Here is a 115,343-nt window from a genome sequence, read left to right as displayed (position 1 = left end):
CGATGCCGCTCATGAACTGCGCAGCCCGCTGACGGCCATCAAGACGCACCTGCAAGTAGCGCGCATGACTGAGGGCGCCGCGCGCGACCAGTCCCTGGCCCGGGCGGAAGAGGGCGCCGACCGGCTGCACCGCACGCTTGAACAACTGTTGTTGCTGGCCCGGGTCGAGGGCAGCCTGTCGTTCGATGACGGCGTGCAATGCAATGCCGAGCAGGTCGCACGGCTGGCCATCCAGGATGCGGCCGGTGGCGCGCCCCAGCGGATCAGGCTGCATCTATCGCCGCCACTGTCCGACGCGCCAGTGCAGATGCCAGCGGTACTGGCCATCGCCGCGTTGCGCAATCTGCTGGAAAACGCCCTGCGCCATACGCCGGACGATACCGAGGTCGAGCTGAACCTGGAGATGATCGGCCAACGTGTGCGTTTCCAAGTGCGCGACCAAGGCCCCGGCATCGCCGCCGAAGATATCCAGCACCTGACCCAGCGCTTCTGGCGCAACGGCCAGAGCAATGGCTGCGGGTTGGGACTGGCGATTGTCCAGGCTATCGTCCAGCGTTGCGGCTGTGGCTTGCACTTCGACAGCCGCCCGGATGGGCTGCGAGTTGAGTTCACCGTGCCGGTACAAGTGTCGCCTGTCCAGTGACGGGTTCCTGTGGGTAAATCCTTGCCTCGCTGATGCGTCTCCAACAGTAGCCTGCACGTGCGCGCCGAATGCGCACCTGCCCGGTGCGCCGTTTGGTCACTCATTGCGGGGTCGAAAAATGTCAGTCGCTCACAGTCCTATCCAAGCATTGCCTGTCCGGGTCAGTCCGACACCGGTCGAGACGCTCTATCAATTCAACGAATCGCCGCTGCTGGCCCGCCAGAACCGGCAGGAATCCAATGCCCGCAGTTACCCACGACGGATCCCCCTGGCCCTTAAGCGCGCCAAGGGCCTGTACGTCGAAGATGTCGAGGGCCGCACCTTCATCGACTGCCTGGCCGGCGCGGGCACGCTGGCCCTTGGGCACAATCACCCGGTAGTGATCGAGGCGATCCAGCAGGTACTTGCCGATGAGCTGCCGTTGCATACCCTGGACCTGACCACGCCGGTCAAGGATCGCTTTGTCCAGGACCTGTTCGGCCTGTTGCCAGCGGCCCTTGCCGCCGAAGCGAAAATTCAATTTTGCGGACCCACGGGGACAGACGCTGTGGAAGCGGCGCTCAAGTTGGTGCGCACCGCCACGGGGCGAAGCACCGTGCTGTCGTTCCAGGGCGGTTATCACGGCATGAGCCAAGGCGCGTTGAGCCTGATGGGCAGTCTGGGCCCTAAAAAGCCGTTAGAGGCCTTGCTCAGCAGTGGCGTGCAGTTCATGCCGTATCCCTACGATTATCGGTGTCCGTTCGGGCTCGGGGGGGCTGAAGGCGTCAAGGCCAATCTGCATTACCTGGAAAACCTGCTGACCGACCCCGAGGCCGGCGTGCAGTTGCCCGCGGCGGTAATCGTCGAAGTGGTGCAGGGCGAAGGTGGTGTGATACCCGCCGATCTTGACTGGCTGCGCGGGTTGCGGCGGATCACCGAGCGGGCCGGCGTAGCGCTGATCGTCGATGAGATCCAGAGCGGCTTTGGCCGAACCGGCAAGATGTTTGCGTTCGAGCACGCCGGGATCATTCCGGACGTGGTCGTGCTGTCCAAGGCCATCGGCGGCAGCCTGCCGCTGGCGGTGGTGGTGTATCGCGACTGGCTCGACACTTGGCTGCCGGGCGCCCATGCCGGGACTTTTCGGGGTAACCAGATGGCCATGGCGGCGGGTAGCGCCGTCATGCGCTACCTGGCCGAACACAACGTGCCGGCTCATGCCGCCGCCATGGGCGAACGCCTGAGCGAACATTTGCATATCCTGCAGAGGGACTTCCCGCAATTGGGCGACATTCGTGGTCGCGGGCTGATGCTCGGCGTCGAGCTGGTAGACCCGGCCGGCAAGCCGGACGCCTTGGGCCACCCACCGGTGGATGCACGGCTGGCGCCACGGCTGCAGCGTGAATGCCTCAAGCGTGGGCTGATCCTGGAGTTGGGTGGTCGACAGGGCGGCGTGGTGCGTTTCCTGCCGCCGCTGATCATTACCGCAGCGGAGATCGACCGGGTTGCGGAGATTTTCCGGCGTGCCCTGGAAGTCGCCGTGGCCGACGCCTAATTTTCATCCGGTCCGGTACGTTCCTTTTCATACCTTGGCTGCGCCTGCGCGCGGCGACCCTTGAGCAACGATGGAGAACCACCCATGACTTCAGTATTCGACCGCGAGGACATCCTCTTCCAGGTCGTGGTCAACCACGAAGAGCAGTATTCGATCTGGCCGGACTACAAGGCCGTTCCGGAAGGCTGGCGCACCGTTGGCAAAAGCGGTTTCAAAAAGGAATGCCTGGCTTATATCGAAGAGGTCTGGACCGATATGCGACCGTTGAGCCTGCGCAAGAAGATGGAAGAACAGGCGGCTGCGGCTCACTGAACGCGATCCGCTTTTATGGGAGCGGGGCAAGCCCGCTCCCATATCAGGTTCCGTTGGCTGGACCTACAATTGGGGCGCCGCCGACTGCTTTATCTTGAAGCTTGCCGCTTGAAACTCATCGCTGCTCTATTTGAACCGTCGCTCCACCCCTTTCTCCACCAGGATCTTCGCCGAAATCTCCTCCACGGAAAAATGCGTGGAGTTGATGTGGGGAATATTCTCCCGCCGGAACAGGTTTTCCACCTCGCGCACCTCGAACTCGCATTGCGCGTAGCTCGAATAGCGGCTGTTGGGCTTGCGTTCGTTGCGGATCGCGGTAAGGCGGTCCGGGTCGATGGTCAGGCCAAACAGCTTGTGCTGGTGGGCGCGCAGGGCGCTCGGCAGTTGCAGGCGCTCCATGTCGTCTTCGGTCAGCGGATAGTTGGCCGCGCGGATGCCAAATTGCATCGCCATGTACAGGCACGTCGGCGTCTTACCACATCGCGACACCCCCACTAGGATCAGGTCGGCCTTGTCGTAATAATGCGTGCGGGCGCCATCGTCGTTGTCCAACGCGAAGTTGACCGCTTCGATCCGCTCCATGTAGTTGGAGTTGTGGCCAATGGAATGGGACTTGCCGACCGAGTAGGAGGAATGCTCGCTCAGTTCCTGCTCGAGTGGCGCAAGAAACGTGGAAAAAATGTCGATCATGAAACCATTGGACGTTGCGAGAATCTCACGGATGTCCTGATTGACGATGGTATCGAAGATGATCGGGCGAAAACCGTCGGTTTCGGCGGCTTTATTGATTTGCTGTACCATGGCCCGCGCCTTGTCGACGCTGTCTATGTAGGGACGTGTCAGCTTGGTGAAGGTAATGTTTTCGAACTGCGCCAACAAGCTCTGGCCCAGCGTTTCGGCCGTGATGCCGGTGCCGTCGGAAATAAAGAAAGCAGATCGTTTCATTTGCGCCTTGGGCCTTAAGCTAGTGAGCTAGTAACGATTCTTGGATATGATAGGCGCGATTTGCCGGCCGCCCGTGGTCCGCATTCTCACTTATTTTCCAGGTCCAGGCCATATCGCCGGTGACTCGCTCCCCTGGAGCTACCGGTTCTCGAGCTTTTCCAACACAGTTAGTGGAGAGATCACCTTGGTAGAGTACGTAGTTTCCCTCGATAAGCTCGGCGTCCATGATGTAGAGCATGTGGGGGGCAAGAACGCATCCCTGGGCGAGATGATCAGTAACCTCGCCGGCGCCGGTGTATCGGTGCCAGGTGGCTTCGCCACGACCGCCCAGGCTTATCGTGATTTCCTGGAACTGAGCGGCCTGAACCAGCAGATCCACGATGCGCTCGACGCCCTCGACGTCGATGACGTCAATGCCCTGGCCAAGACCGGCGCCCAGATCCGCCAATGGATCATGGAAGCCGAATTCCCCGAGAAGCTGAACGCCGAAATCCGCACGGCCTTTGCCAAGCTCTCCGAAGGCAACCCCGATATTGCCGTCGCCGTACGTTCATCGGCCACTGCCGAAGACCTGCCGGACGCGTCCTTTGCCGGTCAGCAGGAAACCTTCCTGAACATCCGTGGCGTTGAAAACGTCATCCGGGCCGCCAAGGAAGTCTTCGCCTCCCTTTTCAACGACCGTGCCATTTCCTACCGCGTGCACCAGGGCTTTGACCACAAGCTGGTCGCCCTGTCCGCCGGTGTGCAGCGCATGGTCCGCTCCGAAACCGGCACCGCCGGCGTAATGTTCACCCTCGACACCGAGTCGGGTTTCCGTGACGTGGTGTTCATCACCGGTGCCTACGGCCTGGGTGAGACCGTCGTACAAGGCGCGGTGAACCCGGACGAATTCTATGTCCACAAGGGCACGCTGGAAGCCGGTCGCCCGGCGATCCTGCGTCGCAACCTGGGCAGCAAGGCCATCAAGATGATCTACGGCGACGAAGCCAAGGCCGGTCGCTCAGTGAAAACCGTCGACGTCGACAAGGCCGAGCGCGCGCGTTTCTGCCTGACCGATGCCGAAGTCAGCGAGCTGGCCAAGCAGGCCATGACCATCGAGAAGCACTACAAGTGCCCGATGGACATCGAATGGGCCAAGGACGGCGACGACGGCAAGCTGTACATCGTGCAGGCCCGTCCGGAAACCGTGAAGAGCCGCACTAGCGCCAACGTCATGGAGCGCTACCTGCTCAAGGAAACCGGCACCGTGCTGGTGGAAGGTCGTGCCATCGGCCAGCGCATCGGCGCCGGCAAGGTGCGGATCATCAAGGACGTCTCGGAGATGGACAAGGTCCAGGCCGGCGACGTACTGGTTTCCGACATGACCGACCCGGATTGGGAACCTGTCATGAAGCGCGCCAGCGCTATCGTCACCAACCGTGGTGGGCGTACCTGCCACGCGGCGATCATTGCCCGTGAACTGGGGATCCCGGCGGTTGTTGGTTGCGGCAACGCCACTCAATTGCTCAAGGACGGCCAGGGCGTCACCGTTTCCTGCGCCGAAGGCGATACCGGCTACATCTTCGAAGGCGAGCTGGGCTTCGACATCAAGAAGAACTCCGTGGACGCCATGCCGGAGCTGCCATTCAAGATCATGATGAACGTCGGCAACCCGGACCGCGCCTTCGACTTCGCGCAATTGCCGAATGCCGGCGTGGGCCTGGCCCGTCTCGAATTCATCATCAACCGCATGATCGGCGTGCACCCCAAGGCACTGCTGAACTACGACGGCTTGCCTCAGGAAATCAAGGACAGCGTCGACAAGCGTATCGCCGGCTACAACGACCCGGTCGGTTTCTACGTCGAGAAGCTGGTGGAAGGCATCAGTACCCTGGCGGCGGCGTTCTACCCGAAAAAGGTCATCGTGCGCCTGTCGGACTTCAAGTCCAACGAGTACGCCAACCTGATCGGCGGCAAGCTCTACGAGCCGGAAGAAGAAAACCCGATGCTGGGCTTCCGTGGCGCTTCGCGCTATATCAGCGAATCGTTCCGTGACTGCTTCGAGCTCGAGTGCCGCGCCCTCAAGCGCGTGCGCAACGAGATGGGCCTGACCAACGTCGAGATCATGGTGCCGTTCGTGCGCACCCTCGGCGAAGCGAGCCAAGTGGTCGACCTGCTGGCGGAAAACGGCCTGGCCCGTGGCGAAAACGGCCTTCGCGTAATCATGATGTGCGAACTGCCGTCCAACGCGATCCTGGCTGAAGAATTCCTCGAATTCTTCGACGGTTTCTCCATCGGCTCCAACGACCTGACCCAGTTGACCCTGGGCCTGGACCGCGACTCCGGGATCATTGCCCACCTGTTCGACGAGCGGAATCCGGCGGTGAAGAAGCTGCTGGCCAATGCCATCGCCGCCTGCAACAAGGCCGGCAAGTACATCGGCATCTGCGGCCAGGGCCCTTCGGACCACCCTGACCTGGCCAAGTGGCTGATGGAGCAGGGCATCGAAAGCGTTTCGCTGAACCCGGACTCCGTACTGGAAACCTGGTTCTTCCTGGCTGAGGGTCAGGCTGCGGTCTGATTGAGTGAAGGGGCCCCCGTTGGCCCCTTTTGATTGAAGCAGGGCGGGCTCCGCACGGAATCCGCCTTTTTTGTGCAAGAAGATCATGCAAAGCAGCAGCAACTTATTTCCTGTCGCCCTGATCAGCGCCGAGCGGCGTGGTGATTTGAGCGAAGATGTCTATCGCTTGAAACCCGGCAACAGCCCGGACTACAGCGTCGAACTGGCCGTCACCCGGCTGGGCATGGCGGATGCCGGCGAAGTCCGTGGCGTCCCGGTGATCCTGCTGCACGGCAGCTTTTCCAACCGGCGCTTCTGGTATTCGCCCAAGGGCCTTGGGCTCGGGGCATATCTGGTGCGGCGTGGGTTCGATGTCTGGATTCCCGAGATGCGCGGTCATGGGCTGTCGCAACGCAACCAGGGCTACCGCAACAACCGCGTGGCCGACTATGCCCGTTACGACTTGCCGGCCATCGGCGCCTTTGTGCGTGAGCAAAGCGGCCAGGTGCCCCATTGGATCGGTCATTCCCTGGGTGGCATTACCTTGGCGGCAGCCTTGGGCGGGCATTACCTGGGCGAGCCCGGCGTGGCGTCGGCGGCCTTTTTCGGTACCCAGGTCAGCCGCACCTACTGGCCGCTGAAAATTCCGCCGGTGGAGTGGAGCGGGCGATTCATCCTCAAGCGGTTTGCGCAATTGTCTGGCTCAAGGCTCAAGCGCGGCCCGGAGGATGAACCCATCGGCCTGGCCTTGGAGAGCATGCGCTGGTATGGCCTGTTTGGGCGCTTCGGCGATGCCGAAAAGAATTGGTGGGCGGGCCTTGCGGACGTGCAAGTGCCGGTGTTGGCGGTGAGTGCCGCCGGTGATCAGCAGGATCCAACCTGGGCCTGTCGCAAATTGTTCGAGCAGATCGGTTCCGAGTACAAGCAGTTCGTCTGTCTCGGCCGAAAGCAGGGCTTCAGCGCCGATTTCGGCCATGTTGAGATGCTCGTCAGCAAGGCCGCGCATGCCGAGGTCTGGCCGCTGGTGGCGCGCTGGTTGGAAAATCAATGTGCGCCGCTGTTGGCGGCACCGTCCGGATTGGCCGAAGCAGTTTGAGGGGAAGGCTCTGACAAGGGCATTCCGCTCTGGTCGGCTAGCGGCTAAGATATGACGCGCTACGTTGTTTCGGTCACAAACGGTTATTCATTCAGCCAGACGTCCAACCCTTGCAGGAGCTGCCCGATGAACCATTACCTCACGCCCGACCTGTGCGATACCTACCCGGACCTGGTGCAGGTGTTGGAACCGATGTTCAGCAATTTCGGTGGCCGCGACTCCTTTGGTGGTGAAATCGTGACCATCAAGTGCTTCGAGGACAACTCGCTGGTCAAGGAGCAGGTTGAACTCGAGGGCAAGGGCAAAGTGCTGGTTGTCGACGGCGGCGGGTCGCTGCGCCGGGCCCTGCTGGGTGACATGCTGGCCGAGAAGGCGGCGAAGAATGGCTGGGAAGGGCTGGTGATCTACGGCTGCATCCGCGACGTCGACGTCATTGCCCAGACCGACCTCGGCGTCCAGGCGCTGGCCAGTCATCCGATGAAAACCGACAAGCGCGGCATCGGCGATCTCAATGTTGCCGTGACCTTCGCCGGCGTGACCTTTCGTCCGGGCGAGTATGTCTATGCGGACAACAACGGCGTGATTGTTTCGCCGAGCCCGCTGAAAATGCCTGAATGAAGCGCTACAGCCATAAGGGATGAGGATGTTCGAGGAAGAAAACGCGCAATGGGGGCTGGTTCATGCCCTGGTGCTGGATGGTAAAGGCGGCGCGCGTTCGATAGCCCGGACCGAACTTGACGATTTGCAGTTGCAGGCCCATGAAAGCCTGTGGCTGCACTGGGATCGCAGTCATCCGCAAACCCATACGTGGTTGCGCAAATCCAGCGGCTTGAGTGAATTCAACTGCGACCTGTTGCTGGAAGAGAACACCCGGCCACGCTTGTTGCCCCTGCCCAACGCCGAATTGCTGCTGTTTCTTCGCGGGATCAACCTCAATCCAGGGGCCGAACCGGAAGACATGGTGTCGGTGCGCATCTTCGCCTCGGCCCAGCGTGTGATCTCCCTGCGGTTGCGTCCCTTGCGCGCCACCGATGAGCTGCTGGCGGAGCTGGTTGAAGGCAAGGGACCGAAGACCGCGTCGGAACTCATCCTTTATATGGCGCAATACCTGACCAATAAAGTGCAGGACCTGGTGACGTGCCTGTCTGAAATCGTCGACAGCGAGGAAGAAAAACTCGATACCGACGAACGGTATACACCCGAACACGACGCCATTTTGCACATCCGTCGCAGGGCCGCCGGACTGAAGCGATTCCTGGCGCCACAGCGGGACATCTTCGGCCAGATGTCGCGGATCAAGTTGCCCTGGTTCGTCGAGGACGATGGCGACTACTGGAATGAATTGAATAACAGCCTGACGCGCTACCTCGAAGAGCTGGAATTGACCCGAGAGCGCGTGGGGCTTGTGCTGGAGGCCGAGGACCGGCGTCTTTCGGTGCGCATGAACCGCACCATGTACCGCTTCGGCATCATTACCGGAATCTTCCTGCCGATGAGTTTTCTCACCGGCCTGCTGGGTATCAATGTCGGTGGCATTCCCTTGTCCGAAAGCCCTTATGGATTCCTGGTCGCCTGCCTGCTGATGGCGTGCGTGGCCTTGGGGCAATGGTGGTTGTTCCGCCGTTTGCGTTGGGTGTGATGGGCTTTCATGTGACCCGGCGAAATCTGATCGCGTCTTCCACAGACATCACGAGAGGTGCGTATGCACGATCCGTTCGAACAGTCTCTGCGCGACATGCTCAAGGCCTCGCCGTCCAGCCGGGACGACGATGCATGCCTGGGGCGTGTACTGAAAACCGCCAACCGCCAGGTCGGCGCCGGCGATCTGTTCAGCCTGCTGGGCCGTTGGTTGCCCGCGCTGATGATCGCGTTGAACAACGGGTCGGCCCATGTCTCGCCGGTTTCCCGTCGCAAACCTGTTACTCGCACCGCTGATAAGGCTGATTGAATATGGAACTTGATCTCTGGACCCAGAGCCTCGTCACGGCAATGACTGCGTTGTGGACCAAGATAGCTAATTTTATCCCCAACCTTTTTGGCGCCCTGGTGGTGCTGTTGCTGGGGTTTGTCGTGGCCAAGCTGCTGGACACGCTGCTTTCCAAGCTGCTCGCCAAATTGGGCCTCGACCGCCTGATGGGCGGCACCGGCCTGACCAAGCTGCTGTCCCGCGGCGGCATCCAGGTGCCGATCTCGACTCTGGTGGGCAAGATCGTCTATTGGTTCGTGCTGCTTATATTCCTCGTGTCAGCGGCTGAATCCCTGGGCCTGGAGCGCGTTTCAGCTACGCTCGACATGCTTGCGCTGTATTTGCCGAAGGTGTTCGGCGCGGCCTTGGTGTTGCTGGTGGGCGTCCTGTTGGCGCAACTGGCCAACGGGCTGGTACGCGGCGCAGCAGAGGGCGTTGGACTGGACTACGCTTCGGGTCTTGGGCGAATCGCCCAAGGGCTTGTCATTATCATCAGTATTTCGGTCGCGATCAGCCAGTTGGAGGTCAAGACTGACCTGCTCAACCATGTGATCGTGATTGTCTTGATTACCGTTGGTCTGGCGGTTGCGCTGGCAATGGGCTTGGGAAGCCGGGAAATCGCCGGTCAGATTCTTGCGGGAATCTATGTGCGTGAGCTGTATGAGGTTGGACAACAAGTGCGTGTTGGCGAGGTCGAAGGGCAGATCGAAGAGATCGGCACGGTGAAAACCACATTGCTGACTGAAGAGGGCGAGCTGGTGTCGCTTTCCAATCGGATCCTGCTGGAACAGCATGTGAGTAGCCGCTAACCCGGCAAACCCTGCTAATGTATGCCGCCGCGAAATGCCTGCCACCGCAGGGTGCGGCGCACATTGACCTAGACTGTCGGCCCGACTTGTTTTGAACAAACCCCAATCGCTATCCACGCGCTACGACCCCCGTGATCTCTCTGATGAGGAGTTGGTCGCGCGCGCGCATACGGAGCTGTTTCACGTTACGCGGGCCTACGAAGAGTTGATGCGCCGCTACCAGCGCACATTATTTAACGTTTGTGCACGGTATCTTGGGAACGATCGCGACGCTGACGATGTCTGTCAGGAGGTGATGTTGAAGGTGCTGTACGGCCTGAAGAACTTCGAGGGGAAATCGAAGTTCAAGACTTGGCTGTACAGCATCACTTACAACGAATGCATCACGCAGTATCGCAAGGAGCGGCGAAAGCGTCGCTTGATGGACGCATTGAGCCTTGACCCTCTCGAGGAAGCGTCCGAAGAAAAGGCGCCCAAACCCGAGGAAAAGGGTGGGCTCGATCGCTGGCTGGTTTATGTGAACCCGATCGATCGGGAGATTCTGGTGCTACGATTTGTCGCAGAACTGGAATTCCAGGAGATCGCAGACATAATGCATATGGGTTTGAGTGCGACAAAAATGCGCTACAAGCGCGCGCTCGATAAGCTACGTGAGAAATTTGCGGGCATTGCTGAAACTTAGTTCGGCGCAAATATCTCTTACGTGTAGGCAAGTTCTGATAGACTTGCCGCCGAGTTGTCCCCCGGTTTGCGGGACTGCTTCACAATCACCAGATGGGGATTTAACGGATGAAACTGAAAAACACCTTGGGCTTTGCCATTGGTTCTTTGATTGCTGCCACTTCGTTCGGCGCTCTGGCACAAGGCCAAGGCGCAGTTGAAATCGAAGGCTTCGCCAAGAAAGAAATGTTCGACAGCGCTCGTGATTTCAAGAACAACGGCAACCTGTTCGGCGGTTCGGTCGGTTACTTCCTGACCGACGACGTTGAACTGCGTCTGGCCTACGACGAAGTGCACAACGCACGTACCGAAGACGGCACTAACGTCAAGGGCGCCAACACCGCTCTGGACGCTCTGTACCACTTCAACAACCCAGGCGACATGCTGCGTCCTTATGTTTCTGCCGGTTTCTCGGATCAGAGCATCGACCAGAATGGCAGCAACGGTCGTAACCGTTCTACCTTCGCTAACGTTGGTGGCGGCGCCAAGCTGTATTTCACTGACAACTTCTACGCCCGTGCCGGCGTTGAAGCTCAGTACAACATCGACCAGGGCGACACCGAGTGGGCGCCAAGCGTCGGTATCGGTGTGAACTTCGGTGGCGGCTCCAAGCCTGCTGCTGCTCCAGTTCCAGCGCCAGCTGAAGTCTGCTCCGACAGCGACAACGATGGCGTGTGCGACAACGTCGACAAGTGCCCTGACACCCCAGCCAACGTAACCGTTGACGCTGATGGCTGCCCAGCTGTTGCTGAAGTCGTACGTGTTGAGCTGGACGTCAAGTTCGACTTCGACAAGTCGGTCGTTAAAGAAAACAGCTACGGCGACATCAAGAACCTGGCTGATTTCATGAAGCAGTACCCATCCACCAGCACCACTGTTGAAGGTCACACTGACTCCGTCGGTCCTGACGCTTACAACCAGAAGCTGTCTGAGCGTCGTGCAAACGCCGTTAAGCAAGTTCTGACCAACCAGTACGGTGTTGAATCGTCCCGCGTTCAGTCTGTTGGCTACGGCGAATCCCGCCCAGTTGCCGATAACGCTACTGACGCTGGTCGTGCAGTTAACCGTCGCGTAGAAGCGCAGGTTGAAGCCCAAGCTAAGTAATTAGCCCACAGCTTTGGAAAAACCCGGCCTAGGCCGGGTTTTTCTTTGCGTGCGATTTATGAATACAGGGCTGAAGCCTGCGCGAAGGCCGGCTGCGAGGCGGCCAGTTCGGCAGCGCGCGCCACCGCACCAATCACCAGGATGGCCGGGCTCTTGAGCTGGAAGGCGCTGGCATCGGATTCCATCGAAGCCAGGTCGCTGCGGCAGTCGCGCTGGTGGGGCAAGGAGGCATTTTCGATCATGGCCACGGGCGTGTCCGCCGCCAAGCCACCGGCCAGCAACTGCTCGCGGATCTCGCTCAGTTTCGCCACGCCCATGTACACCACCAAGGTGGTCCCACCTTGGGCCAAGGCTTGCCAGTTCAGGCTGCTGCCATCCTGGGTATGGGCGGTGACCAGCGTCACGCCGCGCGCAACACCGCGTAAGGTCAGCGGGATAGCGCATTGGGTTGCCCCGGCAAGACCGGCGGTGATGCCGTTGACCAATTCCACTTCGACGCCATGCTCGCGCAACCACTGCGCCTCTTCACCGCCGCGACCGAAGATGCACGGATCGCCGCCCTTGAGACGCACCACGCATTTGCCCTGGCGGGCATAACGCAGCATCAACCGATGGATGAAGGCTTGCGGCGTGGAACGGCAGCCGCCGCGCTTGCCCACGGCAATGATGCGTGCCCCTGGGCAATGTTCCAGCACCGCGTCGTTGACCAAATCGTCGATCAGCACCACGTCGGCTTCGCCCAAGGCGCGCACGGCTTTGAGGGTCAGCAATTCAGGGTCGCCAGGACCTGCGCCCACCAGCCAGACTTTTGCGTTCATAGTGTCTTCCTCACGAGATAGCGGCCACCGGTTGCGCGGTGGCAACCAGCAGACGCTTGATTTCAGGTACGCAGGAACCGCATTGCGTGCCGCAACCCAGTTCCTTTTTCAGCCCCTGCAAGTCCAAGCCACGCTCGATGCCGGCGCAGATGGCGCGTTGGCTGACGTTCATGCAATTGCACAGCGTCTTGCCACCGCCCACGGCAGCGCCGATGTTCCCTGGCGGCGCGCTCAGCGGTGCCAATAACCAACGGCGCAGTTGCTCATCGGCACGGCCTTCCAGCCACAGGTTCTGCAGCCAGTGCCGGGCCAGGGTTTCGCCGGCCAGGCGAATGGCAGTGATACGACCATTTTCGATCCGCACCCGTTTGCCAATGGAGCGACGCGGATCGTCATAGGCCAGCACCGGCCCATCGATCAGCCCCAGCTGTTCGTCGATCGCCTGTAGCAGTTGCGGATCGGGTGCGGCGGTGCTGGCAGCGCGTATCAGCAGCGCGGGACGCTCACGTCCGGTCAGGCTCAGGCTGACGTAGGCAAACGCCTCACACAGCGGACGCAGCGTCTCCAAATGTCGTTGAACATCGCCCTCGACCAAGGCGAAAAGCTGCCAAGGCAGGTTCACCGGTTCCAGGCGCACACCGCTGTGCTTGAGTTCCGGCTGTTTCGACAACGGGTCGAAAGCCGGTTGAGTCAGGGTATTCACGCCGCCCTTGAGAAACCGGTCGCCCCAATGCATGGGCAGGAAGGCTTGGCCAGGGCGAACACTCTCGTCACTGTCCACCGCCACGATCACGCTGCCGCGACGGCTTTTCAGGCTGACCAGATCGCCGGCTTGCAGGCGATGGCGATTCAGTTCGTCCGGATGCAGGCTGAGCACGGCTTCGTTCACATGACCAAACAATTGCGCAGCGGTGCCGGTGCGGCTCATGCCGTGCCATTGGTCCCGCAGACGACCGGTGTTCAGGGTCAGCGGGTAGCGTGCGTCACGTAGCTCCTTGGCGGCGCGATAGGGTTCGGCCACAAACCGGGCACGGCCACTGTCGGTAGGAAAAATCCCGTCCACGTACAAACGCGCCGTTCCAACCGTGGCGCCTTCGGGGAAAGGCCATTGCTGGGGGCCGAGTTTATCGATCAGCGCGTGGCTGATGCCGGACAGGTCCAGGTCGCGGCCGCGGGTCAGTTGTTTGTATTCGTCGAACAGTTGGGCCGGAGCATCGAAAGCGAACAGGCTGGGTGAGCCTGGGCGCAGACGCTTCTCCAGTCGTTGTGCGAAATCTACGGTGATGGCCCAGTCCGGTCGTGCTTCGCCCGGTGCGTTTATTGCCCGGCGAACGTGGGACATGCGTCGTTCGGAATTGGTGACCGAACCTTCTTTCTCGCCCCAACTGGCCGCCGGCAGCAACAGGTCGGCAAACGCGGCGGTCTCGGTGGTTCGGAAGGCTTCCTGCAACACTACAAACGGGCAGGTTTGCAGGGCTTCGCGCACGGCGGTCTGGTCCGGCATCGACTGGGCCGGGTTGGTGCAGGCGATCCATAGGGCCTTGATCTTGCCGCTGCGCACCTGTTCGAAAAGCTCGATGGCGCTCAGCCCCGGAGTGCTGGGCAGTTGTTCCACGTCCCAATATCTGGCGACCTCGGCGCGATGCTCAGGATTGCCGGCTTCGCGATGGCCCGGCAGCAGGTTGGACAGGCTGCCGGTTTCCCTGCCGCCCATTGCGTTAGGCTGGCCAGTCAACGAGAAGGGTCCCGCACCCGGCCGGCCAATTTGGCCGGTGGCCAGGTGCAGATTGATCAGCGCGCTGTTTTTTGCGCTACCAGCGGTGGACTGGTTCAAGCCCATGCACCACAACGACAGGAAACTCGGCGAAGTGCCGACCCATTCGGCGCATTGGTGCAGGTGCTCGACGCTGATGCCGCACAGTTGAGCAACCATGGTCGGCGTGTAGTCGCGTACCATATTCTTCAGGTCCGCCAGGCCTTCGGTGTGGGCCTTGATGAAACTGCGGTCGACCCAGTCTTCCCACAGCAGCAGGTGCAAAATCCCATGGAACAAGGCCACGTCGGTGCCCGGCAGAATCGCCAGGTGCAGGTCCGCCAGATCACAGGTGTCGGTGCGCCGGGGATCGATGACGATGATTTTCATCTGCGGCCGGCGGGATTTTGCCTCTTCGAGACGACGAAACAGGATGGGATGGGCGTAGGCCATGTTACTGCCAACGATCATCACGCAGTCGCTCAGTTCCAGGTCTTCGTAGCTGCAGGGTGGGGCGTCGGCACCGAGGCTGCGCTTGTAGCCCACCACGGCGGAGGACATGCACAGCCGCGAATTGCTGTCGATGTTGTTGGTGCCCACCAATGCCCGGGCAAGTTTGTTGAAGGCGTAGTAATCCTCGGTCAGCAATTGGCCGGAGATGTAGAACGCCACGCTGTCCGGGCCGTGCTCGGCGATCGTGTCGGCGAAGACGCTGGCGGCGTGATCCAGGGCGCTGTTCCAGTCGGTGCGTGCCCGTGCCAGGCTTTTACCGAGGCGTAGCTCGGGATACAAGGCGCGCGCGGCGAGGTCGCCAGTCAGGTGCAGGGTCGAGCCCTTGCTGCACAGTTTGCCGAAGTTGGCCGGATGGGCGGGATCGCCGCTGACGCCGAGGATGCGCTCGCCGTCATGCTCGATCAGGACGCCGCAACCGACCCCGCAATAACAGCAGGTCGAGGCAGTGGTCTGGCGGTTCATCAGCTTGCGTCCCGCAGGGCCAACTGCACGCGGCCGTTCTCGACCCGCGCCGAATGATGATGGGCGCAGCCCACGTCAGGGGCCTGGGCCTGGCCGCTCTCCAGGTCGATCTGCCAGTTGTGCAACGGGCAGGCCACGCGCTTGCCATAGACCAATCCTTGGGACAACGGGCCACCCTTGTGCGGGCAACGGTCATCAAGGGCGAACACTTCGTCGTCGCTGGTGCGGAAAATCGCGATGTCGCCTTTCGGGCCATTGATGATGCGCGAACCGAGGGTATTGATTTCTTCCAGCGCGCAGATATCCAGCCAGTTCATGCCGGCACCTCCAAGGTCTTCACGGGGATGACTTCGAACTCTTTTTTCAACTGAGGTTGTTCCAGGCGTTGCTTCCACGGGTCTTGTTCCAGCGACAAGGAAAACTTCAGGCGTTCATGAAGGGCCTTGCGCCGCTCCGGGTCTTCCAGCACGGCTTTCTTGATGTGTTCCATGCCGACCCGTTGCATGTAATGCACGGTGCGTTCGAGGTAGAAGGCTTCCTCGCGGTACAGCTGCAGGAAAGCACCGTTGTATTCACGGACTTCTTCGGCGGTCTTGAGCTTGACGAAGAACTCGGCGACCTCGGTCTTGATCCCGCCGTTGCCGCCGATGTACATCTCCCAGCCCGAATCGACGCCGATAATTCCCACGTCCTTGATGCCGGCTTCCGAGCAGTTGCGTGGGCAACCGGAGACAGCCAACTTCACCTTGTGCGGCGACCACATGTTGAACAGGTCGTGCTCGAGCTCGATGCCAAGCTGGGTGGAGTTCTGCGTGCCGAAGCGGCAGAACTCGCTGCCGACGCAGGTCTTCACGGTGCGGATGGATTTGCCGTAGGCGTGGCCGGAGGGCATGTCGAGGTCTTTCCACACGCCGGGCAAGTCCTGCTTCTTGATGCCTAGCAGATCGATTCGTTGCCCGCCGGTGACCTTGACCATCGGCACGTTGTATTTGTCGGCAACGTCGGCGATACGCCGCAGTTCCGAGGGATTGGTGACGCCGCCCCACATCCGTGGGACAACGGAGTAGGTGCCGTCTTTCTGGATGTTGGCGTGGGCTCGCTCGTTGATCAGGCGCGACTGCGGATCGTCCTGGGCTTCGCCGGGCCAGGTGGAGATCAGGTAATAGTTCAAGGCCGGACGGCACGTGGCGCAACCGTTGGGAGTGCGCCAGTTCAGGTAGCTCATGGTTCCGGCGATGGTCAGCAGGTGCTGGTCGCGGATCGCCTGGCGAATCTGGCCGTGGTTGAGGTCGCTGCAGCCGCAGATGGCTTTTTCACTTTTCGGCTTGACGTCCGCCGCACCGCCCACGGTATTGATCAGGATCTGCTCCACCAGGCCGGCGCAGGAGCCGCAGGAGCTGGCGGCCTTGGTGTGTTTTTTCACGTCATCGACGCTGAACAGCCCGTGTTCCTGGATCGCCTTGACGATGGTGCCCTTGCACACGCCGTTGCAGCCGCAGACTTCGGCGGTGTCGGCCATGCTCATGGCTTTGTCCTGGCCTTGATGTCCTACATCACCCAGTGCGTTTTCCCCAAACATCAGGTGATCGCGGATCTCACTGATGCCATGGTTCTCACGGATCTGGCGGAAATACCAACCACCGTCCGCGGTATCGCCGTACAGGCAGGCACCGACCAGCACGTCATCCTTGATCACCAGTTTTTTGTAGACGCCGCCGATGGGGTCGGAGAGGGTGATGGTCTCGGTGCCGTCGCCGCCCATGAAGTCGCCGGCGGAGAACAGGTCGATGCCGGTGACTTTCAACTTGGTCGAGGTGACCGAACCCTTGTAAGTGGCGAAGCCCAGTTGCGCGAGGTGGTTGGCGCAGACCTTGGCCTGTTCGAACAACGGGGCCACCAAGCCATAAGCCGTCCCACGGTGGCTGGCGCATTCACCGATGGCGTAGATGCGCGGATCGTAGGTTTGCATCGTGTCGTTGACCAGGATCCCTCGGTTGCACGGGATGCCGGATTTTTCCGCCAGTTCGGTGTTGGGGCGGATACCAGCGGCCATCACTACCAGGTCGGCAGGGATGATGTCGCCGTTCTTGAACTGTACCGAGCCGACCCGGCCATGGCCGGCGTCGTGCAAGGCCTGGGTCTGTTCACACAGGCGGAACTTGAGCCCGCGGTTTTCCAGGGCGGTTTGCAACAGTTGGCCACTGGTCTTGTCCAGTTGGCGCTCCAGCAGCCACTCGCCGATGTGCACCACGGTCACGTCCATGCCGCGCAGTTTCAGGCCATTGGCAGCCTCCAGGCCCAACAGGCCACCGCCGATAACCACGGCGTGCTTGTGGGTCTTGGCGGTGTCGATCATCGCTTGGGTGTCGGCGATGTCGCGGTAGCCAATCACGCCGTCCAAGGTGTTGCCCGGGATTGGCAGGATGAACGGCGTGGAGCCGGTGGCGATCAGCAGGCGGTCGTATTCGGCTTCGCTACCGTCTTGGGCGATGACCCGGCGCTTGATGCGGTCGATCTCCACGACTTTGCGGTTGAGCAGCAACTTGATGTTGTTTTCCAAGTACCAGCTCAGGTCGTTGAGCACGATGTCTTCGAACGTTTGCTCCCCGGCCAGCACCGGCGACAGCAGGATGCGGTTGTAATTAGTGTGAGGCTCGGCACCGAATACCGTGATGTCGTAGAGCTCGTTGCTCAGCTTGAGCAGTTCCTCGAGGGTGCGAACCCCGGCCATGCCGTTGCCGATCATTACCAGTTTGAGTTTTTTCATCAGGGTTCTCCGCAAGCTCAGGTCCAGTTTCATCACGGCGATCGGACTGGCTCGACATTTTTACGAAAACAAAAAAAGGCGTCTCGCTAGTGGCCTAGCGAGGACGCCTTTGTCCTGGTCCCGTTCTCTCGGGAAGCACCGCCTTCATCGTTGGAGGCGTTGCTTTATGTATGGTGAGAGAGGTTATGCAGTGGTTGTGCCAAGTGGCTCGGGGCCGCGAATTTACCGGCTGAGGGCGGGGGTGGGTGAGATGAAGGGGCGTTTATTGCACCGAATCAAAGCGTGTTGCCCGGTAATGGAGCGTGGCAGGGCTGGCGAGAAGGCTTTTGTGGCGAGGGAGCTTGCTCCCGCTCAAGCGCGCAGCGGTTGCCTGTTTTTTGGGACTGCTTCGCAGCCCAGCGGGAGCAAGCTCCCTCGCCACGGGTCATGAGTGAAATACCAAGAACAACAGCACCACATTCACCAACAACGATCCCAGCGCCAACGTCCGCCAGACCTTCAGCGGTTCACGCTCCAGCAAGGGCCGGGGCCTTACGCTCAAGCTGCGGCGCTCGCCTTGTTCCAGCAGCAATAACCATTCTTCGGCCGTTTCAAAGCGCTGGGCCGGATCCGCCGCCACCGCGCGATCCAGGCTTAGCCCAAGCCACTCCGGCAGGTCGGGCCGATAACGATGGGCACTCACCGGCACGCCAAAGCGCGGACGTTGGAAGGCTTCGATTTCGCCGTAGGGATAATGCCCGGTCAGCAGGTAATACAGCGTCACGCCGACGGCGTACAAATCCTGCTGCGCCGTAGGCAATGTGCCGCCGAATGCCTCCGGAGCGATGTAGCTGGGCGTGCCGGGCAAGACGTTGGCCTGGTCTTCGGACAGGCCCGGGCAGTATGCCAGGCCGAAATCCAGCAGGCGCAATTCCCCGTCGTCGCCCAGGTGCAGGTTTTCCGGCTTGATGTCGCGGTGATAGATCTGCCGTCGATGCAGCAGGCCGACCGCCCGCACCAGCCGTTGCGCCAGGTCCAACCATTGGGCCAGCGGTAACGGCCCGCCCTGGTTGAGCAGCTCGGCCAAGGTCTCGCCCGAATATTCGCGCATCACGTAGTACAAATGCTGACGCTGGGGAACGCCATGGACTTCGGGAAACTGCCGCCCGGCGACGCGCTTGAGAAACCACTCCTCCGAGAGCAACGCCTGACCGGCCCGGCTATCGTCCCGTAGCTGCACGGGCAGGGTCTTCAGCAGCCAAGGTTGGCCCTGGCCGTCGTGGACCCGATAGAGCAACGATTGCTGGCTCTGGCCGAGCAGGCCTTCGATCTGCCAACCCTCGAACACCTGCCCCGGTTTCAACGCAGGCGGCAGGGGCCATTGCTGCAACTGGATCAGTGCATCGCCGATGCTGGCTTCGCCCAAGGCATCGACGCGTACCAGCAAGGCGCTGGCATTGTCCTGGCTCCCGGCCAAGTGCGCGGCGTTGACCAGCGTCTGCGCGGCGAGGTCGAGGTCCGGTTGGTCGCGCAGGATGCCGGCGATGGCCGTGTCCCCCAGTACCGCCCAGACGCCATCGCTAAGCAGTACGAAGGTTTCGTCGGTGCGCAATTCACCGTCGAGGAAGTCCAGGATCAGATGCTGATCCAAGCCCAGGGCACGCTTGAGCACATGTTGCATGCCCTGTTGTTCCCAGACATGGTCTTCGCTGACCCGTTGCAAATGATCGGCATGCCAGCGATAGACCCGGCAATCACCGACATGGGCGAGGGTGAAGCGTCGGCCCCGCAGGACCAGGGCGCTGACAGTGGTGAGCAGCGGTTGCCCGCCACCGTTGGCCTGCAGCCAGCGATTTTGCGCCAGCAGCAGCCGGTCGAGCGCTTGGGCCACGCCCCAGGTTTGCGGGGTGGAATAGTAGTCCAGGGCCAGCGCCTGCAAGGTCGAACGGGCGGCCAAACCGCCGTCGGCGCATTGGCTCACACCGTCGGCGATGGCGAATAGGTAACCTTTGCTGGCGGCCAGGGCCGGGGCCGGGGTGACCAGGCGCAGGGCGTCCTGGTTTTCCTCCCGCGGGCCGATAGCGCTGGCTTCGGCAAAACTCAGTTGCAGGCTCATGGTGACCGGTTATACCCGAGCGGCGGTGACAGCTGCCGAACCCCAAGTGGTTCTCCAGCGACGTTTCACGCCATACAGGCCGAACCAGGCCAGCACTCCGAGGCTGGCGAACAACCACAGCGCCAGTTGATAGCTGCCGGTGCTTTGCTTGATCGCGCCCATGCCCGCCGCCAGGGCGAAGCCGCCGATGCCGCCGGCCATACCGATCAGGCCGGTCATCACGCCGATCTCGCGGCGGAAGCGTTGTGGCACCAGTTGGAACACTGCGCCGTTGCCCGCACCCAAGCCGAGCATGGTGCAGACGAACAGTGCCAGCGCCGCATAGGAGCTCGGCAGGTTGAAGCCGACGGCGGCAATGCAGACAGCCGCGACGGTGTACATGCCGAGCAAGGTGCGGATGCCGCCGAAACGGTCCGCCAGCGCGCCGCCCAATGGACGCATCAGGCTGCCACCGAACACGCAGGCCGCGGTGTAGTAGCCGGCGGTGACCGGGCTCAGGCCATATTGGTCGTTGAAGTAGCCGGGCAGGGCGCTGGCCAGGCCGATGAACCCGCCAAAGGTCACGCTGTAGAAGAACATGAACCACCAGCTGTCGCGGTCGCCCAGGGCCTTGAGGTAGTCGGCCATGGATTTGGCTTTCGGCCGCTCCGGAGCGTTCTTGGCCAGCCAGGCAAAGAGCACCAGGGTGATCACCAGTGGGATCACCGCGAAGCCGAAGACGTTGGTCCAGCCGAAGGCCACGGCCATGACCGGTGCGATCAACGCGGCGAGCACGGTGCCTGAATTACCCGCACCGGCGATGCCCATGGCCTTGCCTTGATGCTGCGGCGGATACCACTGGGACGCCAGTGGCAGGGCAACGGCGAATGAAGCGCCAGCGACACCCAGGAACAGGCCCAGCAGCAACGCTTGTTCGTAGCTGTGGATGCCCAGTTTCCAGGCGCAGAACAGCGCACCGATCACAATCACTTGGCCGACCATGCCGGCGGTCTTGGGTGAAATTCGGTCGGCAAGCAGGCCCATGAACAGGCGCAGCACGGCCCCGGCCAGGATCGGCGTTGCGACCATCAGGCCGCGCTGTTGAGTGGTCAGGTGCAGGTCGGCGGAGATCTGTACCGCCAGTGGACCGAGCAGGTACCAGACCATGAAGCTCAGGTCGAAATAGAGGAAGGCCGCGAACAATGTCGGGGTGTGGCCGGATTTCCAGAAGCTTGAATTCATCGCGCACCTCAGCTGTAAAAGTCTCGAGAAATGAGTCAGTGCTTTGAGCAGTGCGCCGCCTGTGGTCGCACCACCGGTCCCGAAGGACCAAAACAAAAAAACGCCGCAACCCTGAGCACCCGGAGGCGAAGAGGATGTGCGACGTCTTTGTCGTAGGTGGGGCAACCGCCGTTGGTTACCTATGGAGTTGCTTAAGCGAGATCTGTGCCAACAGGGCAGGTGCTACATCACCTTCAGCCCAGCAACTCGTTCATTGCAATGATTTGCTCCGCTACCTGGATGAGTTTCTGTTGGCGGCTCATGGCTTGGCGGCGCATCAGGGTGTAGGCCTGTTCCTCGTTGCAGTCCTTCATCTTCATCAGCATGCCCTTGGCCAGTTCGATGCGTTTGCGTTCGGCCAGTTGCTGGTCCCGGGCCAGGAGCTGGGCGCGCAGGGCCTGGTCGCTTTCGAAGCGGGCCATGGCGACGTCGAGGATCGGTTGCAGGCGCGCGGCATGGATGCCTTCGACGATGTAGGCGCTGACGCCCGACTTGATCGCCTGGCGCATCACGTCCGGGTCGTGCTCATCGGTAAACATGACGATCGGTCGCGGTTGGTCGCGGCTGACCAGCACCACTTGCTCCATCACATCGCGGCCGGGTGACTCGGTATCGATCAGGATGACGTCCGGACGCACTGTTTCGACGCGCGCGGGCAGGTCGATGGTCAACCCGGATTCGTCGATCACTTCGAACCCGGCTTCAATCAAGGCAGCCTTGAGGCGGCCGACTTTTTTCGCAGTGTCGTTGATCAGCAGGATACGCAGCATGGTCGTGGCTCCTGTCAGCGGCTGGCGAGAAGGGGAGCCGCATCGCTCAAGGCGTGCAGTTTGAAGCTGCGGGCATACCCGGCCGGGTCGGAACCGTCCCAGGTGGTGCCGTCGATCAGTTGACTGCTGCGCATGTCCTGGCGCGGCGATGAAACCCCCAGCGCCTCGGCGGCTTCCCGATACAACCCGAGCTGCTGGACTTGCCGGGCCACGGCCAGGTAGTCCGGGTCTTCGCGCAACAGGCCCCAGCGACGGAACTGGGTCATGAACCACATGCCGTCGGACAGGTACGGCAGGTTCACCTCGCCGCCGCCATGAAAACGCATCGCATGGGGATCCTGCCAGCTGTTGCCCAGGCCGTCGGCATAGATGCCCAGCAGGCGCGGCTCGATGCAGTCCAGTGGCGCGTCGAGGTATTCGGGGGCGCTCAACAACTGCGCGGTGCTGCGGCGGTTTTCAGTGCTTTGTTCGATGAAACGGCTGGCTTCGAGGATCGCCATCACCAGGGCACGGGCGGTATTGGGGTATTGCTCGACGAACGCACGGGTGCAGCCGAGGACTTTTTCCGGATGATCGGGCCAGATGGTCTGGGTGGTCGCCAACGTGAAGCCGAGGTTCTGCTTCACGGCGCTGGCGCACCAGGGCTCACCGACGCAGAACCCGTCGATGCGTCCGGCTTGCAGGTGCGCGATCATCTGCGGAGGCGGTACGACCACGCTGTCGACATCCGACAGTGGATGAATGCCCTGGGCGGCGAGCCAATAGTAGAGCCACATGGCATGGGTGCCGGTGGGGAAGGTCTGGGCGAAGGTCAGTTTCGGGCGAGTTTGGTGCACGTGCAGTTCCAGTGCCTCAGGACTGGTCACGCCCTGGGCCTGGAGGCCATGGGAGAGGTTAATGCTCTGGCCATTCTGGTTGAGACCCATCAGCACGGCCATCTCCGTTGGGGCGACGCCGCCGATGCCCAGGTGCACGGCGTAGATCAGGCCGTAAAGGCTGTGGGCGGCATCGATTTCGCCGCTGACCAGCTTGTCCCGCAGGTTGGCCCAGGACGCCTGGCGCTTGAGATTCAGCGTCAGGCCGTAGGGTTGGGCGAAGCCCTGGGTGGCGGCCACGACCAGCGGTGCGCAGTCACTCAGGGCCATGAAGCCGAGGTTGACCGCGCTCTTTTCCGGGGCGTCGCTGCCATTGACCCAGGCCAGGGGGGTGGCTGGAATTTCATTCATCGGTATCACCTTCCACATCCAATAAGCGCCGTGTCCTGGCCAAGAAGGCCGAACGACGCCGCCGCTGTCCTTTGAAACAGTGCGCCACTCATTCCGGCGTTGGCATGGGGCGCTGATGACCAAAAGGGTGCAAGGCATATGCCAGTGCTGCCGGATTGTGCGCACGCCTCGCTTGCGTCGCCGTTGCCCGGCTATAATCGCCGCCTCATTTCGTCGCCCGAGTCAAAGCCGCCCATGTACACCCTGGCCCGTGAACTGCTGTTCAAACTCTCCCCGGAAACCTCCCATGACTTGTCCCTGGACTTGATCGGCGCGGGCGGACGCCTGGGCCTCAATGGGCTGCTGTGCAAAGCCCCGGCAAAATTGCCGGTGACGGTCATGGGCCTGGAATTCCCCAATCCGGTCGGATTGGCGGCGGGCCTGGACAAGAATGGCGCGGCCATCGACGGCTTTGCGCAACTGGGTTTCGGCTTCGTTGAAATCGGCACCGTGACCCCGCGGCCGCAGCCGGGCAATCCGAAGCCACGGCTGTTCCGTCTGCCCCAGGCCGAGGCGATCATCAATCGCATGGGGTTCAACAACCTCGGCGTCGATCATCTGCTGGCCCGCGTTGCCGCTGCCAAATACCAGGGCGTGCTGGGCATCAACATCGGCAAGAATTTCGATACCCCGGTGGAACGCGCCGTGGACGATTACCTGATCTGCCTGGAAAAGGTCTACGCCCACGCCAGCTATGTGACCGTCAATGTCAGCTCGCCCAACACACCGGGGCTGCGCAGCCTGCAATTCGGCGATTCCCTCAAGCAACTGTTGGCCGACCTGGCCCGGCGTCGCGCGGAACTGGCGTTGACCCACGGTCGGCATGTGCCACTGGCGATCAAGATCGCGCCGGACATGACTGACGAGGAAACCGTCCAAGTGGCCCAGGCCTTGATCGAGACCGGCATGGACGCGGTGATCGCCACCAACACCACGCTGGCTCGCGAAGGCGTCGAAGGGCTGGAACACGGTGACGAGGCGGGCGGCTTGTCTGGCGCGCCGGTGCGTGACAAGAGCACCCACACCGTGAAAGTACTGGCGGGTGAGCTGGCGGGACGCTTGCCGATTATCGCGGCGGGCGGGATCACCGAAGGCCGGCATGCCGCCGAGAAGATCACCGCCGGGGCGAGCTTGGTGCAGATCTATTCGGGCTTTATCTACAAAGGGCCTGCGTTGATTCGTGAGTCGGTGGATGCGATTGCGGCGTTGGGTTGATCAACCCTTTCTTGAAGGCGAAGCAGACCCCCTGTGGCGAGGGAGCTTGCTCCCGCTGGACTGCGAAGCAGTCCTGAAGCCTGATGGAGGCGATATGTCTGAATCACCGCGTGTCATGGTTTTTGGGGCTGCTGCGCAGCCCAGCGGGAGCAAGCTCCCTCGCCACAGGATGATGTTGTCTTTGGCATGTCCATTAAAAAGGGCTCCTCGAAGGAGCCCCTTGGGCCGTAGCCCGCCGCCCGGATGGGACGTGCGTGGTTAAATCGATATGGGTTTCAAATTGTCGAGTTCTTGAGTATTGAGCCCTGTGTCAGCCGACGGCGTGAAGTTCGTTGAGTCTGTGGATACCCGCAGTGCCGGTCATACCGTCCCAGTTGTCGCCGCGTCCTTCTCGCCAGCCATTGATCCAGGCTTGACGTACTGACGGTAGAGTAAAGGGGCAAAGCTCACGGGATTTACCACCAACGCCATATTGGTAACCGCGTAAAAATGCTCTTTCCAACGGATCACGCTTAAGTCTTCTCATAGGGTGTTGCCCTCACTTGTTGACTGTTGCTTAGCGTCGACCTCAATCGAGGTCGGGGCAGAATCATTCTGCCGTTGGTGGCTCGTTGCCGGCGTGACGAGCCAAGGTGTCGGCGCCGTTGCGACGCCAACCTGTGGTGAGTTCTAACCAAAGCGTCACACGGATGGAATGATCGTTTTGTCATAAGCACGTAACAATAAAGATGCTAGTGCGATAAGTAACATGATGTTCAGTGCCCGCTTTTGCGCAAGACCCCTGTATGATCAGCCCTGCGCCGAAGGGCGGTCCCCGAGGTCGAATGAGAATGTCCCCCTGTTGCACTCAGGTACTATTCGACGAAAGGGACGCGTTTTCACCATTTGTTGCACAGAATTTTTTATCTGCCTTCGCATCTAAGCTTTTTAAACCTGAGCGGCGGGGGCGGAACGGCACACGTTCGTGCCACGCGGGTGCTCTTGAGAAAAGCACCTGATTGAACCCGGCCCGGCAATGCGTTGCCCGGTCCACTTAGCCAAAGGCTCTGGAAATCCCCATGTCCGACCGTTTCGAACTCTTCCTCACCTGCCCCAAGGGCCTCGAAGGCCTGCTGATCGAGGAAGCCGTCGGGCTTGGCCTTGAAGAGGCGCGCGAGCACACCTCGGCCGTGCGCGGCATGGCCGACATGGAAACGGCCTATCGCCTGTGCCTGTGGTCGCGCCTGGCCAACCGCGTGTTGCTGGTCCTCAAGCGCTTCCCGATGAAAGACGCCGAAGACCTGTACCACGGCGTGCTGGACGTCGATTGGCAAGATCATATGCTGGCCGACGGCACCCTGGCGGTAGAGTTCAGCGGACACGGCTCGGGCATCGACAACACTCACTTCGGCGCCTTGAAGGTCAAGGACGCCATCGTCGACAAGCTGCGCACACCATCGGGCGAGCGTCCGTCCATCGACAAGCTCAACCCGGACCTGCGCATCCACCTGCGCCTGGACCGTGGCGAAGCGATCCTCTCCCTCGACCTTTCCGGCCACAGCCTGCACCAGCGTGGTTATCGCTTGCAGCAAGGTGCCGCGCCGCTGAAGGAAAACCTCGCCGCCGCGATCCTGATTCGCGCCGGTTGGCCGCGCATTGCCGCCGAGGGCGGGGCGCTGGCCGACCCGATGTGCGGTGTCGGCACGTTCCTGGTGGAAGCCGGCATGATCGCCGCCGACATGGCGCCGAACTTGCGTCGCCAGCAGTGGGGGTTTAGTGCTTGGCTCGGCCACGTGCCGGCGCTGTGGAAGAAGCTTCATGAAGAGGCCACCGAACGCGCTGCTGCCGGGCTTGCCAAGCCGCCGCTGTGGATTCGCGGCTACGAAGCCGACCCACGGTTGATCCAGCCGGGCCGCAACAACGTCGAGCGCGCAGGCCTGAGCGAGTGGATCAAGATCTATCAGGGCGAAGTCGCCACCTTTGAACCGCGTCCGGACCAGAACCAGAAGGGCCTGGTTATCTGCAACCCGCCGTACGGCGAGCGCCTGGGCGACGAAGCCAGCCTGCTTTATCTCTACCAGAACCTCGGCGAGCGCCTGCGCCAGGCCTGTCTGAACTGGGAAGCGGCAGTGTTCACTGGCGCCCCCGACCTGGGCAAGCGCATGGGCATTCGCAGCCACAAACAGTATTCGTTCTGGAACGGCGCCTTGCCGTGCAAATTGCTGCTGATCAAGGTGTTGCCGGATCAGTTCGTCACCGGCGAGCGTCGCACCCCGGAGCAACGCCAGGCCGAGCGCGAGCAGGCCGTCTACGATCAAGCCCCCGAAGTGCCGCAAGAACGCCAGTACAACAAAAACGGCAACCCGATCAAACCGGCTCCGGCGCCGGCCCCTGTGGTCGAGCAGGCGCGGTTGAGCGAAGGCGGGCAGATGTTCGCCAATCGCCTGCAGAAAAATCTCAAGTTGCTGAGCAAATGGGCCAAGCGTGAAGGTGTGGATTGCTACCGGGTCTATGATGCCGACATGCCGGAATACTCCATGGCGATCGATCTGTACCACGACTGGGTGCACGTCCAGGAATACGTCGCGCCGAAGTCCATCGATCCGGAAAAGGCCTCGGCCCGATTGTTCGATGCCTTGGCGGCCATTCCCCAAGCCTTGAATGTCGACAAGAACCGCGTCGTTATCAAGCGCCGCGAGCGTCAGAGCGGCACCAAGCAGTACGAGCGCCAGAGTGCCCAGGGCAAATTCACCGAGGTCAACGAAGGCGGCGTGAAGCTGTTGGTCAACCTCACCGACTACCTGGATACCGGGCTGTTTCTCGATCATCGGTCGATGCGCCTGCGGATCCAGAAAGAGGCGGCCGGCAAGCGCTTCCTCAACTTGTTCTGCTACACCGCGACCGCCAGTGTCCACGCCGCCAAGGGCGGTGCTCGCAGCACCACCAGCGTCGACTTGTCGAAAACCTACCTGGACTGGGCGCGACGCAACCTGTCGCTCAATGGCTTCTCGGACAAAAATCGCCTGGAACAGGGCGATGTCATGGCTTGGCTGGAAGCCAGTCGCGACGAGTACGACCTGATCTTCATCGACCCGCCGACCTTCTCCAATTCCAAGCGCATGGAAGGTGTGTTTGACGTGCAGCGCGACCACGTCCAGCTGCTGGACCTCGCCATGGCGCGCCTGGCGCCGGGCGGCGTGCTGTATTTCTCCAACAACTTCCGCAAGTTCCAGCTCGAGGACAATCTGGGCGAGCGTTACGCGGTTGAGGAAATTACCGCCAAGACCATCGATCCGGATTTTGCCCGCAACAGCAAGATTCACCGCGCGTGGAAGATCATGGCTCGCTGATGTTCGGCTGATTGGATCCATGCAGGCCTTGAAATTCAAGGTTCTTGGGTCGTTTTTTGGGCTGGCTAAAATAGTGGCAAATAGCTATAACTGAGAATGTGGCCGGGGCTGTACACAAGCCCGGTCCTTTCTGAGTTATGTGTATGGCATTACATCAAGTGCGTCCCAGGATCCTGGGTTTTATCAACGAAGATGTTTCAGCATGGCTCGTGGCTGCGGTGGTCCTGATGGCGGGCTCACTGCTGACCGGCTTGCTGGCCTGGGACACGCTGAGCCAGTTCAATCGCCAGTTGCGCCAGCGCTTTGAACTGTTGGTCGAGGAGCGCTATAGCCGCCTCGAAGAACGTTTCCAGGATCAGGAACAACGCCTCGACAGTCTGAGGCGCTTCTTCGCCAACTCCGCCGGGGTTTCCAGCACTGAGTTCCACGGCTACACCGAAGCGTTGCTGCGGCGCACCCGGGCCTTCGCCTGGGCGCCTCGGGTGGCGCGGGAGGAGCGCCAAGCGTTTGAACAACGAGCGCGGGCCGAAGTGTCGAGCACCTTTACCGTTCGTGAGCGGGACGAGGCCGGGATCCTGCGCGAGTCCGCCGAACGGGACGAATACGTGCCGGTGCTGTACGTCCAGAGCCAGCCATCCTATGGCGCGCCGCTAGGCTTGGATTTGCTGTCGCATCCTCTGCGCCGCGTCACGCTCGAACGGGCCCGCCAGCGTAACGCCTTGGTGGTTTCCGAGCCTATCGACCTGATAGGCGTCGATCCGGCCTTTTCCCGGGGTGTCATGTTGGCAGCGCCCGTCCTTGGCCCATCGGCCAGCGAGCCGTTCGGTTACGTGGTAGCGGCCATCAGCATGCGCCAGTTGGTCGCCGATGGCCTGCCGGAGGCTGGCGATGACAACCTGTCGATGCGGGTGCTTGACGCCGCCCACGGCGATCCTCAAGAAGTTCTGTTCGAAACCTCGAACCGTCCGGGCAAAAGCGATTTGTCGGCAGCACGGCCGTTGCGCCTCGGCGACCATGACTTTCACGTAGAGCTGCGCCCCAGTCGTCTGTTCCTGTCGAGCAATCACTCCAGCGTGGTGAGCCTGACGGTGCTGGGCGGACTGCTCAGCCTGATGCTCAGCGCCTTGCTCTACACGTTGGTCAGCCAGCGGCAGCGGGCCCTGGCGTTGGTGGACCAGCGCACCCGGGAACTGCATGCCCGGGAATCGGAACTACGTGGCACTCACGGCCAATTGAAGGGCGTGCTCGATGCCGCGACCCAAGTCGCGATCATCGCCACCGACCTGCGGGGCATTATCACCACATTCAACGCAGGCGCCGAGCAGATGCTCGGTTACCAGGGCTGCGACGTTTTGCAAAGCATGACCCTGGAAGGCCTCCACGTTCCCCGCGAATTGCAGGAGCGGTCCGCACAGTTGGCGGCCCGCTTCGGCAAACCGATCCCCACGTGCCATGCGATGCTGCTCGAGGGCGGCGAGCAGGGCGGCCAACAGGCGCGGGAATGGACTCTGGTGCGCCGCGACGGCAGCCACTTGACGGTCAACATGCTGGCCACGCCAGTGCTCGACGACCAAGGGCTTTGGGTCGGGCACCTGGCGATCTGCATCGACGTCACCGAACGCAAGCGTGTCCATGAGGCATTGGCCGCGCGGGATATCTTGCTGAAGAAGCTCAGCGCCCACGTTCCCGGCGGCATCTACCAATTCAAAATGGATTTCAACGGCGGATTCAGCGTGATCTACGCCAGCGATGGCATTCGCGACATCTATGAACTGGAACCTGACGTGTTGGTGCGAAACGCCGAAGCGATTTTCTCGCGAATCCATTCGTTGGACAGCGCACGGGTGCGCGCTTCTATCCGCATTTCGGCCGATACCCTGAGCCCTTGGCGTGAAGAGTACCGGGTGCTACTGCCACAGCGCGGCTTGCGCTGGGTGCGCGGCGAGGCAACACCCGAACAGTTGCCCGGCGGCGGGGTGTTGTGGCACGGCTATGTTTCGGATATTTCCGACCTCAAGCGCGTGGAGGAAGAGCTGCGGGCGCTGTCCGTCACCGATGCCTTGACCGGTATTCGCAACCGGCGTTATTTCCAGGAGCGCCTGACCTCGGAGATGGTCCGGGTTGAGCGCGGTTCCGGAGAACTCACGGTCATCATGCTCGACATCGACCACTTCAAGCGCGTCAATGATCAGTATGGCCATGCGGTGGGCGATCGGGTGCTGCAAGCGGTCTGCCAGCGAATCATCCAGCGACTGCGCCGCACCGATGTGTTCTGTCGCTTGGGTGGGGAAGAGTTCGTGGTGCTGTGCCCCGACACCGACGCCGAAGACGCCTACACCCTGGCGCTGGGATTATGGGACGGCCTTCGCGGGGCGCCGATCGACGGCGTGGGGGTGGTCACCGCCAGTTTCGGCATTGCCAGCTGGCGCGCCGGCGAAGGCGCCGATGCGCTGCTGTTGCGGGCCGACTCAGGAGTGTACGCGGCGAAGCAGGCTGGACGGGATCGAGTCGAGGCGCAGCTGGGGTAGCCATTAGCCTGGATAAAGTCGATTACGGTGGGAGTGAGCAAGCCCACTCCCAGCTTGATTTTATGCGATCAGAGCACCGAAGCCGTCTGCGGCAGTTTCGGCTGGCGGTACAGGTCCAGCAGCACCTGGTCCAAAACCGATGAAGCGCCCCAGGGTTTCGGATCGTTGAGGATCGCAACCACTGCCCAGGTATTGCCGTTGATGTCGCGGCTGTAGCCGGCGATGGCGCGGACGGTGTTCAGCGTGCCGGTCTTGACGTGGGCTTCGCCGGCCATGGCGGTGGTCTTCAGGCGTTTGCGCATGGTGCCGTCGGTGCCGGCAATCGGCATCGAACTGATGAACTCCGCCGAATACGGACTGCGCCAGGCGGCTTGCAGCATCGCCGCCATTTCCCGGGCGCTGACCCGTTCGGCACGGGACAGGCCCGAGCCGTTTTCCATCACCAGGTGTGGCGCGGTGATGCCTTTCTTCGCCAGCCACTGGCGCACCACCCGTTGCGCGGCCTTGGCGTCGTCACCGTCGGCCTCGTTGCGATACTGCGCGCCCAGGCTCAGGAACAGTTGCTGGGCCATGGTGTTGTTACTGTATTTGTTGATGTCGCGGATGATCTCCGCCAGGTCCGGCGAAAATGCCCGGGCCAGCAGCTTGGCGCTATTCGGGGTCGCGGCCAGGCGGTCCTTGCCTTGGATGCTGCCGCCCAACTCTTTCCAGATCGCCCGCACGGCGCCAGCGGTGTAGGTGGCATGGTCGAGCAACGAGAGGTAGGTCTGGGAGCTGCAGCCCTCGCCGAGTTGACCGCTGACGGTCACCGTCATGCTGCCGTCCGCCTGGGGCACCGGGTTGTAGCGCACGCCGCCGGTGCATTGTTTGGAATTGGCGGCCTTGACCACGTTTTCGATACGAATACTGGCGATTGGCGGCTCGACCGAGACCAGCACCCGGCCACCGTCGTTGCGGGCGACGAAGCGCAGCGCCTTGAGGTTGACCAGCAGCGAATCGGGCTTGACCAGGAAGGGTTTGTTTTCGTCATTGCCGTCGTCGTTGAACTCGGGCAACTGCGGTTGGATGAAAAAGCTGCGGTCCAGCACCAGGTCGCCGGTAATTTGCTGCACGCCGTTGGCCCGCAGGTCGCGCATCAGCAGCCAGAGCTTTTCCATGTTCAGCTTGGGATCGCCGCCGCCCTTGAGGTACAGGTTGCCGTTGAGGATCCCGCCGCTGAGGGTGCCGTCGGTGTAGAACTCGGTCTTCCATTGATGATTGGGGCCGAGCATCTCCAGGGCGGCGTAAGTCGTCACCAGTTTCATGGTGGACGCCGGATTCACCGAGACATCGGCGTTGTACAACGTCGGGGTGCCCGGGCCGTTGAGCGGCACCAGCACCAGTGACAGGGCGTTGTCTTGCAGCTTGCTGTTCTTGAGGGCCTTTTGCACATTGGGCGAAAGGGCGGTGTTGATGGTGGCAGCGTGGGTATTGACGGGAAGGGCCAAAGGAAAAAGAAGGCTGGCCAGAAGCAGTGGGCGCAAAGATTTGATCATTTGAAATAAAACCCTACAGGCGAGGGGAAAAAGACGAGGACATGGAAATGAACGCCCTCAACGGTCATGAAAGTGTCGGCATTATGCCCCAAGGCGCAACGGCTTGTGCCGTGCCCAAGCCCATCGAAGCGGTATTTTTTTACCGACGGTAGACGGACGTGCCCGATGAGTCGGGCAAACGACGCACCAAACTGGTAAAGTGCCGGCCGTTATTACTTATGAGGATTGTTCCAATGGCGACTAACCGTTCCCAGCGTCTGCGCAAAAAACTGTGCGTGGATGAATTTCAAGAGCTGGGTTTCGAACTGAACCTGGATTTCAAAGAAGATCTGGCCGATGAGGCTATTGACGCTTTCCTCGATGCTTTCTTGAAAGAAGCCATGGAAGCCAACGGCCTTGGCTACGTCGGCGGCGACGACTACGGTCTGGTTTGCCTGCAGAAGCGTGGCTCGGTGACCGAAGAGCAGCGCGCAGCCGTTGAAGCCTGGCTCAAGGGCCGTAGCGAACTGACCGAAGTTACTGTCAGCCCGTTGATGGACGTCTGGTACCCGGAAAAGCCGATTAATCAGAAATAAGCTGCAAGCTGCAAGCTGCAAGCTGCAAGCTGCAAGCTGCAAGCTGCAAGCTGCAAGCTTCAAGCCGCAAGTCTCAGTGCTTGAAGCTTGAAGCTTGAAGCTCATTTCCTCCAATTCAGCACCAACAGCGTCAATACCCCCGCCACAATTCCCCAGAACGCCGAACCGATGGAAAACAGCGTCAGCCCCGACGCCGTAACCATGAAAGTGATCAGCGCCGCCTCCCGCTCTTTCGCTTCGCTCATGGCGATACTCAGGCCATTGATGATCGATCCGAACAGTGCCAGGGCCGCGATCGACAGCACCAATTCCTTGGGCAGCGCCGCGAATAGTGCCGCCAGTGTTGCGCCAAACACCCCGGCGATCCCGTAGAAAACCCCGCACCAGACCGCCGCCGTGTAGCGCTTGTCGCGATCTTCGTGGGCATGTGGCCCGGTGCAGATCGCTGCGCTGATGGCCGCCAGGTTGATCCCGTGGGAACCGAACGGTGCCAGCAGCAGCGAGGCGATGCCGGTGCTGGTGATCAATGGCGATGCTGGCACGTTGTAGCCGTCGGCGCGCAGCACGGCGATGCCGGGCATGTTCTGCGAGGTCATCGCCACCACAAACAGCGGAATGCCGATGCTGATGGTCGCTGCCAGGGAAAACTGCGGCGTGGTCCAGACAGGCGTGGCGACTTCAAGGGCGAAGCTGCTGAAATCCAACAGCCCCAGGAAACCCGACAGCGCAGTGCCGACCAGCAACGCCGCGAGCACCGCATAGCGTGGAGACAGGCGCTTGACGATCAGGTAGGTGAAAAACATGCCCAGCACCAGGCCGGTGCGATGCTGGGCGGCGACGAAGATTTCGCTGCCGATCTTGAACAGGATACCGGCCAGCAACGCCGCCGCCAGCGAGGCCGGAATGCGCTTGACCAGGCGTTCGAAGCTGCCGGTCAGGCCACAGATCGTTACTAGGATCGCGCAGGTGATATAGGCACCGATGGCCTCGCCATAACTCACCCCGCCCAGACTGGTAATCAGCAGTGCCGCGCCGGGCGTCGACCAGGCGATGGTAATCGGCGTGCCATAGCGCAGCGACAGGCCGATGGAACACACCGCCATGCCGATGGAAATTGCCCAGATCCACGAGGAAATCTGCCCGTTGGTCAGCCCTGCCGCCTGGCCGGCCTGGAACATCAGCACCAGGGAACTGGTATAGCCGGTCATCATGGCGATGAACCCGGCAACGATGGCCGAGGGCGACGTATCGGCCAATGGACGAAGTGGCGTGGTCGTGACTTCGGTCATGGTGGGCGGTGGTCCTTGTTGTAGATTGACTGGCCTTGAGGGCCCCGGGTTTCGGGTTTAAGCCTAAACTCAAGACAGTTGCCGATTGCGATACAGCCATGCCCGCAAACAGCCGTACAGTCGTGTTGCCATCAGAGGTTGTGTACAATCGCCGTGTTTTTTACGCAATACTTGCCAGCGACCCGCTGTGCCGTATTACAGTCACGGTTAAATCGCCGCAGTTCTCCCGACTCGAGTGCCCATGAACGAACAGTTGCAGCCCCTCAAGAAACAACCGCGAGCAGGCAAAGCCGGCCGCAGCGGAACCCAGGACGATATTGTCTATGCGCATATTTTCGAGGCCATCCTCGAACAGCGCCTGGCGCCCGGCACAAAATTGAGCGAAGAGGCGCTGGGGGAGATTTTCGGGGTCAGCCGCACCATCATTCGCCGTGCACTGTCACGCCTGGCCCACGAAGGCGTGGTGTTGTTGCGACCCAACCGCGGCGCGGTGGTGGCCAGCCCGAGTGTTGAAGAGGCTCGCCAGGTGTTCTTTGCCCGGCGCATGGTGGAGAAGGCGATCACCGAACTGGCGGTGCAGCACGCCAACGCCGAGCAGCTTGCCGAGCTGCGGCAAATGGTCAGCGATGAGCGCGACAGCTTTTCGCGCGGCGATCGCGGCGCCGGCATCCGCTTGTCGGGCGAATTCCACCTCAAGCTGGCCGAGGCGGCAAGAAATGCGCCGCTGATCAGCTTCCAGCGCAGCCTGGTTTCCCAGACTTCATTGATCATCGCCCAGTACGAGAGCGGCAACCGTTCCCACTGTTCCTATGACGAACATACCCAGTTGATCGACGCCATCGAGGCCCGCGACGCCGCCCTGGCGGTGAACTTGATGATGCATCACATGGACCACATCGACAGCAAGCTCAACCTCGACGAAGAAAGCGCGTCGGATGACTTGCATGCGGTGTTCTCGCATCTGCTGCAAAGCAAGAAGCCCGGACGTTCGACGGCCAAGCTGTAACCCCGACTCGGATCGTTCCCACGCAGAGCGTGGGAACGATCATCAACGATCAAAAAAACTAGCGCTGATGCACCAATTTGCCGGCCGCATAAGTGCGCGCCACCGTCCGGTCATCCCCCAGCGTCATCAAGACAAACAACCGCTCGGCAATGTCCTTGGCCTGCTTCAGGCGATAGCTCGACAACGGCGTGGCGTTGTAGTCCAACACCAGGAAATCCGCATCGGTGCCCGGTTGCAAGGTGCCGATATTGTTTTCCAGGCGCAAGGCCCGGGCGCCGCCGAGCGTGGCCAGGTATAACGACTTGAATGGGCTCAGTCGCGCGCCTTGCAGTTGCATCACTTTGTAGGCTTCGTTCAGGGTTTGCAGCAGTGAAAAACTGGTGCCGCCGCCCACGTCGGTGCCCAAGCCGACATTCACCTTGTGCTTCTCGGCCATCGGCAGGTCGAACAGGCCGCTGCCCAGGAACAGGTTCGAGGTCGGGCAGAACGCGATCGCCGAACCGGTCTGCGCCAGTCGCGCGCATTCGTCATCGCACAGGTGCACGCCGTGGGCGAACACCGAACGCTCGCCGAGCAATTGGTAGTGGTCGTAGACGTCCAGGTAGCCCTTGCGCTCAGGAAACAGCTCCTTGACCCATTGGACCTCCTGCAGGTTTTCACTGATGTGAGTCTGCATGTACAGGTCCGGGTATTCACTGAGCAATTGGCCGGCCAGGGTCAACTGTTCGGGTGTGCTGGTCGGCGCGAAACGCGGGGTCACGGCGTAATGCAGGCGGCCCTTGCCGTGCCAGCGTTCGATCAGTGCCTTGCTCTCGTTGTAGCTGGACTCGGCGGTATCGACGAGATAGTCCGGGGCGTTGCGGTCCATCATGACCTTGCCGGCGATCATCCGCAGGTCGAGCTTCTCGGCGACCTCGAAAAACGCGTTCACCGATTGCGGGTGCACACTACCGAATACCAGGGCGGTGGTGGTGCCGTTGCGCAGCAGTTCCTTGACGAAAATATCCGCCACGGCGTCGGCATGGGCCTGATCGGCGAACTGGCTTTCACACGGGAAGGTGTAGGTGTTGAGCCAATCCAGCAGTTGCTCGCCATAGGCGCCCACCATGCCGGTCTGCGGAAAATGAATGTGGGTGTCGATGAAACCAGGTGTGATCAGTGTGTCTTGGTAATGCGTAATCTCGATATCCGCCGCCAGGGTCGGCAGCAGGTCGTTGGCGTGACCGATGGCGCTGATTTGGCCGTTTTCTACCACCAACAGACCGTCTTCGAAATATTCATAAGACGCCTCTATTCCCACTTCGGCCGGGTCGGCGAGACTGTGGAGCAGGGCGGCACGGTAGGCTTTGCGTGTCAGGGGCATGGAAGTTTCTCGATAATGAATCAACGCTGGCTGCGGCGTGAAACCGGCAGCAACTTGGCAATGGGTTCGGCGCGCGAGGTGTGCTGGCCGAAATCCGCGTTATAGGTGGCGATGATTTCGCCGGCGATGGAGATGGCAATTTCCACAGGCAACTTGCCTTTGACTTCGCCGATGCCCATCGGGCAACGCATGCGTTGCAGGGTGCTGCTGTCGAAGCCGCGGTCGCGCAGGCGATGCTCGAACTTGACCCGCTTGGTCTTCGAACCAATCAGGCCGAAGTAGGCGAAGTCGTTGCGCTTGAGGATCGCGGCGCTCAGTTCAAGGTCGAGCTGATGATTGTGGGTCATGACGATGCAGTAGCTGCCGGCGGGCAACTCGTCGACTTCATCCAGCGGCTCGTCGGTGACGATCTTGCGCACGCCGTGGGGCAGGTGCTCGGGGAACTCCGCTTGCCGTGAGTCGATCCAGCGCACCCGGCAAGGCAGGCTCGCCAGCAACGGTACCAGGGCGCGACCGACGTGGCCGGCGCCGAACACGGCGATCTGCGCCTGTACCTGGCCCATCGGTTCGAACAGCAGCACGGTGACGCCGCCGCAGCATTGGCCCAGGCTGGCACCGAGGCTGAAGCGCTGCAGATGGGTGTTTTGTTGCCCACTGGCAAGCATCTGCCTGGCGAGCTCCATGGCCTTGTATTCCAGATGCCCGCCGCCAATGGTGTCGAATGCCTGGTCGGCGCTGATGACCATCTTCGAACCAGCGTTGCGCGGCGTGGAGCCGAGCTCTTCGATGATCGTCACCAGCACGCAGGGTTCGCCGCGATCTTGCAGGTCCGCGAGGGCGCAGATCCAGTTGTACATGTTCACCTCGACTGATCAGACGATTTCGGCTTCAACTTTCTCAACGCTGGCAACCTTCAATCCGCGCATCTGCTCACACCCCCACAACACCCGCTCCGGTGTCGCCGGGGCGTCGATTTTCGGCTGATGCCTGTAGTCGCCCAGGCTCGCCACGGCGTCCTTGATGGCGCACCACGCGGCGATGCCGAGCATGAACGGCGGCTCGCCCACGGCTTTGGAGTGGAACACCGTGTCTTCAGGGTTCCTGCGGTTTTCCACCAACTTGACCCGCAGGTCCAGCGGCATGTCGGCCACCGCCGGGATCTTGTAGCTGGCCGGGCCATTGGTCATCAGCTTGCCCTTGTCGTTCCACACCAGCTCTTCCATGGTCAGCCAGCCCATGCCCTGGATGAAACCGCCTTCGACCTGGCCAATGTCGATGGCCGGGTTCAGCGAGGCGCCGACATCGTGGAGGATGTCGGTACGCAGCATCTTGTACTCGCCGGTGAGCGTATCGACGATTACCTCGGCACACGCCGCGCCATAGGCGTAATAGTAGAATGGCCGGCCACGGGCCTGGCTGCGGTCGTAGTAGATTTTCGGGGTCTTGTAGAAGCCGGTGCTCGACAGCGAGACCTGGGCGAAATACGCCTGCTGCACCAGCGCCTCGAAGCTCAGGATGTGATCGCGAACCCGCACATGGCCGTTGTGGAATTCGACATCTTCTTCGCTGACCTTGTACTGCCGCGCGGCGAACTCCACCAGGCGTTGCTTGATGGTTTCAGCAGCGTTTTGCGCGGCCTTGCCGTTCAGGTCGGCCCCGCTGGAGGCGGCGGTGGGCGAGGTGTTCGGCACTTTGTCGGTGTTGGTCGCGGTGATCTGCACGCGGTCCATTTCTACCTGGAACACCTGCGCCACGACTTGAGCGACCTTGGTGTTGAGCCCTTGGCCCATTTCCGTGCCGCCATGGTTCAGGTGGATGCTGCCGTCGGTGTAGACGTGAATCAGCGCCCCGGCCTGGTTTAGGAAGCTGGCGGTGAACGAGATACCGAACTTCACGGGCGTCAGCGCCAGGCCTTTTTTCAGGATCGGGCTGCCCGCGTTGTAGCGGCGGATCGCTTCGCGGCGCTCGGCGTACTGGCTGCTTTGCTCAAGCTCGGCGGTCATTTCCTCGAGCATGTTGTGCTCGACGGTCTGGTAGTAATGCGTGACGTTGCGCTCGGTCTTGCCGTAGTAGTTGGCCTTGCGCACGGCCAGCGGATCGAGCTCCAGATGCCGCGCAATCGCATCCATCACTTCTTCGATGGCCACCATGCCCTGCGGTCCGCCGAAACCCCGGTAGGCGGTGTTCGACGCGGTGTTGGTCTTGCAGCGATGACCATTGATGGTCGCATCGCCCAAGTAATAGGCGTTGTCGGCATGGAACATCGCCCGGTCGACAATCGACGCCGACAGGTCCGGCGAGCACCCGCAGTTGCCGGCCAGTTCCAGGGCGATGCCGTGCAGCCGTCCGTTGCTGTCGAAGCCGACGTCGTACTCGATATAGAACGGGTGGCGCTTGCCGGTCATCAGCATGTCTTCCACCCGGGGCAGGCGCATCTTGGTCGGCTGGCCGGTGAGGTGCGCGATGACGGCGCACAGGCACGCCGGGCTGGCGGCCTGGGTTTCCTTGCCGCCGAAGCCACCGCCCATGCGACGCATGTCCACCACGACTTTGTTCATCGATACACCGAGCACCTCGGCCACCAGTTTCTGTACTTCGGTGGGATTCTGGGTCGAGCAGTAGACGATCATCCCGCCGTCTTCAGTGGGCATTACCGAGGAGATCTGGGTTTCCAGGTAAAAGTGCTCCTGGCCGCCGATGTGCAGCGAGCCCTGGATGCGGTGCTCGGCGCTCGCCAGCGCGGTGGCCGAATCGCCGCGCTGGTGGGTATGGCTGTCCAGCACGAAGTGCCGTTTGCGCAGCGCCTCGACCACATCCAGCACGGGTTCGAGGTCTTCGTATTCAATGATCGCGGCCATGGCCGCCTTGCGTGCAGCCTCGAGGTCCTTGGCCGCGACCGCCAGTACCGGTTGCCCGACGAACTGCACATCATCAATCGCCAGCAACGGGTCACCGGGCAGCAGCGGGCCGATGTCCTTCAGGCCTGGAATGTCTGCATGGGTAATGGCGATGCGCACGCCCTCGAAGGCGTAGCAAGGCGTGGTGTCGATGCGGATGATCCGGGCGTGGGCGCGGTCCGACAGCCGGGCATACACGTGCAGCTGGTTGGGAAATTCCAGGCGATCATCGATGTACTGGGCTTCGCCGGACACGTGCTTGGTGGCGCTGTCATGCTTGACGCTGCGACCCACGCCGGTGGTGAGGTCACGGGCGAACAGTTCGGCCAGTTCGGCTTGGGTCTTCTCTACGGCGTGATGGTTAGACATAAGCGGTCACCCGAGTCTCGATGTGCGGCGTTTGCAGTTCGATGAAGTATTTGCGCAACAGGTTTTGCGCGCTGAGCAGGCGGTATTCCTTGCTGGCGCGGAAATCCGACAGCGGCGTGAAGTCCTCGGCCAGGGCAATGCAGGCGCGTTCGACGGTGCTGTTGGTCCAAGGCGCACCGGTCAGGACCGCTTCGCAATGTTTGGCGCGCTTGGGTGTGGCGGCCATGCCGCCAAAGGCGACGCGGGCGTCACGGACCACGCCGTTGTCGATGCGCAGGTTGAATGCCGCGCACACGGCTGAAATATCGTCGTCCAGGCGCTTGGAAACCTTGTAGGCGCGAAATGCCTGTTCGGCGCTGGCCCGCGGCACGATGATCTTCTCGATGAATTCGCTTTCCTGGCGGGCGGTGACCCGGTAATCGATGAAATAGTCCTCCAGGGCCAGGGTGCGGCGGACCTGGCCTTTGCAGAGCACGATCTGCGCCCCGAGCGCGATCAGCAGGGGCGGCGAGTCGCCGATGGGCGAGGCGTTGCCAATGTTGCCACCCAGGGTGCCCTGGTTGCGGATCTGCAACGAGGCGAAGCGTTGCAGCAGTTCGCCGAAGTCCGGGTATTCGGCGTTCAGCGCCTCATAGCAATCGGAGAGCGCGGTCGCGGCGCCGATCTCGAGGCGATCATCGAAATGCTCGATGCGCTTGAGCTCGGCGACGTTGCCGACATAGATCATCACCGGCAGGGGGCGGTGGAACTGGGTGACTTCCAACGCCAGGTCAGTGCCGCCGGCCAGCAGGCGCGCCTGGGGATAGGCGTCGTAGAGGTCGGCGAGGTCGGCCACGGTCAGCGGCACCAGGCAGCGCTTGTCGCCGCTATTGAGTTCGCCGGTTTGGGTCGGAGCGATGGCTTTGAGGCGCGAAATGGTCTCGGCCTCGCTGGCGTCGAACTGGTCTGGCTGTCTAGCGCGGCAGGCCTGGTCGGCGGCGGCCAGGATCGGCCGATAGCCCGTGCAGCGGCACAGATTGCCCGCGAGCGCTTCATGGGCTTTGTGGGCGTCGGGTTGCTCGCTGTTTTTCTGCAGGGCGAACAACGACATGACAAAGCCCGGCGTGCAGAAACCGCACTGCGAGCCGTGGCAATCGACCATCGCCTGTTGGACGCTGTGCAGTTGGCCCTTGTGCTTGAGATCCTCGACACTGATCAGTTGCTTGCCGTGCAGCGAGGAGACAAAGGTCAGGCATGAATTGAGGCTGCGGTAGCGAATGCGTTCGAGACCGCTTTGGTCCGTGTCCAATTCGCCCACTACCACCGTGCAGGCACCGCAGTCGCCGCTGGCGCAGCCTTCCTTGGTGCCGGATTTGCCGACGTGCTCTCGCAGATAGTTGAGCACGGTCAGGTTCGGGTCCAGGGCATGCTCGCTACGGAGTTCCTGGTTGAGTAAAAACTGGATCACGGAAGGCCTCGCAGATTCATTATTGTTGTATCGACGTGGACCGAATTTAGCAGGTCTGACTTTTCGGTCAATGATTTTCTGACTCAAAGGTCAGAAATCAGCTGCGGGTTACAAGCTACGAGCTGCAAGTCAAAAGCTTGAAGCTCAAAGCTTGAAGCTTGCAGCTGATTTTTTGCTTATATCGTGCCAAAAACCCGGTGCAGGCCCTGCGCCATGACGTATTGAGTGCGCTACACTGCGCCGCTTGTGCAAATCGAAGAGTTTGAAGGACAACCATGACGTTCAAGGCCCCGGACAGCCTCGCCGAGCAAATCGCCCACCACCTCGCCGAGCGGATCATTCGCGGCGAAATGAAGCCGGGGGAGCGCATCCAGGAACAGAAGGTCACGCTGGCGCTCAACGTCAGCCGCGGCTCGGTCCGCGAGGCGTTGCTGATTCTGGAGAGGCGTCATCTGATCGCCATCCTGCCGCGCCGTGGCGCCCACGTGACCGAACTCACCGAGCACAAAGTACGCAGCCTATGCGCGTTGATGAGCGAGCTGTACATCCTGCTCGGCAACGCCGTGGCCAATGGCTGGGAGGAACAGGCCGACATGGCGCCGTTCGTCGCGATCCAACAGCGCCTCCGGGAGGCTTTCGAGCGCCAGGACATTCGCACCTTCGTCGATGAAAGCTTCAGCGTGATGCGCGCCGCTTATCCATTCGCCAACAATCCGTATTTGCAGGAAACCGTCGAAAACCTGCAGCCGGCGATGAGCCGGGCTTATTTCCTCGCCCTTGAACAGCGCAAGGCGGAGATGAGCGAATTCCTCGACCTGTTCCAGCGCCTGCTCGCCGCCGTGCTGGCGCGTGATTTGCCGCAGATCCGCATCGTGCTGGCGGCCTACGCCCAGCGCAGTTGCGATCTGGTGGTTTCTGCCTTGACGGCGGCCTGACGTGCGACTCAAGTGCATCAAGCTGGCGGGGTTCAAGTCTTTCGTCGACCCGACCACGGTGAACTTCCCCAGCAACATGGCGGCGGTGGTCGGACCCAATGGTTGCGGCAAGTCGAACATCATCGACGCCGTGCGCTGGGTGATGGGCGAGAGCTCGGCCAAGAATTTGCGCGGCGAGTCGATGACCGACGTCATCTTCAACGGCTCCACCAGCCGTAAACCGGTGAGCCAGGCCAGTATCGAGCTGGTGTTCGATAACTCGGACGGCACCCTGATTGGCGAATACGCTGCCTACGCGGAGATCTCCATCCGCCGCAAAGTGACCCGCGACAGCCAGAACAGTTATTTCCTCAACGGCACCAAATGCCGTCGCCGCGATATCACCGACATCTTCCTCGGCACCGGTCTCGGGCCGCGCAGCTATTCGATCATCGAGCAGGGCATGATCTCCAAGCTGATCGAGGCCAAGCCGGAAGATTTGCGTAATTTCATCGAAGAAGCAGCCGGCATTTCCAAGTACAAGGAACGGCGTCGCGAGACCGAAAACCGTATCCGCCGTACCCATGAAAATCTGGCGCGCCTGACCGACTTGCGCGAAGAACTCGAGCGCCAGCTTGAACGTCTGCACCGTCAAGCCGAAGCCGCGAAGAAGTACCAGGAATACAAGGGCGAAGAGCGCCAGCTCAAGGCCCAGCTGTCGGCCCTGCGCTGGCAAGCGTTGAACGAACAGGTCGGCCAGCGCGAGGCGATCATCGGCAACCAGGAAGTCAGCTTCGAAGCGTTGGTGGCCGAACAGCGCAACGCCGATGCGGCCATCGAGCGCTTGCGCGACGGGCACCATGAACTCTCCGAGCGCTTCAATCTGGTGCAAGGGCGCTTCTATTCGGTGGGCGGCGACATCGCCCGGGTTGAACAGAGCATCCAGCATGGCCAGCAACGCCTGCGTCAGTTGCAGGACGATTTAAAGGAGGCCGAGCGCGCGCGCCTGGAAACCGAATCCCACCTCGGGCATGACCGCACCTTGTTGCTGACCCTGGGCGAGGAACTGGACCGGCTCACACCGGAGCAAGAAATCACCAGCGCCGCCGCCGAAGAAGCCGCCGCTGCCCTGGAGGAAGCCGAGCTGACCATGCACGGCTGGCAAGAGCAGTGGGACAGCTTCAACCTCACCTCCGCCGAACCACGGCGCCAGGCTGAAGTCCAGCAGTCACGCATCCAGCAGCTGGAAACCAGCATGGAGCGCCTGGCCGAACGGCAGCGCCGCCTGACTGAAGAACGGGCATTGCTCGCTGCTGACCCGGAAGACGCAGCGATTCTGGAGCTGGGCGAACAACTGGCCGCCAGCGAAGCCACCCTCGAGGATTTGCAAGCCAGCGAAGACGCCCAGGTCGAACGCCTTGAGCAACTGCGCCAGGCCTTGCAACTGGCGTTGCAGAACCAGCAGCAAGCCCAGGGCGAATTGCAGCGGCTCAACGGGCGCCTCGCCTCGCTTGAAGCCTTGCAGCAAGCCGCGCTCGACCCTGGCACCGGGACGGCCGAATGGCTGCGCGACCAGCACCTGGCCGAACGCCCGCGCTTGGCCGAAGGGCTGAAGGTCGACGCTGGCTGGGAGCTGGCGGTGGAAACCGTGTTGGGAGCCGACCTGCAAGCGGTGCTGGTGGATGATTTCGCTGGCTTCGATCTTTCCGGTTTTGCACAGGGTGATCTGCGCCTGCTCAGTCCGGCCGGCGACGGCGTCCGAGTGCCTGGCAGCCTGCTCGACAAAGTCGAGGCCCAGGTGGACCTGTCGCCCTGGCTGGGGCAGGTCAAGCCGGTGGACAGCCTTGAACAGGCGTTGGTCCTGCGCGGGCAACTGGCTCCCGGCGAAAGCCTGATCAGCCCTGACGGATATTGGGTGGGTCGGCATTTCCTCAGGGTGCGGCGGGCCGGCGAAGCCGAGAGCGGCATGCTCGCCCGCGGCCAGGAAATCCAGCAACTGGGCGCCGAGCGTGAAGAGCGCGAAGCCAGCGTCGAAGCCCTGGAAACCGAATTGCAGAACCTGCGCGCACAACAGCGTCAGCAGGAGAATGGCCGTGAACACTTGCGTCGGTTGTTGCAGGACGAAGCGCGCCAGCAAGGCGAGCTCAAGGCGCAGCTGTCCGCCGGCAAGGCCAAGGTCGAGCAATTGGCCCTGCGTCGCACCCGTCTCGATGAAGAAATCGCCGAGCTGGGCGAGCAACGGGCGTTGGAATATGAGCAGATCGGCGAAGCGCGATTGCAACTGCAAGACGCCCTCGATGCGATGGCGCTGGACACCGAGCAGCGTGAATTGCTGTTGGCCCAGCGCGACAGCCTGCGCGAGCGCCTCGATCGGGTGCGCCAGGAAGCGCGTCAGCACAAGGACCATGCCCATCAATTGGCGGTGCGTCTTGGCTCGCTGAGGGCGCAATACGATTCCACGCGCCAGGCCTTGGAACGCCTGGAAATGCAGTCCGAACGCCTGACGGAAAAACGCGAGCAGCTGAGCCTCAACCTGGAGGAGGGCGAGGCGCCGCTGGAAGAGCTGCGCCTCAAGCTCGAAGAGTTGCTCGACAAGCGCATGAGCGTCGACGAGGAACTCAAGACCGCGCAGATCGCCTTGGAGGATGCCGACCGCGAACTGCGCGATGCCGAGAAGCGCCGCAGCCAGGCCGAGCAGCAATCCCAGCTGATACGCGGCCAGATGGAACAGCAGCGCATGGAATGGCAAGCCCTGACCGTGCGCCGCAAGGCTTTGCAGGATCAGTTGCTGGAGGACGGCTACGACCTCAACGGCGTGCTCGCCACCTTGGTCGCGGGTGCCAACGAGAAAGACGCCGAGGAAGAGCTCGAGCGCATTGCCCAGCGCATCCAGCGCCTGGGCGCGATCAACCTGGCCGCCATCGACGAGTACCAGCAGCAGTCCGAGCGCAAGCGTTACCTGGACGCCCAGAACGATGATCTGGTGGAAGCGCTGGAGACGCTGGAGAACGTCATTCGCAAGATCGACAAGGAAACCCGCAATCGCTTCAAGGATACCTTTGATCAGATCAACGCTGGATTGCAGGCGCTTTTCCCAAAAGTATTCGGCGGCGGCAGCGCCTATTTGGAACTGACGGGCGAAGATCTACTCGATACTGGGGTGACAATCATGGCGCGTCCTCCTGGCAAGAAGAACAGCACCATCCATTTGCTCTCCGGTGGCGAAAAAGCCCTGACGGCCTTGGCCCTGGTATTTGCCATTTTCAAATTGAACCCAGCGCCGTTCTGCATGCTCGACGAAGTCGACGCACCGCTGGACGACGCCAACGTTGGCCGTTACGCGCGGTTGGTGAAGGAAATGTCCGAGACGGTGCAGTTCATCTATATCACCCACAACAAGATCGCCATGGAGATAGCCGATCAGTTGATGGGCGTGACCATGCATGAGCCGGGTTGTTCGCGGCTGGTGGCGGTGGATGTGGAAGAAGCCATGGCGATGGTGGACAGTTAGCTGCGAGCTTCAAGCGGCAAGCTGCAAGTGAGGCGGCTTGTGGCTTCCGGCTTGTAGCTTGTATCTGCAGGTCATGCTAGTTTAATGTCAATTTTTCGTATGCGTGGGCAAAACGCCATTCAGAACATAGAGTTGGCGCCACGTTTTAAAGCGGTTTGCAAATAGCTAAGCCCCTTATTTTTCAGCATTTTTATAGAGGCACGGGATTACATGGAAATCGGTCTGCGCGAGTGGCTGATCGTCATCGGCATCATAGTCATTGCCGGTATTCTTTTTGACGGCTGGCGTCGCATGCGCGGCGGCAAGGGGAAACTCAAGTTTCGCCTGGACCGCAGCCTGTCGAACCTGCCCGATGAGGATGATAGCGCCGAGCTGCTGGGCCCGCCCCGGGTGCTGGACACCCACAAGGAGCCGCAGTTGGACGAGCACGACCTGCCGTCGATGAGCGCGCCTGCGCGTGAGCCGAAGGAGTCGGGTTCCAAGCGTGGCAAGCGCAACAGCGAGCCGTCCCAGGGGGATTTGAACCTCAATCTCGACCTCGATGGCGGCCCGAGCTTCAGCAGCCGCGACGGCGACTTCCCGGACGAGAGCAAGCCATCGAGCAGCGACAAGGAACAGGCCCAGGCCGAAGAAGTGCTGGTGATCAGCGTGATCTGCCGCGATCCGGCCGGCTTCAAGGGCCCGGCACTGCTGCAGAACATTCTGGAAAGTGGCCTGCGTTTCGGCGAGATGGATATTTTCCACCGTCACGAAAGCATGGCCGGCAATGGCGAGGTGCTGTTCTCCATGGCCAACGCCGTCAAGCCTGGCGTCTTCGACCTGGACGACATCGACCATTTCAGCACCCCTGCGGTGAGCTTCTTCCTGGGGCTGCCAGGTCCGCGCCATCCCAAGCAGGCTTTTGACGTAATGGTGGCCGCGGCTCGCAAGCTGTCCCAGGAGCTCAACGGCGAACTGAAGGATGACCAGCGCAGCGTGCTGACCGCCCAGACCATCGAGCATTACCGCCAGCGCATCGTTGAATTCGAGCGCCGGGCGCTGACCCAAAAGCGCTGAAGTCGCCAGAGTCGTTGTGGCTAAGGCTTTTTGTGGCGAGGGAGCTTGCTCCCGCTGGGCCGGGCTGGCGCTCCAGGCGAAGCCCTCCCAAAAAAGTCTTGAAAAAATGAGCAGCCTCGGCTGCTCTTTTGCTTTATGAGAGAACACCATGAACGCCGTCGAAACCCGTATTCAACAGCTGCGTACCGAGCTGGACCAGCATAACTATCGCTACCACGTCCTCGATGAACCCAGCATCCCGGACGCCGAGTACGACCGACTGTTCCACGAGCTCAAGGCCTTGGAGGAGCAGCACCCGGAGCTTGTAACCAGCGACTCTCCCACCCAGCGGGTCGGCAGTGTGGCGCTCTCGGCGTTCAGTCAGGTGCGCCATGAAATACCAATGCTGAGCCTGGGCAACGCCTTCGACGAAACCACCATGCGCGAATTCGACCGGCGGGTAACCGAAGGCCTCGACCTGCCCATGGGCGATCTGCTGGGCGGTGGCGCGGCGGTGGAATATAGCTGCGAGCCGAAGCTCGATGGCCTGGCGGTCAGCCTGTTGTATCAGGACGGCATGCTGGTACGCGGGGCGACGCGTGGTGACGGGACAACGGGCGAGGACATCAGCGTCAACGTCCGCACCGTGCGTAATATTCCACTCAAGTTGCAGGGCACTGGCTGGCCGCCGGTGTTGGAAGTGCGTGGCGAGGTCTACATGTCCAAGGCCGGTTTCGAGCGGCTCAACGCCACGCAACTGGAGGCGGGCGGCAAGACCTTCGCCAATCCGCGCAACGCGGCGGCGGGCAGCCTGCGCCAGTTGGATTCCAAGATCACCGCCAACCGTCCCCTGGAGTTCTGTTGCTATGGCATCGGCCAGGTGTCCTCGGACATCGCCGACACCCACATCGGCAATCTCAAGCAACTGAAAGCCTGGGGCCTGCCCATCAGTCGCGAATTGAAGTTGGCCCACGGCATCGACGAATGCCTGGACTACTACCATGACATCGGCGAGCGGCGTAATGGGCTGCCCTACGAAATCGACGGCGTCGTGTTCAAGGTCAACAGCATCGCCTCGCAGCGCGAACTGGGTTTCCGCGCCCGGGAGCCGCGCTGGGCCATCGCCCATAAATTCCCCGCCAGCGAAGAACTCACCGAGTTGCTGGACGTGGAATTCCAAGTCGGTCGCACCGGCGCCGTCACGCCTGTGGCCCGGCTCAAGCCGGTCAAGGTCGCCGGCGTGACCGTGGCCAACGCCACGCTGCATAACATGGACGAAGTGGCGCGCCTGGGTCTGATGATCGGTGACACGGTGATCATCCGCCGCGCCGGCGACGTGATCCCGCAAGTGGTGCAAGTCGTCACCGAGCGCCGTCCGGACAACGCCCGTGCGGTGGAGGTGCCCAGGCAATGTCCGGTCTGCGGCTCTCACGTCGAGCGCACACAACTGATCAAGCGCAGCAAGGGCCGTGAGACCGTCAGCGAAGGCGCGGTGTATCGCTGCGTCGGTCGCCTGGCCTGTGGCGCGCAGCTCAAGCAGGCGATCATCCACTTTGTCTCGCGCCGGGCCATGGACATCGAGGGCCTGGGCGAAAAGAGTGTCGAGCAGTTGGTGGATGAAGGCTTGGTGGGCTCACCCGCCGACCTGTACGCGCTGACGTTCGAGCAAGTCGTCGACCTGGAAGGTTTCGCCGAGCTGTCGAGCAAGAACCTGCTGGCGGCCATCGTCGACAGCAAGAAGCCGAGTCTGGCGCGATTCATCTATGCGCTCGGCATACCGGACGTCGGCGAGGAAACCGCCAAGGTCCTGGCCCGCTCCCTCGGTTCGCTGGAGCGCGTGCAAGCCGCCTTGCCTCAAGTGCTCACGTACTTGCCGGACGTCGGCCTGGAAGTCGCCCACGAGATTCACAGTTTCTTTGAAGACTCGCACAATCGCCAGGTCATCAAGGACTTGCTGCGCCATGGGCTCGAGATCCAGGACCAGGGCGAGCTGGGCGCCGAGTTTTCCGCCAGCACCACCCTTGGCGGTTTCCTGGACAAGCTGCACATTCCTTCGGTAGGGCCGGGCGGTGCACAAAAACTCGCGGACAAGTTCGGCTCACTCGAAGCTGTCATGGACGCCGACTGGCTGGACATGCGCCAGGCACTGCCGGAAAAGCAGGCCAATGCTGTGCGCGAATTCTTCGCTATTGCCGCCAACCGCGAGCAGGCCATGGCCGCGGAGCAGCAGCTGCGGGACTTCGGCATGCACTGGCGGAGCGAGAAAAAAGTCGTCGAAGGCTTGCCCGAGGCCGGGCACACCTGGGTACTGACCGGTTCGCTGGAACTGATGAGTCGCGACGTTGCCAAGGACAAATTGGAAAGCCTGGGGGCCAAGGTGGCCGGTTCCGTCTCGGCGAAAACCCACTGCGTCGTGGCAGGGCCTGGGGCAGGCTCGAAGCTGACCAAGGCCAATGAGCTGGGGCTCAAGGTGCTCGATGAACAAGCGTTTGTCGATTTCCTGAGCAAGCATGGCATGACTGTTTGAGTGCGTTGGTTCACGGCGAGCGTTGTCTCGAAGCGGTTGATAGGTGTATAAACACACAAACACCTATCAGGAGAGGAAACGCCATGAATACGGTTCGCTGGAACGTCGCCGTCTCATCCGATACTGACCAGGCGCTTCGGATGTTCCTGGCCAGCCAAGGAGGCGGCCGCAAGGGAGACCTGTCACGCTTCATTGAAGAAGCGGTGCAGGCACATATCCTGGAACTGACGGCAGAGCAGGCCAAGGCGGCCACAGCGAGCGTGAGTGAAGCAGAACTTACCTCAATGGTTGATGAGGCGCTCGACTGGGCCCGTAAGCGCTGATGCGGGTCGTGTTGGATACCAACATTTTATTTAGCGCGCTGATCTCGCCACACGGTGCACCCGATGCGATTTACCGTGCCTGGCGGGCGGCACGTTTCGAAGTGGTGACTTCGCGGATGCAGCTCGATGAAATCCGCAGAGCTAGCCGCTATCCCAAGCTTCAAGCCATCCTTCAACCCGCTAAAGTGGGTGCCATGATCAATAACCTGCAGCGGGCGCTCGTGTTGGAGCGTCTGACCATTGTGGATGAAGCCGATGATCCGGATGACTCGTTTTTGCTCGCCATGGCTTTGGCTGGCGGTGCTGATTATCTAGTGACTGGGGATCGCCGCGCTGGTCTATTGCAGCGTGGGCACATAGAGCGTACCCGGATAGTGACGCCCGGCGTGTTCTGTTCCGAAGTGCTTTGATCTTTGAGCTGTTGTTCGACGAGCATGGGTGGCGCAGAGCATGGAACGATCAAGGGTAGTGGATGATCTAGTCTTGCAGGCTCAAGGGAGAGACCGCCATGTACCGCTTCTTCGAACAACTGAGCTCACGCATCGCCGCACCGTTCCTGGGCGATCGGTCACGGAACAGCAAGATCTGGCCGTGTCGTTGCGGCCAGTCCTTGTTCTTTCGCAACAGCCAGTGCCTGGCATGCCTGGCGGCGCTGGGCTATCAGCCGGAGCAGAGCCGCCTGTCGTCTCTGCAACCCGGCGAGCAACCGGGCACCTGGACCTTGGATGTCGATCCGCAGGCCGGGCTGTTCAGGCGTTGCGCCAATCTTGATACACCAGCGGCCTGCAACTGGCTGTTGCCGGCGAACGGGCATGACACCTTGTGCATCGCCTGCAGCTTGAATCGCACCATTCCAGACTTGTCGGTTGCGGAAAATACTGAGCGCTGGCGCAAGGTTGAAACCGCCAAGCGGCGGCTGGTGGCCCAGCTGATTACCCTGGGCTTGCCGGTGATCCCCAAGACTGCCGATGAAAATATCGGCCTGGCCTTCGACTTCATCGGTGCCGACCTCGACGGCAAGCCGCCGACCACTGGGCACGCCAGCGGGTTGATCACCCTCGATATCAAAGAGGCCGACGATGCCCATCGCGAGCACGTGCGCCAACAAATGCGCGAGCCTTATCGCACCTTGCTCGGGCACTTTCGCCACGAGGTGGGGCATTACTACTGGGATCGATTGGTGGCCGACAGTCATTGGCTGGAGCCATTTCGCGCCTTGTTCGGCGATGAGCGCGCCAGCTATTCCGAAGCCCTGGAGCGCCACTATCAGCAAGGCGCGCCGCTGGACTGGCAAACCCGGTACGTCAGCGCCTACGCCACCATGCACCCTTGGGAAGACTGGGCCGAGACATGGGCCCATTACCTGCACATGATGGACGCCGTCGACACGGCGCTGGGCTTCGGCATGAGCGCGCGGGAAATGGATTTGGACTACCAGCCATTTCTGCCCGAGGCTTTGTTCGACCCGGAACACACAGGCGGCACGGCGTTCCTATCGTTCGTCAACGCCTGGATCGAGTTGGCTGGGATGCTCAACGAACTCTCGCGCAGCATGGGCCAGCCGGATTTCTACCCGTTCGTCGTACCGGCGGCGGTCATCACCAAGCTGCATTTCATCCATCTGGTGATCCAAGAGGAGGGTGGTCGGGCGGATGCGGTGCTGTTGTAGCAGCGCGCAGCTACAAGTGCTTGAAGGCCATGAGTTTTTAATCCCGTGCCAACGGTTGTAACTTCCCGCCAGATAGGTACAATGGCGCGGCTCGCCGTCAGGCGGGCGTCGTTATGGTGACCCCATCGGTCCCCCCGCAACGATTACCCGTGAACCTGGTCAGATCCGGAAGGAAGCAGCCACAGCGGGAACATTGTGTGCCGGGGTGTGGCTGGTGGGGGCACCACCTAATCAGATAACTCTCTGATATATAACGGTTTTTCGCTCTTCTACCACGCGGTGGTACAAGGAGTGATACATCCGTGTCGAACATCCCGTCCTACCTAATGCTGTCCCGCCACTCGGTCTATTACTTCCGAATCGTGGTGCCTGACGTCATTCGTCCGTGGTTCCCCCAAAGAGAAATCCGTCGCTCCCTGCAGACTCGCTGCAAGCGGGAGGCGTTGATTCGTGGGCGTGACATTCTGGCTCAGGTGCAGGGGCTGTTTACGCAGGCGTTCCAAGGCGTCAGACCGTCACTGGAGGGCTTACGTGGCGCGTGGGAAGCAGGGGGCAAGCGCCTTGCCTGCTGGGCTTCATGGCTGCGTCAGCAGCAATTGCTTGGCACCTTGCCGCATGTCCCGCCGGAACGACCCACAGTAGGCGCTCAGGCCGTTCCAGCAGCACCTTCCGTGATAGCGACGGTGGATGTTCAGCAGTCGCCTGGCTTCCTTGCGGTGGTCGATGAACAACTAACCCAGCAGCGCCGTGAAGGTGTCACAGTCAAATCGCTTGACGACAAGCGTGCTGTAGCTGTGCTGTTGACTCGCATTATTGGCGACATGCCCATCGACCAGATAACGCGGAAGGACGCGCACCTGTTCCGGGAAACTGCGCTGAGGCTTCCCCCGCGCCTGAATCAGTTGCCCGACCAGCCCTTGGCGCAGTCGATAGCGGAGGCGACCACGACCATCAGCGTGACGACGTTCAACAACTACGTGAAGAACCTTACGACGTTCTTTTCGTACGCCGTCAGGGAGGGCTATTGCAATCGCAATCCGTTCGAAGGTCTTCGTGTTCGCCAGCGTCGAAAGGTGAGCGAGGAGCGCAGTGCGTTCAGCGCGGATGACCTCAAGCTACTATTCAGCAGAGTGACGTATGCACCAGAGCATGGGCGGAAGCCAAATCAATACTGGCTACCCCTGCTGGGGCTTTATACGGGGGCTAGGCTGAACGAACTGTGCCAGCTTTACGCTGACGACGTGGTAATCATCGATGGCATCCCTTGCCTGCATATTCGGGCTACAAGGCCAGACCAGAAGCTCAAGACGGCCTCTTCCGAACGCCTTGTCCCGATACACTCCAAGCTTCTCGCGTTGGGTTTCTTGGCGTATGTGGACAAGATTCGGGGAGCAGGAGGTGAGCGCGTATTCCCTGAGTTGACCTGTCATAGAAAGCACGGCTACAGCGCGGCACCGTCCAAGTGGTTTACACGGGTGCGTGAGCAGCTAGGTTTTCGTGATGACGCAGTCAGGAAAGACTTCCACAGCTTCCGCCATACATTGGCCGACCACCTGAAGCAGAAAGGTGTCTCTGAAGCATTAGTTGGTGGTTTACTGGGACATCAAACGGGAGGCATTACGTTCGGCCGCTATGGTAAGGATTTCAGACCGGATGTGCTGGCCCCCGTAATGGAGTTGGTGACCTTGGAATCCCTAATCTAGAAACACAATGAGCGTGACACTGCGAACAGACCTAAAGGGAATAACTAGATGGCCGTAAGTGTTTTCGTGGACAACAATGCCTGGGATTATCTTTTTGCCAGAAGCGTGGATCTTGCTATCGACGTATCTGCGGATGACTTCAAATTCGCGATTACCCGCGAGGCGGAGTTCGAGATACGAACCTTGCCTGAGGACCTGAAGGCTTACGTTTCCAAGTGGATCGAAGGCGGCATTGTGGGTACTGACACATACTTTGGGTTTGCTGAAATGGGCTCTGCCGGTGAGTCGCGGGTGGGCGGCTTTGGCAGCGGACGGTTCATCGACCTTGCGGAGAGCGAAATACTGACCGCAGAGCGTGGGGTTATCAAAGAGACCACTAGGCCAACAGGTCTTTACAAAAATGAAGCTGATGTCTCACTAGCTGCCAGGTCAGTCCATTCGGCAATACTGACATCCGACGTTAAGAAAGTACTGGGGAGGGTTGCCAAAAAGTACGGCGGCGTTGTTGTCAATCTTGCGCACTGGCCTGCAGACATGTCATTTGACGCTTATATGAAGGCTGAATGCGCTGTTTTGATTCGTTCCTGAGGTTGCTCCAGGGAAGGCGGTACAGGTCGTTCATGGTTACTCGGGACTTCTGGATTTGCTGCAGGTCAACGCCGTTCGGTTTCCTGGCGAGGTCCATAACAGTGATGCTTCGAAGGGGCCGACTGCCTACCCGATAGCGGCCGCTGGTTGCATTGCTTCGTTGTCGTGCTGCAGGAGGTCATTCTGTTGCTTCAACTACTCCACGGCAGCGACAGACGCGGCCAACTTCGGGTCCAGCTAGGTTTGCGCCGTATTGGCCATGTGTTGTTTCAATTGACGCTATACGGATGGCTGTCAAATGGGGGGGCATGCCTTCAAGAGGAAAACTACAGGGGGGCTCGAATGCAGGACCCCCTGTTACACGGTAATGCTTCTGCGTGAGCGTCAATCCTTAGATCGTCTCCCCGCAAAACAGAATTTCCAGCTATTCACCCAACGCCCCCGCGCCCCCTTGATTTAGTCGGTTCGACATCGTAAGCAATGCGCTACAAGGGGGCGGGCTGATAGTGCGTGTTATGCGGCTTTGGCGGCTATCCGTTTAGAGTTGTTGATGAAGCGACGAACGCTGTCGTACGGAAGTTTTAGCAGGGTGGATATTGCGTGCATGTTTGGGTCAGCCGCGTAAAGCGATGAAATTATCCGCTTGTGCCACTTGGTCAAGACAATCAGCTTTCGGCCCTCGGCTTTCCGCAGTGTATTCGCATGTAGCCGGTTCTCCGTGGGGGTGACCCACTCCAAGTTGCTGGCCGCATTGTTCCTAGTGTTTCCGTCGATGTGATTTACCTGGGTCCGTTCATTCGGGCTTTGATTCACGTGGAAAGCTTTGCAAATCTGGATATGTACCAACTGCGATTTTGCCATTGGTCCGCTGCCGATATTGACGTTGCAGTAGCATCCAGAGCCCGTGTTGCCAGGGCTAAGGAATATTGGAGTATTCCTCCTAAAACTGAGGACCCAGCCATCCTGAGTAAAAGCGTATCCAGGGAACATCGGCAATATGCGCGCTCGTACGCCCTCATAGACGAATTCGGCGATAGCCTGAGTGCCGTCATTAACCAGTTTGTAGGTGACTGGGGTGCCGTTGAAGTGAGTTGTTTTGTAAGTCATTGGTATGTTTGTTGTCTATTGGCCGGGAGGCCGTTGGGAGAAACCAACGCCCACGCGAATACACCGCCCCGACGTTAAGTCTGTGGGTGCGCTGGCGTGTAGGTTGGGGTTTTGGTGCCGATGACCGAAAGGTGTCGGCGGAGTGTGGCTAGGGCGTGATAGCAATCGTGCCCAAGTCCGTGTTTTGGTGGGCGGACGACAGCGACACGGGTGGGGCTTTAGGGTGAGGAGAGGACTGGGGTCGGCTAGTGACCGTGCCTCCGATTACTAGGGCGGCCGTGGTAGCTGGCAGTAGCGAAGCTGCTGTCGGCTGCCCAGCGAGGACGACCAACACGAAGGGAGACTCAAGGGGAGGGGCGCGGGGTTAGGCCCTTAATATGGAAACCGGATTCAGACTTTGACAGGGGACTATTAACCTTGGCCCCTTTCAGAGTCTTAATTGCTGGTCAGGCTCTATGAGTCCATTCAGCAGCTTCGCTACTGCCTGGCCGCCGCCTGCCCTTGGTGGTCTTCTATATAATATCTGTCCAGGAACATAGGCCCTGGAAAACAAGGGCTGCAGCCACGTTTAACCGCCAAGTTCGGCGGGTTTGGGAATCCATTCTGAATAAGCGTCATCGCGCCCTTGGATGTCCCCTCGCCAGGCATACCATGGGTGGATTGTGATGCGCATAGGCCAGGTGCGCCCCTGAGTTTTACGCTTTATAACGTTCATGCTTTCGAGGTCTTGGAGCGCACGTTCGACCGTTCGTTGGGGGGTATCCAGCGCCTTGACTATGTCCTGAATACGACCGAACCAGTAGTTTCTTCCGGTTAGGTTTTGCGACAAGTATCCCAGCGTGTGGACCGCGCTTCCCGAAGCACCTGCCCCTAGCAGTTCAAGAGCCTTCGTGGCACTGAAATATTGCTTGTCGAGCCAAGTGTCGAACGGTGTGAGCGCCTCTAGTAATTCCTCGCTGTTCCTTGCTAGGGAAGGGAACTTGGTGTCCTTTCCGACGTAGAGGTCCACTTGTCGTTCTACTCGACGGCGCGGGAGCTTACGGGTCGCATGGATAATTTCTCCTGTACTTTGGTCTGCGAAGTACATGTGCCCCTTGTCAGTAATAGTGACAGTTGCTCGACCGTTTATAGGTCTGATGGCCTTGGGGAGGCGCAGTTCACCACTAGGCGCAGCACTGTCGGATTTTAGGTTTGTTGATTCCATTCAACGCGTCCGCACAATGGGGCCCATGGAGCGCCAGTAAGGAGCCTCCCGGTCGGGCAGAACCAGGTCCAGCATGTCAGCGTCGGTCCAAGTCAGGCCGCTAACCAGGGCCAGTTCCAAGGCTTCTGCGAGCCGCGTATCACGCCCTTTCCGTTTGCTGATGGCGCTAGCCAGGTGGGTCAGCCGGTTGAGGTGGTCTTTGTGCAGGTGCAGGTTGAGCCGCACCAGAGGGGATGGGTGTTTCATAGGGATGGAGGTCCTGTGATAGCAAACGCAAACGCCCCCGCCGTGGCTTTCCAGGCAGGTTCGATGGTTTGCATGATTTGGTTGACGTGCAGCCGGACGGGATATCGGTGTGTTTACACAAGGATTGGCCCTAATAGCCGTGGCGCTGTCTGAAGATAGAGCGGCGGGTGCCTTTCTCCCTGACTGGCTCTAATTACAGGTTTGTCCTCAGCCCCGCAGTCCGGGCCACCTCTAGGGTTTTCCCTGGGCGGGTATCCCGGCGCTTGGTCTTCGCCAGGTGGTCGGCAATCACGATCAAGTGGGCAATGTGGTCGCGGAGTAGGTATACGTTTAAGCGGACGAGGGTGTCTGCTGTTGATGTTTCATGGATTAGTTTCCTGTTGCGATGAACGTGCCAACGCCCCGCGCTGGAGGGACCAGGCAGGGTGGGCAAACGGTGGGTTTCTGCTAGGACTGGTGACAATTCGCCAGTTGCGACGCGAACGACCAATTCCCGAGATGTCAGGAAGTTAAAGGCCGTTTATACAATGACTGGTGGTAAATAGCCGTGGACGTCGCATACGCGGCTGGAAGGGCTGTCAGTTTATCAATGACTGGCTGTAAATAGGGAAGCAAGCCCATTGCAGGCTTACCGGATCAACCAGAGGCCATCTTCTTGGCGCGCTGCACGGTGGCTGTACTAGCCCCTGTGGCCTCTGCTGCGTCCCGGACGCTCATACCGCTGGCCAGGCATTTGAGGATGCGGTCGTGCTTCTCCTTGTCGATGCCACGCCCTTTGTACGCCTTCCTGTCTACTGCCTTCTTGATGCCTTCAGCCTGACGACGTCGACGGTCTTCGTAATCCTTCCGGGCCACTGCGGTCAGCATGTCCAGCAACATGTCGTTAATAGCCGCAAGCATTCTAGACGTGAAGGCGTCAGCGGATGTCGTAGTCTTCGCCATGAACTGGTGAGACGTAGGTAGGTCAAGCGCAACGACTTTGACCTCCTTGTCCTTGATGATTGCACGGAGCTTCTGCCAGTCGGCCTCGGTTAAACGGGATAGCCGGTCAACCTGCTCTACCAGGAGGATGTCACCCGGCTGTGTGTTGTCCAGCAGCTTAAACAGCTCAGGTCGCTGCAGGGAGGCACCACTTTCGTTCTCAACGTAATAGTGGGCAATCTTGTGGCCCTGGCTTGCTGCGAACTCAGTGAGCTGGCCCCTGGCGCGGTTGGCATCCTGTTCGGCAGTAGAGGCACGAAGGTAAGCGCGGATAAACATGGGTCGACGGTCCTTGTGGTCGTATAAGTGTGGTCGATAATAGTGTATTCGTATAGGTAGTCAATAGATTTTATATGAGCACGATCTGTTCAAGGTTTTCCGTGCTCGCTGTTGTATACCCTTACGACCACGATGTCGGGCGACGATGCACAAGACGATTCCTCAATGTCGCATGCCGTTGCAAGTGGTATAGAGACGCACAGTCAACACTGGATTATGACGGGCCTACTTCTCCTTGGTCTTGGAAGGTAGTAAGTACGGGCGGCGTCAAGGCCCCGGATGGATGCAGATAAAGCTTGTTATTCCTCGTCGTCATCCTCGTCGTCCGCACTCAGAGTCGGCTGGTTTTCATCCACGTATTCTTCACAGCCATTGTTGAATGAAGATGACGGGGTGCTACAGGACGATGCGTCGTCAATATCGTTCTCTTCCGCCCAGGCATACCCAGCGTCGTGTCCTTCGCCAGCTAAAGCGATGCAAGGGGCGGCAGTTAGCATCAGTAGTGTGATTGCTACATATCTCAATGTCATGGCGGTGGTCTCAATGGGCTGAGTGTAGTTGTATGTGTAGGTGCATAGAACCTCAAGCGTACAATCTTCGCTAGGTAAATCGTTGGAGCCGAGGTGGGGGAGGGGGGAATAGATTCGTCACCATACATATCTAAAGCGTTCAGAAATCTGGGCCAAAAAAAGTCGGTATGGGATGCTGCAGCCGCAGAGCCCGCACGTGTGGACAAGCTTGCCGGTACTTATGGGCTGTAGGCTTGTCATTCAGCTCTGACAATACTGCTGTCGATGTCGCTTGCATCGGCCGCAGGGCGGCCTAAACTTCAGACGCGGGAGAGCTGGATGCTTCCTACCAGAGAGCATAAGGAGATGTGTGATGGATAAGCAGGCCCTGTTTGAAAGATGCATGGCGTTAAGCGCTAGCCGCGTTCTGAATGAGCAGCAAATCGGTTGGTCAGGTCGCTGGACTTTAATGGGGGATTTCGTGGTTTGTGGCCAGTGCCTAGCCGCCCAGCCTATTGATATGGCAGACCAGCAGTTTACTCATGCGCCGGGTTGTTTAGCTGGCCAGTGCTGCACGTACCCATGGCATGAACTCCAAAGCATAATGGGTCAAATCCCCGGCAAGCAACTTAGCCAATAGCGGCTACTCCCGCTCCATTCAATCAGTAACTGTTTTGCTGTGGCGTTCCCCGGTGACTCTTTTATAAGTCCCAGGGAATGCAGTGCGTGTGCCAGCTCAACGTTGGAGGGGCTGCTCTTGTCGAATCTAACCTTGTGTCTTTTTAGCAAGGCTATGGCATCCCGCCTCGCGACGAGGTCGGGTCGGGTTGACCCCTTCTTCGCTTGAGCGCGTTTGGTTTTAGCGACCTTTTTGAGCTGGGTTGTTTGAGCGGCTTGCCATTCCTTAGCAGACCCTGTCAGCTTCCAGAGAATCTGTACTCCCCATCGTCCTTGTAATGTATTGGGCATGAAGTCACTTCGCGCCTCGGCCCAGGCGAGCATGTCATAGACAAAGCGCACCTCTTTGGCATTTAGCATCTGGGACCAAGGAAACTGCCCATCGCCCACGGCAACCATTTTTTGCAGTTCGGCAATCAAAGGACTACCCGTCGCGGCAACGTAAGTCCTGTCTATCCGAGTATCCTTGGACATGGTGATTCTCCAGAAACCGTTACGTACCTTATATCGTCGCCTACTCAAATAGTCAAAAAAAGGAATATGACCGGTTCCGGTTCAATCATATGGTTATATAGGATTGGTGGGGATCGCAGGGGGAGCGTCTGCCTCGATGAGCGGGTGTTAGGCTTGGTTGCGGGTGGTGGCGAGGGACGGCCGTTCCCTGACATCGCTTGTTACATGTTTCGTCAATTCCCTAGTGGCAATGTGCCGTTTTTCTTTGCAATCGCGTTGAGCGAGGGGTATAAACAAGTTGCTGGACGTACCGTCCAGGTGCTCTTTAAACATGGTGAATATTCTCTGGGCTTGCAGTTGGTGGTTGGGAAACTGACCGGCTTTGGTGTTCTTCAAAGCTACCTCTCCGCAACGACTCAGTCCCCTAGTTCGTCCTACGTGTGTGTTCTGTGCTTGGGCCGCGCGTCATCGAGGTGTTCTGCGTTAGCGTTTGCTCTATGCGCTGGCTAATTGTTCCTCGTTTACGTAAAGCTGTTCGGTTTACGCAATTGGCATATGTTGACGGATGAATTCTACGGTGACGAAGTTGGCGGCGGCGACGGCTTATCGACATTGATAAATCAATATCAATAAGCAGAACTGTGGTTTGTAGTGGTGTCTTGGAAGTTCCATTCGGCCCGGAATGCTTTGGCGGCGGCAATTTCGCCGGCGAAGGAGCTACAACCATGCGTAAGATGAAGCCAGTCCGTTCTCGGACTACTCTGAAAAAGCACAATATCCAAGACACCCGCGTTACAGTTGATAGTGAACGTTCTCATAGCAACGAAGGAAAAGGCAGTCGGTTGAAACGAATCCGCCAAGCGGTGGAGGGGCTACTGATTCGCCAAGCACTTTTGGAGATTTGGGAACGTAAGCTGGAGTACTGGGATCGAGCCTGTGATGCTGTAGGCAAACTCCTTGAGGCTATGTCCTCATGACGCAACAAATCACATCATTCGAATTCTGAAGGGCCGATCTGAGTATCGGCCTTTCTTCGTTTTAGGACCGGAACATGGATGCCCCAACGTACCCTCTCAAACCTATCCATAGCATTCAGGCGCTAGCTTTGGCGCTGGGTGAGAGCGAACGTCTATTAGAGCGTCTTGCAGCTCGCGCTGACCGGATGTACCGCCACGTTCCTCAAGAGAAAAAAGGGAAAAAACGGGATACTTATGACGCTCATGAGTCGCTTAAACGGGTCCAACGAAAGATCGTTGATAGAATCCTCGCAAGAGTAATCTTCCCCAAGTACCTGCACGGGGGCATCAGGGATACCACATCCCCTAGAAGTATTCTTAGTAATGCCGTAGTCCATGCTGGCGCAAAGTACGTCATTCTTCAGGATATTAAGAACTTTTACCCTTCAATATTGATGGATCAGGTCCACGCCTTATATCGCGGACTGTTCGGGTTTGGTGTAACCGTATCCGCTCTGCTGTCATCTATATGCACTCGCGAGGGAAGCACTCCTCAAGGGGCGAGTACAAGTGGCTACATCGCCAATCTGATATTTTGGGATGTTGAGCCGAAAATAGTTAGGGGGCTTCTCGACAACGGTTTCCAATACTCTCGATTCGCTGACGACATAACCATCTCATCTAGTCGGCAGCCTTCGTCGGACGAGCTTTCGTTCATTGTTTCCACCGTCACAGGGATGCTGGCCGCTAAAGGGTGCCATCAGAAGCGGGCTAAGCTTCACATGCGAGTACGAGGGCAGGGAATTAAGGAGGATGACCAAACCTTCAAACCGCTCACGGTAACTGGGTTGAGCGTCTACAACAGTGTTCCCGGCTTGACCAAGCTGGAGCGTAAACGTATACGGTCGGCAGTCAGGCAGTTGGAGGTCGCGAGCGAGTCTGTTCCTGATTGGAAGGTCCTTGAACCAATGTATCATCGGGCAATGGGGCGGGTTGGGCGTTTGCTTGCTTGCCGACATCCAGACGGTGAAGCTTTCAAAGCTCGGCTCAATGCAGTGAAGCGTTCGTACCAAAAACCTTTACTGGAACGATACCAGCAAGCCTCTAACGCTACTTTGCCATATGCCCATAGGGGCAGTCGCGCCTGAGCAAGCGAACAGCCCGTTACCTTGGGAGCTGTGAGAGTTGAGACTTCATTCATTCCGTCGGTGGTACAAAAGGGGGGCAGTCGGGTGGTACAAAACGCCTTGCCAGGCATCCCTATACCCGCCGTACAATGAACCCAAATTCACATCCGCGTGATGGTGAAGAATCGTGTGACACCCTCTGGAAGCCCCAGGTGAGTGTCGTTATGGTGACCCCATCGGTCCCCCCGCAACGATTACCCGTGAACCTGGTCAGATCCGGAAGGAAGCAGCCACAGCGGGAACATTGTGTGCCGGGGTGTGGCTGGTGGGGTTGCCTCCATAACGCCCAGGCCTTCGTTCGCAAGGCTTATGAGATGACTTTAGGTCAGTCTGAAGCGAAGTGGTCCTTTCGCTTTAAGTTTTGCCGAGATAGTGCAATTTGTTACGGGTGAAACACTCCGTGCTTTGACGAAGCGTTCCACCCGTGAAGTTATAGTGCAAATACAATCTCTGATTCTCTTAGTTCGCAAACTCTAACTGTATTCGATAGTACCGATATTTTAACGGTTCTGTCGGTGATGTTATGATTGAATTCGATTTTAGCAACACTCTCCGCAAATCCATCATCTATATTCAAAATTGAGATGCCGTCAGGGTAAAGCTTATCCTTGTTGTCAGTTAGGGCATATCTTCCTCCCGAAGATGCATAGCCTTGGAGGATGCGGCTTTCTACTTTTACTAATTTTTCATTAATCATTTGATGGATGGAGCTCGCTTGGTTTTCTTCTGCTGAGAAATACAAGCTGGTATTTGTTGTAAATGTAAAGTATGTCGTGTCCGGAACTACAACTGACTCTTTCCCTTCGCCGGGAGGGGAGTCTTGTTCTTCGCCAATTGCTATAAGGTGTCGGACGCCATTCTCTTCGTGAAACTTGCTTTTCTTGCTGTGAGATGAATGGCTTTGCCCATCAATGGTAAGGTTTACGGATGCAATGATGCCCCAGTAATCACTCGTTGAGATCGATCCCTGTGTGTTCATTGAGGTATAAGTAACTTGGCCGCCCGTTTTTTTTATTTCGAATATAGCCTCTGTTTCGGGGTCGCTCATTTTGATAGTAATTGAGTCAGGGATGTAGGCGGCTATTAAGCCGTAATGGTTGGGGCGTATATCTGTTGTTGTAGGGAAGAGCATTGGCTCAGGTCGCCAGGTTTCAACTAGTCTCCACTCAGGATTTGTAAGGCTGGTGCGGGTATACAAGCTCTTCGATAATAGAAGCGCCTTCGAAGAAAAGATTGTCATTGGCGTCTTGTTTGATGCGGTCACTGATTCAGTTTTCATCTTGGTTGTCCTGTAAATATGGCTTGAGTTTGTACAGAGTTGCAAGAAATAGCGGTTTTCTTGTCCTGTGATTGTTTTTTTTGCCGTATTTTTTGTCTACTGTCAGAACTGACAGTCCGGACGAGTGGTAGTTTTAGGTTTTGCACGGTTTGCCGAAAGAATCGTTTTTATACAAAAAAGAATTCACTGTCTCGGTAGCCAGAGGTCGTACGCGTCTCAGCCTGATCCGGTATCAATTCCTTTCAATTGGCCGGTGTGCATCGGCTGCCGAACTCTGCTCACGATCCTTCCCCGGCAGTCGGCGGGCATCCGCATCCAATAAACTCACGCTGTCTTCCTCAAGACTCCATGAGGAGCCAATTTTAACGGGAAGGTTTTCTTTTAAGTTACCTGCAACGGAGGCTCACTTTCTCACTTTATCGAAAGCGCCTGGTCGACCGCCGCAATCAGCTTCCCCAGGTCCTTCGGCGTGGCCTTGTGTATGACATTGAACAAGTAGGCCCGTTGCTCGTCTTCATCGGCCATGTCGGCAAAAAACGCTTTAGGCTGGACGTCCAATACGTTGGCAAGCAGGAGCAAGGCTTCGACGCTGGGGGTGTAGGTGCCGGTTTCGAAGCGGCTGATGGTTTTCGGGTCAAAACCGGTCTTTTCGCCAAGTTCAGCCTGAGTAAGCCCCGCTACTTTGCGGTAGCGTCTGATGGCTGAGCCCAGACTTGAAATTTGCATCGCTTAATTCCCATTCAGAATCAAGAACTTAACGATAGATTTTCGCATTAGGCAACCGCTTGTTCCATCACCTTGCTTTGCAAAATGTGATGCGTTTCGTAGAATCGGTCTTTGGCACGTGAATTTGGTGATCTGCTTCTGAAGCCGGGCGAGTAAAAGGACCGGGGCTCGCGCTTCTTGCAGCGACACAAGGCGGGGCCTGGAGCATTCAGGTCGCACCGCCAGCGTCCGTGCTCCAGCTTTATCAAGGTATTTGAGCCTGGTTGATTTTCGCCCGTCCGGGGGCGGTGCAACCGCGCGCGCCAAACGAGCCTGACTCATGGATGACTGCTTCGATGGATAAGAAGTACCGCAGGGCCGTTGACGCCGCCGCGATCTTTTCCGAAACCGATTTGAGCGGTCGCATCACTTACGTCAACGATCAATTCTGCGATCTGTTTGGCTTCCGGCGCGATGAGCTGCTGGGGGCGAACCACAGGTTGCTCAATTCCGGCCAGCACCCCAGCGAGTTCTTCAGCGCGATGTGGCGCACCATCGCGTTGGGGGAGATCTGGAAGGGCGAGATCTGCAATCGATCCAAGGACGGTACGCTGCACTGGGTCGACACCACCCTGGTACCGATGACTGACGAAGCGACAGGGCTCGTCGAGCGATACCTGGCGATTCGCTTCGATGTCAGCGAAAAGCGCCGGCTGCTGCATTCCCTGCAATGGCGGGTCGGGCACGATGTGCTGACTGGACTGCCCAATCGTACCTACTTGTCCGAACTGCTGGACCAGGCCTTGGAATTTTCCCGGGGAGAGAATCTACCCCTGGCGGTTTGCATGCTCGATCTGGATGGCTTCAAGGCAGTCAACGACGGTTATGGCCACGCCAGCGGTGATCGCTTGCTCGTGGAAGTCGCCAGGCGGTTGCGCAGCATTGTGCGCGGCGACGACGTCGTGGCGCGCCTGGCCGGGGATGAGTTCGTGTTGGTGCTGCGACATGTGTGTGGCATGGACGAATTGCATGCCGCGTTGAATCGGGTGTTGATCGCCGTGTCCATGCCCTATGCCATTGATGGCAAGAGCATTAACGTTTTTGCCAGCATCGGTGTGACGCTGTCTCCCTGGGATAACGAAGACGCCGACACGTTGCTGCGCCACGCCGACCAGGCGATGTACGTGGCCAAGCAGAGCGGTCGCAATCGGTTTCACCTGTTCGACGTGTCCCGGGACAAAGAGGTGCGTGCAACTTACCAGACCGTCGAACGGGTCCGACAGGCCTTGGCCAGCAATGAATTGCGATTGTATTTCCAGCCCAAGGTCAATATGCGCAATGGCACCGTGGTCGGTCTGGAAGCTTTGTTGCGCTGGAAGCATCCGCAGCGTGGCCTGGTGCCGCCACGCGAATTCCTGCCGCTGGTAGAAGAGACGGACCTGATTGTCGAGATCGGCGAATGGGTCATGGGACAAGTGCTGACTCAGCTACAACGATGGCAACAGGTGGGGCAGGGCTGGCCGGTGAGCATCAATATATCGGCCCGCCATTTCCAGCGAGCGGATTTCGTCGAGCGGCTGCAACGGAAGTTGGAGCAGCACCCAGCGGTGTTGCCGCGCATGCTCGACCTGCAGATCGTGGAGTCGGTCGCCGTGGAAAACCTCGCGCACGTCAGCGCCTGTCTACAGGCGTGCCAGGCCTTGGGCGTGGGGTTTTCATTGGGCGGTTTCGGTACGGGCTATTGTTCGCTCAATGACCTCAAGCACCTACATACGCAAACCATCAAGATCGACAAGACCTTCGTGCGCGATATGCTAGATGACCGGGACGATCTTGCGCTGACCGAAGCCGTGATCGGTCTGGCTCGGGCGTTTGGCCGGCAGGTGGTCGCGGAGGGCCTCGACAGTCTTGAGCACGGACAGGTGCTGCTGCGCCTGGGATGTGAAGTGGCGCAAGGCTACTTCATCGCCCGGCCCATGCCCGCCAACCGGGTGCCGGGCTGGGTAAGAAGCTTCGTCCCGCCGCCGCAGTGGCAGAGTCGGCCGGGTGCTCAGGGCGATACGGCGCCGCTCTGAGACCCCTCGCTGCGACCGGTGTAGAGCTGGATGATCGCGTCGATTTCCCCGGACATTTTCATTTTCAGCAAGGTGCGCAGAATGCGTTGCGCTGGAATTTCCGGGTCATTGCGCACATAGCAGCTCAGTTGCTGTTCCTGGAGGACCGCAACCTCATGCAGCTGTCGGTCGGCGCCATGCCGTTGGTTGAACCAATCCAGCGCCCATTGATTGCTGACCGCATAACGATAGCGCCCGGCCAACAGTTTCGCCAACACCTGATCCTGGCTGCGCGCATCGTCGCGCCGCAGATGGCCGCTGTCGAACAAAGGTTGCAAGGTAGGGTAGCGGTAGCTGAGCACGGTGCCGATCGATTGCTGCGCCAGCGCCGCCGGGGCGATTTTTTCGCCGGTGCCGGTCGCGCTGACGAGCACGTCGCGCTGAAAGAACAGCGGAACGCTCCAAAGGTAGTCGGGGCCTTTGTCCTTCACCCAATCAGGCGAGACGTAACAGCGCATGTCTATTTCGCCATGTTCCATGGCGCTGTCCAGTCGTGCGCGAGCCAGGACATGAAATTGCGCAGGCATGCCCACCCGGGTTGCCAGGCTGGTCATGATGTCCGGCAGGATGCCTTGGGTCGGGTGGCCTCGCTCGATCTGCACCATGGGCATGGCCCAGCCGTCGGTAATGGCGAAACGCAAGGGGACCTCGTCGGCGAAACATCCCGTAGTCAACAGCAGCAAAGCCCCCATGGCCGAACGCATAAACTCTCCTGACAGTGCCCAACCGTGTCGACAACCGAGCCTTCAGGTCCAAGCTTAGCCACATTAGACGAGCACACCGGATGCAATTTCGCCCCTGCTCCGCTAGCATTAGCCGCTTATGTTCCTTCGTTGCGACGGTTTTCGATGAGTTATCAGGTTCTTGCACGTAAATGGCGTCCGCGCTCGTTCCGCGAAATGGTCGGCCAGACCCATGTGCTCAAGGCTCTGATCAATGCCTTGGACAGCCAGCGGCTGCACCATGCCTACCTGTTCACCGGCACCCGGGGCGTGGGCAAGACCACCATTGCGCGGATCATCGCCAAGTGCCTGAACTGTGAAACCGGCATCACTTCGACCCCCTGCGGCGAATGCTCGGTTTGCCGGGAAATCGACGAAGGTCGTTTCGTCGACCTGATCGAGATCGACGCCGCCAGCCGCACCAAGGTCGAAGACACCCGTGAGTTGCTCGACAACGTCCAGTACGCGCCGAGCCGTGGGCGCTTCAAGGTCTACCTGATCGACGAAGTGCACATGCTCTCCAGCCATTCCTTCAATGCGTTGCTCAAGACCCTCGAAGAACCGCCGCCCTACGTCAAGTTCATCCTGGCGACCACCGATCCGCAGAAACTTCCTGCAACGATTCTCTCGCGGTGCCTGCAGTTCTCCCTGAAGAACATGACGCCGGAACGGGTCGTCGAGCATTTGACCCACGTCCTGGGCGTCGAGAACGTGCCGTTCGAAGACGACGCGCTGTGGCTGCTGGGCCGCGCCGCCGACGGTTCGATGCGCGACGCCATGAGCTTGACCGACCAGGCCATCGCTTTCGGTGAAGGCAAGGTCATGTCCGCCGATGTGCGCGCCATGCTCGGCACTCTCGATCACGGCCAGGTCTACGACGTGCTGCATGCGCTGATCGAAGGCGACGCGAAGGCGCTCCTCGAAGCGGTGCGTCACCTGGCCGAGCAGGGGCCGGACTGGAATGGCGTGCTCTCGGAAATCCTCAATGTGCTGCACCGTGTCGCCATCGCCCAGGCGTTGCCGGACGGCGTTGACAACGGTCATGGCGACCGCGATCGCGTATTGGCCCTGGCCCAGGTGCTGCCGGCCGAAGACGTGCAGTTCTATTACCAGATGGGCTTGATCGGCCGCCGCGACCTGCCTTTGGCACCGGACCCGCGAGGCGGCTTCGAAATGGTGCTGCTGCGAATGCTCGCGTTCCGGCCCGCCGATACGTCGGAAGCGCCGAGACAGGTGCTAAAGCCAGTGGGGATCAGCCAGGCCACAGCTGATTCCGCCAAGCCAGTGGCTGCCACGCCCAATGTCGCGTCGGCAGCGGCTTCTGCTCCGGCCGCAGTGGCGCCTGTCGCCCAACCGGCCCCGAATCCTGTCGATACCATGCCTGAACCGGAGCCCGAACCGGAGCCGGTCGTTGAGGCGTTGCCCCAGCCTGTCGTCGAAGAAGTCATCGATCTGCCCTGGAACGACCCGGTCGAGCCGGAGGTCGTCCTGCAGCCTGCTGTGGAACCGGTGCTGGAAACGGTCGCCGAGCAGCCCGAATTGCCGCCCATGCCCATGCCGACGCCGGACAGCGTGGTGCCCGACGCGCCCGAGTGGGTCGCCGCGCCGGTGCCCGAGCCGACGGTGGCGGACGTCGATGTCGCCACGCCGGGCAGCGACCTGGATGACGAGCCGCCGTTGGACGAGGATTACATCGAGCCGGACATGGATTCGGCCTACAGCTACCTGGACGACCTGGCCAGCGAGCATGCCGCCGAGCCAGCACCGGAGCCCGAGCCGGAACCCGCGGCGATGCCAGCCACAGGGCTGGCCTTGCAATGGCTGGAGCTTTTCCCGAAACTGCCGATCAGCGGCATGACAGGCAGCATCGCTGCCAACTGCACGTTGATTTCCGTGGAAGGCGACCACTGGCTGTTGCACCTGGACCCGGCCCACAGCGCGCTGTTCAATGCGACCCAACAGCGTCGTCTCAACGATGCGCTGAACCAATACCACCAGCGCCCCCTGACGTTGACCATCGAGCTGATCAAGCCCGAGCAGGAAACCCCGGCACAGGCTGCTTCCCGCCGCCGTGCCGACCGTCAGCGCGAGGCGGAGGAGTCGATCCACGGCGATCCGTTCATCCAGCAGATGATGCAACAGTTCGGCGCCGTGGTCCGTCACGATACTATCGAACCTGTCGAGGCCCCGGTCACCCAGGGCTCATAACTGAAAGCGCCGGGCCGAACGCCGGGCGCTGTGTTTATTCACGTACTTTCGAGGTGATTCCCATGATGAAAGGTGGCATGGCCGGCCTGATGAAGCAGGCGCAGCAGATGCAGGAAAAAATGGCCAAGATGCAGGAAGAGCTGGCCAACGCTGAAGTCACCGGCAAGTCCGGCGGCGACATGGTGACCGTGGTCATGACCGGGCGCCACGACATCAAGCGCGTCAGCATCGACCCAAGCGTGGTCGAAGGCTTGAGCGAAGATGACAAGGAAATGCTCGAAGCCCTGTTCGCCGCCGCCGTCAACGACGCCGTGCGCAAGATCGAAGCCAACAGCCAGGACAAGATGTCCGGCATGACCGCTGGCATGCAGTTGCCGCCGGGCATGAAACTGCCGTTCTGATTCGCCATCCCGATCGGGATGGGCTACACACAATGCCAGGCATCGCGCCTGGCATTTTTGTTTGCGCTATGCAGCCGGTCACTGGCGCCGTTCGGCTGAACAAACATCGAACGCCGCCCCTTCGGCAATGGTCTGCTCCCTATACGTGCCCGTAACGAACAAGGAGACGCTTGCATGTCGATTTCCAACCAGCGCATCGTCCTGGCTTCCCGCCCGGAAGGTGCGCCCATCCCTGAAAACTTTCGTCTCGAACACGTCACGCTGCCGGACCTGGCGCAGGGACAGATCCTGCTCAAGACGCTGTTCCTGTCGTTGGATCCCTACATGCGCGGACGCATGAGCGACGCACCTTCCTACGCCGCGCCGGTGCAAATCGACGAGGTGATGACCGGTGGCGCCGTCAGCCGCGTGGAGCGCTCGATGCATCCCAAGTTCCAGGAAGGCGATCTGGTGGTGGGTGCAACGGGTTGGCAAAGCCACTGCATCAGTGACGGCCGCAATGTCATTCCCATCCCCTCGGGATTGCCTAGCCCTTCAATGGCCCTGGGGGTTCTGGGGATGCCGGGCATGACCGCCTACATGGGTCTGATGGACATCGGCCAACCCAAGGCAGGGGAAACCCTGGTGGTTGCCGCGGCGTCGGGAGCGGTCGGTTCAGTGGTCGGCCAGGTGGCGAAGATCAAGGGCCTGCGCGTGGTGGGCGTGGCCGGCGGAAGCGAGAAGTGCAAATACGTGGTCGACGAGCTGGGGTTCGACGCCTGCGTCGATCATCGAAGCGAAAATTTTGCGCAAGAACTGGCCCGGGCCTGCGACCAGGGCATCGACATCTATTACGAAAATGTCGGTGGCAAAGTCTTCGACGCGGTGGTGCCGCTGCTCAATGCCAAGGCCCGCATCCCGCTCTGCGGATTGATCGCCTCCTACAACGATCGTCAGCCGTCGAGTGGCCCGGATCGTCTGCCGCAGTTGCAGCGCACGCTGCTGACCAAGCGCGTGCGTATCCAGGGCTTCATCGTGTTTGATGACTACGGTGATCGCCAGCCGGAATTCATCAGCGCCATGGCGCCCTGGGTGCGCGACGGCAGGGTCAAGTTCCGCGAAGACCTTGTCGACGGTCTCGAGAACGCGCCACAGGCATTTATCGGTCTGCTGGAAGGGCGCAACTTCGGCAAGTTGGTCGTGCGGGTGGCGCGCGATTGAGTATTTGACGCTAATCGGAGGCGCGGGTATAAACCGCGTCTCGTTGTTATGTCGGACGTTTCCTCCATGAGCTTCAGCCCTTTGATCCGTCAACTGATCGATGCCCTGCGAACTTTGCCGGGTGTCGGTCAGAAAACCGCCCAGCGCATGGCGTTGCAATTGCTTGAGCGTGATCGCAGTGGCGGCTCACGCCTGGCCCAGGCCTTGAGCCAGGCGATGGAAGGGGTAGGGCATTGCCGCTTGTGCCGCACCCTGACGGAAGACGACCTTTGTCCGCAATGCGCCGACCCGCGTCGGGACGACAGCCTGCTCTGCGTGGTGGAGGGGCCGATGGACGTGTACGCGGTGGAGCAGACCGGTTTCCGTGGTCGCTACTTCGTGCTCAAGGGCCATTTATCGCCGCTCGACGGGCTAGGGCCGGAGGCCATTGGCATTCCGCAACTGATGGCGCGGGTCGAGGAGGCGGGTACGTTTACCGAAGTCATCCTTGCCACGAACCCGACGGTCGAAGGCGAAGCCACCGCCCACTACATTGCCCAACTGCTGAGCAACAAAGGCCTGGTCGCCTCCCGCATCGCCCACGGCGTGCCCCTGGGCGGCGAGTTGGAGTTAGTGGATGGTGGGACATTGGCGCATTCGTTTGCCGGGCGCAAGCCGATCGCGTTGTAACGTGTGAAGCGAGCAGGCTCGCTTCCACACGTTCTACCGTCGGGCGCCGATTATCGTTCGCTGAGCGAAAACTGCGTCAGGCAAAACGTCGGTATCCCCATGTCTTCCAGGCGCTGGGAGCCGAGCAGTTCTGGCAAATCGATTATCGCCGCCGCTTCATGGACCTTCGCGCCCATGCGGTGGATCAGGTTGGCCGCGGCGATCAGCGTGCCGCCCGTGGCGATCAGGTCATCGAACATCACCACCGAATCACCCTCGCACAGGCTGTCGGCGTGAACTTCCAGGAAGGCCTCGCCGTATTCGGTCTGGTAGCCCTCGGCCAATACGTCGGCCGGCAGCTTGCCTTGCTTGCGGAACAGCACCAGCGGCTTGTTCAGTTGATAGGCCAGGATCGAGCCAATCAGGAAACCTCGCGCATCCATCGCGCCGATATGCGTGAACCCGGCCTCGACATAGCGATGGGCAAAGCTGTCCATCACCAGCCGCAGCGCGGTGGGCGACTGGAACAACGGAGTAATGTCGCGAAAGATCACGCCGGGCTTGGGGAAGTCAATAACGGGGCGGATCAGGGATTTGATGTCGAAGGAGTCGAAGACCATCGTCGAAGTGTCCTGGCTGGCTGCAAACGCCGCAGTATAGCGCGGCGGGGCGAAAGCCTCAGCCGCGCAGGCGTATCAGCCTTCTACCGAGCCGCCAGCCAGGGCGCAAAGCTGGATCGGGTCGAGGATGTGGATTTCCTTGCCTTCGGCGGCGATCAATTCATTCTGCTGGAAACGGGTAACCACCCGAGACACGGTTTCCACCGCCAGGCCCAGGTAGTTGCCGATTTCGTTGCGCGACATGCTCAGGCGAAACTGATTGGCGGAAAACCCACGGGCACGAAAGCGTGCCGAGAGGTTGACGAGGAACGTGGCGATGCGTTCGTCGGCGGTTTTCTTCGAGAGCAACAGCATCATCTGCTGGTCGTCACGGATTTCCCGACTCATCACCCGCATCAATTGACGGCGCAGTTGCGGTAACTGCACGGACAGCTCGTCGAGACGATCAAAAGGAATTTCGCAGACCGAGGTGGTTTCCAGCGCTTGGGCCGAGACCGGGTGGCTCTCGGTGTCCATGCCCGACAGGCCCACCAGTTCGCTGGGCAAGTGGAAACCCGTGAGCTGCTCTTCGCCGCCGTCGCTCAGATTGAAGGTCTTCAAGGCGCCCGAGCGTACGGCATAGACCGAATTGAAGGCATCGCCCTGGCGAAACAGAAACTCGCCTTTCTTCAATGGACGTCCGCGTTTGACGATGTCGTCCAGCGCGTCCATGTCCTCCAGATTCAATGAAAGTGGCAGGCACAGGGGGGCCAGGCTGCAGTCCTTGCAGTGTGCCTGGTTATGAGCGCGCGATTTGACTGGCTCGGACATTTCTTAAATCCTTGTGGGAAAACACACATAAGCCGTAAGGGTAACCCAGCATACTAACTCCGGCCAGCGCGGTATCACCGTCAAATTGTCGCGCTCAGATGACGCGGGAAAAACGCTGTCGGTCCTGATGCTCCAGATACACGTCGAACACCATGCAGACCGAGCGCACCAGCAACCGCCCGGCGGGTAATACCTTGATGTGCGTATTCGTCAATTCGATCAGCCCGTCGTCGGCCATTGCCTGTAGTTGCGGCCATATCGAGGCGAAATACTCGCAAAAATCGATATTGAAGGCCTGCTCGATCTCGGCGAACGCCAACGTGAACTGGCAGGTCAGTTGTTGGATTACCGCCCGTCGCACCCGGTCGTCAGCGTTGCACACCAGCCCGCGATTGGTCGTCAGTTGCCCGTCGGACAGGGTGTTCTGGTAGTGGCTCAAATCGCTGCTGTTCTGGCAGTAGAGGTCGCCGATCTGGCTGATGGCCGACACGCCCAGACCGACCAGGTCGCAATGACCATGGGTGGTATAGCCCTGGAAGTTGCGCTGCAAGGTCGCTTCTTCCTGGGCGATTGCCAGTTCGTCGTCGGGCAGGGCGAAGTGATCCATGCCGATGTAGCGATAACCGGCGGCGGTCAGCTGTTCGAGGGTGCCTTGCAGCATCGCCAGTTTCTGGGGCGGGTTCGGCAGGTCCTGGCTGTTGATGCGCCGCTGGGGCATGAAGCGTTCCGGCAGGTGGGCATAGTTGAACACCGACAGGCGGTCCGGTTGCAGGCTGATAACTTCCTCGACAGTGCGGGCAAAGCTTTCCGGGGTTTGCTTGGGCAAGCCGTAAATCAAATCGATGTTGATCGAACGAAACTGCAGGGTCCGGGCGGCTTCGACCACGGCGCGGGTTTCTTCCAGGCTTTGCAGGCGATTGATGGCGCGCTGCACGGCCGGGTCAAGATCCTGCAGGCCGATGCTGACCCGGTTGAAGCCCAGCTCCCGCAGCAGTCCCATGGTCGACCAGTCGGCTTCCCGAGGGTCTATTTCAATGCCGTAGTCGCCGGAATCGTCGTCCACCAAGTTCAAGTGTTTGCGCAGCTTGGCCATCAACTGACGCAACTCGGCATGGCTGAGAAAGGTCGGCGTACCGCCGCCAAGGTGCAGCTGTTCCACGCGCTGGGCCGGGTCCAGGTGGCAACCGATCAGTTGGATTTCCTGCTCCAGGCGTTGCAGATAGACATGGGCCCGGCCGCGATCCTTGGTGATGACTTTGTTGCAGGCGCAGTAGTAGCAAATATTGGCGCAGAACGGCACGTGTACATACAGCGACAGCGGCTTGAGCGCTTTGCGGCTATCGCGCAGGGCGTGGAGCAAATCGAAACTGCCCACTTGGCCGGCAAACTGCGCCGCGGTCGGGTACGAGGTGTAGCGTGGGCCCGCCAGGTCGTAGCGGCGGATCAGGTCTGAGTCCCAACGAATGGCGTCGAGCATGCGGGCGTTCCCCGGATAGGCTGGCATGCTTGAAAGTTTATCGGGGCGGTGGAAGGAGCGTGTTGATTTACGTCAACAGGGCAAGCCCGCTGCCAACGTATCCCTGTGTAACCGGCTCAATGCCCCATGAGCCAATGCTGATGCGGCCCTGGCAAAGTCCAGATTCCGAAGACAATCACCAACAAGCCGCCAGCCATGCGCACGCTGCGTTTGCGTAACAATGCCGTGACGCGTTCGGCGGCGAGGCCGGTGGCGAGCAGCACCGGCCAGGTGCCCAGGCCAAAGGCGAGCATCAGTAAAGCACTGTCCAGCGCATTGCCTTGGCTGGCGGACCACAGCAGGGTGCTGTAGACCAACCCGCACGGCAACCAACCCCACAGCGCGCCGAGCAGCAGGGCCCGGGGCAGGCTCGACACCGGCAGCAGGCGATTGGCGACGGGTTGGATATGCCGCCACAGGCCACGCCCGACGCTTTCGATCCGTGTCAGGCCACTCCACCAACCTGCCAGATACAGGCCCATGGCGATCAGCAACAGACCGGCCAGCACCCGCATGACCATTGCCGCCGGGCTGTTTGCCACGGCCCAGCCGGCCAGGCCGATCAGCAAGCCGGCCGTGGCGTAGCTGAGGATTCGTCCGAGGTTGTACGCCAGCAACAATCGAAAGCGCCGGCTGCGCTGTTCCTTGGGAATTGCCAGGGTCAGGGCGCCCATCAACCCGCCGCACATGCCCAGGCAATGTCCACCACCCAACAGGCCAAGGATGACGGCCGAAACCAGCAAGGGCGCCAGATCAAGCATGGGGCGGGGCCTTGTCGTCCGGTTTGCGCTCGTCGCCGCTGGCCTCGTCCACGGCGGCCTTGTGGTTCGGGTCCTGGTCGTCGAACAGAATGCTATGGGCGGGACCGTCGAGGTCATCGTATTGGCCGCTGTCCACGGCCCAGAAGAAAATGTAGACGGCGATGGCTACGATCAGCAGCGCGGCAGGGATCATCAGGTAGAGAGCTGGCATGTCGGAACTCCATGCCCGCGCGGCTCAGGCCGGCAGCGGACGGGTATCGGGGGTGGCGTCGAACACCTGCGCCTTGGGTTGACGGGTCAGCCTCAGCGCATTCAACACCACCGTCAACGAGCTGATGGACATGCCGACCGCGGCCCACACCGGCGTAATCCAACCGAGGGCGGCGAACGGCAACATGAGGCCATTGTACAACCCGGCCCAGACCAGGTTCTCGATGATCACCCGGCGGGTGCGCCGGGCCAGGCTGAAGGCGTGAATGAGGGCGCCGAGGCGGTTGGACAACAGGACTGCGTCGGCGCTGGTCTTGGCCAGGTCGGTGGCCGAGCCCATCGCGACGCTGATATCCGCCGCCGCCAGCACCGGGACGTCGTTCACGCCGTCGCCAAGCATCAGCACTTTATGGCCTTGCTGGTGCAGTTGCCGGAGCACGGCCAACTTGTCATCCGGGCGCAGGCCGCCGCGGGCTTCATCGATGCCCAGTTCGGCGGCGACGCTGACAACCATTGGCGAGCTGTCGCCCGACAGCAGCAAGGTTCGCCAGCCCCGGGCCTTGCACGCCGCGAGCAGGGCCGGCGCATCGACGCGCAAGCGATCGTCGAGCACAAACCAGGCCAGCGGCCCCAGCTGATCGCCCAGCAACAGCCATTGTCCAGGTTCATCCGGCATCACCGGCGCTGCTGCGCCACTCAGTTCGCAGACAAAGCCGGGATGGCCGATGCGCAGGGATTGTTCGCCTACCACGCCTCCGAGTCCCAACCCAGGAGTGCTTTGTACATGCTCGGCGGCCAATGGCGCACGGCCGAAAGCCCTGGCGATAGGGTGTTCGGAGCGGTTTTCCAAGGCGGCGGCCAGGGCCAGGCATTGGTCGCTGTCGAGTGCCCCCAGTGTTCGGATCGCGCGCAACGCCAGGCGACCTTCGGTGAGGGTGCCGGTCTTGTCGAAAATCACCGTGTCGATCTGGTTCAGGCCTTCCAACACATGACCGCGCGTCAGCAATAGCCCGAGTTTGTGCAGGGTGCCGGTGGCGGCGGTCAGGGCGGTCGGCGTCGCCAGGGACAGCGCGCAAGGGCAGGTCGCGACCAGCATCGCGAGGACAATCCAGAATGCCCGTGAGGCATCCAGTTGCCACCACACCAACCCGATGACGGCAGCGGCGACCAGAGAGAACAGCAAGAACCACTGGGCGGCGCGGTCGGCGACTTGCGCCAGTCGTGGCTTCTCGGCCTGGGCACGTTCGAGCAGGCGCACGATGGCGGACAATCGGGTGTCGAGCCCCAAGGCCTGCACTTCGACGGTGAGCGCACCCTCGACGTTAAGCGTACCCGCCGTCACCGCGTCGCCCGCCTGACGAGGTTGCGGGAGGTATTCGCCGGTCAGCAGTGATTCGTCGACGCTGGACTGGCCGTCGAGAATCCGACCGTCGGCGGGCAGGATCGCCCCAGGCTGGACCAGCACGCGGTCGCCCATGCGCAGCTCGCTGAGCAGGACGCGCTCACTCTGGCCCTGGTCGTCCAGGCGCAGGCACGAGGCCGGCAGCAGGTTGACCAATTGGGCGGTGGCGGCAGCGGTGCGTTCGCGGGCGCGGCGCTCCAGGTAGCGGCCGGCGAGCAGGAACAAGGCGAACATGCCGACGGCATCGAAATACAGCTCGCCGGTCCCGGTGATGGCGGTCCAGATCCCGGCGATGTAGGCGCCGCCAATGGCCAGGGATACCGAAACGTCCATGGTCAGGTGGCGGGTGCGCAGGTCGCGCATGGCACCTTTGAAAAACGGCGCGCAGCTGTAGAAGACGATGGGGGTGGTGAGGAACAGCGCAACCCAGCGCAGGATGGTGTGCATCTCCGGGCTCAGGTCGATGTTGAATTCCGGCCAGGTGGCCATGGTCGCCATCATGGCCTGGAACCACAGCAACCCGGCCACGCCCAACTGGCGCAGGGCCAGGCGGTTCTGCGCGGCGAGCTGTTCGCAGGCTTGGTCGGCCTGGTACGGATGGGCGGCGTAGCCGATCTGGCGCAGCTCGGCGAGCAGCGTGCTCAGCGGCAGTTGCCCGTCGGCCCAGCGGACGTGCAAGCGATGGTTGGACAGGTTCAATCGCGCCTCGGCCACGGCCGGCAGGCTGCGCAGTTGTTTTTCGATCAACCAGCCGCAGGCGGCGCAGCTGATGCCTTCCATGAGCAGGGTAGTCTCGGCCAGCTCGCCTTCATGGCGAATGAACGACTGCTGCACATCGGGGCGATCATACAGCGCCAGTTCTTCGGTCAGTTGCACCGGCAGGGTCTGGGGATTGGCCGACGCTTCGCTGCGATGTTGGTAGTAACTTTCCAGGCCGCCGGCGACGATCGCCTCGGCCACGGCCTGGCAGCCCGGGCAGCACAGCTCGCGAGTCTCGCCGAGGACAACGGCGGTGAAGCGACTGCCAGCAGGGACGGGCAGGGCGCAGTGGTAGCAGGGCTGTGGGGTGGTCATGGTTGTCGCCACAAAGGCAGCTTATTTCTTCAGGTCTTCAGCGCCTTGCAATGGCTCATCGCCAAGCAGGATGGCCTGGTCGTGGTTGATCTGTTCTTCTTCGAACAGGCGCCAGGTCTGGTCGCTCTCCACGCCTAGCAATTCGACAAAACGCCGGCCTTCGATCCTGTCCGTCAACTGGCCGACGTAGCGCCCCGGCTCGCTGTCGTTGCGGGTCAGGACGACCTTGCGATCCTTCTCCGGCTGGGTTGGCGAGATCAGGCTCAGTTCCAGGGCCTGGGGGCGACTGTTGCCGTTCAGGCGCAGGTTCACTTCGCCGGTCACATCATCCAGTTGCACATTGGCATGCAGTTGCAGTGTCTGGGCCAGCAACTCTCGCTCCAGCGAGCGGTTGATGCCCTTGCCGGCTTCGTAATAATTGTCGTTGACCAGGTTGTCCGGGTTCTTCACGGCGATGGTCACCATGGTCAGGCTCAGTGTCACCGAACAGGTCAGGATCGCAATGATGATCCACGGCCAGAGGTGCTTGTACCAAGGGCTGGTGGCGGTTGCTGCAGGCATGTTCATTTCTCTCAACGAGTCTGTGGGCCGATGAACCGGCTCTTGGCTTCAACATGGACGCTGTCGTCATCGGCATCCTTGAGGATGAATGTCACCTCGTTGGTGCTCGATGGCAGTTGTTCCGGTGCGCTGGACAATTCAACCGGCTGGCTGAAGATCTCGCCGGCGGCCACCTTGATTTCCCGGCGCCCTTGCAGCTTGAGATCGGGCAGGCCGGCGGCTTCCAGAATGTACGTATGGTCGCGTTGGTCCTTGTTCATGATTTTCAGGCTGTAGACGTTCTCGATCCGGCCTTCGGCGTTTTCGCGATACAGCACGCGGTCCTTGCTGACGTCGAAACCCACCAGCGAGCGCATGAAGAACGCCGTCACCAGCAGGCTGATCATGGCCAGTAGCACCAAGGCATAACCGATCAGGCGCGGGCGAAGTTTATTGGTTTTCTGGCCCGAGAGGTTGTGTTCGGTGGTGTAGCTGATCAGGCCGCGGGGATACTCCATCTTGTCCATGATGTTGTCGCAAGCATCGATGCAGGCCGCGCAGCCGATGCACTCGACCTGCAAGCCGTCGCGGATATCGATACCGGTGGGGCAGACCTGGACACACATGGTGCAATCGATGCAGTCCCCCAGGCCCAGCGCCTTGTAGTCGATGCCTTTTTTGCGCGGGCCGCGGCTTTCACCGCGACGCGGGTCATAGGAAACGATGAGGGTGTCCTTGTCGAACATCACGCTTTGGAAGCGGGCGTAGGGACACATGTAGATGCACACTTGTTCGCGCAGCCAGCCGGCATTGCCATAAGTGGCGAGGGTGAAGAAGCCGACCCAGAAGTACGACCAACCATCGGCCTCGCCGGTAAAGAACTGGAACACCAGTTCGCGGATGGGTGTGAAGTAACCGACGAAGGTCATGCCGGTGGCGAAACCGATTAGCAGCCACAGGCTGTGCTTGGCGAACTTGCGTGAGATTTTGTTGGCGCTCATGGGCGCCTTGTCGAGCTTGATGCGCTGGTTTCGGTCGCCTTCGGTGACTTTTTCGCACCACATAAAGATCCAGGTCCATACGCTCTGTGGGCAGGTATAGCCACACCAGACCCGTCCGGCATACACGGTAATGAAAAAAAGGCCGAAGGCGGCGATGATCAGCAGCCCGGACAGCAGGATAAAATCCTGGGGCCAGAAGGTGGCGCCAAAAATAAAGAATTTGCGTTCCGGCAAGTTCCACCAGACAGCCTGGTGGCCACCCCAGCTCAGCCAGACCGTACCGAAATACAGCAGGAACAATAACGCCCCGCCAACCATTCGCAGGTTACGGAACAGGCCCGTGAAGGCGCGGGTGTAGATTTTTTCCCGAGAGGCATACAGGTCGACGCTTTTGTTGGCGTCCTTGGCAGGCGGGGTAACGTCATGTACAGGAATCTGGTTGCTCATCAATTGCATCCCACGGCAGTGGAAAAGTGCCGAGGCCAGTACGTGCCGACCACGGTCAGAAAGGGTATTGCAGTGGCGCAATGATACGCCTGTCGCTCTAGTGCAAGGGTGCGACCTTTGGTCGCGTTGGGAGCGGGGGCCGAATGGTGTAGCGGATGTAACAAGTCATGACCCAGATCAATTGACTATAGACAGTGCATGGCGTTGGCGAAACGAAGGCCGCGTTCTGAGGGCTCCCCTGTTCGTGGCGAGGAGGCCTTTTGTGGCGAGGGAGCTTGCTCCCGCTCGGCGGCGCAGCCGTCGTAAATCAGGCTGGTGCGGGCTGACCTGGAAAAGCGTGGCGATTTTCTGGGGCGGCTTCGCCACCCAGCGGGAGCAAGCTCCCTCGCCACGAACAGTTTTACCCCTGTTTCGAGCCGGTAAACAAAAGGCCCCGCCAATCTGATTGGCGGGGCCTTTGATGTCTCAAGCGGTTGTCTTATTGCGCGTCAGCGGCCGGAGCCTTTTCGTCGTGAGACAGGCTGTAGACGTAAGCGGCCAGCAGGTGAACCTTGTCGTTGCCTTGCAGATCGGCCTGGGCCGGCATCTGGCCCTGGCGACCGTAACGGATGGTCTGCTGCAACTGAGCGAAGCTCGAACCGTAGATGAAGCCGGCCGGATGCGTCAGGTCGGGTGCGCCCATGGCGGGCGTGCCTTTGCCGGCAGGACCGTGGCAGGCCACGCAGTTGGCTGCGAACAGTTTCTGGCCGTTGGCCGGATCGGCCTTGGCACCTTCCGGCAATTTACGACCGTGCAGGCTGGTCACCACATAGGCCGACACGTCGGCAACGCCTTGCTCGCCAACCACGGCAGCCCATCCCGGCATGACGGCATGACGACCGCCCATGATGGTGGTCTTGATGGTTTCCGGCTCGCCGCCCCAGCGCCAGTCGGCGTCGGTCAGGTTAGGGAAGCCGTAGGCGCCCTTGGCGTCGGAACCATGGCAGACCGAGCAGTTGGAGGCGAACAGGCGGCCACCCATCTTCAGGGCTTGAGGGTCCTTGGCGACTTCTTCGATCGGCATGGAAGCGAACTTGGCAAAGATCGGACCGAACTTGGCGTCCGAGCGGGCCATTTCCTTTTCCCATTCGTGCACCCCGGTCCAGCCGGTCTGGCCGTTGGCGAAAGCGGTCTGCTTTTCATTGTCCAGGTAGTTGTAGCCTGGCAGCAGGCCTTTCCAATTGCCCAGGCCCGGATAGAGGACCAGGTAACCGAGGGCGAAAATGATGGTGCCCACGAACAGCATGAACCACCACTTTGGCAGTGGGTTGTCATACTCCTCGATCCCGTCGAAGGAGTGGCCGACCGTCTCCTCGGTGGCTTCGCTGCGCTGGCCCTTGCGGGTCGACAGCAACAGCCAGGTCAGGGCGAAAATCGTTCCCAGGCTGAGGACTGTGACGTACAGACTCCAGAATGTTGTCATTCTTTGTTACTCCTAGAAGCTTGCTCGACGTGCTTGATGGCTTCGGGATCATCCGCGAACGGCAGCAAGGTCGCGTCTTCAAACTCCGACTTGCGCTTGGGGCTGAACACCCACAGGGCCAGGCCGATAAAGGCCACCATCACGACGACGGTGCCCAGGCCACGAATCATCCCGATATCCATCTAAATCACCGTTTGCTTTTGATGATGGTGCCCAGGCCTTGCAGATAGGCCACCAGCGCGTCCATTTCGGTCTTGCCCTTCACGGCATCCCTGGCACCGGCGATGTCTTCATCGGTGTAAGGCACGCCCAAGGTGCGCAAGACTTCCATTTTCTTGGCAGTGTCTTTGCCGTCGAGCTTGTTTTCTACGAGGAACGGGTAGGCCGGCATCTTTGATTCCGGCACTACGTTGCGCGGGTTGTACAAATGCGCACGCTGCCAGTCATCGGAGTAACGGCCGCCAACGCGGGCCAGGTCCGGGCCGGTACGCTTGGAGCCCCACAGGAACGGGTGGTCCCAGACGCTTTCACCGGCAACGGAATAGTGGCCGTAACGTTCGGTTTCGGCGCGGAACGGACGGATCATCTGCGAGTGGCAGCCGACACAGCCGTTGGCGATGTAGACGTCGCGGCCTTCCAGTTCGAGGGCGGTACGCGGCTTCATGCCTTCGACCGGCTTGTTGGTCACGTCCTGGAAAAACAGCGGAACGATCTGGGTCAAGCCGCCGATGCTGACGGCGATGACCATGAAGAAGGCCAGCAGGCCGATATTCTTCTCTACTGCTTCGTGCTTCATCAGTGAGCTCCAACTACGGCGATCTTGGCGGCGGCTTCTGCTTCAACCGGGTCAGAGGCACGAACGGTGCGATACACGTTGTAGGCCATCAGCAGCATGCCGCTGGCGAAGAACGCGCCGCCCAGGGCACGCACGATGAAGCCAGGGTGGCTGGCTTGCAGGGCTTCGACGAACGAGTACGTCAGGGTGCCGTCGTCGTTGATCGCACGCCACATCAGGCCTTGGGTAATGCCGTTGACCCACATCGAGGCGATATAGAGCACGGTGCCAATGGTGGCGAGCCAGAAGTGCGCGTTGATCAGGCCGGTGCTGTGCATCTGCGCACGACCGAACAGTTTCGGGATCATGTGGTAGATGGCGCCGATGGAAATCATCGCCACCCAGCCGAGTGCACCGGCATGTACGTGGCCGATGGTCCAGTCGGTGTAGTGGCTCAGCGAGTTGACGGTCTTGATCGCCATCATCGGGCCTTCGAAGGTCGACATGCCGTAGAACGCCAGGGATACCACCAGGAACCGCAGGATCGGGTCGGTGCGCAGCTTATGCCAGGCGCCCGAGAGGGTCATCATGCCGTTGATCATGCCGCCCCAGCTTGGCGCCAGCAGGATGATCGACATTGCCATGCCCAGCGACTGCGCCCAGTCCGGCAGCGCGGTGTAGTGCAGGTGGTGCGGGCCGGCCCAGATGTACAGGGTGATCAGTGCCCAGAAGTGCACGATGGACAGGCGATAGGAGTAGATCGGACGCTCGGCCTGTTTCGGCACGAAGTAATACATCATCCCGAGGAAACCGGTGGTCAGGAAGAAGCCCACGGCGTTGTGGCCGTACCACCACTGGATCATCGCGTCGGTCGCCCCCGAGTAGGCCGAATACGACTTGAAGAAGCTGACCGGCAAGGACGCGTGGTTGACGATATGCAGCATGGCGGTCACGACGATGAAGGCACCGTAGAACCAGTTGCCAACATAGATGTGCTTGGTCTTGCGCTTGACGATGGTGCCGAAGAACACCAAACCGTAGGTCACCCAGACGATGGCCAGCAGAATAGCCAGGGGCCATTCCAGTTCCGCGTATTCCTTGGTGGTAGTGAAACCCATTGGCAAGGTCACGATCGCGCCGACGATCACCGCTTGCCAACCCCAGAAGGTGAAGGCGGCGAGGCTGTCGGAGATCAGTCGCGTCTGGCAGGTTCGCTGCACGACATAGTAAGAAGTGGCAAACAAGGCACAACCACCGAAGGCGAAGATCACCAGGTTGGTGTGCAGTGGGCGCAGGCGTCCAAAAGTCGTCCATGGCAGATCGAAGTTCAACTCCGGCCAGACCAGTTGCGAGGCGATGAAGACACCAAGCCCCATGCCAAGGATCCCCCAGACCACCGTCATGATGGCGAACTGGCGGACTACCTTATAGTTATAAGCAGTCGGACTGATTGCTGTGCTCATTCTAAGGTTCCACGGTTTGGGTGTTTTATTAGGATAAAAATCGGTCGCAAGTATGGAGAAAGCGGGGGGTCATTGCAACGCGCCATGACCTGGGTCAATGCTTTCCAAAGCTGATTCTGCGGCCTTTCCATGTTCTGTGTAGGGACAAAATTGGCCCTTGGCAAAATGTCGCAACGCAGGAAAGAGGCGAGGGGGTCGGGTCGGTTGTAACGGGGTGTGTTCGAGCACGGCGTTCGGGTGATGCCAGGCAACTGACGCAATAGCCGGTATCCACCTGCCTTTGCGGCTTTTTTCAACGAACGAATGTCGAACGCATCGGGTCGGGTCGACCTGAAACCGGCAGTCGCCAGTGCACGTAAAGGCAAGCTTAGACGCGATTGCGGGGAACCGAAAGGAGACGATGGGAGGGGTGTGACAAAAAGAAGCACCTGCAAGTTGTAAGCTGCAAGCTTCAAGTGGGGTGCTCGTCGCTTGCAGGTTTTGCTTTTGCTTTTGCTTTTGCTTTTGCTTTTACTTGAAGCTTGCAGCTTGACGCTCGCCGCTCAACTGCTCCCCACTCTTCGAAAGGCTGTAGACATAAGCCGCGAGCAGTTGCACCTTGTCATTGCCGAGCAATTCATTCTGCGCCGGCATATGGCCTTGGCGGCCGTGGCGGATGGTCTGCTGCAATTGAGCCAGGCTGGTGCCGTAGATGAAACCGGCCGGTTGCGTCAGGTTCGGCGCGCCCATCGCTTCGGTCCCTTGGCCGTTGGCGCCGTGACAGGCGACGCAGGTGCTGTTGAAGGCCTGCTGGCCGGCTTGCAGGTCGGCACCGCTGTCGGCCGGCAGCGGCAGGCCAGCCAAGTCGTGGCGAACATACGCGGCCACGTTCTTCACCCCGGCGTCTCCCAGCACTTCGCCCCAGGCCGGCATCGCCGCCATGCGACCGCCCAGGATCGTCGCCTTGATGGTTTCGGCATTGCCGCCCCAGCGCCAATGGCTGTCGGCCAGGTTCGGGAAGCCGAAGGCGCCCTTGGCGTCCGACCCATGGCAGACCGAGCAGTTGGAGGCGAACAGGCGACCGCCCATTTTCAGGGCCTGCGGGTCCTTGGCAACTTCTTCCACCGGCATGGCGGCGAATTTGGCGAAGATCGGCCCGAACTTGGCGTCGGCCTTGGCCATTTCCTTTTCCCATTCATGCGCGCCGGTCCAGCCATTCTCGTAGCCGGGCAGGATGCCTTTCCAGTTGCCCAGGCCTGGATACAGAATCAGATAGCCCACGGAAAATACCAACGTGCCGGCGAACAACAGGAACCACCATTGCGGCAACGGGTTGTCGTACTCCTCGATGCCGTCGAAGCTGTGGCCCATGGTCTGGTCGACGCTGCCCTTGGTCTCGCCCTTGCGGGTGCCGATCAGCAGCCAGGTCAGGCCGATCAGGCTGCCGAGGGTCAGTACGCAGATCCACGTACTCCAGAAGGTGGTCATGGCCGGGTGCTCCTTGTTGCAGGGTCTTGGGGAAGGGCGGTTTCGGCGGGCGGCTCGTCGGCGAATGGCAGCAGGCGCGCCTGGGCGAATTCCGGGCCGCGCTTGCTGCTGAACACCCACAGGGTCAGGCCGATGAAGGCGATGAACACCACGACCGTGCCCAGGCCGCGGATCATTCCAGTGCTCATTTCAAGGAACATGGGCTCACCTCTTGCTCTTGATGGCAGTGCCGAGCACTTGCAGGTAGGCGACCAGCGCGTCCATTTCAGTCTTGCCCTTGAGCGAGGCCACGCTGGTGGCGATGTCATCATCGGTGTAGGGCACGCCGAGGGTGCGCATGGCGCGCAGCTTGCCTTCGGTGTGGCTGCTGTCGACCGCTTGGGTGACCAGCCATGGATAGGCCGGCATTTTCGACTCGGGTACGACGTTGCGCGGGTTGTACAAGTGGGCGCGGTGCCAGTCATCGGAGTAGCGCGCGCCGACTCGGGCCAGGTCCGGTCCGGTGCGCTTGGAGCCCCACAGGAACGGGTGGTCCCAGACGCTTTCGCCGGCGACGGAGTAGTGGCCGTAGCGCTCGGTCTCGGCGCGGAATGGACGGATCATCTGCGAGTGGCAGCCGACGCAGCCTTCGCGGATGTAGATGTCGCGGCCTTCCAGTTGCAGGGCGGTGTAGGGCTTCATGCCGTCCACCGGTTTATTGGTCACGTCCTGGAAGAACAGCGGCACGATCTGGGTCAGGCCGCCGATACTCACGGCCAGGACCATCAGCAGCATCAGCAGGCCGACGTTTTTTTCGATTGTCTCGTGTTTCATGGCGGACTCCTCAAGCCATCTGCGCGGCAGCGGCAGCTTCGGCAGGCTGGTAGGCCCGCACGGTGCGCCAGGTGTTGTAGGCCATCAGCAGCATGCCGCTGAGGAAGATTGCCCCGCCTACCAGCCGCACGATGAAGCCGGGGTGGCTGGCCACCAGGGTTTCTACGAAGGAATAGGTGAGCGTGCCGTCCTCGTTCACCGCGCGCCACATCAGGCCCTGGGCAATGCCGTTGACCCACATCGAAGCGATGTAGAGCACGGTGCCGATAGTGGCGAGCCAGAAGTGCGCGTTGATCAGGCCGATGCTGTGCATCTGCGCCCGGCCAAAGACTTTCGGAATCATGTGGTACAGCGCACCGATGGAAATCATCGCCACCCAGCCGAGTGCACCGGCGTGTACGTGGCCGATGGTCCAGTCGGTGTAGTGGGAGAGGGCGTTGACGGTCTTGATCGCCATCATCGGGCCTTCGAAGGTCGACATGCCATAGAACGCCAGGGACACCACCAAAAAGCGCAGGATCGGGTCGCTGCGCAACTTATGCCAGGCGCCCGAGAGGGTCATCATGCCGTTGATCATGCCGCCCCAGCTGGGCGCCAGCAGGATCAGCGACATCACCATGCCCAGCGACTGCGCCCAATCCGGCAGCGCGGTGTAGTGCAGATGGTGTGGGCCGGCCCAGATGTACAGGGTGATCAGTGCCCAGAAGTGCACGATGGACAAGCGATAGGAATACACCGGGCGCTCGGCCTGTTTCGGCACGAAGTAGTACATCATCCCCAGGAAGCCCGCGGTGAGGAAAAAGCCCACGGCGTTGTGGCCATACCACCATTGCACCATCGCATCGGTGGCCCCGGCATAGACCGAGTAGGACTTGGTCCAGCTCACCGGCAATTCCAGGTTATTGACGATGTGCAGGAGCGCCACGGTCAAGATGAACCCGCCGAAGAACCAGTTACCGACGTAGATGTGCTTGGTGTTGCGCTTGGCCACGGTGCCGAAGAACACGATGGCGTAGGCGACCCAGACGATGGTGATCAGGATGTCGATCGGCCATTCGAGCTCGGCGTATTCCTTGGAGCTGGTGTAACCCAGTGGCAGGCTGATGGCCGCCAGCAGGATCACCAACTGCCAACCCCAAAAGCAGAACGCGGCGAGTTTCTGCGCAAACAGCTGGGTCTGGCAGGTGCGTTGCACCGAGTAGAACGAACTGGCGAACAGGGCGCAGCCACCGAAGGCGAAAATCACCGCGTTGGTGTGCAGCGGGCGCAGGCGACCGAAGCTGGTCCAGGGCAAATCGAAGTTGAGCTGCGGCCAGACCAATTGGGCCGCGAGAAAAACCCCGAGCCCCATGCCGACGATGCCCCACACCACCGTCATAATGGCGAATTGGCGGACCACCTTGTAGTTGTAGGCGGTACTGATAGAAGTGTTCATGGTTCCCCATCCACGGTTCAGCCGAAGTGAGCGCCTGCGCAAGGCAGTGCGGCGTTCTTCGCCTGGAGTTATAGGCAGACTAAAAGCGAGGCAAGCATGGACAAACAGCACAAGGCCAGTATTGACGGGGATCAATGGGCGCGATGCGTGGCGGAACATGGTTGGTTGTGGACAGCCGCGCAGCCCAGTACCGGCGCCGAGTCGCCGACCTTGATCCTGGCCCATGGTGCCGGTGCGCCGATGGACAGCGGCTTCATGAACGAAATGGCCGCGCGCCTTGCCGCACAAGGCGTCAACGTGCTGCGCTTCGAGTTTCCCTACATGGCTCAACGGCGCTTGGACGGGGGCAAGCGTCCACCGAACCCGGCCCCTAAGCTGCTCGAATGCTGGCGGGAGGTGTACGTCACGGTGCGGCCTTATGTCGCTGGGCGCCTGGCCGTTGGCGGCAAGTCCATGGGCGGGCGCATGGCGAGCCTGCTGGCCGATGAGTTGGGTGCCGATGCACTGGTGTGCCTGGGTTATCCCTTCTACGCGGTGGGCAAGCCGGAGAAACCGCGGGTCGAGCATTTGGCGGGGTTGAAGACCCGGACCTTGATCGTCCAGGGCGAGCGCGATGCGTTGGGTAATCGGGCGGCGGTGCAGGGCTACACCTTGTCACCGAACATCGAGGTGTTGTGGTTGGTGGCGGGGGATCATGACCTCAAGCCGTTGAAGGCTTCGGGGTTCAGTCATGAGCAGCATTTGGGAGCGGCGGCACGGAGGGTGACAGAATTTCTTAAATAACTCTTTGCCTGACTGTCACTGCCTTGTCGCGAACAGGCTCGCTGCAATTTTTACTTCCTGGAATTGAGCCTGCTCGCGATTAAATCATTCGAACCGCAATGAATTGCTCATTGGTCGCGGATTAATTCGAATGCCCCCGTCGGGCGCATTTCCTGCCCCTCTTTTTCTATAAGAGCGGTGAAGTTCCCCGTTGCCGTCCCTCTCCTGGGATCAAGCTTGATGGTCAATTCGGCGCTTTTAGTAGTGGCCAACCTATAAAAATCGGGCAACGTACCGGAATAGAGATGACTGAAGCTGAGTCCGCCTTCATGTGTATAGGTGGCGTCTAGAACTTCATCGCCGGCATAAGGAATAAAAAGTTTGAAACTGAAATGAGTACATTCGCTTCCAGAACCGGTGCGGCCATAAAAAGTCCAGCCTCTATCCAATGGATGGTTATGCAGGATGAGCTTGGTATGTTCGGCAGTGACGAGCCCTGCGCCCACGTCCCAAGTAAATGAATTTCCCTCAATCAAGCGGGGTTCTTTTTCCGGAATGTAGAAGATCTGACTGTTCATTCGAAATCCCTATTGAAATCGCCGTTTTTTCTTGCTGTTCAAGATTAGGGCGCCTGCAATTCCGGTTCTACTGTCAGAGTTGACAGGTAGAGAGGGGCGAATAGGGTGTCAGAGTGTTTTTAGTAGATATTCTGGCGCTTTGGCATAGCCGCTAAAAACCCGGAAGCTCTCGCTGTCCGGGTTTTTGATTTGCCCATGGAAGTCAGCGGTTGAACCGCTCCACCAACGAATACTGGGTATTGGCCGTGCGAGTCAGTTCTTCGCTGAGCAGCGCCGAGCTGTGGGCCTGGCCGGAGGTCTGGTCGGCCAGTTGCGAGATGTTGCTGATGTTGCGGCTGATCTCCTCGGCGACCGAACTCTGTTCCTCGGTCGCAGCAGCGATCTGGGTGGTCATGTCGGTGATGTGGGCCACCGCCTCGCTGATCCCCACCAGCGCCTGGTCCGCTTCCATCACACGCGCCACGCCTTCTTCGGCCTGGCGATGGCCGGCCTCCATGGTCTGTACCGCATTGTTGGCGGTCTGCTGGAGCTTGGCGATCAGGGCATGGATCTGCCCGGTGGATTCACTGGTCCGCTGGGCCAGTTGGCGCACTTCATCGGCCACCACGGCAAAGCCGCGACCCATCTCCCCGGCACGGGCCGCTTCGATGGCGGCGTTGAGGGCCAGCAGGTTGGTCTGGTCGGCGATGCCTTTGATCACGTCGACCACGCCACCGATCTCATCGCTGTCCTTGGCCAGTTGGGTCACGGTCTGTCCGGTCTCACCCACGACGACGGACAGGCGTTCGATGGCTTCGCGGGTTTCCCCAGCGATATCGCGCCCGCGGCCAGTCAGGCGATTGGCCTCCTGGGTGGCATCGGCGGTGCGTTGCACGTGGCTGGCGACTTCCTGGGTGGTCGCGGCCATCTGGTTGACGGCTGTAGCGACCTGTTCGGTCTCCACGCGCTGACGCTCCAGGCCACTGGAGCTGTCGTTGGCCAGGGCATTGGACTGGCGCGCCTGGGCGTTGAGGTGCTCGGCGGTATCCTGCAGACGGGTCAGGCAGGTTTTCAAACGTGCTTCCTGGCTGAGGATCGACATTTCCAGGCGCGCCTGGACGCCGCGGCTGTCGGTATACATCCGCGCGATCAACGGGTCGGAAGTGGTTTGCTCGGCCAAGCGCAGCAGGCGCTTGATGCCGCGTTGCTGCCATTGCAGCCCCATCAGTCCCAACGGCACCGACAACAGGGCGGCCAGGGCGAAACCGTAGGACGAATTGAGGAACGCGCCGACGACGAAACTCAACTGGCTGACCAGGATGAATGGCAGCCAGTCCTGCAGGATCGGCAGCCATTTGTCGCTGCTCGGGACTGCGGCCTTGCCCTGGTTGATGCGTTGATAGAGCGCTTCGGCCCGGGAGATCTGCTCGGCACTGGGTTTGACCCGTACCGATTCATAGCCGACCACCTGATTGCCTTCGAATACAGGCGTGACGTAGGCGTTGACCCAGTAATGGTCACCGTTCTGGCAGCGGTTCTTGACGATACCCATCCATGGCAAGCCTTGTTTCAGAGTGTCCCACATGTGGGCGAACACGGCCGACGGAACGTCGGGATGGCGTACCAGGTTGTGCGGCGAATGGATCAGCTCTTCCTTCGAGAACCCACTGATTTCAACGAATGCGTCGTTGCAGTAAGTGATCACACCCTTGGTATTGGTGGTGGAAATCAATCTCTGCTGGGCCGGGAAGGTCCTTTCGCGTTGTGTAATAGGTTGGTTGTTACGCATGGTGGTGTAGTCCGCAAGGCTTTGAAAGGTTGTCGGCACCGTCAGCTTTTTGTTGAAGAAATTCTGCCCGGCGGTATCACGCCAGCATCGGGTAGGTAAATAGGGCGAAATGCAGCAGGTTGAGGGCAAAATGTGTGGCAATCGCTGCGCTCAGACCGCCCAACCGATAGGCCAGGCCGTAACCGATCCCGGCCAGGCCCGACAGCAGCACCCAATGCCAACCGGCACCGGCATGGACCAGGCCGAACAGCAGCGAGGCGAGCAGCAACGCGAGATTGTCGCCATGGCGCAGATGCTTGAAGCGTCGGCTCAGGCCACCCTGGATGTAGCCACGAAACAGTGCTTCCTCCACCAACGTCACCAATAAAAGATTGTTGAGCACCCAGATCCACGCCTGGTCCGGCCATTTCGGTGCCCAATGGATCATGCCCAGCAACATGGCCCCGCCCAAGGCTAATAGCGCGCTCAGGGTCAGTCCCAGGGCCGTGCCGTAAACAGCGCCGCGAAATGAGCGGCGACCCACGATCCAGGGGCATGCCAGCAATAGCCAGAAACCGATCAGGGGTTTGTCTTGGTTCAGATACATGGCAAACCGCACGGCGTCATCGCTGAAGCGTTGCGCCGCGATCGCCCGGCCGTTGAAGAACCCCGGCATCCAGTGCAATGCCAGCGCGACCGCAAGGACAATGAACAGGCAATGCCCAAGAAACTGCCCGACCGGCGTTTGTCGCTGGCGCACCGCGTACCCGGCAAACAGCAGCAGCGCGACCGAGATGATCGCAGTCCAGGCCAGGTGGCCGTAGGCGAGGGCCAGGCCATAACCGATCGAGAGAAGGGCCAGGTACGGCCAGGGTAGGGCGAGCATGTGAAGTCCTTTCGGGCGGAAACGTTCGGGGCTGTCAGGCCGGCGGGATTATAGGCAGACCCAAACGAAAACACCGCCCTTAAGAGGCGGTGTTTTCGTAGGACGCTTCTTTTTTATCCTGCAAGTAACTGCCGTAGGACAAAATGCAGGATCCCGCCAGCCTTGAAATATTCCACTTCGTTCAAGGTGTCGATCCGGCACAACACTTCGATCCGCTCCTGGCTGCCGTCTTCGCGGGTGATGACCACGGGCAGATTCATGCGCGGCGTCAGCTCGGCATCGCTCAGACCGAGAATGTCCAGGGTCTCCTTGCCCGTGAGTTTCAGGCTCTTGCGGTTCTGATCCAGCTTGAATTGCAAGGGCAGCACGCCCATGCCCACCAGGTTGGAACGGTGGATACGCTCGAAGCTCTCGGCGATCACCGCCTTGACCCCCAGCAGGTTCGTACCCTTGGCAGCCCAGTCCCGGCTCGAACCCGTGCCGTATTCCTGTCCGGCGATCACCACCAGTGGCGTGCCCGTCGCCTGATACAACATGGCGGCATCGTAGATCGGCATTCTTTCACCGTTGGGGATATAGATGGTATTGCCGCCTTCTTCGCCGCCGAGCATCTCGTTGCGGATGCGGATATTGGCAAAGGTGCCGCGCATCATCACCTGATGATTGCCGCGCCGCGAGCCGTAGGAGTTGAAGTCCCGTGGCTCCACGCCTTGTTCGCGCAGGTAGTGACCGGCTGGGCTGTCCGTCTTGATGTTGCCCGCGGGGGAGATGTGGTCGGTGGTCACCGAGTCTCCCAGCAGGGCCAGGACCCGGGCACCCTCGACGTTCCTGACCGCCGGTGGTGGCCCGCCAATGTCGTCGAAGAACGGTGGATGCTGGATGTAGGTGGAGTCGTCCTGCCAGACATAAGTCGCCGCTTGCGGCACCTCGATGGCTTGCCATTGTTCGTCACCGGCGAACACGGCGGCGTATTCCTTGTGGAACATGCTGGTGTTGACCTGGGCCACGGCGGCGGCCACTTCCTGGCTGCTGGGCCAGATGTCACGCAGGTACACCGGGTTGCCATCCCGGTCGTTGCCCAGCGGCTCGCTGCTGATGTCGATGCGCACCGTGCCGGCCAGGGCATAGGCAACCACCAGCGGCGGCGAGGCCAGCCAGTTGGTCTTCACCAATGGATGCACCCGGCCCTCGAAGTTGCGGTTGCCCGACAATACCGAGGCGACGGTCAGGTCGGCTTTCTGGATGGCTTTTTCGATGGGGTCGGGCAGCGGCCCGGAGTTGCCGATGCAGGTGGTGCAGCCATAGCCCACCAAGTCGAAACCGAGTTTATCCAAGTACTCGGTCAGACCGGCCGCGTTGTAGTAATCGGTAACCACCTTGGAGCCCGGCGCCAGGGAACTCTTGACCCAAGGCTTGCGGACCAGGCCTTTTTCCACGGCTTTTTTCGCCAGCAGCCCGGCGGCCATCATCACGCTGGGGTTGGAGGTGTTGGTGCACGAGGTGATGGCGGCGATCACCACCGCGCCGTTTTTCAGGCGATGGGTGTGGCCTTCGAATTCGTACTCGGCTTCGCCCACCTGGTCGGCATTGCCCACCGCGACACCACCGCCGCCTTCACTTTCCAGGCGACCTTCTTCTTTACTGGTGGGTTTGACCTGCAGCCCCAGGAAGTCGCTGAAAGCCTGGCCGACATTCGGCAGCGAGACCCGGTCTTGAGGGCGTTTGGGCCCGGCGAGGCTGGCCTCGACGCTGCCCATGTCCAGCTCCAGGGTATCGGTGAACACCGGCTCCTGGCCGGGCAGGCGCCACAGTCCTTGGGCTTTGCAATAGGCTTCCACCAGTTTCACCGTTTCGGCCGGGCGGCCGGACAGGCGCAGATAATCCAGCGTCACGTCGTCCACCGGGAAGAAACCGCACGTGGCGCCGTATTCTGGCGCCATATTAGCGATGGTCGCGCGGTCGGCCAGCGGCAGGTCAGCAAGCCCATCACCATAGAATTCGACGAATTTGCCCACCACGCCCTTCTTGCGCAGCATTTGCGTGACGGTCAGCACCAGGTCGGTCGCGGTGATGCCTTCGCGCAGCTTGCCGATGAGTTTGAAACCGACAACCTCGGGAATCAGCATCGACACCGGTTGGCCGAGCATGGCCGCTTCCGCCTCGATCCCGCCGACGCCCCAGCCCAGTACGCCGAGGCCGTTGATCATGGTGGTGTGGGAGTCGGTGCCGACCAGAGTGTCGGGGAAGGCGTAGGTGCGGCCGTCTTCTTCTTTGGTCCACACGGTGCGGCCCAGGTATTCGAGGTTGACCTGATGGCAGATACCGGTGCCCGGCGGCACTACGCTGAAATTGTCGAAGGCGCTCTGGCCCCAGCGCAGGAAGGCGTAGCGCTCGCCGTTGCGCTGCATTTCGATGTCGACGTTCTGCTCGAACGCCTGGCTGCTGGCGAACTTGTCCACCATCACCGAGTGGTCGATCACCAGGTCCACGGGTGACAACGGGTTGATCCGCTGGGGGTCGCCGCCGGCCTTTTCCACGGCGGCGCGCATGGCCGCCAAATCGACCACGGCGGGGACGCCAGTAAAGTCCTGCATCAGCACCCGTGCCGGGCGGTATTGAATCTCGCGGTCGGAGCGGCGCTCCTTCAACCATCCGGCCAAGGCCTTGAGGTCGGCCCCGGTGACAGTTTTTTCATCTTCCCAGCGCAGCAGGTTTTCCAGCAGCACCTTGAGCGACATCGGCAGCTTATCCAGGTCTCCCAGGCTTCGTGCGGCGTCTGGCAGGCTGAAATAGTGATAAATCCTGGCGTCGACTTGCAATGTTTTAAGGGTCTTCAGGCTATCGAGGGACGGCATTGAAATCACTCCTTTGAGTCCGCACGGCTACGGACTGACGGAACGGACAGAGCCTTTAACCTAGCCCTGTTTTGAGCGTATGACTAATCACTGGACTCTACGGGCAGGTCGGGGGTTCCGAACTCCGCTATCATGCGGCGGTTTTCGTGACAGGCTTTGCTACGGAGTTTCAATGAATACGCTTTTCATGCACTGCCGACCGGGATTCGAGGGCGAGGTCTGTTCGGAGATCGCCGAACACGCCGCGCGGCTCAACGTGGCCGGCTATGCCAAGGCCAAGACGGCCAGCGCCTGCGCCGAATTTGTCTGCACGGAACAGGACGGCGCCGAGCGGTTGATGCGTGGACAGCGGTTTGCCGAGTTGATCTTTCCGCGGCAGTGGGCGCGAGGCACGTTCATTGACTTGCCGGAAACCGACCGCATCAGCGTCATCCTCGACCACCTGACCGCGTTCCCGACCTGCGGCAGCCTGTGGCTGGAGATGGTCGACACCAATGACGGCAAGGAACTGTCGAACTTCTGCAAAAAATTCGAAGGTCCGTTGCGCAAAGCATTGGGCGGAGCCGGGAAGCTGGTGGACGATCCGCTCAAGCCGCGCCTGCTGCTGACGTTCAAAAGTGGCCGGGAGGTTTTCCTGGGGCTGGCGGAGTCCAACAATTCGGCGATGTGGCCGATGGGCATCCCGCGTTTGAAGTTCCCTAGGGAAGCACCGAGCCGTTCGACGCTCAAGCTGGAGGAGGCCTGGCACCATTTCATCCCCCGCGACCAGTGGGACGAACGCCTGCATAGCGATATGACCGGCGTCGACCTCGGCGCCGCGCCGGGCGGCTGGACCTGGCAACTGGTCAACCGCGGCATGTTGGTGACGGCCATCGACAACGGCCCGATGGCTGAAAGCCTGATGGACACCGGCCTGGTGCAGCACTTGATGGCGGACGGCTTCACGTTCAAGCCCAAGCAGCCGGTGGACTGGATGGTCTGCGACATCGTTGAGAAACCGGCGCGCAACGCGGCGATGCTGGAAGAATGGATTGGCGAGGGGCATTGCCGCGAGGCGGTGGTCAACTTGAAGCTGCCGATGAAACAGCGCTATGCCGAGGTCAAGCGTCTGCTCGAGCGTATCGCCGATGGATTCAAGGCGCGGGGCATCAAGGTCGAGATCGGTTGCAAACAGCTGTATCACGACCGCGAGGAAGTGACGTGCCATCTGCGGCGGTTGGATATCAAGAAGCCGAAGTCTCACTGAAACATGTAGCGAGCTTTTGTGGCGAGGGAGCTTGCTCCCGCTGGGTTGCGAAGCAACCCCAATGCCTTGTTGGGCTCCAAAGAGCGACGACTGCTTCGCAGCCGAGCGGGAGCAAGCTCCCTCGCCACAGGGAAGATGGACATCTGTTAAGGGCGCCGGCATTGCGCGACAATGCCGGCCAGTTTCAGGAGTAGAACATGAGTGAAATGAACGACACGCCGGTCGACGGCACACTGGACGCCACTGGCCTCAATTGCCCGGAACCGGTGATGATGCTGCACCAGCATATCCGCGACTTGGTTCCCGGAGGGCTGTTGAAAGTCATCGCCACCGACCCTTCGACCCGCCGCGATATTCCCAAGTTTTGCGTGTTTCTTGACCACGAGTTGGTGGGGCAGGACGAAGTGGATGGCACCTACCGCTACTGGATCCGCAAGAAACTCGCTTAATCCGTCGAGCGGCTGATGCGGATTTGCTTGCGTGCACTGCGTGCCAGGCGGATCGAAAGCATCAGCGCCGCGCAACTCAAGCCTACGATCAAGCCCTGCCACAATCCGCTCGGACCGCTTGCATCGCCGAGCCAGTCGGTCAGGCCCAATGCGTAACCCACCGGCAGGCCGATCCCCCAATAAGCGAACAACGTCAGGATCATCGTCACGCGCGTATCCTGATAGCCACGCAACGCACCTGCCGCCGTGACTTGTATCGCATCGGAAAACTGGAACAGCGCCGCGTAGACGATCAGCATCGACGCCACCTGGATCACCACGGGGTCGGCGGTGTAGATCGCGGCGATGGGCGCACGCAGCGCAAACATCAGGCTCGCCGACAGGCAGGCGTACGCCAGCGCCGTGCCCATGCCGACACCGGCGGCGAAGCGCGCTTCCCGTGGCTGGCCGCGGCCCAGCGCCTGGCCGACCCGCACCGTCACGGCCATGCCCAGGGAGTAGGGGATCATGAACACCAGTGAACTGAAGTTCAGGGCGATCTGATGCCCGGCCACCACCGTGGCGCCGAGGCTGCCGATCAGCAGCGCGATGACCGCGAAGATGCTCGATTCAGCAAACACTGCAATGCCAATGGGCAGGCCGATGCCCAGCAAACGCTTGATCACTGCCCCTTGCGGCCAATCGAAACGAGCGAACAAACGACTTGACTGGTAGGCCGGTGCCCAGCGTGTCCACGCCGCCATGCCTGCCGCCATGAACCACATCACGATGGCCGTGGCCCAACCGCAACCGACGCCACCCATGGCGGGAACGCCCAGGTGTCCATAAATGAAGATGTAGTTGAGCGGAATGTTCAGCGCCAAGCCGCACAGGCCCAGCACCATCGCCGGGCGCGTACGCCCCAAGCCGTCGCTGAAACAGCGCAGCACATGATAAAACGCCACCGCCGGAAGACCGGTGCCGATGCCCCGCAGGTATTCCATGCACGGACCGATCAGCTCGGGATCGACCTTCATGATGTGCAAGATCGGTTCGGCGCTGATCAGCGCCAGCGCTGCGATCAACCCCACCACCAGCGCCAGCCACAGCGCCTGGCGAACCAGTGGGCCGATCTGGTCGAACGTTCCGGCACCGAATCGTTGGGCCACCTTCGGGGTAGTGGCCAGCAGCGTACCGGTCATCAACAGGAACACCGGGACCCAGATCGAATTGCCCAGCGCCACTGCCGCGAGATCCCGCGGCCCGACTCGGCCGGCCATCACCGCATCGACAAAACCCATGGCGGTGGTTGCCAGTTGCGCCACCATGATCGGCAGTGCCAGGGCCAGCAACGTCTTGAGCTCCAGGCGAACCCGGGCCGGGCGGGTGAGGGTGGTGAGGGTGTCGATCAGAGGATTCACAGGGCAAGCGTCCGGAAAGAATAAGCGCGAGGCGGCGCATTCTACCCCTTGACGCAATGGTCAGGAAAAAACCTGTGTTGGGGATTTGTAATCGCCAACGTCTGCCTGGGTCGTTTCCGTGGTGAAGGAGCTTGCTCCCTCGCCACATACGCGTTCACTGAAGCAATGGCTGGCCCATCAAGGCGAGGAACGCCTACACTGCCCCTCCCGCCAAAGGAGCTCTGCCATGCTGATCGTCACCGACGAAAACATCCCCCTGCTAGATGCATTTTTCCAAGGCTTCGGTGAAATTCGCCGGGTGCCGGGACGGAGTATCGACCGGGCGCTGGTCGAGCAGGCTGATGTGTTGCTGGTGCGTTCGGTCACCCAGGTCAATCGGGCATTGCTGGCCGGCAGCAAGGTGCGCTTCGTCGGTACCTGCACCATCGGTACTGATCACCTGGACCTGGATTATTTTGCCGAGGGCGGCATTCGCTGGGCCAGCGCGCCGGGCTGTAACGCCCGTGGCGTGGTGGACTACGTGCTGGGCTGCCTGATGACCCTGGCGGAAATCGAAGGCGCAAGCCTTGCGCAACGCACTTTCGGCGTGGTCGGCGCGGGGCAAGTGGGTGGGCGGTTGGTCGAGGTGCTCAAAGGCCTGGGTTGGAATGTGAAAGTCTGCGATCCGCCGCGCCAGGCGCTCGAGGACGGTGATTACTTGAGCCTGGAGCAAATTGTCGAGCAGTGCGATGTCATCAGCCTGCACACACCCTTGACCCGGGGTGGGGGGCAGCCTACCTGGCATCTATTCGATGAGCACCGGTTGAACAGCCTCAGGCCTGGCACGTGGCTGATCAACGCAGCTCGCGGCCCGGTCATTGACAACGTGGCGCTGCGCGAAGTGCTGTTGGAGCGCGAGGACTTGCAAGCGGTGCTGGATGTCTGGGAACAGGAGCCGACAGTCGATGTTGACCTGGCCGACCTGTGCGTCATCGCCACTCCGCATATTGCCGGCTACAGCCTTGACGGTCGCCAGCGCGGCACAGCGCAGATCTACCAGGCGCTGTGTGGTTTTCTCGAGCGACCGGTCGAAGTCAATCTGGCCGATCTGCTGCCCCGGCCCTGGTTGGGTGGCGTTACGCTGGATGCCCAAGCCGACCCGGCCTGGGCCCTTGCGGCGCTGTGCCGCAGCGTGTACGACCCGCGTCGCGACGATGCGGATTTTCGCCGCAGCCTGGTGGGCACGGTCGATGAACAACGCAGCGCCTTCGACACCCTGCGCAAATTCTATCCGCCACGCCGGGAAATCGACAGCTTGAAGGTTCATATCCAAGGACAATCGGCGGCTCTGCAGCAAATCGTGGCCGCGCTGGGTGCCACGACCCTTTAAGCCACAAGAGCCTGCAAAAGCGGCGGGCATAAAAAACCCGACAAAAGTCGGGTTCAATTGAAGACGGGTTACATCACTTTTGTTCGGCAGGCTTGACCAGTCGTTTTTCCAGTTCGCTACACGCGTTCTGGATCATGTCTTCGGTGATCGGGACTTCGCGCCCTTGGGCATCGATGAACGAGCAGCCCAGGGATTGGTCCGGTTGCGTGCGAATCACTTGAATCTTGTCGTCGCTGCTGTGTTGCAAGGACATGGCCTGTCTCCTCATCAGGTTGCGTGCCTATCGTACTGTCGTCAGGTGACCGAGCCATGACACTCCTTGAAGGTTCATGACGACAACCCCACTGAACCAGAAATGGCGGTGCGTTTCCAGCCAGACGTTAGACCGATAACATCTAGCCATTGGTGCCGGGGGTCATATTTAACCTGACTCATTTCGATTCAATTTGGTTCCGCTGCGTTTCGTTGCCGCTGGCCATCCTTTTTCCTGCTGTATTATCGGATGCTCTCCATGCTTTCTTCTCGACATCGCCGTGCCATACGCTTGGCCAGCGGCTTCATCGCCCCTTACCGCAAGCAGGTCATCGGCGCTTTGCTGGCGCTGATTGCCACGGCCGCCATTACCTTGTCCATGGGCCAGGGCATCCGCTTGCTGGTGGACCAAGGCTTCATGACCCGCTCACCGCAATTGCTCAACCAGTCCATCGGCCTGTTCATGGTCCTGGTGGTTGGGCTGGCGATCGGTACGTTTTCGCGTTTCTACCTGGTGTCCTGGATCGGCGAGCGGGTGGTGGCCGATATCCGGCGGCAGGTGTTCAACCATTTGGTGTACTTGCACCCCGGCTTCTATGAAAACAACCGCAGTTCGGAGATCCAGTCACGCCTGACGGCTGACACAACGCTGTTGCAGTCGGTGATTGGCTCATCGCTCTCGCTGTTCCTGCGCAACTTGTTGATGGTGATCGGCGGGATCGTGCTGTTGTTCGTCACCAATCCAAAGCTCACCAGCATCGTGGTCATTGCCCTGCCGCTGGTACTGGCGCCGATCCTGATTTTCGGCCGTCGCGTGCGGAGCCTGTCGCGTGAAAGCCAGGACCGCATCGCCGACGTGGGTAGCTACGTCTCCGAAACCCTCGGCCAGATCAAGACGGTGCAGGCTTATAACCACCAAGGCCAGGATGAGCGTCGTTTTGCCACTACCGTCGAGCAGGCCTTCGACACGGCCCGCAAGCGCATTGCCCAGCGGGCCTGGTTGATCACGCTGGTGATCTTATTGGTGTTGGGGGCCGTGGGCGTGATGCTCTGGGTTGGCGGCATGGACGTGATCGCGGGGCGGATCTCCGGCGGTGAGCTGGCGGCGTTCGTGTTCTACAGTATGATCGTGGGGAGTGCCTTCGGTACCCTGAGCGAGGTGATCGGCGAGCTGCAGCGAGCGGCCGGTGCGGCTGAGCGTATTGCCGAGTTGCTGCGTTCGGAAAATGTCATCCAGCCGCCGGCTTCTGGCCTCGTTACACTGCCATCCAGGGTGCGGGGCGAGCTGCGGCTCGAAGGCGTACGGTTTTCCTATCCGTCCCGACCGGAGCGTTTCGCGGTCGATGGGCTGGACTTGACCGTCAGGGCTGGCGAAACCCTGGCGCTGGTCGGGCCGTCCGGGGCCGGTAAATCAACGGTTTATGACTTGTTGCTGCGCTTCTACGACCCGGTCGAGGGAGTCATTCTGATCGATGACGTCCCGCTGACCCAGCTCGATCCGCTGGACCTGCGCCGTCACTTCGCCTTGGTGTCGCAAAGCCCTGCTTTGTTTTTTGGTACGGTTGAAGAAAACATCCGCTACGGCAACCCCGACGCCACCGCCGAGCAAGTTCGCGAAGCCGCGCGCATTGCCCATGCCCACGATTTCATTGAAAAAATGCCCGACGGCTACGGTACCCACCTGGGCGATGGCGGCCTCGGACTTTCCGGAGGCCAGCGCCAACGATTGGCCATTGCCCGGGCGTTGTTGGTGGACGCGCCGATCCTGCTGCTGGACGAAGCGACGAGTGCCTCGATGCGCAAAGTGAATACCTGATCCAGCAAGCCCTGCCCAGCCTGATGAAAAACCGCACCACGCTGGTCATTGCCCACCGTCTGGCCACGGTGAAGAACGCCGACCGAATCGCGGTGATGGACCAGGGCAAGGTGGTTGCGGTGGGTACGCATCAGCAGTTGGTTGCTGGCAATGCGCTGTATGCGCGGTTGGCGGCGTTGCAGTTCAATGCTGGCCCTGAAGCGGCAATCGATTCAGAAATTGCCCCACAGCGCCAGCAACCGACCAAGTAACCGACCAAAAAAATGCCCGTATCTTTCAATACGGGCATTTTTTTGGAGCCGCGAGCAGCTCAACGCTCGCCGCTGCTCAGTCACTGATCATCAAAATACCGCTCATGCCAGTCCACCAGCGGCTGCGGCGAGTTGAGTTTCTGGCCGTAGATCACCGAGTACGACAACACGTTCTGCACGTATTGGCGGGTTTCGTCGAAGGGGATGCTTTCGACCCAGACGTCGAAGCTCAGGTGATCGGCGCCGCGCAGCCACTGGCGCACACGGCCGGGGCCAGCGTTGTAGGCGGCGGAGGCGAGGACGCGGTTGCCATTGAACTGGCTGTGGACCTGGCTCAGGTAAGCCGCGCCTAGCTGGATGTTCTTGTCCGGGTTGAACACTTGCTGTGGCGAGGCCAGGGGGATGTTGAACTTGCGTGCGGTTTCCTTGGCAGTGCCCGGCATCAATTGCATGAGACCGCTGGCACCGACGCTGGAGCGGGCATCGTCCATGAACGCGCTTTCCTGGCGGGTGATGGCGAACGCCCAGCTCGGATGCAGGCCACGAACCTTGGCCTCGCGGACCAGGGTGTCGCGGTAGGCCATTGGGAAACGGATGTCCAGGTCGTCCCAGTATTTGGCCTGGCTGATGGTGCGGATGGCCGGGAAATACCATTTCAAGTCATAGGCCAGTTTCGCCTGGGCGACCATTTCGTCCCGGTTGAAATGACGGCTGACGTGATACCACTCGCGGCGACCATCGACAATCTGCCCTCGCGCATGAAACTCCAGCGCTCGACGTATGCCCGGCGTATTGCGTACTTTGTTGATCAACGCCTGGCTCATGACCAGGGGTTTGTTATTGAGCGAGTAGGGTGACTGAGACCGATCGGCCGCCAGGAAACCGTAGAAATCCCGCTCCCGGGCCAATTGCTTGTAGAGCGTCACGGCTTCGGGGTTCTGCGGCTGTGCCAATTCCAGGCTGCGTGCTTGCCAGTAGCGCCAGCGGTTGGTACTGGCGAGCGACTCAGGCAGGCGGCGGGTCAACTGGTAGGCGTCTTCCCAACGGGCCAGGCGCAGCAGCAGGCGCAAGCGCCATTCCGAGACCGTGTCGTCCCGCAGTTCCGGATCGTATTTGGTCATCACGTCCAGGGCGCGGCTGTCGAAGCGTTTGGCCAGGGTCAGGCCGATTTCCCGGGCGATGGCCACTTTTTCATCCCGGGAAAAATGCATGGTGCTCGCGTAGCCGTCGAGCAATGCCATGGCTTTTTCTGGATCCTGGCGGGCCAGGCGGCGCAGACCGAGGCTGACGATATCGGACATTGGCTCGTCGGCGGGAGCAAAGCGCGACGGCTGGCTGAGCTGCTCGGGCTTCTGCGCAACGTCAACCAGCAGTTTGCCCCGAGGCGCGAGCGTGGTGAGGGCGCTGACCAGACTATTGGCCAAGGGGTAGTTGCGGGCCTGAGCGGCCAGCTTGGCGCGTTCCCAGCGTTTCTGCTCGGTCAACTGGCCCTGGGCCGCCCACATGCCGAACAGCGCGTCGCAGGCCGCCGGCTGCGATTTGCCGGTGAGCCACAATTTCTCGGTGTTGGCGTAGCCTTCGGCTTTCAAGCCGTGACCCAGCTGATACTGGGCATTAAGGCAATCAAGCTCGGTAAAGTTGAGCTTGGGATCGTAGTACTTGATGAAGGTCGCCCAGTCGCCACGCTCGGCCAGCCAGCGCAACCAGCGCAGCTTCATCCAGTTGGCCTGGGGCAGGTCGCCATGCTCGGCGAGGAACTTCTCGATCTCGGCGTTGCTTGCGCTCTTTAGGCGCGCGGTCAGTTCGTCGTAGGCCAGGTACGGCTCCAGCGGATAATCGCGCAGGGCCTGGCTGTAGCGAGAATACGGGCCTGAATCGCCTTTGGCCAAGGCGCGCTTGGCTTCATCGTAATATTGGCGCTGGGTGGAAATATCCACCGCCTGGGCGGTTTGAACGGCAGTAGCACATACAAACAAACAAGATAAGACACTGAAAAGGCGACTGCGCATGATACGTCCGGGCAGAAAAAAACATGACAAGCCCAGGGGAAAACCCGGGGTAACTGCCTGTAGCTTAGCCTTTTGCCAGCAGCCGGCGAAAGCTTTGCAGGGCCGTCGGCACAAGTTCGCACCATTTATTTTGCAGAGTGCTTCTGCGACGAAATTGGCGGACCTATGAGGGCTCTTCTCAGGTAGAATGCGCCCCCGGTTTTTGGAGAAGCTCATGACCCTGCTCAAATTCAGCGATGTGTCCCTTGCTTTCGGCGCGATGCCGTTGTTGGACAAGGTGTCCTGGCAGATCGCCCGTGGTGAGCGGGTGTGCATCATCGGCCGCAACGGCACTGGCAAGTCCAGCATGATGAAGCTGGTCAAGGGCGACCAGAAGCCTGACGACGGTTCCGTCTGGCGTGCGCCAGGCCTGAAAATCGGCGAACTGCCCCAGGAATTGCCGGTGGCCGACGAGCGAACCGTGTTCGACGTGGTTGCCGAAGGCCTGGACGGCGTCGGCGCGCTGTTGGCCGAATATCACCACCTGAGCCAGAACATCGTCACCGATGCCGACCTGGACAAGTTGATGCACGTGCAGCACGACCTCGAGGCTCGCGACGGATGGCGTCTGCAGCAACTGGTCGACAGCACCTTGAGTCGCCTGCAGTTGCCGGCCGACAAGACCCTGGCCGAGCTGTCCGGCGGCTGGCGTCGTCGCGTCCTGTTGGCCCAGGCTCTGGTTTCCGAGCCGGACCTGCTGCTGCTCGACGAACCGACCAACCATTTGGACATCGGCGCCATTGCCTGGCTTGAAGAAGCCCTCAAGGATTTCCAGGGCGCTGTGCTGTTCATCACCCACGACCGTTCTTTCCTGCAGAACCTGGCGACGCGCATCCTCGAACTGGATCGCGGTGGCCTGATCGATTGGAACGGCGATTACGCCAGTTTCCTGGTGCACAAGGAAGCGGCGCTGGCGGCGGAGGAAACCGCCAACGCGTTGTTCGACAAGAAGCTGGCCCAGGAAGAAGTCTGGATTCGCCAGGGCATCAAGGCTCGGCGCACCCGCAACGAAGGCCGCGTGCGGGCGCTGAAGGCCTTGCGCATGGAACGCAGCGAGCGTCGCGAGCGCACCGGCAAGGCCAACATCCAGCTCGATACCGCCGACAAGTCCGGCAAGCAGGTCATGGTGCTGGAGAACGTGAGTTTCGCCCACCCTGGCGGCCCGTTCCTGATCAAGGACTTCTCCATGGTCCTGCAGCGCGGCGATCGCATCGGCCTGCTGGGCGCCAACGGCACCGGCAAGACCACCTTGCTCAAGCTGATGCTCGGCGGCCTGGTGCCGACCAACGGCAAGGTGGAAGAGGGCACGAAGATCGACGTCGCCTACTTCGACCAGCTGCGTCATCAGCTGGACCTGGAAAAGACCGTGATCGATAACGTGGCGGAAGGCCGCGACTTCATCGATATCGACGGCCAGAGCCGCCACGTGCTGAGCTACCTGGGTGATTTCCTGTTCAGCCCCCAGCGTGCCCGCACGCCGGTGAAGGCGCTGTCGGGTGGTGAGCGTGCCCGTCTGTTGCTGGCCAAATTGTTCAGCAAGCCAGCGAACCTGCTGGTGCTCGACGAACCAACCAACGACTTGGACGTGGAAACCCTGGAGTTGCTGGAGGAAGTGCTGCTGACCTTCAACGGCACTGTACTGATGGTCAGTCACGACCGGGCATTCCTCGACAACGTGGTCACCAGCACACTGGTGTTCGAAGGCGAGGGCCTGGTTCGCGAATATGTCGGTGGTTATCAGGACTGGCTGCGCCAGGGCGGCTCGCCGCGTCTGCTGGGTGTGACCGAGAGCAAGTCCGGCAAGGCTGATCTGAATTCAGCGGTCGTCAAGGCCGAGCCGGCTTCGGTTGCCACCGCGGCCGCACCGACGCCTGCGAAGAAAAAACTCAGCTACAAGCTGCAGCGTGAGCTGGAAGCCTTGCCGGGTGATATCGATGCGAAGGAAAAGCAGATCGCCGCGGTGGAGGCCGAGATGGCTGACGCTGGTTTTTATCAGCGTCCGCCGGGTGAAACCGCCAAGGTGATCGCGCATCTGGAGCAGTTGCAGGCTGAGCTGGACGCATTGGTCGAGCGCTGGGCCGAACTGGACGCCTGATCGACCGCTCTAAAAAATCCCGGCGTTGAGCGCCGGGATTTTTTTCATCCAAGGTACCGCCCCTGAAGGTTCAGGTGCGTTTGACCAGGTGCACTGCAAGCACGTCGCATGGCGCACCATGCAACACATCGTTGGCGGTGGAGCCTAGCAACAGCGCCAGGCCGTGGCGCCCGTGGCTGCCAACGACGATCAGGTCGCAGCCTTGCTCCTTGGCCAGATGATGGATCTCCTGGCGAGGCTGGCCGTAGGTCAGGTGGCTGTTTTCTTTTTTCAGCGCCGGGTATTTCACGATCAGCCGGTCAAGGCGTTCCTTGGCCTGATCGAATTGTTGCTGCTGCAGTTGGGAAAGATCCATTGGAACGTCACCGCCAAATGCCATGGCCATGGGTTCGACGATGTGCACCAGCGACAGTTTGGTGTCTCGGCCATCGCAAAGGGCGAGGGCGCGCTTGACGACGGGATCGCATTCTTCAGTGAGGTCGACGGCGACCAGGACGTGTTCGTAGTACATGAAAAAGCACTCCAGAGAATGGCGATACGTTAAGTATGGCTGGTTTCAAGCGCATTGAGGGCAACGCAGGTCAATGGCTCATCAAAATTCGGGAGTACAGATATGACGGTCTGGATAGTGGTGTCAATCCTGTTGGTGGTTTTAAGCCCCCTGGCATGGTTGCGGCCGTCCCGCGTCCAGAGTGGTCGAATGGCCCTGCGCATGGAGGCGCGACGCCTTGGGCTGGCCATGCAGCTGGCTCAGCAGGAGTGGCCCCATTGGCTCGGCCAGCAGCCGCCGAACCCTTGCGCGCAGTATCATCGGCCGCGGCGGGGGCGGCAGCCGGTCAGCTGGAGTTACTGGCAAAAGGCGCCGGGCGTGTGGGTCAACCAATGGCAGGAGCCCTGTCAGGACGAATCGCTGCTCAGTCATTTCAGAACATTGCCGGCCAATGTCTACAAGGTCGAGGCTGACGGTCAGATGATCGCCCTGTATTGGGGCGAGAAAGGCGAGGCGAGTGTTCTGCAGGACATTTCTGCTGTGCTCAAGGCGTTGGCCTGAGCAATAAAAAGCCCGATAGCGTCATCGGGCGGGTTGGCCAGGCAGGCCGGTAAACCGTTATATCCGGGCGTGCTTCGAAACGTCCTCCTTCCCAAGCACTCAGATGTGTTGTCACCAGCTTAGCCGGTTCAAATCCGCACGCCTGCAATTAGGGCGACTTTTCTAATAATTGATTCTATGAATGGTTGCCCATGCAGCGTCGTGTTGCGGATCCGTGCGGTACGGAAATGACTGTAGAGTCCTGTTCAAACGCTTGTTTAGGGCGATTGACAATTGTCGGAAATTCCGTGAAGGTGACGTACCCAAATCAAACGGGCGTATGAATTGAGCGTTTGTATTTTCAGAGCGTTCCTACAGACCCCGACTATCGCGTTGACGGGTGTGCCTGGCGGATTGGCGTAGCATCGACGTTATGTCAATGCCAGGCCAGCAGTCAGCGTCCAACGTGTACTGTTCAGCTTCCATATCGTGGAGATCAGTTGATGATTTACGAAGGTAAAGCCATCACGGTTAAGGCTCTTGAAAGTGGCATCGTCGAACTGAAATTCGACCTCAAGGGTGAGTCCGTCAACAAGTTCAACCGTCTAACCCTGAATGAATTGCGGCAGGCCGTAGACACCATCAACGCAGATGCTTCGATCAAGGGTGTGATCGTCAGCAGCGGCAAAGACGTGTTCATCGTCGGCGCCGACATCACCGAATTCGTCGATAACTTCAAGCTGCCCGATGCCGAACTGATCGCTGGCAACCTCGAAGCGAACCGTATCTTCAGCGATTTCGAAGACCTCGGCGTGCCAACCGTCGCGGCCATCAATGGCATCGCCCTGGGCGGTGGCCTGGAAATGTGCCTGGCGGCCGATTACCGCGTCATGTCCACCACGGCCAAGATCGGCCTGCCGGAAGTCAAGCTGGGCATCTACCCTGGCTTTGGCGGTACCGTGCGCCTGCCGCGCCTGATCGGTGCCGACAACGCGATCGAGTGGATTGCCGCTGGCAAGGAAAACCGTGCCGAAGACGCACTGAAAGTAGGCGCTGTGGATGCCGTGGTTGAACCCGGTAAACTCCAGGAAGCGGCGCTTGAAACGATCAAGCGCGCCATCAGCGGCGAGTTCGACTACAAGGCCAAGCGCCAGCCGAAGCTGGAGAAACTCAAGCTCAACGCCATCGAACAAATGATGGCCTTCGAAACCGCCAAGGGTTTCGTGGCTGGCCAGGCTGGCCCGAACTACCCGGCACCGGTCGAAGCGATCAAGACCATCCAGAAAGCCGCGAATTTCGGTCGCGACAAGGCTCTGGAAGTCGAAGCCGCCGGTTTCGTCAAGCTGGCCAAGACCTCGGCTGCACAAAGCCTGATCGGTCTGTTCCTCAACGACCAGGAACTGAAGAAAAAGGCCAAGGCCTACGACGAAATCGCCCGCGACGTGAAGCAGGCCGCTGTACTCGGCGCCGGCATCATGGGCGGCGGCATCGCCTACCAGTCGGCGTCCAAAGGCACGCCGATCCTGATGAAAGACATCAACGAACACGGGATCGAGCAGGGTCTGGCCGAAGCCGCCAAGCTGCTGGTCGGTCGCGTCGACAAAGGTCGCATGACCGCCGCGAAGATGGCCGAAGTGCTCAACGGCATTCGTCCAACCCTGTCCTACGGCGATTTCGGCCATGTCGACCTGGTGGTCGAAGCCGTTGTCGAGAACCCGAAGGTCAAGCAGGCGGTATTGGCCGAAGTCGAAGACAAGGTCAAAGAAGACACCATCCTCGCCTCGAACACCTCGACCATTTCCATTTCGCTGCTGGCCAAGGCCCTCAAGCGTCCGGAGAACTTCGTCGGCATGCACTTCTTCAACCCGGTGCACATGATGCCGCTGGTGGAAGTCATCCGTGGCGAGAAGTCCAGCGAACAAGCCATCGCCACCACCGTTGCCTACGCCAAGAAAATGGGCAAGAACCCGATCGTCGTCAACGACTGCCCGGGTTTCCTGGTCAACCGCGTGCTGTTCCCGTACTTCGGCGGTTTCGCCAAGCTGGTCAGCGCTGGCGTCGACTTCGTGCGTATCGACAAGATCATGGAAAAATTCGGCTGGCCGATGGGCCCGGCGTACCTGATGGATGTGGTCGGCATCGACACCGGCCACCACGGTCGCGACGTGATGGCTGAAGGCTTCCCGGATCGCATGAAAGACGATCGCCGTTCGGCCGTCGACGTGCTCTACGAAGCCAAGCGCCTGGGCCAGAAGAATGGCAAGGGCTTCTACGCCTATGAGACCGACAAGCGCGGCAAACAGAAGAAAGTCGCCGATTCGTCGGTGCTGGAAGTGCTCAAGCCGATCGTCTACGAGCAGCGCGAAGTCACCGACGAGGACATCATCAACTGGATGATGATCCCGCTGTGCCTCGAAACCGTGCGTTGCCTGGAAGACGGCATTGTTGAAACTGCCGCCGAAGCCGACATGGGTCTGGTCTACGGTATCGGTTTCCCTCCATTCCGTGGCGGTGCGCTGCGTTACATCGACTCGATCGGTGTGGCCGAGTTCGTTGCCCTGGCTGACCAGTACGCTGATCTGGGCGCGCTGTACCACCCGACCGCGAAGCTGCGTGAAATGGCCAAAAATGGCCAGCGTTTCTTCGGTTAAGCGCCCAACGACTAGAGCGAGAGAACATTTATGAGCTTGAATCCTAGAGACGTCGTGATCGTCGACTTCGGTCGTACGCCGATGGGCCGCTCCAAGGGCGGCATGCACCGCAACACCCGCGCCGAAGACATGTCGGCGCACCTGATCAGCAAACTGCTGGAACGCAACGTCAAGGTTGACCCCAACGAAGTCGAAGACGTGATCTGGGGCTGCGTTAACCAGACCCTGGAGCAGGGCTGGAACATCGCCCGCATGGCCTCGCTGATGACCCAGATTCCTCACACCGCGGCCGGCCAGACCGTCAGCCGCCTGTGCGGTTCGTCCATGAGCGCACTGCACACCGCCGCCCAGGCGATCATGACCGGCAATGGCGATGTGTTTGTCGTAGGCGGTGTGGAGCATATGGGCCACGTGAGCATGATGCACGGCGTCGATCCGAACCCGCACATGTCGCTATACGCGGCAAAAGCCTCGGGGATGATGGGCCTGACTGCGGAAATGCTCGGCAAAATGCACGGCATTACCCGCGAACAGCAGGACGCTTTTGGCGTGCGCTCCCACCAGCTCGCCCACAAGGCGACCGTGGAAGGCAAGTTCAAGGACGAAATCATCCCGATGCAGGGCTATGACGAGAACGGCTTCCTGAAGCTGTTCGACTACGACGAAACCATTCGTCCGGAAACTACCCTGGAAAGCCTGGCGACCCTCAAGCCGGCCTTCAATCCAAAGGGCGGCACCGTGACAGCCGGTACCTCGTCGCAGATCACCGATGGTGCGTCGTGCATGATCGTGATGTCGGCCCAGCGTGCTCAGGACCTGGGTATACAGCCGATGGCCGTGATTCGTTCGATGGCCGTCGCTGGTGTGGATCCTGCGATCATGGGCTATGGTCCAGTACCGGCTACGCAAAAAGCCTTGAAGCGTGCGGGCCTGGGCATTGCCGATATCGACTTCTTCGAGCTCAACGAAGCTTTCGCCGCACAGGCCTTGCCAGTGCTGAAAGATTTGAAAGTGCTCGACAAGATGAACGAGAAGGTTAACCTGCACGGCGGCGCAATCGCCCTGGGTCACCCTTTCGGTTGTTCCGGTGCGCGTATCTCCGGCACGCTGCTCAACGTCATGAAGCAGAACGGCGGCACTTTTGGGGTGTCCACCATGTGCATTGGCCTTGGCCAGGGCATCGCCACTGTCTTCGAACGCGTCTAAGCGTTACGTTGATGGAAGCCGGGGCCAAGTGCCCCGGTTTTTGTTTTTCCGGGTTTAGTAAAAAAAAGATTTTGTTTTTATTTTGGTAAGACTTGAGCAGGGGCCAAAGCATGCCGATACAACCTGGGCTCTACCAACATTACAAAGGTCCGCAGTACCGCGTATTCAGTATTGCGCGGCACTCCGAGACCGAGGAAGAAGTGGTCTTCTATCAAGCCCTGTATGGCGATTACGGCTTTTGGGTGCGTCCGTTGAGCATGTTCCAGGAGTCCGTCGAGGTTGACGGCGAACAGGTGCCACGCTTTGCTTTGGTGCAGGCCGAGGCGAGCATTTTTTCCAAGGCTTGAGGCCGACATGGGGGCGGGCATGCCCTTGACCTCACCTTGCAGCCACTATATATAGCGGTGCCGCGTCAGGCGCCAACCGCCTTTCACTTTTTTGAATTCAGGAATTTTCTGATCCATGGGCAAATCGCTGGTCATTGTGGAATCCCCGGCTAAGGCCAAGACCATCAACAAGTATCTGGGCAACCAATACGTGGTGAAGTCGAGTATCGGCCATATCCGAGACCTGCCCACCAGCGGTTCGGCTAGCGCCAGCAAAGAGCCGGCCGCCAAGCGCGGCAAGGCAGCTGCCGGTGAAGCGCCAGCGCTGTCGCCGAAAGAAAAGGCGCGCAAGCAGTTGGTCTCCCGCATGGGGGTTGATCCGGAGCACGGCTGGAAAGCCAAGTACGAGATCCTCCCGGGCAAGGAAAAGGTCATCGAAGAATTGCGCCGGCTTGCCAAGGACGCCGACACCATCTATCTCGCGACGGACTTGGACCGCGAAGGGGAAGCCATTGCCTGGCACCTGCGCGAAGCCATCGGTGGCGATGACAGCCGCTACAAGCGCGTGGTGTTCAACGAGATCACCAAGAAAGCCATCCAGGAAGCTTTCTCCCAGCCGGGCGAGTTGGATATCGATCGGGTCAACGCCCAGCAGGCGCGTCGCTTCCTCGACCGCGTGGTGGGCTACATGGTCTCGCCGCTGCTGTGGGCCAAGATCGCCCGTGGTCTGTCGGCCGGTCGCGTGCAGTCGGTTGCGGTGAAGCTGGTGGTGGAGCGCGAGCGCGAAATCCGGGCGTTCATCCCTGAAGAGTACTGGGAAATCCACGCTGATCTTGGAACCGCCAAGGGCGCTACCGTGCGCTTTGAGGTGGCTCGTGAGAAAGGCGAGGCCTTCAAGCCACTCAACGAAGCCCAGGCCATGGCGGCGTTGGAGAAGCTCAAGTCTTCGAGCTACAGCATCGTCAAGCGTGAAGACAAGCCGACCAGCAGCAAGCCGTCCGCGCCGTTCATTACGTCCACGCTGCAGCAGGCCGCGAGCAACCGCCTGGGCTTCGGCGTGAAGAAAACCATGATGATGGCCCAGCGGTTGTATGAAGCGGGCTACATCACGTACATGCGTACCGACTCGACCAACCTCTCGGCGGATGCCGTGGCGATGGCGCGTACTTATATAGAAAGCGAGTTCGGCAAGAAATATCTGCCTGAGACGCCGAATGTCTACAGCAGCAAGGCAGGCGCCCAAGAGGCTCACGAAGCGATTCGTCCGTCCGACGCCAATACCGAGCCAAGCAAGCTGTCGGGCATGGAACGCGATGCCGAGCGTCTCTACGAGCTGATCTGGCGCCAGTTCCTGGCCTGCCAGATGCTGCCGGCGCAATACCTGTCGACCACGGTCAGCGTTGGTGCTGGCGACTTCGAGCTGCGCGCCAAGGGCCGCATTCTGAAGTTCGACGGTTACACTCGTGTCATGCCGCAAATCACCAAGCCTGGCGACGACGATGTCTTGCCGGACATGGCCCAGGGCGATGTGATGAAACTGGTCAAGATCGATCCAACCCAGCACTTCACCAAGCCACCGGCACGGTATTCCGAGGCCAGCCTGGTCAAGGAAATGGAAAAGCGCGGCATCGGTCGTCCTTCGACCTACGCGGCGATCATTTCCACCATCCAGGACCGCGGTTACGTGGCGCTGCACAACCGTCGTTTCTATTCGGAAAAGATGGGTGACATCGTTACCGAGCGCTTGTCCGAGAGCTTCTCGAACCTGATGGACTACGGCTTCACCGCCGGCATGGAAGAGAACCTCGATGACGTGGCCCAGGGCGAGCGGGACTGGAAGAACGTGCTCGACGAGTTCTACGGCGACTTCAAGAAAAAACTTGAAGTAGCCGAGAGCCCTGAGAGCGGCATGCGCGCCAACCAGCCAGTGATGACGGATATCCCGTGCCTGACCTGCGGTCGGCCGATGCAAATCCGTACCGCCTCGACTGGCGTATTCCTAGGCTGCTCAGGCTACAGCTTGCCGCCGAAAGAACGATGCAAGGCGACGGTCAACCTGGTGCCTGGCGATGAAATCGCCGCAGACGACGAAGGCGAATCGGAATCCCTGGTGTTGCGTGGCAAGCACCGCTGCCCTATCTGCAGCACCGCGATGGACGCCTATCTGCTGGATGAAAAGCGCAAGCTGCACATATGCGGTAACAACCCGGATTGCGCCGGCTACGAGATTGAAGAGGGCACCTACCGCATCAAGGGCTACGAAGGTCCGAGCCTGGAATGCGACAAGTGCGGCAGTGAGATGCAGCTCAAGACAGGCCGCTTCGGCAAGTTCTTCGGTTGCACCAATCCGACCTGCAAGAACACCCGCAAGCTGCTCAAGAGTGGTGATGCCGCTCCGCCGAAGATGGACCCGGTGAAGATGCCCGAGCTCAAATGCGAGAAGGTCAACGACACCTACATCCTGCGCGACGGCGCTTCCGGACTGTTCCTGGCGGCCAGCCAGTTCCCGAAAAACCGTGAAACCCGTGCGCCACTGGTGATGGAGATCGTCCCGCACAAGGACGAAATCGATCCGAAGTATCATTTCCTCTGTGAAGCGCCGCAGAAGGACCCGGACGGTCGCCCGGCGGTGATTCGTTACAGCCGCAAGACCAAGGAGCAATACGTGCAGACCGAGGTCGACGGCAAGCCTACTGGCTGGAAAGCGTTCTATGACGGCGGAAAGTGGACCGTTGAAGATAAGCGCTAATTGATGGTGTGTGGGCTCTCTATTGCGAGGGAGCTTGCTCCCGCTGGACCGGTCCGACGTTTCGGGCGCAGTCGCCCCAATAGCCACGGATGAACAGAAGGCCGCATGACAACCCAACGGTTTCATGCGGCCTCTCTGTTTTTGCCTTGCAGTCGCCTCGGTTGATCCACGACACTGTCGTACCTGCGTGACGCTTTTATTTCGTTGGGGAGAATGCCGACATGGCCCACGAACTCTACACCCGCACCAATCAGAAGATTTATTTCGCCGGCCTGTCGCTTGAAGCGCTGACCAAGGCGGAGGAAGGGCGCGCAATGAATGCCCCGGCGCTGGTCCAGGCTGGGCGTGAATCAGTGCTGTTTCATTTGTACGGTGCGTTGCTGGGGCTTTGTCATGAAATTGCCGGTTTCTATCGCTTGCCCCAGGCAAATGCTTCACGGGCCGAGTTGATGTTGACTCCCGAAGTGTTGGAAGCCCACGCGATTCCAGAGCTGGCCGAAATGGTCGAGCTGGCCCAAAACCCGGAAACCTGGCTGGCCAGGCTGTTGGCAGCCCATACGGCTTTGTTCCAGCCGCCACGGGCCCCCCGTAAACCCAAGGGTGACGTGACCCAGCCGTTGATCGTTGCGGTCAATCTTGACGAACAAGAGCCGGAGCAGGAGCTGACGCGGGAAGAATTGGAGAGCTGGCGCCAGAATCTCAAAGGCCTGGCTATCCGCTTTCGCGAAGGGCTGAACGAATGCTGAGTTTCATTCGCTCCGTAATGTTCGCTAACGACGCTTGGTCAAGATCCTGAGCGAAGCCCGGCTGATGACTATATAATCCCCGCCTTTCGTGGAGAACAGACTTATATGCCAACGTCCTTTCTAGAAATTGTCGAACTTCCTGATGGCCGCATCGAGTTGCGCAGGGCTGAAGACGAGGGTTCTCTGGTTACCCTGAACTTCTCCGAGGACGCCAAGGTGTTCCTTCAAGGCCAGCACGTCGAGGTCGCCAAGGCGATGCTTAGCGTGGGTGTCCAGATGGCAGGCCGCTTGGTTGAAGGCGAATTCAACAAGGAAGAAGGACCTCGGGTTCTTCATTGATCCCGGCTGTCGATTTTTTACGTCAATATTGCTGGCTTCTCTGCCCTGGAGAAGCCCTGCGATTGTCTTAGCCCAGTCGGATATTCAAGCTTTGCGCATCCCCGATGCGGGCGGCGCTGATCAATTGTTGACGCGCGGTCGCGCTCAAGGGGTTCAGCCAGCTGACCACCGTATGGCTGCGGCCCAGGCGCAACGCTTCGCAAGTCAATTGCTGGGCACTTTGGGTGCCGCGCGGTTGCAGTAACAGGATCCGTTCCCGATTGAGACCGGCGTCCCGCAACCAGGCCTGTGTCACGCTCGCAGGCGGCGCAATCAGCGTCAGCCAGCGAGCATCCTGGTCTTGGCTCAGCTCCCTCAGGATGGGGGCGAGCAGGTTCAGGCAATTTCCAGCTGCACCACGCAACGACAGCTCGCTGAACGCCTCGGGCTCGATACCCCAGGGCGATTCGATGACCTCTTGCAGGACAGGAACCAGCGGTTGGGCCATGAATGCCTCGAACAACGGAAGTTGTGTGTGCTGTGGTGCGTGAGGGAATTGCATAAAGCCTCCTTTAGCGGCGAATGACGCCGACACTCAAGCCTTCGATAACCAGGTCCTGATCTTTCAGGTCCACTTCGATGGGGGCGAACTCTGGATTTTCGGCAATCAGCCAGACCTTGCTGCCGTCGCGCTTGAATCGCTTGACCGTGACTTCATCGCCGATTCGCGCCACCACAATCTGGCCGTTGCGGGCCTCACGCGTGGTGTGGACAGCCAGGAGATCACCGTCGAAGATGCCGATGTCCTTCATGCTCATGCCATGGACACGAAGTAGGTAATCAGCCCTTGGATGGAAGAACGAAGGGTTGATGTTGCAGGATTCCTCGACGTGCTGCTGGGCGAGAATCGGTGCGCCAGCTGCAACACGACCAATGATCGGGAGGGTGGTTTCGTCAGCCTTGGCTTCGAAGCCTGGGATGCGAATGCCCCGCGAGGCGCCAGGGGTCATTTCGATCGCGCCTTTGCGGGCCAGTGCCTTAAGGTGTTCTTCCGCCGCGTTGGGCGATTTGAAACCCAGTTCCTGAGCGATTTCCGCACGGGTCGGCGGGTAGCCGTTGTCTTCTAGGCAGCGTTTGATGAAGGCCAGAATCTCTGCTTGGCGTGGCGTCAGCTTTAGCATAATGATCGCTCTGTCTTTTTATACAGTGACTGGGATTATATACAGTGCGCGGCGCTTGGCAATCCTCCTTTTTTCAGGCGCCGCTGGACGGTCGCCCCGAAGGCTGCAAACGACTGCGCCAAACCTTCTGGAAGGTGTGGTTAAATACCTGACCGGGCGTTCGCAAAACGTCCCGTCAGGCTTGACAACCCCAAGGCTGAAACGTATGTTTCAAACAAGTGTTTGTCAGGCGGAGTAGCCATGGCCCAGTCGGAAACCGTAGAACGCATTCTGGATGCTGCCGAGCAGTTGTTCGCGGAAAAAGGTTTCGCCGAAACCTCGTTGCGTCTGATTACCAGCAAAGCCGGCGTCAACCTGGCAGCGGTGAATTATCACTTCGGTTCAAAAAAAGCGCTGATCCAGGCGGTCTTCTCAAGATTTCTCGGGCCTTTTTGCCTCAGTCTCGATCGCGAGCTGGAGCGGCGCCAGGCCAAGCCCGACGTCAAGCCGACGCTGGAAGAGCTGCTGGAAATCCTTGTCGAGCAAGCCCTTGTCGTGCAGCCTCGCAGCGGCAACGACCTGTCCATCTTCATGCGCCTGCTGGGCTTGGCGTTCAGCCAGAGCCAAGGCCACTTGAGGCGTTATCTTGAGGACATGTACGGCAAGGTGTTTCGCCGCTACATGCTGCTGGTCAACGAGGCAGCGCCGCGAATCCCGCCGATCGAGCTGTTCTGGCGCGTGCACTTCATGCTTGGCGCCGCAGCGTTCAGCATGTCCGGTATCAAGGCATTGCGGGCCATTGCTGAAACCGACTTCGGGGTAAACACTTCCATCGAACAGGTGATGCGGCTGATGGTGCCTTTCCTGGCGGCCGGCATGCGTGCCGAAAGTGGTGTCACCGATGAGGCCATGGCCGCGGCGCAGCTGCGTCCGCGCAGCAAATCCACGCCGGCGCTCGCCAAGGCTTGAGTGCGCGGGTGGGCGCGGCAGCCTACATCCGCTAAGCTAGCCGCCCATGCCGACTCTCGTTTCGAACCCGTTATACAGTTCATTGCATCATTGCGGCCTGCCAGGCCTGGAGCCCGGCGGTGCGGTCGTGCATGCGTCACTGTGTGGGTTCATCGTTTTTAAGGAATTGTTATGACTGCTGGCCTGCAAGGCTCGTTGATGGTGGACGTCGCCGGTACCTGGCTGACGGCTGAGGACCGCCATCTGTTGCGTCAGCCCGAAGTGGGCGGCTTGATCATCTTCGCTCGCAACATCGAGCACCCGCGCCAGGTGCGCGAACTGAGTGCGTCGATCCGGGCCATCCGTCCCGACCTGCTGCTGGCGGTCGATCAGGAAGGTGGGCGCGTCCAGCGTCTGCGCCAAGGCTTCGTCCGCCTGCCGGCGATGCGAGCCGTCGCCGATAACCCGAATGCCGAATACTTGGCCGAACAGTGCGGCTGGATCATGGCCATGGAAGTCTTGGCGGTTGGCCTCGATTTGAGTTTCGCCCCGGTGCTGGACCTTGATTACCAGCGCAGCGCCGTCGTCGGC

The 115,343-nt window shown here is 60.3% G+C and carries 96 protein-coding genes, 2 other RNA genes and 1 pseudogene (2 of these 99 running past the window's edge); 49 read left to right on the top strand and 50 right to left on the bottom strand.

The features are described 5' to 3' along the window. From J3P95_RS16815 to J3P95_RS16805, 3 genes are all read left to right on the top strand, one after another. Positions 1 to 643, top strand: the end of a protein-coding gene (locus J3P95_RS16815; RefSeq protein WP_434557889.1) for an ATP-binding protein. Its footprint begins 689 nt before the window's first position; the window shows 643 of its 1,332 coding nt (coding positions 690-1,332); the start codon falls outside the window, past its left edge; it ends in the stop codon at positions 641 to 643. 118 nt (positions 644 to 761) lie between these two features. Then, positions 762 to 2,174 carry an aspartate aminotransferase family protein gene (locus tag J3P95_RS16810; protein ID WP_434580424.1) on the top strand — a complete coding sequence of 471 codons (1,413 nt, stop codon included), beginning with the start codon at positions 762 to 764 and terminating at the stop codon, positions 2,172 to 2,174. 84 nt (positions 2,175 to 2,258) lie between these two features. Continuing rightward, a complete protein-coding gene (locus J3P95_RS16805; RefSeq protein WP_030141931.1) occupies positions 2,259 to 2,486 on the top strand; it encodes an MbtH family protein in 228 nt (75 codons plus the stop codon). A gap of 126 nt (positions 2,487 to 2,612) precedes the next feature. On the opposite strand, the gene ppsR is transcribed toward J3P95_RS16805, so the two are convergent. Next, positions 2,613 to 3,431: a posphoenolpyruvate synthetase regulatory kinase/phosphorylase PpsR gene (gene ppsR, locus J3P95_RS16800; protein ID WP_186609894.1), complete on the bottom strand. Its 819-nt coding sequence runs from the start codon at positions 3,429 to 3,431 to the stop codon at positions 2,613 to 2,615. Between the two features lie 184 nt (positions 3,432 to 3,615). Between ppsR and ppsA the strand changes: the two genes are divergently transcribed. From ppsA to J3P95_RS16760, 8 genes are all read left to right on the top strand, one after another. Next, positions 3,616 to 5,991: a phosphoenolpyruvate synthase gene (ppsA, locus tag J3P95_RS16795; protein WP_434580427.1), complete on the top strand. Its 2,376-nt coding sequence runs from the start codon at positions 3,616 to 3,618 to the stop codon at positions 5,989 to 5,991. 85 nt (positions 5,992 to 6,076) lie between these two features. After that, positions 6,077 to 7,066 (top strand): alpha/beta fold hydrolase, encoded by a 990-nt coding sequence (locus J3P95_RS16790; RefSeq protein WP_434580429.1) that lies wholly within the window; start codon positions 6,077 to 6,079, stop codon positions 7,064 to 7,066. A 126-nt stretch (positions 7,067 to 7,192) separates the two neighbouring features. Continuing rightward, positions 7,193 to 7,684: a ribonuclease E activity regulator RraA gene (gene rraA / locus J3P95_RS16785; protein ID WP_434557885.1), complete on the top strand. Its 492-nt coding sequence runs from the start codon at positions 7,193 to 7,195 to the stop codon at positions 7,682 to 7,684. A gap of 25 nt (positions 7,685 to 7,709) precedes the next feature. Beyond that, positions 7,710 to 8,705 (top strand): zinc transporter ZntB, encoded by a 996-nt coding sequence (locus tag J3P95_RS16780; protein ID WP_434557884.1) that lies wholly within the window; start codon positions 7,710 to 7,712, stop codon positions 8,703 to 8,705. A 63-nt stretch (positions 8,706 to 8,768) separates the two neighbouring features. After that, positions 8,769 to 9,014 (top strand): hypothetical protein, encoded by a 246-nt coding sequence (locus tag J3P95_RS16775; RefSeq protein WP_014337331.1) that lies wholly within the window; start codon positions 8,769 to 8,771, stop codon positions 9,012 to 9,014. A 2-nt stretch (positions 9,015 to 9,016) separates the two neighbouring features. Continuing rightward, positions 9,017 to 9,841, top strand: a complete 825-nt coding sequence (locus J3P95_RS16770; protein WP_045155488.1) for a mechanosensitive ion channel family protein — start codon at positions 9,017 to 9,019, stop codon at positions 9,839 to 9,841. A gap of 91 nt (positions 9,842 to 9,932) precedes the next feature. Beyond that, positions 9,933 to 10,523 carry an RNA polymerase sigma factor SigX gene (sigX, locus tag J3P95_RS16765; RefSeq protein ID WP_025212681.1) on the top strand — a complete coding sequence of 197 codons (591 nt, stop codon included), beginning with the start codon at positions 9,933 to 9,935 and terminating at the stop codon, positions 10,521 to 10,523. A gap of 107 nt (positions 10,524 to 10,630) precedes the next feature. Continuing rightward, positions 10,631 to 11,665 carry an OmpA family protein gene (locus tag J3P95_RS16760; RefSeq protein WP_434557883.1) on the top strand — a complete coding sequence of 345 codons (1,035 nt, stop codon included), beginning with the start codon at positions 10,631 to 10,633 and terminating at the stop codon, positions 11,663 to 11,665. A 56-nt stretch (positions 11,666 to 11,721) separates the two neighbouring features. Here J3P95_RS16760 and cobA read toward each other — a convergent pair whose 3' ends face one another. From cobA to J3P95_RS16720, 8 genes are all read right to left on the bottom strand, one after another. Beyond that, on the bottom strand, positions 11,722 to 12,483 hold the full coding sequence (cobA, locus tag J3P95_RS16755; protein ID WP_434580432.1) for a uroporphyrinogen-III C-methyltransferase: 762 nt from the start codon (positions 12,481 to 12,483) through the stop codon (positions 11,722 to 11,724). Between the two features lie 10 nt (positions 12,484 to 12,493). Then, positions 12,494 to 15,211, bottom strand: coding sequence for a nitrate reductase (locus J3P95_RS16750; RefSeq protein WP_434557881.1), 2,718 nt, complete (start codon positions 15,209 to 15,211; stop codon positions 12,494 to 12,496). Then, positions 15,211 to 15,528 carry a nitrite reductase small subunit NirD gene (gene nirD / locus J3P95_RS16745; protein WP_434557880.1) on the bottom strand — a complete coding sequence of 106 codons (318 nt, stop codon included), beginning with the start codon at positions 15,526 to 15,528 and terminating at the stop codon, positions 15,211 to 15,213. Before nirD ends, J3P95_RS16750 begins: the two co-directional genes overlap by 1 nt. Beyond that, positions 15,525 to 17,978, bottom strand: coding sequence for a nitrite reductase large subunit NirB (gene nirB, locus J3P95_RS16740; RefSeq protein ID WP_434580434.1), 2,454 nt, complete (start codon positions 17,976 to 17,978; stop codon positions 15,525 to 15,527). The genes nirD and nirB overlap by 4 nt, the downstream gene beginning before the upstream one ends. Positions 17,979 to 18,402: 424 nt before the next feature. After that, positions 18,403 to 20,073 (bottom strand): protein kinase domain-containing protein, encoded by a 1,671-nt coding sequence (locus J3P95_RS16735; protein ID WP_434557878.1) that lies wholly within the window; start codon positions 20,071 to 20,073, stop codon positions 18,403 to 18,405. A 9-nt stretch (positions 20,074 to 20,082) separates the two neighbouring features. After that, on the bottom strand, positions 20,083 to 21,294 hold the full coding sequence (locus J3P95_RS16730; protein ID WP_186609882.1) for a nitrate/nitrite transporter: 1,212 nt from the start codon (positions 21,292 to 21,294) through the stop codon (positions 20,083 to 20,085). A 233-nt stretch (positions 21,295 to 21,527) separates the two neighbouring features. Then, positions 21,528 to 22,103 (bottom strand): ANTAR domain-containing response regulator, encoded by a 576-nt coding sequence (locus J3P95_RS16725; RefSeq protein WP_047737436.1) that lies wholly within the window; start codon positions 22,101 to 22,103, stop codon positions 21,528 to 21,530. A gap of 14 nt (positions 22,104 to 22,117) precedes the next feature. Then, on the bottom strand, positions 22,118 to 23,329 hold the full coding sequence (locus J3P95_RS16720) for a CmpA/NrtA family ABC transporter substrate-binding protein (RefSeq protein ID WP_434580438.1): 1,212 nt from the start codon (positions 23,327 to 23,329) through the stop codon (positions 22,118 to 22,120). Between the two features lie 234 nt (positions 23,330 to 23,563). Between J3P95_RS16720 and J3P95_RS16715 the strand changes: the two genes are divergently transcribed. Further along, positions 23,564 to 24,583: a quinone-dependent dihydroorotate dehydrogenase gene (locus tag J3P95_RS16715; RefSeq protein ID WP_434580440.1), complete on the top strand. Its 1,020-nt coding sequence runs from the start codon at positions 23,564 to 23,566 to the stop codon at positions 24,581 to 24,583. Between the two features lie 310 nt (positions 24,584 to 24,893). On the opposite strand, the gene rmf is transcribed toward J3P95_RS16715, so the two are convergent. Further along, entirely contained in the window at positions 24,894 to 25,109 is a 216-nt protein-coding gene (gene rmf / locus J3P95_RS16710) for a ribosome modulation factor (protein ID WP_003223300.1), read from the bottom strand. A gap of 532 nt (positions 25,110 to 25,641) precedes the next feature. Between rmf and rlmKL the strand changes: the two genes are divergently transcribed. Next, complete coding sequence (gene rlmKL / locus J3P95_RS16705) at positions 25,642 to 27,912, top strand: bifunctional 23S rRNA (guanine(2069)-N(7))-methyltransferase RlmK/23S rRNA (guanine(2445)-N(2))-methyltransferase RlmL (RefSeq protein WP_434557875.1); 2,271 nt, start codon at positions 25,642 to 25,644, stop codon at positions 27,910 to 27,912. A 143-nt stretch (positions 27,913 to 28,055) separates the two neighbouring features. Then, complete coding sequence (locus J3P95_RS16700; protein WP_434580443.1) at positions 28,056 to 30,440, top strand: sensor domain-containing diguanylate cyclase; 2,385 nt, start codon at positions 28,056 to 28,058, stop codon at positions 30,438 to 30,440. Between the two features lie 68 nt (positions 30,441 to 30,508). Here the strand turns inward: J3P95_RS16700 and dacB are convergent, their stop codons facing one another. Then, positions 30,509 to 31,975, bottom strand: a complete 1,467-nt coding sequence (gene dacB / locus J3P95_RS16695; protein ID WP_186636673.1) for a D-alanyl-D-alanine carboxypeptidase/D-alanyl-D-alanine endopeptidase — start codon at positions 31,973 to 31,975, stop codon at positions 30,509 to 30,511. Positions 31,976 to 32,208: 233 nt separating this feature from the next. On the opposite strand from dacB, the gene J3P95_RS16690 reads away from it, so the two are divergent. Continuing rightward, positions 32,209 to 32,550 (top strand): YggL family protein, encoded by a 342-nt coding sequence (locus J3P95_RS16690; protein WP_434557873.1) that lies wholly within the window; start codon positions 32,209 to 32,211, stop codon positions 32,548 to 32,550. A gap of 101 nt (positions 32,551 to 32,651) precedes the next feature. Here J3P95_RS16690 and J3P95_RS16685 read toward each other — a convergent pair whose 3' ends face one another. Next, positions 32,652 to 33,839, bottom strand: a complete 1,188-nt coding sequence (locus J3P95_RS16685; RefSeq protein ID WP_434580446.1) for a benzoate/H(+) symporter BenE family transporter — start codon at positions 33,837 to 33,839, stop codon at positions 32,652 to 32,654. Between the two features lie 241 nt (positions 33,840 to 34,080). Here J3P95_RS16685 and J3P95_RS16680 point away from each other — a divergent pair, with 241 nt between their 5' ends. After that, complete coding sequence (locus tag J3P95_RS16680) at positions 34,081 to 34,845, top strand: GntR family transcriptional regulator (protein ID WP_434580448.1); 765 nt, start codon at positions 34,081 to 34,083, stop codon at positions 34,843 to 34,845. Between the two features lie 58 nt (positions 34,846 to 34,903). On the opposite strand, the gene guaD is transcribed toward J3P95_RS16680, so the two are convergent. Genes guaD through xdhA form a run of 4 tightly spaced genes read right to left on the bottom strand, consistent with a single transcriptional unit; the run spans position 34,904 to position 40,921 of the window. Next, positions 34,904 to 36,208, bottom strand: coding sequence for a guanine deaminase (gene guaD, locus J3P95_RS16675; RefSeq protein ID WP_434580450.1), 1,305 nt, complete (start codon positions 36,206 to 36,208; stop codon positions 34,904 to 34,906). A gap of 20 nt (positions 36,209 to 36,228) precedes the next feature. Next, entirely contained in the window at positions 36,229 to 37,065 is an 837-nt protein-coding gene (xdhC, locus tag J3P95_RS16670; RefSeq protein ID WP_434557870.1) for a xanthine dehydrogenase accessory protein XdhC, read from the bottom strand. Between the two features lie 15 nt (positions 37,066 to 37,080). Continuing rightward, positions 37,081 to 39,474 (bottom strand): xanthine dehydrogenase molybdopterin binding subunit, encoded by a 2,394-nt coding sequence (xdhB, locus tag J3P95_RS16665; protein ID WP_434580453.1) that lies wholly within the window; start codon positions 39,472 to 39,474, stop codon positions 37,081 to 37,083. Beyond that, positions 39,467 to 40,921, bottom strand: a complete 1,455-nt coding sequence (gene xdhA / locus J3P95_RS16660; RefSeq protein ID WP_434557868.1) for a xanthine dehydrogenase small subunit — start codon at positions 40,919 to 40,921, stop codon at positions 39,467 to 39,469. The genes xdhB and xdhA overlap by 8 nt, the downstream gene beginning before the upstream one ends. A 275-nt stretch (positions 40,922 to 41,196) precedes the next feature. Between xdhA and J3P95_RS16655 the strand changes: the two genes are divergently transcribed. From J3P95_RS16655 to J3P95_RS16610, 10 genes are all read left to right on the top strand, one after another. After that, the gene (locus tag J3P95_RS16655; protein ID WP_434557867.1) at positions 41,197 to 41,856 is read left to right on the top strand and encodes a GntR family transcriptional regulator; all 660 of its coding nucleotides are present in this window, start codon (positions 41,197 to 41,199) and stop codon (positions 41,854 to 41,856) included. A gap of 1 nt (position 41,857) precedes the next feature. Continuing rightward, entirely contained in the window at positions 41,858 to 45,346 is a 3,489-nt protein-coding gene (gene smc, locus J3P95_RS16650) for a chromosome segregation protein SMC (RefSeq protein ID WP_434580456.1), read from the top strand. A gap of 210 nt (positions 45,347 to 45,556) precedes the next feature. Further along, positions 45,557 to 46,402 carry a cell division protein ZipA gene (gene zipA, locus J3P95_RS16645; protein WP_186609866.1) on the top strand — a complete coding sequence of 282 codons (846 nt, stop codon included), beginning with the start codon at positions 45,557 to 45,559 and terminating at the stop codon, positions 46,400 to 46,402. 148 nt (positions 46,403 to 46,550) lie between these two features. Further along, positions 46,551 to 48,908, top strand: coding sequence for an NAD-dependent DNA ligase LigA (ligA, locus tag J3P95_RS16640; RefSeq protein ID WP_434580459.1), 2,358 nt, complete (start codon positions 46,551 to 46,553; stop codon positions 48,906 to 48,908). An 83-nt stretch (positions 48,909 to 48,991) separates the two neighbouring features. Beyond that, positions 48,992 to 49,231, top strand: a complete 240-nt coding sequence (locus J3P95_RS16635; RefSeq protein ID WP_434580461.1) for a ribbon-helix-helix domain-containing protein — start codon at positions 48,992 to 48,994, stop codon at positions 49,229 to 49,231. Continuing rightward, positions 49,231 to 49,641, top strand: a complete 411-nt coding sequence (locus J3P95_RS16630) for a putative toxin-antitoxin system toxin component, PIN family (protein ID WP_434557862.1) — start codon at positions 49,231 to 49,233, stop codon at positions 49,639 to 49,641. Before J3P95_RS16635 ends, J3P95_RS16630 begins: the two co-directional genes overlap by 1 nt. Positions 49,642 to 49,739: 98 nt before the next feature. Further along, positions 49,740 to 50,900, top strand: a complete 1,161-nt coding sequence (locus J3P95_RS16625; RefSeq protein ID WP_434580463.1) for a zinc-binding metallopeptidase family protein — start codon at positions 49,740 to 49,742, stop codon at positions 50,898 to 50,900. A gap of 123 nt (positions 50,901 to 51,023) precedes the next feature. Beyond that, an RNA gene (gene ffs, locus J3P95_RS16620) (signal recognition particle sRNA small type) lies at positions 51,024 to 51,120 on the top strand. Between the two features lie 82 nt (positions 51,121 to 51,202). Further along, positions 51,203 to 52,603 (top strand): DUF6538 domain-containing protein, encoded by a 1,401-nt coding sequence (locus J3P95_RS16615; protein WP_434580465.1) that lies wholly within the window; start codon positions 51,203 to 51,205, stop codon positions 52,601 to 52,603. Positions 52,604 to 52,651: 48 nt separating this feature from the next. After that, entirely contained in the window at positions 52,652 to 53,191 is a 540-nt protein-coding gene (locus tag J3P95_RS16610; protein ID WP_434580467.1) for a hypothetical protein, read from the top strand. A 513-nt stretch (positions 53,192 to 53,704) separates the two neighbouring features. Here J3P95_RS16610 and J3P95_RS16605 read toward each other — a convergent pair. The 5 genes from J3P95_RS16605 to J3P95_RS16585 all read right to left on the bottom strand — a co-directional run bounded on the left by J3P95_RS16605 (position 53,705) and on the right by J3P95_RS16585 (position 58,669). Continuing rightward, positions 53,705 to 54,298 (bottom strand): HNH endonuclease, encoded by a 594-nt coding sequence (locus J3P95_RS16605; RefSeq protein ID WP_434580469.1) that lies wholly within the window; start codon positions 54,296 to 54,298, stop codon positions 53,705 to 53,707. A 568-nt stretch (positions 54,299 to 54,866) separates the two neighbouring features. Then, positions 54,867 to 55,502: a helix-turn-helix transcriptional regulator gene (locus tag J3P95_RS16600; protein WP_434580471.1), complete on the bottom strand. Its 636-nt coding sequence runs from the start codon at positions 55,500 to 55,502 to the stop codon at positions 54,867 to 54,869. After that, positions 55,503 to 55,748, bottom strand: a complete 246-nt coding sequence (locus J3P95_RS16595) for a hypothetical protein (RefSeq protein WP_434580473.1) — start codon at positions 55,746 to 55,748, stop codon at positions 55,503 to 55,505. A gap of 636 nt (positions 55,749 to 56,384) precedes the next feature. Next, positions 56,385 to 57,008, bottom strand: coding sequence for a recombinase family protein (locus J3P95_RS16590; RefSeq protein ID WP_434580474.1), 624 nt, complete (start codon positions 57,006 to 57,008; stop codon positions 56,385 to 56,387). A 1,118-nt stretch (positions 57,009 to 58,126) separates the two neighbouring features. Next, positions 58,127 to 58,669, bottom strand: a complete 543-nt coding sequence (locus J3P95_RS16585) for a hypothetical protein (RefSeq protein WP_434580475.1) — start codon at positions 58,667 to 58,669, stop codon at positions 58,127 to 58,129. Between the two features lie 704 nt (positions 58,670 to 59,373). Between J3P95_RS16585 and J3P95_RS16580 the strand changes: the two genes are divergently transcribed. The 3 genes from J3P95_RS16580 to ffs (J3P95_RS16570) all read left to right on the top strand — a co-directional run bounded on the left by J3P95_RS16580 (position 59,374) and on the right by ffs (J3P95_RS16570) (position 61,062). After that, positions 59,374 to 59,625, top strand: coding sequence for a hypothetical protein (locus J3P95_RS16580; RefSeq protein ID WP_434580477.1), 252 nt, complete (start codon positions 59,374 to 59,376; stop codon positions 59,623 to 59,625). A 74-nt stretch (positions 59,626 to 59,699) separates the two neighbouring features. Then, positions 59,700 to 60,752, top strand: a complete 1,053-nt coding sequence (locus J3P95_RS16575) for a reverse transcriptase family protein (RefSeq protein ID WP_434580479.1) — start codon at positions 59,700 to 59,702, stop codon at positions 60,750 to 60,752. A gap of 213 nt (positions 60,753 to 60,965) precedes the next feature. Further along, an RNA gene (ffs, locus tag J3P95_RS16570) (signal recognition particle sRNA small type) lies at positions 60,966 to 61,062 on the top strand. A 159-nt stretch (positions 61,063 to 61,221) separates the two neighbouring features. On the opposite strand, the gene J3P95_RS16565 is transcribed toward ffs (J3P95_RS16570), so the two are convergent. Next, positions 61,222 to 62,070 (bottom strand): hypothetical protein, encoded by an 849-nt coding sequence (locus J3P95_RS16565; RefSeq protein ID WP_434580481.1) that lies wholly within the window; start codon positions 62,068 to 62,070, stop codon positions 61,222 to 61,224. A 411-nt stretch (positions 62,071 to 62,481) separates the two neighbouring features. Continuing rightward, entirely contained in the window at positions 62,482 to 62,796 is a 315-nt protein-coding gene (locus J3P95_RS16560) for a helix-turn-helix domain-containing protein (RefSeq protein ID WP_434580482.1), read from the bottom strand. Between the two features lie 335 nt (positions 62,797 to 63,131). On the opposite strand from J3P95_RS16560, the gene J3P95_RS16555 reads away from it, so the two are divergent. After that, positions 63,132 to 64,850: a putative bifunctional diguanylate cyclase/phosphodiesterase gene (locus J3P95_RS16555; RefSeq protein ID WP_434557859.1), complete on the top strand. Its 1,719-nt coding sequence runs from the start codon at positions 63,132 to 63,134 to the stop codon at positions 64,848 to 64,850. On the opposite strand, the gene J3P95_RS16550 is transcribed toward J3P95_RS16555, so the two are convergent. After that, positions 64,826 to 65,593 carry a substrate-binding periplasmic protein gene (locus J3P95_RS16550; RefSeq protein WP_434557858.1) on the bottom strand — a complete coding sequence of 256 codons (768 nt, stop codon included), beginning with the start codon at positions 65,591 to 65,593 and terminating at the stop codon, positions 64,826 to 64,828. The genes J3P95_RS16555 and J3P95_RS16550 overlap by 25 nt on opposite strands. A gap of 144 nt (positions 65,594 to 65,737) precedes the next feature. Here J3P95_RS16550 and dnaX point away from each other — a divergent pair, with 144 nt between their 5' ends. From dnaX to recR, 4 genes are all read left to right on the top strand, one after another. After that, positions 65,738 to 67,819 (top strand): DNA polymerase III subunit gamma/tau, encoded by a 2,082-nt coding sequence (dnaX, locus tag J3P95_RS16545; protein ID WP_434580485.1) that lies wholly within the window; start codon positions 65,738 to 65,740, stop codon positions 67,817 to 67,819. A gap of 62 nt (positions 67,820 to 67,881) precedes the next feature. Beyond that, entirely contained in the window at positions 67,882 to 68,220 is a 339-nt protein-coding gene (locus tag J3P95_RS16540; protein WP_003183512.1) for a YbaB/EbfC family nucleoid-associated protein, read from the top strand. Between the two features lie 174 nt (positions 68,221 to 68,394). After that, a complete protein-coding gene (locus J3P95_RS16535; RefSeq protein WP_434580486.1) occupies positions 68,395 to 69,420 on the top strand; it encodes an NADP-dependent oxidoreductase in 1,026 nt (341 codons plus the stop codon). Between the two features lie 66 nt (positions 69,421 to 69,486). Beyond that, positions 69,487 to 70,089, top strand: coding sequence for a recombination mediator RecR (gene recR / locus J3P95_RS16530; protein ID WP_186636627.1), 603 nt, complete (start codon positions 69,487 to 69,489; stop codon positions 70,087 to 70,089). 50 nt (positions 70,090 to 70,139) lie between these two features. Here recR and J3P95_RS16525 read toward each other — a convergent pair whose 3' ends face one another. The 16 genes from J3P95_RS16525 to ccoN (J3P95_RS16450) form a co-directional block, all read right to left on the bottom strand. Next, positions 70,140 to 70,688 carry an adenine phosphoribosyltransferase gene (locus J3P95_RS16525; RefSeq protein WP_186636626.1) on the bottom strand — a complete coding sequence of 183 codons (549 nt, stop codon included), beginning with the start codon at positions 70,686 to 70,688 and terminating at the stop codon, positions 70,140 to 70,142. Positions 70,689 to 70,763: 75 nt separating this feature from the next. After that, positions 70,764 to 71,498, bottom strand: a complete 735-nt coding sequence (fnr, locus tag J3P95_RS16520) for a fumarate/nitrate reduction transcriptional regulator Fnr (protein ID WP_434580489.1) — start codon at positions 71,496 to 71,498, stop codon at positions 70,764 to 70,766. A 94-nt stretch (positions 71,499 to 71,592) separates the two neighbouring features. Continuing rightward, positions 71,593 to 72,975, bottom strand: coding sequence for an oxygen-independent coproporphyrinogen III oxidase (hemN, locus tag J3P95_RS16515; RefSeq protein ID WP_434580491.1), 1,383 nt, complete (start codon positions 72,973 to 72,975; stop codon positions 71,593 to 71,595). A gap of 116 nt (positions 72,976 to 73,091) precedes the next feature. After that, positions 73,092 to 73,775 (bottom strand): sulfite exporter TauE/SafE family protein, encoded by a 684-nt coding sequence (locus J3P95_RS16510; RefSeq protein ID WP_434557853.1) that lies wholly within the window; start codon positions 73,773 to 73,775, stop codon positions 73,092 to 73,094. Next, positions 73,768 to 73,986 (bottom strand): cbb3-type cytochrome oxidase assembly protein CcoS, encoded by a 219-nt coding sequence (gene ccoS / locus J3P95_RS16505; protein WP_434580492.1) that lies wholly within the window; start codon positions 73,984 to 73,986, stop codon positions 73,768 to 73,770. The genes J3P95_RS16510 and ccoS overlap by 8 nt, the downstream gene beginning before the upstream one ends. Positions 73,987 to 74,010: 24 nt before the next feature. Then, the gene (locus J3P95_RS16500; protein WP_434580494.1) at positions 74,011 to 76,461 is read right to left on the bottom strand and encodes a heavy metal translocating P-type ATPase; all 2,451 of its coding nucleotides are present in this window, start codon (positions 76,459 to 76,461) and stop codon (positions 74,011 to 74,013) included. A gap of 21 nt (positions 76,462 to 76,482) precedes the next feature. Then, a complete protein-coding gene (locus J3P95_RS16495) occupies positions 76,483 to 77,022 on the bottom strand; it encodes a FixH family protein (RefSeq protein ID WP_434557850.1) in 540 nt (179 codons plus the stop codon). A gap of 11 nt (positions 77,023 to 77,033) precedes the next feature. Continuing rightward, positions 77,034 to 78,449 (bottom strand): cytochrome c oxidase accessory protein CcoG, encoded by a 1,416-nt coding sequence (gene ccoG / locus J3P95_RS16490; RefSeq protein ID WP_434557849.1) that lies wholly within the window; start codon positions 78,447 to 78,449, stop codon positions 77,034 to 77,036. Positions 78,450 to 78,927: 478 nt separating this feature from the next. Further along, positions 78,928 to 79,911, bottom strand: a complete 984-nt coding sequence (gene ccoP, locus J3P95_RS16485) for a cytochrome-c oxidase, cbb3-type subunit III (protein ID WP_434580495.1) — start codon at positions 79,909 to 79,911, stop codon at positions 78,928 to 78,930. Continuing rightward, positions 79,908 to 80,093 carry a CcoQ/FixQ family Cbb3-type cytochrome c oxidase assembly chaperone gene (locus J3P95_RS16480; RefSeq protein ID WP_003175465.1) on the bottom strand — a complete coding sequence of 62 codons (186 nt, stop codon included), beginning with the start codon at positions 80,091 to 80,093 and terminating at the stop codon, positions 79,908 to 79,910. The genes ccoP (J3P95_RS16485) and J3P95_RS16480 overlap by 4 nt, the downstream gene beginning before the upstream one ends. A 5-nt stretch (positions 80,094 to 80,098) precedes the next feature. Then, entirely contained in the window at positions 80,099 to 80,707 is a 609-nt protein-coding gene (ccoO, locus tag J3P95_RS16475) for a cytochrome-c oxidase, cbb3-type subunit II (RefSeq protein WP_095943289.1), read from the bottom strand. After that, positions 80,707 to 82,149 (bottom strand): cytochrome-c oxidase, cbb3-type subunit I, encoded by a 1,443-nt coding sequence (gene ccoN / locus J3P95_RS16470; RefSeq protein WP_186636610.1) that lies wholly within the window; start codon positions 82,147 to 82,149, stop codon positions 80,707 to 80,709. Before ccoN (J3P95_RS16470) ends, ccoO (J3P95_RS16475) begins: the two co-directional genes overlap by 1 nt. A 510-nt stretch (positions 82,150 to 82,659) precedes the next feature. Continuing rightward, on the bottom strand, positions 82,660 to 83,616 hold the full coding sequence (gene ccoP, locus J3P95_RS16465) for a cytochrome-c oxidase, cbb3-type subunit III (RefSeq protein WP_434580500.1): 957 nt from the start codon (positions 83,614 to 83,616) through the stop codon (positions 82,660 to 82,662). Further along, positions 83,613 to 83,816: a cbb3-type cytochrome oxidase subunit 3 gene (locus J3P95_RS16460; RefSeq protein ID WP_434580501.1), complete on the bottom strand. Its 204-nt coding sequence runs from the start codon at positions 83,814 to 83,816 to the stop codon at positions 83,613 to 83,615. Before J3P95_RS16460 ends, ccoP (J3P95_RS16465) begins: the two co-directional genes overlap by 4 nt. A 4-nt stretch (positions 83,817 to 83,820) precedes the next feature. Further along, positions 83,821 to 84,429 (bottom strand): cytochrome-c oxidase, cbb3-type subunit II, encoded by a 609-nt coding sequence (gene ccoO, locus J3P95_RS16455; RefSeq protein WP_434557845.1) that lies wholly within the window; start codon positions 84,427 to 84,429, stop codon positions 83,821 to 83,823. Positions 84,430 to 84,439: 10 nt separating this feature from the next. Continuing rightward, positions 84,440 to 85,864: a cytochrome-c oxidase, cbb3-type subunit I gene (gene ccoN / locus J3P95_RS16450; protein WP_434557844.1), complete on the bottom strand. Its 1,425-nt coding sequence runs from the start codon at positions 85,862 to 85,864 to the stop codon at positions 84,440 to 84,442. 96 nt (positions 85,865 to 85,960) lie between these two features. Between ccoN (J3P95_RS16450) and J3P95_RS16445 the strand changes: the two genes are divergently transcribed. Then, complete coding sequence (locus tag J3P95_RS16445) at positions 85,961 to 86,647, top strand: alpha/beta family hydrolase (protein WP_434580502.1); 687 nt, start codon at positions 85,961 to 85,963, stop codon at positions 86,645 to 86,647. A gap of 107 nt (positions 86,648 to 86,754) precedes the next feature. On the opposite strand, the gene J3P95_RS16440 is transcribed toward J3P95_RS16445, so the two are convergent. The 4 genes from J3P95_RS16440 to acnA form a co-directional block, all read right to left on the bottom strand. Further along, complete coding sequence (locus tag J3P95_RS16440) at positions 86,755 to 87,204, bottom strand: hypothetical protein (RefSeq protein ID WP_434557842.1); 450 nt, start codon at positions 87,202 to 87,204, stop codon at positions 86,755 to 86,757. A 202-nt stretch (positions 87,205 to 87,406) separates the two neighbouring features. After that, positions 87,407 to 88,972, bottom strand: coding sequence for a methyl-accepting chemotaxis protein (locus tag J3P95_RS16435; RefSeq protein ID WP_434580504.1), 1,566 nt, complete (start codon positions 88,970 to 88,972; stop codon positions 87,407 to 87,409). Between the two features lie 76 nt (positions 88,973 to 89,048). Continuing rightward, positions 89,049 to 89,837 (bottom strand): lysostaphin resistance A-like protein, encoded by a 789-nt coding sequence (locus tag J3P95_RS16430; protein ID WP_434557840.1) that lies wholly within the window; start codon positions 89,835 to 89,837, stop codon positions 89,049 to 89,051. 113 nt (positions 89,838 to 89,950) lie between these two features. Beyond that, positions 89,951 to 92,692: an aconitate hydratase AcnA gene (gene acnA, locus J3P95_RS16425; protein ID WP_434580506.1), complete on the bottom strand. Its 2,742-nt coding sequence runs from the start codon at positions 92,690 to 92,692 to the stop codon at positions 89,951 to 89,953. A gap of 172 nt (positions 92,693 to 92,864) precedes the next feature. Between acnA and rlmM the strand changes: the two genes are divergently transcribed. Continuing rightward, positions 92,865 to 93,938, top strand: a complete 1,074-nt coding sequence (rlmM, locus tag J3P95_RS16420; protein WP_434580508.1) for a 23S rRNA (cytidine(2498)-2'-O)-methyltransferase RlmM — start codon at positions 92,865 to 92,867, stop codon at positions 93,936 to 93,938. Positions 93,939 to 94,135: 197 nt separating this feature from the next. Next, the gene (gene tusA / locus J3P95_RS16415) at positions 94,136 to 94,387 is read left to right on the top strand and encodes a sulfurtransferase TusA (protein WP_042732523.1); all 252 of its coding nucleotides are present in this window, start codon (positions 94,136 to 94,138) and stop codon (positions 94,385 to 94,387) included. Here the strand turns inward: tusA and J3P95_RS16410 are convergent. Beyond that, positions 94,384 to 95,787: an MATE family efflux transporter gene (locus J3P95_RS16410; RefSeq protein WP_434580510.1), complete on the bottom strand. Its 1,404-nt coding sequence runs from the start codon at positions 95,785 to 95,787 to the stop codon at positions 94,384 to 94,386. The genes tusA and J3P95_RS16410 overlap by 4 nt on opposite strands. Positions 95,788 to 96,013: 226 nt before the next feature. Between J3P95_RS16410 and pdxB the strand changes: the two genes are divergently transcribed. Next, complete coding sequence (gene pdxB, locus J3P95_RS16405) at positions 96,014 to 97,156, top strand: 4-phosphoerythronate dehydrogenase PdxB (protein ID WP_434580512.1); 1,143 nt, start codon at positions 96,014 to 96,016, stop codon at positions 97,154 to 97,156. A 73-nt stretch (positions 97,157 to 97,229) separates the two neighbouring features. Here the strand turns inward: pdxB and J3P95_RS16400 are convergent, their stop codons facing one another. Next, positions 97,230 to 97,409 (bottom strand): PA1571 family protein, encoded by a 180-nt coding sequence (locus J3P95_RS16400; protein WP_434557835.1) that lies wholly within the window; start codon positions 97,407 to 97,409, stop codon positions 97,230 to 97,232. Positions 97,410 to 97,658: 249 nt separating this feature from the next. On the opposite strand from J3P95_RS16400, the pseudogene J3P95_RS16395 reads away from it, so the two are divergent. After that, positions 97,659 to 99,475, top strand: a pseudogene (locus J3P95_RS16395) (ABC transporter transmembrane domain-containing protein). Positions 99,476 to 99,555: 80 nt separating this feature from the next. On the opposite strand, the gene J3P95_RS16390 reads toward J3P95_RS16395, so the two are convergent. Beyond that, the gene (locus tag J3P95_RS16390; protein WP_434580514.1) at positions 99,556 to 101,484 is read right to left on the bottom strand and encodes a transglycosylase SLT domain-containing protein; all 1,929 of its coding nucleotides are present in this window, start codon (positions 101,482 to 101,484) and stop codon (positions 99,556 to 99,558) included. A gap of 214 nt (positions 101,485 to 101,698) precedes the next feature. On the opposite strand from J3P95_RS16390, the gene J3P95_RS16385 reads away from it, so the two are divergent. Continuing rightward, positions 101,699 to 103,618 (top strand): ATP-binding cassette domain-containing protein, encoded by a 1,920-nt coding sequence (locus J3P95_RS16385; RefSeq protein ID WP_434580516.1) that lies wholly within the window; start codon positions 101,699 to 101,701, stop codon positions 103,616 to 103,618. Positions 103,619 to 103,688: 70 nt separating this feature from the next. Here the strand turns inward: J3P95_RS16385 and J3P95_RS16380 are convergent, their stop codons facing one another. Next, positions 103,689 to 104,129, bottom strand: a complete 441-nt coding sequence (locus J3P95_RS16380) for a universal stress protein (RefSeq protein ID WP_434557831.1) — start codon at positions 104,127 to 104,129, stop codon at positions 103,689 to 103,691. Between the two features lie 102 nt (positions 104,130 to 104,231). On the opposite strand from J3P95_RS16380, the gene J3P95_RS16375 reads away from it, so the two are divergent. The 7 genes from J3P95_RS16375 (at position 104,232) to J3P95_RS16345 (ending at position 112,665) form a co-directional block, all read left to right on the top strand. Continuing rightward, positions 104,232 to 104,669, top strand: a complete 438-nt coding sequence (locus J3P95_RS16375) for a hypothetical protein (RefSeq protein ID WP_434557830.1) — start codon at positions 104,232 to 104,234, stop codon at positions 104,667 to 104,669. Positions 104,670 to 105,151: 482 nt separating this feature from the next. Continuing rightward, positions 105,152 to 107,299 (top strand): fatty acid oxidation complex subunit alpha FadB, encoded by a 2,148-nt coding sequence (gene fadB, locus J3P95_RS16370; RefSeq protein ID WP_434557829.1) that lies wholly within the window; start codon positions 105,152 to 105,154, stop codon positions 107,297 to 107,299. A 30-nt stretch (positions 107,300 to 107,329) separates the two neighbouring features. Continuing rightward, on the top strand, positions 107,330 to 108,505 hold the full coding sequence (gene fadA / locus J3P95_RS16365) for an acetyl-CoA C-acyltransferase FadA (protein WP_092197355.1): 1,176 nt from the start codon (positions 107,330 to 107,332) through the stop codon (positions 108,503 to 108,505). A 110-nt stretch (positions 108,506 to 108,615) separates the two neighbouring features. Further along, positions 108,616 to 108,852, top strand: a complete 237-nt coding sequence (locus tag J3P95_RS16360) for a DUF1653 domain-containing protein (protein WP_434557828.1) — start codon at positions 108,616 to 108,618, stop codon at positions 108,850 to 108,852. Between the two features lie 115 nt (positions 108,853 to 108,967). Further along, positions 108,968 to 111,580: a type I DNA topoisomerase gene (topA, locus tag J3P95_RS16355; protein ID WP_434580518.1), complete on the top strand. Its 2,613-nt coding sequence runs from the start codon at positions 108,968 to 108,970 to the stop codon at positions 111,578 to 111,580. Between the two features lie 221 nt (positions 111,581 to 111,801). Continuing rightward, positions 111,802 to 112,326, top strand: coding sequence for a DUF6586 family protein (locus tag J3P95_RS16350; protein ID WP_434557826.1), 525 nt, complete (start codon positions 111,802 to 111,804; stop codon positions 112,324 to 112,326). A gap of 105 nt (positions 112,327 to 112,431) precedes the next feature. Next, positions 112,432 to 112,665: a hypothetical protein gene (locus J3P95_RS16345; protein WP_003183419.1), complete on the top strand. Its 234-nt coding sequence runs from the start codon at positions 112,432 to 112,434 to the stop codon at positions 112,663 to 112,665. Positions 112,666 to 112,732: 67 nt separating this feature from the next. Here the strand turns inward: J3P95_RS16345 and sulA are convergent, their stop codons facing one another. After that, positions 112,733 to 113,206 carry an SOS-induced cell division inhibitor SulA gene (sulA, locus tag J3P95_RS16340; RefSeq protein WP_434557825.1) on the bottom strand — a complete coding sequence of 158 codons (474 nt, stop codon included), beginning with the start codon at positions 113,204 to 113,206 and terminating at the stop codon, positions 112,733 to 112,735. Between the two features lie 10 nt (positions 113,207 to 113,216). Beyond that, positions 113,217 to 113,825, bottom strand: a complete 609-nt coding sequence (gene lexA / locus J3P95_RS16335) for a transcriptional repressor LexA (protein WP_186609823.1) — start codon at positions 113,823 to 113,825, stop codon at positions 113,217 to 113,219. A 240-nt stretch (positions 113,826 to 114,065) separates the two neighbouring features. On the opposite strand from lexA, the gene J3P95_RS16330 reads away from it, so the two are divergent. Beyond that, positions 114,066 to 114,773: a TetR/AcrR family transcriptional regulator gene (locus J3P95_RS16330; RefSeq protein WP_013692622.1), complete on the top strand. Its 708-nt coding sequence runs from the start codon at positions 114,066 to 114,068 to the stop codon at positions 114,771 to 114,773. 183 nt (positions 114,774 to 114,956) lie between these two features. Continuing rightward, positions 114,957 to 115,343 carry the 5' end (the start) of a beta-N-acetylhexosaminidase gene (nagZ, locus tag J3P95_RS16325; RefSeq protein WP_434563859.1) on the top strand. Its footprint extends 612 nt past the window's final position, so the window shows 387 of its 999 coding nt (coding positions 1-387); its start codon is at positions 114,957 to 114,959; its stop codon lies beyond the right edge, outside the window.

Origin of the sequence: Pseudomonas sp. Z5-35 (genome assembly GCF_051131945.1) — a bacterium.
GTDB lineage: Bacteria > Pseudomonadota > Gammaproteobacteria > Pseudomonadales > Pseudomonadaceae > Aquipseudomonas > Aquipseudomonas marvdashtae.
This window is presented reverse-complemented; position numbering and strand designations above follow the sequence as displayed.

Excerpts from the sequence above, each read along its gene's own strand:
- J3P95_RS16810 (WP_434580424.1), top strand. The coding sequence starts at position 762 with ATGTCAGTCGCTCACAGTCCTATCCAAGCATTGCCTGTCCGGGTCAGT.
- J3P95_RS16805 (WP_030141931.1), top strand. The coding sequence starts at position 2,259 with ATGACTTCAGTATTCGACCGCGAGGACATCCTCTTCCAGGTCGTGGTC.
- ppsR (WP_186609894.1), bottom strand. The coding sequence starts at position 3,431 with ATGAAACGATCTGCTTTCTTTATTTCCGACGGCACCGGCATCACGGCC.
- J3P95_RS16790 (WP_434580429.1), top strand. The coding sequence starts at position 6,077 with ATGCAAAGCAGCAGCAACTTATTTCCTGTCGCCCTGATCAGCGCCGAG.
- rraA (WP_434557885.1), top strand. The coding sequence starts at position 7,193 with ATGAACCATTACCTCACGCCCGACCTGTGCGATACCTACCCGGACCTG.
- J3P95_RS16780 (WP_434557884.1), top strand. The coding sequence starts at position 7,710 with ATGTTCGAGGAAGAAAACGCGCAATGGGGGCTGGTTCATGCCCTGGTG.
- J3P95_RS16775 (WP_014337331.1), top strand. The coding sequence starts at position 8,769 with ATGCACGATCCGTTCGAACAGTCTCTGCGCGACATGCTCAAGGCCTCG.
- J3P95_RS16770 (WP_045155488.1), top strand. The coding sequence starts at position 9,017 with ATGGAACTTGATCTCTGGACCCAGAGCCTCGTCACGGCAATGACTGCG.
- J3P95_RS16760 (WP_434557883.1), top strand. The coding sequence starts at position 10,631 with ATGAAACTGAAAAACACCTTGGGCTTTGCCATTGGTTCTTTGATTGCT.
- cobA (WP_434580432.1), bottom strand. The coding sequence starts at position 12,483 with ATGAACGCAAAAGTCTGGCTGGTGGGCGCAGGTCCTGGCGACCCTGAA.
- J3P95_RS16750 (WP_434557881.1), bottom strand. The coding sequence starts at position 15,211 with ATGAACCGCCAGACCACTGCCTCGACCTGCTGTTATTGCGGGGTCGGT.
- nirD (WP_434557880.1), bottom strand. The coding sequence starts at position 15,528 with ATGAACTGGCTGGATATCTGCGCGCTGGAAGAAATCAATACCCTCGGT.
- nirB (WP_434580434.1), bottom strand. The coding sequence starts at position 17,978 with ATGAAAAAACTCAAACTGGTAATGATCGGCAACGGCATGGCCGGGGTT.
- J3P95_RS16735 (WP_434557878.1), bottom strand. The coding sequence starts at position 20,073 with ATGAGCCTGCAACTGAGTTTTGCCGAAGCCAGCGCTATCGGCCCGCGG.
- J3P95_RS16730 (WP_186609882.1), bottom strand. The coding sequence starts at position 21,294 with ATGAATTCAAGCTTCTGGAAATCCGGCCACACCCCGACATTGTTCGCG.
- J3P95_RS16725 (WP_047737436.1), bottom strand. The coding sequence starts at position 22,103 with ATGCTGCGTATCCTGCTGATCAACGACACTGCGAAAAAAGTCGGCCGC.
- J3P95_RS16720 (WP_434580438.1), bottom strand. The coding sequence starts at position 23,329 with ATGAATGAAATTCCAGCCACCCCCCTGGCCTGGGTCAATGGCAGCGAC.
- J3P95_RS16715 (WP_434580440.1), top strand. The coding sequence starts at position 23,564 with ATGTACACCCTGGCCCGTGAACTGCTGTTCAAACTCTCCCCGGAAACC.
- rmf (WP_003223300.1), bottom strand. The coding sequence starts at position 25,109 with ATGAGAAGACTTAAGCGTGATCCGTTGGAAAGAGCATTTTTACGCGGT.
- rlmKL (WP_434557875.1), top strand. The coding sequence starts at position 25,642 with ATGTCCGACCGTTTCGAACTCTTCCTCACCTGCCCCAAGGGCCTCGAA.
- J3P95_RS16700 (WP_434580443.1), top strand. The coding sequence starts at position 28,056 with ATGGCATTACATCAAGTGCGTCCCAGGATCCTGGGTTTTATCAACGAA.
- dacB (WP_186636673.1), bottom strand. The coding sequence starts at position 31,975 with ATGATCAAATCTTTGCGCCCACTGCTTCTGGCCAGCCTTCTTTTTCCT.
- J3P95_RS16690 (WP_434557873.1), top strand. The coding sequence starts at position 32,209 with ATGGCGACTAACCGTTCCCAGCGTCTGCGCAAAAAACTGTGCGTGGAT.
- J3P95_RS16685 (WP_434580446.1), bottom strand. The coding sequence starts at position 33,839 with ATGACCGAAGTCACGACCACGCCACTTCGTCCATTGGCCGATACGTCG.
- J3P95_RS16680 (WP_434580448.1), top strand. The coding sequence starts at position 34,081 with ATGAACGAACAGTTGCAGCCCCTCAAGAAACAACCGCGAGCAGGCAAA.
- guaD (WP_434580450.1), bottom strand. The coding sequence starts at position 36,208 with ATGCCCCTGACACGCAAAGCCTACCGTGCCGCCCTGCTCCACAGTCTC.
- xdhC (WP_434557870.1), bottom strand. The coding sequence starts at position 37,065 with ATGTACAACTGGATCTGCGCCCTCGCGGACCTGCAAGATCGCGGCGAA.
- xdhB (WP_434580453.1), bottom strand. The coding sequence starts at position 39,474 with ATGTCTAACCATCACGCCGTAGAGAAGACCCAAGCCGAACTGGCCGAA.
- J3P95_RS16655 (WP_434557867.1), top strand. The coding sequence starts at position 41,197 with ATGACGTTCAAGGCCCCGGACAGCCTCGCCGAGCAAATCGCCCACCAC.
- zipA (WP_186609866.1), top strand. The coding sequence starts at position 45,557 with ATGGAAATCGGTCTGCGCGAGTGGCTGATCGTCATCGGCATCATAGTC.
- ligA (WP_434580459.1), top strand. The coding sequence starts at position 46,551 with ATGAACGCCGTCGAAACCCGTATTCAACAGCTGCGTACCGAGCTGGAC.
- J3P95_RS16635 (WP_434580461.1), top strand. The coding sequence starts at position 48,992 with ATGAATACGGTTCGCTGGAACGTCGCCGTCTCATCCGATACTGACCAG.
- J3P95_RS16630 (WP_434557862.1), top strand. The coding sequence starts at position 49,231 with ATGCGGGTCGTGTTGGATACCAACATTTTATTTAGCGCGCTGATCTCG.
- J3P95_RS16625 (WP_434580463.1), top strand. The coding sequence starts at position 49,740 with ATGTACCGCTTCTTCGAACAACTGAGCTCACGCATCGCCGCACCGTTC.
- J3P95_RS16610 (WP_434580467.1), top strand. The coding sequence starts at position 52,652 with ATGGCCGTAAGTGTTTTCGTGGACAACAATGCCTGGGATTATCTTTTT.
- J3P95_RS16605 (WP_434580469.1), bottom strand. The coding sequence starts at position 54,298 with ATGACTTACAAAACAACTCACTTCAACGGCACCCCAGTCACCTACAAA.
- J3P95_RS16600 (WP_434580471.1), bottom strand. The coding sequence starts at position 55,502 with ATGGAATCAACAAACCTAAAATCCGACAGTGCTGCGCCTAGTGGTGAA.
- J3P95_RS16595 (WP_434580473.1), bottom strand. The coding sequence starts at position 55,748 with ATGAAACACCCATCCCCTCTGGTGCGGCTCAACCTGCACCTGCACAAA.
- J3P95_RS16590 (WP_434580474.1), bottom strand. The coding sequence starts at position 57,008 with ATGTTTATCCGCGCTTACCTTCGTGCCTCTACTGCCGAACAGGATGCC.
- J3P95_RS16585 (WP_434580475.1), bottom strand. The coding sequence starts at position 58,669 with ATGTCCAAGGATACTCGGATAGACAGGACTTACGTTGCCGCGACGGGT.
- J3P95_RS16580 (WP_434580477.1), top strand. The coding sequence starts at position 59,374 with ATGCGTAAGATGAAGCCAGTCCGTTCTCGGACTACTCTGAAAAAGCAC.
- J3P95_RS16575 (WP_434580479.1), top strand. The coding sequence starts at position 59,700 with ATGGATGCCCCAACGTACCCTCTCAAACCTATCCATAGCATTCAGGCG.
- J3P95_RS16565 (WP_434580481.1), bottom strand. The coding sequence starts at position 62,070 with ATGAAAACTGAATCAGTGACCGCATCAAACAAGACGCCAATGACAATC.
- J3P95_RS16560 (WP_434580482.1), bottom strand. The coding sequence starts at position 62,796 with ATGCAAATTTCAAGTCTGGGCTCAGCCATCAGACGCTACCGCAAAGTA.
- J3P95_RS16555 (WP_434557859.1), top strand. The coding sequence starts at position 63,132 with ATGGATAAGAAGTACCGCAGGGCCGTTGACGCCGCCGCGATCTTTTCC.
- J3P95_RS16550 (WP_434557858.1), bottom strand. The coding sequence starts at position 65,593 with ATGCGTTCGGCCATGGGGGCTTTGCTGCTGTTGACTACGGGATGTTTC.
- dnaX (WP_434580485.1), top strand. The coding sequence starts at position 65,738 with ATGAGTTATCAGGTTCTTGCACGTAAATGGCGTCCGCGCTCGTTCCGC.
- J3P95_RS16540 (WP_003183512.1), top strand. The coding sequence starts at position 67,882 with ATGATGAAAGGTGGCATGGCCGGCCTGATGAAGCAGGCGCAGCAGATG.
- J3P95_RS16535 (WP_434580486.1), top strand. The coding sequence starts at position 68,395 with ATGTCGATTTCCAACCAGCGCATCGTCCTGGCTTCCCGCCCGGAAGGT.
- recR (WP_186636627.1), top strand. The coding sequence starts at position 69,487 with ATGAGCTTCAGCCCTTTGATCCGTCAACTGATCGATGCCCTGCGAACT.
- J3P95_RS16525 (WP_186636626.1), bottom strand. The coding sequence starts at position 70,688 with ATGGTCTTCGACTCCTTCGACATCAAATCCCTGATCCGCCCCGTTATT.
- fnr (WP_434580489.1), bottom strand. The coding sequence starts at position 71,498 with ATGTCCGAGCCAGTCAAATCGCGCGCTCATAACCAGGCACACTGCAAG.
- hemN (WP_434580491.1), bottom strand. The coding sequence starts at position 72,975 with ATGCTCGACGCCATTCGTTGGGACTCAGACCTGATCCGCCGCTACGAC.
- J3P95_RS16510 (WP_434557853.1), bottom strand. The coding sequence starts at position 73,775 with ATGCTTGATCTGGCGCCCTTGCTGGTTTCGGCCGTCATCCTTGGCCTG.
- ccoS (WP_434580492.1), bottom strand. The coding sequence starts at position 73,986 with ATGCCAGCTCTCTACCTGATGATCCCTGCCGCGCTGCTGATCGTAGCC.
- J3P95_RS16500 (WP_434580494.1), bottom strand. The coding sequence starts at position 76,461 with ATGACCACCCCACAGCCCTGCTACCACTGCGCCCTGCCCGTCCCTGCT.
- J3P95_RS16495 (WP_434557850.1), bottom strand. The coding sequence starts at position 77,022 with ATGCCTGCAGCAACCGCCACCAGCCCTTGGTACAAGCACCTCTGGCCG.
- ccoG (WP_434557849.1), bottom strand. The coding sequence starts at position 78,449 with ATGAGCAACCAGATTCCTGTACATGACGTTACCCCGCCTGCCAAGGAC.
- ccoP (WP_434580495.1), bottom strand. The coding sequence starts at position 79,911 with ATGACAACATTCTGGAGTCTGTACGTCACAGTCCTCAGCCTGGGAACG.
- J3P95_RS16480 (WP_003175465.1), bottom strand. The coding sequence starts at position 80,093 with ATGGATATCGGGATGATTCGTGGCCTGGGCACCGTCGTCGTGATGGTG.
- ccoO (WP_095943289.1), bottom strand. The coding sequence starts at position 80,707 with ATGAAGCACGAAGCAGTAGAGAAGAATATCGGCCTGCTGGCCTTCTTC.
- ccoN (WP_186636610.1), bottom strand. The coding sequence starts at position 82,149 with ATGAGCACAGCAATCAGTCCGACTGCTTATAACTATAAGGTAGTCCGC.
- ccoP (WP_434580500.1), bottom strand. The coding sequence starts at position 83,616 with ATGACCACCTTCTGGAGTACGTGGATCTGCGTACTGACCCTCGGCAGC.
- J3P95_RS16460 (WP_434580501.1), bottom strand. The coding sequence starts at position 83,816 with ATGTTCCTTGAAATGAGCACTGGAATGATCCGCGGCCTGGGCACGGTC.
- ccoO (WP_434557845.1), bottom strand. The coding sequence starts at position 84,429 with ATGAAACACGAGACAATCGAAAAAAACGTCGGCCTGCTGATGCTGCTG.
- ccoN (WP_434557844.1), bottom strand. The coding sequence starts at position 85,864 with ATGAACACTTCTATCAGTACCGCCTACAACTACAAGGTGGTCCGCCAA.
- J3P95_RS16445 (WP_434580502.1), top strand. The coding sequence starts at position 85,961 with ATGGACAAACAGCACAAGGCCAGTATTGACGGGGATCAATGGGCGCGA.
- J3P95_RS16440 (WP_434557842.1), bottom strand. The coding sequence starts at position 87,204 with ATGAACAGTCAGATCTTCTACATTCCGGAAAAAGAACCCCGCTTGATT.
- J3P95_RS16435 (WP_434580504.1), bottom strand. The coding sequence starts at position 88,972 with ATGCGTAACAACCAACCTATTACACAACGCGAAAGGACCTTCCCGGCC.
- J3P95_RS16430 (WP_434557840.1), bottom strand. The coding sequence starts at position 89,837 with ATGCTCGCCCTACCCTGGCCGTACCTGGCCCTTCTCTCGATCGGTTAT.
- acnA (WP_434580506.1), bottom strand. The coding sequence starts at position 92,692 with ATGCCGTCCCTCGATAGCCTGAAGACCCTTAAAACATTGCAAGTCGAC.
- rlmM (WP_434580508.1), top strand. The coding sequence starts at position 92,865 with ATGAATACGCTTTTCATGCACTGCCGACCGGGATTCGAGGGCGAGGTC.
- tusA (WP_042732523.1), top strand. The coding sequence starts at position 94,136 with ATGAGTGAAATGAACGACACGCCGGTCGACGGCACACTGGACGCCACT.
- pdxB (WP_434580512.1), top strand. The coding sequence starts at position 96,014 with ATGCTGATCGTCACCGACGAAAACATCCCCCTGCTAGATGCATTTTTC.
- J3P95_RS16400 (WP_434557835.1), bottom strand. The coding sequence starts at position 97,409 with ATGTCCTTGCAACACAGCAGCGACGACAAGATTCAAGTGATTCGCACG.
- J3P95_RS16390 (WP_434580514.1), bottom strand. The coding sequence starts at position 101,484 with ATGCGCAGTCGCCTTTTCAGTGTCTTATCTTGTTTGTTTGTATGTGCT.
- J3P95_RS16385 (WP_434580516.1), top strand. The coding sequence starts at position 101,699 with ATGACCCTGCTCAAATTCAGCGATGTGTCCCTTGCTTTCGGCGCGATG.
- J3P95_RS16380 (WP_434557831.1), bottom strand. The coding sequence starts at position 104,129 with ATGTACTACGAACACGTCCTGGTCGCCGTCGACCTCACTGAAGAATGC.
- J3P95_RS16375 (WP_434557830.1), top strand. The coding sequence starts at position 104,232 with ATGACGGTCTGGATAGTGGTGTCAATCCTGTTGGTGGTTTTAAGCCCC.
- fadB (WP_434557829.1), top strand. The coding sequence starts at position 105,152 with ATGATTTACGAAGGTAAAGCCATCACGGTTAAGGCTCTTGAAAGTGGC.
- fadA (WP_092197355.1), top strand. The coding sequence starts at position 107,330 with ATGAGCTTGAATCCTAGAGACGTCGTGATCGTCGACTTCGGTCGTACG.
- J3P95_RS16360 (WP_434557828.1), top strand. The coding sequence starts at position 108,616 with ATGCCGATACAACCTGGGCTCTACCAACATTACAAAGGTCCGCAGTAC.
- topA (WP_434580518.1), top strand. The coding sequence starts at position 108,968 with ATGGGCAAATCGCTGGTCATTGTGGAATCCCCGGCTAAGGCCAAGACC.
- J3P95_RS16350 (WP_434557826.1), top strand. The coding sequence starts at position 111,802 with ATGGCCCACGAACTCTACACCCGCACCAATCAGAAGATTTATTTCGCC.
- J3P95_RS16345 (WP_003183419.1), top strand. The coding sequence starts at position 112,432 with ATGCCAACGTCCTTTCTAGAAATTGTCGAACTTCCTGATGGCCGCATC.
- sulA (WP_434557825.1), bottom strand. The coding sequence starts at position 113,206 with ATGCAATTCCCTCACGCACCACAGCACACACAACTTCCGTTGTTCGAG.
- lexA (WP_186609823.1), bottom strand. The coding sequence starts at position 113,825 with ATGCTAAAGCTGACGCCACGCCAAGCAGAGATTCTGGCCTTCATCAAA.
- J3P95_RS16330 (WP_013692622.1), top strand. The coding sequence starts at position 114,066 with ATGGCCCAGTCGGAAACCGTAGAACGCATTCTGGATGCTGCCGAGCAG.